The sequence below is a fragment of the Streptomyces sp. GS7 genome (genome assembly GCF_009834125.1).
Taxonomy (GTDB): Bacteria; Actinomycetota; Actinomycetes; order Streptomycetales; family Streptomycetaceae; genus Streptomyces.
The window spans coordinates 3501196-3615048 of sequence record NZ_CP047146.1 but is presented as its reverse complement, the minus strand read 5'-3'; the positions used below and the strand labels follow the sequence as shown (position 1 = coordinate 3615048).

Below are 113853 nucleotides of genomic sequence, written 5' to 3'. Positions count from 1 at the left end.
CGCTCCAGCGCCCCGACGAGGCCCGGCCACCATGTGGGGCTGTCCGGGTCCGGCTGCCCGGGCGGGGCGGCGTCGGTGTGCTCCTCGGCCAGCGCGCGGCCGATGTCGAGCAGGATGAGCCGGTTGTCGCCGCCGGCGCTGTCGAAGGCGTGGGCGAAGCCGTGGTAGGCGGAGAGCCGGTTCACGGCGAGGTAGCCGGCGAGCCCGCAGCGGTGCTGGCATTCGCCCGTGACGCGCGCGGCGCCGGCCACCGCGAGCGCCTTGAAGGCGGCCAGCCGGCGGTCCACGGACGCCCAGGGTGCGAAGGCCATGTCCGGCGGGGTGCCGCTCGTGGCGCCGGTGGTGATGCGGCCGTCCAGCGTGAACGCCCAGAGGTCCTTGGCGGTTTGGGCCGCACAGGTCAGGGCGAAGGCTTCGGCCAGTGCGGAGAGCAGGGCCCGCTGCTGGGTGCGGTAGGTCAGGACCGGGGAGCCGGGGGCGAGCCTGCCGTGCGAGCGGCGGTGCAGCGAGTGGCGCAGGGCCGCGACGGCGGCGGCCCGGGCGAGGGCCGCCGCCGCGCTGGGCAGGGTGGCCCACAGGGCCTGCCCCACCGACATGGTGTGCCGCAGTCGCTGATCTACCGTCAGGGGATCGTCCACGCAGCCGAGTTCGTCGATGGCGGCGCTGCCGCGGAGCCACCGCTCGTACGGGACGCGGACGCCGTCGAAGCGCACCAGGGCGTATTCGAGGGGCAGCGCGTCGACGCCCAGCGGGCCGGAGATCGCGACGCCCGGCGCGGTCTCCCGCTCGTCGCACAGGTCGACGAGGAAGGGGAAGACCCCGTGGTCGGTGCCGTCGACGACCAGGCGGGCGCAGACGGCGGCGCTCTGCGGCATGCCCGGGGCGCCGACGCTGGAGAACTTGGCCGCCCCGTGGTCGGGCGTCCGCAGCACGAACTCCCGGCGCTCCGGCTGGAATTCGGCGACGGTGCGCACCGCGAGATGGCTGCCGGCGTCGCCGATCTCGGTGATGAGGAAGACGCCCTTGCGCGCCGCGGTCTCCAGTGCCTTCGGCACGTGGGCCCGCGCGGTCCCGGCACCGGCCGGCCCGTTCTGCCGCAGGTCGCCGGACGCGCCGACGACCGACCCCAGGCACAGGACGTAGTGGTTGAGCACCGTCATGTAGAGCGCCGGGTCGACGACGGCCGTGCAGGCGCTCAGTGTGGCCAGCAGGTCGGGGTCGGCGAGCAGTCGGTCGGCGGACGGGAGCATCCCGGCGAGCAGGCGCAGCTGCCGGTGGGTGCGGTGGTTGCGGCTCTCGTGCGCCCTCGGCGGGTCCGCCGTGGCGAGCGCGGCCAGGATCCGCCGGCCCGCGGCGCTGCGGAGCGGATCGGGCAGCACCGGCGCGAAGGCGGCGCACGGATCGGAGGTGGTCGTCATCGGCTCGCTCCGTAGGTTGCTTCCGGTGCGGGTGCCAGGGGCCGCCCCGGCCCGGCGGGGTGCAGCAGGTGCGGCCTCTCCCACGGGAACCCGGGGTCGGACAGCGGGCTGTACGCGGCGTACTGACGACCCGTCAGTACACGTCGGGCGTTGCGGGTCAGTGCCTGTCCGGTGCCGGCTTCGAGCAGGAGGGCGGGCGGCGGGGCGGCGGCCTGGGACAGGACGTGCGGCAGCCGTACGGGGTGGACGACGCAGTCGGCGAGCCCGCGGAACACATCGTCACCCTTGCCGTAGGCGCCTCCGTGGACGGCGGAGTAGAGGGGGGTGTGGCCCGGCCGCGCGCGCAGTGCGCCGATGGCGTCGTGGAACGCCTGTGCCGGGGCGGTGAGCGACGGGTGGTGGGTCAGGAAGGGCAGCCGCAGCCGGGCGGCCTCGACGTCCTGGGCGGCGGCCTGCTTCTCGACCCGGATCAGCTCGTCCAGCGGGCCGGACACCACCGTCTCGCCGGGGTCGTTGACGCAGGCGACCGCCACCTCCGCGGTCCCCGCCGTCGCGATCAGGCGTGCGGCGGCGGCCTCTCCGACTCCCAGCAGCGTCATGCCTCCGCTGCACCCGGACAGGATCCGGGCGAGCCGGCAGGCGATCCTCGTGCCGTCGGCGATGTCGAAGACGCCCGCGGCGGTGAGCGCGGGGATCTCGCCGAAGCTGACGGCGACCAGGCGGTCGGGGGCGGCACCCACCGCGCACAGCGCGCGATGGACCGCCAGCGAGGCCCCGAAGAGGGCGGCCTGCGGGGTTCCCACGGCGGCCTCGGCCAGATCCCGGCCGCTCGGCGGGGCGGCACCGAGCAGTGCCGGGCCCAGCGCCGGGATGCCGTACGCACCGCTCGCCTCGTCGACCTGCTCGAACACCTCCGCAACAGCGGTCCGCACGACGGGATGCGCACGAGCGGCCCGGACCAGGGGGCTGACGGCGAAGTCGCCCTGGCCGGGGAAGAGATGGACCACGAGGGGCCGCGCCATGGACGGCACGGCTCGGCCGGATGTCTCGGACACGGGATACTCCTCCACGTATGCACGGCGGCCCCTCGCGCCGCGACGGCGGTCCGGCGGACGCCGGTGCCTGGCGGGCGGCGATCCCCGGGCAGCGGGTGCCTGCGCACCGACGGGGCGGGCCTGTGCTCGGATGCAGATGGGACTCACTCATAGACGCTTTCCGGACTTTTTCCTGAACGGCGTCTCCTTCGGCTCCCCTACGGGCGCCCTGTCCATCGCCGCCCCGGCAACGTCGCCGACGGCGGTGACCTGCGGTGACCGCGCACGCCCCTCCCGGCTGCGCGCTGGAACGGCTCCGTGCCCGCACCGTCAGGCGCACGGGCCCCACCCCCCTCTCGACCACACCGCGGCACACTGGCCGGATCGGCCATGCGGTACGGGGCGAGAACCACCGCTGGGGTATGTCTCAGACACAACCATGCCCAGGGGCCGTGCGCGAAGCGAAAGCGGACCTTGATGCGTGAACGCGTTGAAACGGCCACACGGCGCGGGGCGGTGAGGTCGGAGAGCCAGGAGGAAGACATGGCTCGTCACCGACCCAATGAGCACCTTGCCGAACTACTGACGGAAGCGGACTGGAGCGCCGGTGAACTGGCCCGCGCGGTCAACGCCCTGGGCACCAAGCACGGTGTGCGGCTGCGTTATGACCGCACGTCGGTCGCGCACTGGCTCAACGGCTCCCGCCCCAGACCCCCGGTCCCCGACCTGGTGGCGCAGGTCCTCACCCGGCGGATCGCCCGGACGGTGACCGTGGCCGAAACCGGACTGGTCCACAGCCCTTCGGACGAGTCGCTGCGGGAGGCCGTGCTGACCACCGCCGACCCCATAGAACGGCTCGTCACCCTGTGCCGTACGGATATCGACCCCGCCCACCGGGCCGTCCTCAACCGCGAACTCGTCACCACCCGCCCGGTCCCGGCCCGCGAATGGCCCGCACCGGGCGGCGGCGCCGGCACCCCGGACACCGTGCCCGCCGAGCCGGCGCTCACCACCCTGTCCGACGACCGTCTCGACCACATGGCGGTCGTCTTCGCCACCCTGACCGAGCGATACGGCGGCGCCCACGCGCGCTCGGCGCTGGCGACCTACCTGGCCGACGACGTCGCCCGCCTCCTGGCGATCCCCCACTCCGGTGGCGGCCTCCCCCGCCGGCTGCTGCGCGGCGCCGCACAACTCACCCACCTGCTCGGGGCGATGACCATCGACGCCTGCCTGACCAACGTGGGCTACCTCTACTACCACTCGGCTCTCGACCTCGCCCACCGCGCCGGCGACCGCACCTCCTACGCGATCAGCCTGCGCGCCATGAGCCTGTCGGCGCTGCACCTCGACGACGCCTGCCATGCCCGGCAGTGGTCGGACCAGGCCCTGGAGACCGCCGGCCCCACCGCCCCACGGGCGGTCCGCTCGTATCTGCACGCCGGGCGCGCCGTCATCCACGCCACCGACGGCAGACGCCGGCTGGCGCTCGCCGACCTCCTCACCGCCGAGCGCCACCACGACCCCGCCCCGCGCGGCACCGGGCCGTTCACCCACTATCCGCTGACCGCGCTGCACTACCAGCGCGCCCTGGTCCTGCTGGCCCTCGGAGACCGCCCCGGCGCCCTGGCCGCCCTCGAAGCCTCCCTCAACACCCGGCCCGCCAACCACCACACGGCCCTGGTCCTGCTGCACGCGCTCCTCGCCCAGACCCTGCTGTCAACGGGCGAGTTGGACGCGGCCCTCCCCCACTGCCGGCAGCTCTTCCACCACTACCCGCTCACCGCCTCCTGCCGCGCCCGCAAGGCCCTCACCGCGCTCCGCAACGCGCTGCACCCCTACCACCGCCACCCGCAGGCCAAGGAGACCCGGGCACACGCGGCGTTTCTGGTCCGCCGGCCGTCACTGCACTGACCCGGCGGCCGGCGCCCCGCCGCCAACCAGGCCGCCCCGGCGCCCGGTTCGCCGCGGACCGGCCCGGCGATCAGTCCGACGACGCCGGATCCGACGGCTCCTGGAACCCGGCGAGCAGCTCCCGGGACCACGTCAGGCTGCCGTCCCGCAGCTCGCCGATCACCCCGTCGAGCCAGCGCCGCTCGGCGGTGAGAACGGCGAGCGTGTACTCGTCCTCGATCAGCGCGACCCGCGGCACCCCGGCGCCCACGGCCTCGTCCCGGCCCTCCTCCAGGGCGGCGCACTGGGCGGCGACCCGCTCCGCGCGCCGCTCCAGCACCGGCAGCGCCTCGTCCGGGACGAGCAGCATCACGTTCGACAGAGCCGCCGGGAAGACGGGGAACTCCTCCTTCGGCACCGACAGCATCTGCTCCAGCCACTCGCGCGTGGCCGCCCGGCCCGCGTCGGTGACCTCGTAGACCGTCCGCTCGGGGTACTGCTGATCGCGCTCGGTCTGCCGGACGGCGATCAGTCCGCCGGCCAGCAGCCGCTCGATGGTGCGGTAAAGCCCGGCCCGCTGGCCGACGTTGACGACCCGCTCCTTGCCCCACTGCTTGATCAGCTGCTGGAGGCCGTACGGATGGAGCGGCCGGTAGTGCAGCAGCGCGAGCACGGTGAGGGCGAGGGGCGAACTCTTCACGGGTGCGGTCATGCCTGTCATCGTAGTCACCGCGGAAACTAGTTGCATTGAAACTAGATTCACTGCAACTATGGAGTCCGCGACAGACGCGACATCCGAGCAACCATCACTGGGGGTCTCTTCTTCATGGGCATCAACGACAGCCGCGGCACCGCCTCCGGCGTCCGCACGGCACTGGTCATCGGCGGCGGAGTGGCCGGCCCGGTGACCGCGCTCGCCCTCCGCAAGGCGGGCATCGAGGCGACGGTCTTCGAGGCATACCCCGCCGCGGCCGACGGCGTCGGCGCCTGGCTGGGCCTGGCGCCCAACGGCCAGGAGGCGCTGCGGACCATCGGCGCCGGCGCCGCGCTGCAGGCCATCGGCCGGCCGGTCCCCGACATGGTGATGGCGGACGGCGCCGGAAACCGCTTCGCCTCCTTCGACGGCTTCCCCGAACTGCCGCCCACCCTGACGCTGACCCGCGCCCAGCTGTTCCGGGCACTGACCGACCACGCGACGGGCGAGGGCATCCGCTTCGCCTACGGCAAGCGGCTGGTCTCCGCCGAGGAGACGCCGGACGGTGTCACCGCCCACTTCGCCGACGGGACCAGCACGACCGCGGACATCCTGATCGGCGCCGACGGCATCCGCTCCGCCGTCCGCACCGTGATCGACCCCGAGGCGCCCGCCCCGGAGTACGGCGGCGTGCTGAGCTTCGGCGGCTACGCCACACCGGACTGCGGTGTCGAGGCGGCACCCGGCACCATGTACTTCGCCTTCGGCCGCGCCTTCATCGGCTACTGGAAGGACCAGGACGGGCGGCTGATCTGGTTCGCCGGACTGCCCGCCGACACCCCGCAGACCCCGGCCGAAGTGGCCCGGACACCGGCCGCCGAGTGGCTGGCCAGGCTGCGTGACCTCTATGCCGACCACCTCCCGGGCAAGCAACTGCTCCACCACACCACCCCCGACGACCTCATGGCGGTCGGCCCGATGGAGCGCATGCCGTCGGTGCCGCACTGGCACCGCGGTCGCATGGTCCTAGTCGGCGACGCGGTGCACGCGCCGTCCTCCAGCTCCGGCCAGGGCGCCTCCCTGGCCATCGAGAGCGCCGTCGAACTGGCCCGCTGCCTGCGCGATCTGCCCACGCCCACCGAGGCGTTCGCCGCCTACGAGGCGCTGCGCCGCCCGCGCGTGGAGATGATCGGCCAGGCTGCCGCCGCCACCAACAAGGTCAAGGCGGGCAAGGCCGAAGCCGCGCCGACGTTTCCCAAGATGGAGGACATGCTCCGCCCGCTCCACTTCCACCGCATCGACTGGGCGGAAACGGTCAGCGCCCCGGCGTGACCGTACCGCGCCGAACCGCGGCCCCCGCACCGCATTCCGCGCGGTGCGGGCTCGGCCCTGCTGGACCGGCATCACGACCAGTTCGGATCCGGCGCTGTGACCGTCACTGTGGCCGCAGGCCCAGGACGAGGTCGCGTGGCAGACCGTGGGTGTCGTGGAGGTAGCGGAAGTCCTCCTCGCTCAGCGGGCCCCGGAACCGGGGCCGGGCCAGTACCTGCCGGCCGCGCTCCAGGAGTCGACCGAACCGGCGCTCCTCGTCGAGCAGCACCAGGCGCACGACCTTCGGATCCAGGTCCTGACGAAAGTGGTCGAGGGTGTGCTCGACCAACTCGTCCGGAAGGTCTCCGAGACCACGCGACGGATCGTCCCGCCACAGCACGGTGAGCACCCGTCGCACCAGTCGGCGCAGCACGTAGCCGCGGCCCGTGTTGGCCGGACGCACCCCGTCACCGATCACCACCATGGCCGAGCGCAGGTGGTCGCAGACCAGCCGCAGTGACGGTTCGTCCAGCCGCCACAGGGCCGGCACGGCACGGCGCCAGGGCTCGAAGACGTCGCACTCGAACACCGACGTCCGGCCCTGCAGCAGGCAGGCCAGCCGTTCCAGGCCGAGCCCGGTGTCGACGCTGCGCTGAGGGAGCGGCACGAGCGAACCGTCGCTGAGCCGACGATGGCGCATCATCACGTGGTTCCACACCTCCACCCACCGGTCGTCACCCGTCGGCGTCGACTCCGGCGGGGTCTCGCCGCTCCACAGGAAGATCTCCGAGTCGGGGCCGCACGGGCCGGTGGGTCCGTTGGACCACCAGTTGTCCTCGACGGTGAGCTGCACCGGCACCCCGCGCTCCTGCCACAGCTCCAGGGAAGCGGTGTCCGGACCGGTCTGGTCGTCGCCGCCGCCGCCGAAGACCGTGACATGCAGCAGACCGGGATCGATGCCGAACCCTTCGGTGAGCAGCCCATAACCCCACTCAAGGCTCAGCGGGCCCTCGTAGTCGCCGAGCGACCAGGTACCGAGCATCTCGAACACGGTCAGATGGGTGGGATCGCCGACCTCCTCCAGGTCCGTGGTACGCAGACAGCGCTGCACGTTGACCAGCCGCCTGCCAAGGGGGTGGGGGCGCCCCTCCAGGTACGGGGTGAGCGGATGCATGCCCGAGGTGGTGAACAGTACCGGGTCACCGGGCGGCGGCAGCAGCGTTGAGCCGGTGATCCGGCGGTGGCCGCGCTCCTCGAAGTACTCGATGAAAGTGCGGACGATCTGATCGGTGTTCATGGGGTGGCTCCTTCGCGTACACAGCGGGGAGGCACCGGACGACGGTCCGCAGGATCACCGGAACCGGGGCGGGAACGCCCACGGAACCACCGGCAGACCGTTTCCGGTCGCCGGTGGGAAGCAGGACGTACGTCAGGCGGCGGCAACCGGCAAGCTGGTCGCTCGCGCGGTCGCGGTGATGCTTCGGCCCATGACGTTCATGCTGCCGACGATAACGTACCCAGACCGACGGATCACACGGATTACCGACGTTGAAGGCGCGGTGTCGTCGCAGTGAGTCATCTGTCGACGACCCCGGCAGCCGCGGGGCGAACCGGCACGCCGGTTGGTGTGCTCGCCGGCCACGAGCACCAGCCAGCTGGGCCTGGTTCAAGCCATGGAGAGGGTTCGTTGCTCAGGCCATTGCCGGCTGAGGGCCGGTCAGGCTCACGAGCCCAGGCTCAAGCGAGCTGCTGCCATGAAGGCCGCCTTGTGCTCCTCAAGGTGCTCGTTGACCTCTGTGTCACCGATCTCCCGCCAGACGGCGGCGTTCAGCGCACGGCCGTAGGCGTGGACGGGAGCATGCAGCACCGCATCGCACAGCAGCATCAGGGTGCGTTCGGCGGTCCACAGGTTGGTCATCGTGGCCTGCGTCCTGCTCATCCAGCCCCCTTCATCGTCCCCCCATGGATCAGGACGTGAGTAGGCAGCTCGCTCCGCTTCCTGCGCACAGGCGATGAAGTCCTTGATGGCCTGTAGCTGCTCTGCCCTGCGCGCTTCGGCGGTCGCCCTTGCCTCTCGGCGCTGTTCGGTTCGTTCTGCGGCCTGCTGAGTAGCCCGCTGAGTAAGCGCTGTCAGGCCACCGCCGAGCACCACGCCAGTCAACGAGAACACCGAGGTCCACAACTCTCCTGCCATTGCGGACATCCTCTCCACGCGACTGCGGCTGCTATTTGGGCAGAGACATCTTCTCCCAGCAGCTGTCCCCCTAGCGATCCAGGGGCTTGATCAGCCCAACACGGCTCCCATCGCCTCCAGTTCGAGCTTGGCGTGACCGAGCCACATGGCCTTGCGGTCCGCCATGCTCGGGCATTCGAGAGGCCGTTGGCCGTGCCGGTGTCCGCGGCGGCTGTGAACCCGTGCGCTGTGGTCAAGGGCGCGAGCGTAGGGGTGGGTGGTGCGTGGCCAACGCCGGCGGTTGGAGCAGGGGCGCAGGCTCGGGGCCGGGGTCCTCGGTGACAACGACGCCGGCGGTCGCGGGGTCGAAGCCGGCAGGCCAGTTGGTGTGCTCGCTGGCCAGGGCACCGTCCAGCTGCGCCTGGGTCAGGTCGGCTGTGCTCAGGTCGGTGCCGCGCAGGTCGGCCTGGCGCAGATCGGCCTGGTGGAAGACCGCGCCAGCCGCGTCGGCCTTGCGCAGGTTCGCCTCGCGTAGGTCGGCCCCGGTGAAGTCGCCCTCGTGCAGATCGGTTTCGACCAGTCGCGCACCGCGCAGGTCGGACAGGACACAGCGGGTGCGACGCAGGATCGCGGTCTTGAGGTCGGCGTGCCGCAGGTTGACCGAGACCAGGGACGCCTGAGTGAGGTTGGCGTGGTAGAGGCTCGCCGCCTCCATACAGGCGCGGTCGAGGTTGACCTCGGGCAGCCACAGCCCGTCGCAGTCGGCTCGGCGCAGATCGGTGACGCTGAGGTTGACCCAGGACTGCTCTCGGTGCTCGCACAGCACGCCGAGGCCGGTCAGCGCCACCTGGGCGTCGGCGGCGCGGGTCTCCAGCGGCGCAACGTCGTTGACTGGCACCTCTGCCGCCGGACCGTCCGGCCCAGTGGGCGGCCAGGGCAGGTGCGTGCGCAGATAGGCAGCCTGGATCGAGATGACGGCATCACGGTCCCGGACCGAGTGCTCCGCGATCCGCCACAGGGCGTGGAGCGCGCCGATGCGCACATCCAGTTTGTCGCTGCCGAGCTGGTCGACCGCGCGGCTGAACCGGTCGGTGACGTGGCCCTCCTGTGTGGCGCGCAGGCTGTCCTGGCTGACCCGTAGCTGCCGCCAGGTGGCGTACGCGCCAAAGAGGACGACCAGGCCGCCGACCGCCTGCAGTAGCATCGTGCGGACGCTGTTGACCGCGTTCAGTCGGTCCTGCGGGGCGATGTGCGCCCCGGCGAGATCGTGATCGACCACCACACCCGGTAGCACGACGAACACCACGCCCAGCACGGTCAGTGCCGCCATCCCGCCCAGGACGGCCGAGGCTGCACGCTGAGCCGCCGACACCCCGCGCCACCCGTTACGGTCGCGCTCCGTTTCCCCCATACCCATGAACACCGGATCTTAAGGGTGCTCACAGAGGCAGACCCCAGCAGGGTCGTTCGGCTGGGACGCCGTCATCTTGCCGATCAAGCAGTGGGTCCGGTGCCTACGAGGCATCCGTTGATGAGGTCGGGTCGGTACTGGACCAGGCGCAGGCCCCGCCGGAGAGCGCACATGAGGTGCACGGGGTCCGTGAAAGCGGCGTTGGCCTGGCAGCGGCGGCGGAGCAGGGACCAGATGCCTTCGACCGGGTTGCGCTGCGGCGCATAGGGCGGCAGGTAATGGACGGTTATCCGGTCCTGGGCGTCGATGAAAACGCGCAACCGTGCGTCCTTGTGGACATTGAGGTCGTCCCATACCAGGACGATCGGCTTGCCGAGTTGCTGGTGGGCCGCGATGAGCAGGCCTCGGTAGTCGGCCCAGGCGAAGCTTCGGCGCCTACTGGTCTTGTGGTCCGGACGGGCCGTCTGCCGGTAGATGAGGCGGGAGCGTTGGCCTGGCTTGTAGCAGGCCAGGGCAGCGATGGAGATACGGCGCTGAGAGCGTCCCCGGACCGTGACGATGGGGGTGGTCCCGCAGCGAGACCACGTGCGGGCGGTCGGCGGCGTCATCGAGAAGCCGGCCTCATCCTCGAAGACGAGGGAGGCGTCGAGCGCCGCCGCGGTGCTTCCGCGGACGGCCAGATCTCCTTCACCCATCCCGCCACTGTCGCATCGTCGCGCCGCTGAACCGCTCCGCGGCCTCCAACCGAATCCGCTCGCGAAACCCCTGCCGTTCAGGCGTCAGCCCACCGCCCTGCGGACACCCCACAGAAACGGCATACCTCGTCGATCACAGTCCGTCGGCCCCCGACGACAACGCGCCTACAACCGCAGTAACTCCAAGACGTCCGCGCCCCTTCCGCGGTTCGTCGCCGCCGCTCATACCGTCGCGACGGTCCTGGCCACGGGCCGTCCGCACAAGCCCGACCACAAGCGACCCATGCGGGTGCCCTCCAATCCACCGGGGCTGAACGACTCGTGGCAGAGCGCGACAAGCAACTCGGCCGCCCCGTACCCGCGGAATGAGCCGAAGCGCTCCGCCGGGTGCCGCGGCGCAGCACCGCGTGGTGATCACCTACGGCACCCTCGCCCTCACCCGCCGAGCCGACGACACCGCCGCCACCGGCACGTTCGCCCCCTACGGCGCCTACATGGTCACGCGCGGCCAGCGTCGACGTCGAGCGTGAGCGCGACCTGCTCAGGGACGGGCAGGTCCCCGCAGAGTCCAGCACCGCCCTGTCGCCCTGGGACGTCGCCTGCCACGACCTCGACGCCCAGCTCGCCATCGGCATCCGCGCCCCCGACATCTGACGCTCCTGGGACCCGGACACCACCGAAGCCCACACCCGGCTCCAGGCTCGCCGACGACCACGCCACCTCATGGGCAGCCGTCGACGACGACGGCAAGCAGACCAAACCCTTCCGCGTCTCCCAGCACGGGCCACGACGCCTCTGGGACGAAGCCGAAACCGCCCACCGGCTATGGGACCAACCGGCCGGCCAGCCATCGAACGCCGCGGACTCACCATCAGTTCCCACGACCAACAACGGTGGATCGACCAACCCGGCGCCGGCAGCAGCGGGTCAGCGGGGCTTCAAGGACGTCAGGGCGTCAGAGCAGACCTCCCAGAAGAGGTCCTCTCTCACGGGTCGTACATTGATCGGAGGTCACGAGGAGGCACGGTTTGGTGGTCATGCCCCTGGTGACGAAGTGATGCCTGTCCGGCAGGGGAACAACCGCTCCACCGCACTGGTTGAGAGCGCTGACGATGGGCGTTGCGGCGCGGCGGTCTTCGACTGTTCCGGTGCCATGGGCTGTCCGGTCTGTCGTCCGCGCGGCCGTGTGATCGTTGGCGCATGCGTTGGTGATGGCCGGGGAGCGGGCCGCGATGATGCCACCAGCGAATGCGGGGGCGGCAGTTGCCAGGCCGGCGCCGAAGGCGGTGAGGGTGAGCCCGAGCGCCGTGGCGAGTGCCCTCACCCTCGGCTGCTCAACCATTGAGCCCGTCAAGGAGGTGGCCGACGACGGGCACGCTGGTAAGGACGGTCGCGAGCGGGGATTTACTGCCCGAACCCCCGGCCTGGGCCGGCGCGGCCAAGCCGAAGGTGAGCAGGGTGAGCATGGCGGAGACGGTCAGGATCCGGAGATGGCGCCGCATGGCAGGCCCTTCCTCTCTTTCCGATCGCGGGCCGCATCGGTGCGTACACGTGACACGCGTGAGGTCGTGATGAGAGTGCCCCGAGGCGGAGTGGATTCGACGAAAGGCATTCCTCCACGCCAGTCGTATTAACGCCACATCACCCGATGGGCCGGTACCTTCTCCCCGAAGCCATGGACGGCCGGCACCACAAGCCCGGTGAAGGCCACTGGCTCGAACGCCACCGCGACGCCTCGCCTGGCTGGACCGACGCCCAAAGACAGACCGAGACCGAACTCCGCAAGAAGGTCCTCGACCTCGTCGACCAGGTCCACGGAGGCACCCCCGCTGGGACCCCCTCACCGGCCCCGACCTCGTAGCGGCCCGCACGCGGCTCAGCACGTCGACGACGAGCCGGACGACTGACCAGAGCCAGAGCCAGAGACGACGAAGCCCCCGTCCGAAAGGGCGGGGACGCCTTGCGTTCTGCACGCCAGGACTCCATCCGGGGCCGGCGGGCGTCCTACCTGCTACCGGTGGAGCCACCTACTCCACCGCGTACAGCAGCCTGTACTCAGCACCATCCGCCCTGAAGCGCAGACTGCGCTCACCAGGCGTATCCGTAATCCACTGCTCCCCGAGCCCGCCATCCCCACCCGAGGCGCCGGTCTTCCCGAGAGAGACGGCAATCGTCCCCGTGAAGTCGCAGTCGTACTTGACGGTGTACATCCGATCTCCCAGCACCGTTCCATTCCACACGGTGCCGCGATCCTGGACGACAAGCCTCGGCTCATCGAAGCCGCCCCAGCCCTCAGTCGTGACGCACTTGAGCTTCTCCAGATACAGCTTGGCCATACCGTCCCCTGTGAAGGATCCTTCTCGACACGTCACATCCTGCCGGGCCTCAATAAACGATCACTAAATGCTCTGGCACGGCACTCGTCGCACAAGCGACGTCCCACCCGACCGTGTGCGACCCACACATCCTCGGCGCACTCCTCTTCGTCGGCGACATGCGCCTCGCCCGAGTCCACGCTGCACGACGTGGACGACATCAGCCGACCAGTCTTCGGGTCCACCCGCTCACCGAGGAGCTGCAACGCCTGCACCGTCAGCCCGTCCTTCTCCAAGGTCTCCCGGACCGCGGCCTGCTCGGTCGTCCCGCCGCGTTCGACCCTGCCCGCCGGGAACTGCCGGCGCAGATCGGCTTCTTCGACCGCTCGGCGCACTACGGCTTGTCCGGGGGAACCTGGTAGGAACCGGTCCGGTGCGGCTGCGGAATTCGGCCGGCAGCTCATCGGTCGCCTCGGCCCCGGCGCTCACCGCGGCGTGAACGTCACGGAATGAACGGAATGAGGTGACGGCGAGAGAGCGGTGTCTTTCGTCTGGGCGTCCTACTCCGTGGCGACCAGTGCGGTCGAGGACGTAGGGACAGCAGTCGGCTGTCTCGTGATGATCCGAGGGCTCGGCTGGTTCACGCCTGGTACTCGGTGAGGTCGATGGTGTGAACGCGCAGCGGAAAGCCGTACACCGGGTGGGCCGTCTCACGCTCCAGCACCATGCCGAGCTTGCGGATGACGTTCTCGGAGGCAGTGTCCCCCGTCCGACTGATGCTGATGACGTGGTCGAGGCCACGGTCCTGGAGCGCGAACTCCAGCGTGGCTTGGGCGGCTTCGGACGCGTATCCCTGGCCCCAGAACTGCGAGCCGAGCCGCCAGCCGATCGCCACGGCAGGCCCTACCTCCGGCAGGAACTCAGGCACGTACAGCCCCGTGAAGCCGGCCAGTTCCCCCGAGGCCAGCAACTCGACGGCGAAGAGCCCGAAGCCCTCCTCATCCCACTCCTCCTCCCACCTCTCGATGGCCTCTGCCGTGTGGTCCAGGTCGCGCACCGAGCCGTCGTCGATCCAGCGCATGACCCGAGGGTCCGCGTTGATGTCGGCCATGGGTACGAGGTCGTCGTCATGCCAGCGACGGAGCAGGAGGCGGGGGGTGCGGATCTCAGTCATGGCTCCCATCCTGCCGAACACCAGGGACTCGTCGGTAATCGGCAGTCGCTGTGCTGCAACGACTGTGCGGCGACCGGTCCTAGTGCTGTCGCCTGCGTGAGCAGATCCCATGATGCGGCAACCAGATGCGCGAAGGTCCTCACAGGACTGCCTCGCCTCGGCAGCAACCACCCACCCACGACCCGCACCATCAACGCCTCCACCGTCAGCCCGTCCTCCTCCAAGGTCTCCCGGACCGCGGCCTGCTCGGCCGTCCCGCCGCCAGCGCGAGGCGCGCGGCGCGCTGTACGAACCCGCCCAGATCAGCTTCACCGAGGCTCTGCCGCTGACCGATGCCGGCGACCCCGAAGAGAAGGAACTGCGGCGCCGGGCGAGACCGCGGGCCCCCCGGTCTGAGCCGCTTCCCCGGGCGCCGGGCACCGGCCGCGCGCCTCCCAGGTCAGAACCAATCGAACAGGGGCCCACCGAGGTCGAACGGGTCCACGCCGAACGGTCCCAGACCGAACAGCGTGGAGCCGGCCCCGTAAAACAGGCCGGGGTCATCCAGACCGAAGCCATCCCGGTCGCCGTCATCTCCGCCGACGCCCCTCGGGTCGACGCCGCCCGGACCAGGGCCATCGTCGTCGCCACGGCACTGATCGCACCCGTCGTGCCGCTGGCCGTCACCGGGTTCGCCGTCATCTCCGCCGACGCCTCCCGGGTCGACGCCGCCCAAGCCAAAGCCATCACCGTCACCGTCACCGTCACCGCGACACTCGTCGCACCCGTAATGCCGCAGGCCGTCACCGCGTTCGCGGTCACCTCCGCCGACGCCCCTCGGGTCGACGCCGCCCAAGCCAAAGCCATCACCGTCACCGTCACCGTCACCGCGACACTGATCACATCCGTCGTGCCGCCGATCGCGGCCGTGGTCACCGCTCACCCCCACGGCCTGGCCTTGAGGGACACCCTGGGCCTGGCCGGCGAGCGGGGCGACCATCGCGGCGGCCAGCGCCGCAGCGGCAAGCGAACGGCCTATGTACCTACGCATCGCGTTTCTCCTGGTCGGCGGGCAATCGGACGCGACATGAGTACCTCAGCACGCCGGATTTCACGCAGGCGCGCCGATTTCCCACCCCAATGGCTGGCAAAGTTGCACCCTCGTGGCCCTGGACTGAGCCTGAGGGGGAATGGGGACAGCCGGCGAGCCTGGGCACGATGTCGGGCGGGGCGGTACAGGTCCGGCCGTGTGCGAGTGCGCCCAGCTTCCGAGCCTGGCTCAGCCGGAGGTGCAGTCTCGACTGGAACCCGTTCGTCCGTCGTGTCCGCAGCGGCAATTCGCTTGCCGATCAGGAGGGTCGGTTGGTGGACTGGGGCGGTGGCTGCTGTGATCACTGACGACATGAGGACGACGTTCCGCCAACAGGGATACCTCGTGGTTCCGGGCGTGCTGACTCCCCGGGAGGTTGCCGTCGGGCGCAAGGTGGTTGCGGCCATGTTGGCGAAGCAACCTCCCGCCGAGGGACATGTAGGCCCGCACTTCATCTTCCGGCCGTTCGGAGAGCAGGGGCATCCACTGCTCGACTTCTTCTTCCGGACCAGGATTGAGGAGTTGGCGAGGCAGTTGCTCCGTGATGGGCTCGGAATACAGAGGCCGGAAGGCGTGCAGGTGGCTACCACAGTCCCCCCATGGCCGCACCGGCCAGGGGGGCCTCATGTCGATGGGCTGACGCCGACGGAACCTGACGGCCGACCGGGCACTTTCACGCTGCTCTCGGGTGCGTGGCTCACTGATCACACGACACACGGGCGGGGCAACTTGTGGTTGTGGCCTGGCACTCATCTCAGGTTTGGCCAGTACCTCGCCGAGCGGGGAGCAGATGCCCTCACGCGAGTTGAGGACATGGCGCCCGGACCGTATCCGAAGATCGAACTCGGTGATCCGGTGCAAGCAGTCGGCCCGGCCGGCAGCGTGCTCTTCGCTCACTACTTGCTCGCGCACAACATCGGTGACCACGCCGGGTCAGCCGGTGACGAGCGCCGGGAGACCCTTTATTACCGGCTGCAAGCCGACGGCCACCGAGACCGGTGGCAAGAAGTGGTCACGGAGCCGTTGAGCGAGTTCGCCTGAGCGGCTCTGAGCGCGGCGGCCCCCCGAGTCGGGGCTGCTGATTCGACTCGTAAACCCTGGACTTGATGCATATCCATCAGGCCAACATGCTCGCCAAAACCCCGAGCGGGAAGACCTGACGGAGTTCTCATAGAGAGTGCTGCAGGTGGCGCTCCCCAAATACGGTAGCGTCAGGAGCCTGGTGATTCCCCCCATTCCTCGCGGAGTCATCGTCAAGCCCCGATCCGGGACGGAGTTCCGGAACGCACTGAACGCTCTGCACGACCGGCTATGCACCGGACAGGGAACGGCACACCCGTAGCCGTTGTTACAGGCGCGGTGGGAAAGAGAGTCACGGGCCTGCCGCACGGACCGATTGAGAGTCGTTCGGTGATCGGCTCGATGGCCAGGCCGATCGCCCGGCTGCTGGGCGCCGGCTGGGTGATCGGCATCGCAGGGTCGCGCCGCAAGGCCGAGCGGCTCATGGCCGAACTCCACCACGACACCCCGGTGTGGTCGCCGCGGCTCGCGAGGGAGCGCGCTTCGTACTGGTCGGCGCCCTGTCGGGGCAGTTGGCCGCACACGGTACCGGCCGGCCGGCGGGGGCCGAACTGGACTACTTCCAGAACCTGTTGAAGGAGTTCACGCTGCGCGGCTACAGCGCCGACGACGGCCCCGAAGCCCGCCCGGAAGGGATCGAGCGGTTCGGCGACTGGCCGCGCACCGGCGCGATCGGGCGCCCCGAGCCGGGCGGCCATCCGGTGGCGGGCGCGGCGTACGGGACGGCAGCGGGTGTGGCGTACGCGGGGTATCTGTTCCTGATGCGGCTCGGTGGCGGGCGGGCTCACACCGCCACACCCGTGTGCGTCGCCACCGCGGCGGCGGCCGTGACCGCGGGGGTGCTGGGCGGGCTGTGGACCGGGGTCGATCTGAATCGGGGCTGGCCGGCGTGGGGTTGGCTGGTCACCCTCGCGCTCGTGGGCCAGGTACTGGCGTGGCTGCTGATCGCGGCGGCGCTGCCGCGGCTGGCGCCGATCGTCGGTGCCGCGCTCCTGCTGTTGCAGCCGGTGATCGCGTTCGGGCTCGGCATCGCCATCGGGGAGCGCCCGACCCCGGCCCAGGCGGCGGGCTGCGCCCTGGTCGTCGCGGCCGTGTGGCACGGCAGCCGGCCGCCGCGGACACGGGCGGCGGGCCGGCGAGCCGGATGACGGGCAGTCCGAACCGGCCGCCCCGGCTCACCGCCCCCGCTCGTCGCGCCCCGCGATACGGTCGCCGCATGGCTGAATCCCGCTTGACCACCCCGTCGTTCCTTGTGCTCGGCATCATCGACAAACTGGGCGAGGCCAGCCCGTACGACGTGAAGGTCGAGGCCGCGCGGACCGTGGCCCCGTTCTGGTCGATGCCGCACGCGCAGGTCTATGCGCAGTGCGACCGGCTCGTGGAAGCGGGCCTGCTGTCGGAGGACCGGCAGGCCGGCGGGCGGAACCGGCGCCTGATGAAGCTGACCGCGGCGGGCAGGGCGGCCCTGGAGGAGTGGCTCGCCGACCCGGCCTTCGTACCGGTCGAGGCGCGTGAACGCGGCATCCTCAAGCTGTGGTTCGGCGCCCGGCCGGAGGTGCACTCGCCGGTGCAGATCGCCGAGCACCGTCGCACTCTCGCGGAATACGAGCAACTCGCGGAGAGCGTAGGCGCGTTGCTGACCCGCGGTCAGCGCGAGGCGCTGGAATTCGGCATCCGCTATGAGCGGATGATGGTCGATTTCTGGCAGTGGGTGGAACAGCGCGAACCGTGAAGCCGGCGCATGACCGTTGACCACCGCGGCGGACCGCCCTTACCTTCTCGATAGTCCAGATAGGACTATCGACGCGGGTGCAGCGAGCAAGGGGGCCGTCATGAACCGTCCGAGGAGGGTCGGCCGGCGCCGCGTGGCCACGATCGCGCTGGTCGCCGTCTGCGTGGGCTACGCCCCGATCGCGATGACCGAACTCTGGCCGTACGCCCACCGGGGCTCCCCGGCGATCGGCGAATGGCTCCTGGCCCGCGCAACCTCGCCCCGCTATGTCGCCGACGCCTTCGCGACCCGCATCGGCCCGTACGGACGCAGCCTGGTCGCGATGATCGTCCATTCGGTCCTCGGCGGTGCGTTGATGCTCCTCGGGCCGGTACAGCTCCTGACGGCCGTACGGCGGCGCGTCCGGCTGCACCGCGCCGTAGGGGTGGCGTTCGCGCTGACCGTCTACGCCTCGATGGCAGGCGCCGCGGTCTACCTCGTACGGACCGCCCCCGGCGACGCCTTCAGCGGGCCGGCGTTCTGGATCGCGCTCGCCACCATCCTGGTCGGCACCGTCATGAGCGTCACCTACGGCATCGTCGCGGCGGCCGCCAGGTTCCCGGACCTGCACCAGCGGTGGATGCTGCTCTGCTACGGCTACCTGATGACCGCGCCGCTGCTGCGACTTGAGTGGGGCGCCCTCCCGGCGCTCCTCCCCGGCCTCTCCCTGGAGGACGTCAACCGGGTCGCCATCATGCACCTCGGCTCGATCGTCGTGTTCGGTGCGCTGCTCGGCTCCCGCGCGATGGACAGGCGGACGACGGTTCCGGGAGTGACCGGGACGTGGGTGCCGGTGCCGGTACTCGCGGCGGCGCATCTCGCCGGTGCCCTCGCTCTGGTCTGGATCGCAAGGTCCTTCCTGGGGTGGGGAGTTACCGGTGAGCGACTGCTGCTCGGGTATCTGCTCCCGTACGCCGTGACCTACGTCGTGCTGGCCGTCCGCGCCCGGCGCGCGGGGCGGGCGGGCAACAGCTGGGCGCGCGAGGAGTGGCGGCTGCACCTGGCCGCGCTGTGCCTGGCCCCGGTCCTCTCGGCCTCCGCGGGCCTGCTGTTCCCACGCTACGCCGGACTCGACCGGCAGACGGCGCTGTGCGCGGGGGTGGCCATCGGCTGCGGGATGCTGGCGTTCGCCGCGACCACGGTGGTCAGCCTGCGGGTGATGTACGGGCGCAAGGTGGTCGAGAGGGAGCGGTTGGCCGCGGCACACCGCCCACAGCAGGAACGGTCCCCGGTCGGCTAGGGGAGCGCGCCCAACCGGACCGCTCCGCGTCCGTGTCCGTGTCCGTGTCCGGAGGGTGGGTGTCCGGCGGATGCGTCGGCGACCCCGCCGCGCGCGTCAGGCCGCCGGTGGCAGCGGGGGCACGCAGAGGGCCCCGTAGACGGACCAGACGACCGAGACCAGCGGCACCGCCACGACCGCCCCGAGCACACCGGCGGTGACGCCGCCGCAGACGACCGCGAGGGCCACCACGACCGGGTGCAGGCTCACCGCCCGGCTCATCACCAACGGGTGCAGCACATGGCCTTCGAGCTGTCCGATGACCACGATCAGCAGGACGACGAGCATCGCCACGAGCGGGCCCCGCGAGGCCAGCGCCACGACCGCGGCCACCGCCAGCGCCACCGGCGAGCCGACCAGCGGGATGAACGCGGCGAAGAACTCCAGCACCGCCAGGGGCAGGACGAGGGGAACCCGCAGGACGAAGAGCGCCAGTCCCACGAGGACGGCGTTGGTCGCGGCGATGATCACGATGCCGCGGGTGTAGCCGGTGAACGTCGTCCACGCGGTACGCCCCGCAGCCCGTACGGCGTGCCGCCGGCGCTCCGGCAGGCGGCCGCCGAACCACTGCCACATCCGGGTGCCCGAATGCAGGAAGAAGATCGAGCAGAACATCGCCAGCGCACCCACCGTCAGGACCTCGGCCAGCCGGCCCACGCCGCTCACCGCGGTGCTGATCAGGTTGGCGCGGTTGGTCGCCACGAATCGGGAGACCCACGACTGGAGGTGCGAGAGGGCTCCGGGCCGCAGATGGAACGGCGGGCCCTGCAGCAACTGCTCGATCCTGGTCAGACCGCCGGAGAAGACCGCGCGCAGCCCCGGCCACTCGTCGGCGACATTCGCCCCGATCAGGCTCAGTACACCGAAGAGGAGCACGACGGAGAGCAGCAGACCGGCGGTGACCGCCGCCGCACGCGGCATCCGGCGGGTCAGCCAGTTGGTCAGCGGCTCCAGCAGGGCGGTCAGTACCAGCGCGAGGAAGACCGCCAGCGTCACCAGATGGAACCGCCCCAGCGTCATGAAGACGACGTAGACGGCCGCACCGACGACGAGGAGCCGCCACGCGTAGGCGGCGGCGACGCGCAGCGCCGCGGGGACGCCGGCGGCCTCCGCGGAGCGCCGGACCGACCTGCCGCCCGGCGGGCGCGGTCCGCGTACGCCCCGGCTCCGCTCCCGGTCCCCGCGCGAGGCGCCCGGTCCGCGCCGCCGGGCAGGGGTGCCGCGATCGCCGGACCCGGGTTCCTGCCGCCGACGGGATCGGTTCCGCATACGGGCCGCCACCTCCTCCCGCCGGCCCCGAAGGGACGCCGCCCCGGAGACAGGCTCCCGCCTCCGCGCCTACCCAAGGTCTGATATCACCGCGGACCGGCGGCCGAACGCGAGCGGGCGGGTATTCGCCCGAAGGCACCCCGGGTGGGACTCCAGGTGAAGGGACGCCGTGCTCGGATCGTGCCCTGTCGGTACCTCTGGGCGCCGCCTCCCCGGGCCGGCCCACGGGCCGCGCGGCACGGCGGCGGCGCCGTGGCGGCCCCGGGTAGGGTGCGGCCCTGAGGGGAACTCACATACCGGTCCCCGATCCCCGATGCCGCAAGGGATGAGGCGGATTCATGGCCCAGTCACCGACGCTGCCCCCGCTCGACATCTGGCTGCTGGTACGCGCACATCCGTACGGGGCGATCGGCACCACCGCGGCCCTGGCGGACGCGCTGACGGCGACGTACGGCTCCCGGTTCGCGGTCTGGCACACCAGCGAGCTGCTCCTCGGCGTCCAGGACGGGCGGCTGTTCCTGCGCACCCTGGGCGGGCAGGAGGTGCCGGCCCCCAAGGTCGTCTGCGTACGCCAGACACCAGGCTCGATGCACCACGACCGCGAGGTGACCCTCCTGCGGCACCTGGAGCGCATGGGAGCCACCCTCATCAACCCCCTCGAAGCACACCTCACCTGCCGGAACAAGGTCTGGCAGCTGCAGGAGCTGGCGCTGGCCGGCCTGCCCGTGCCCGACTCCCTCTCGTACACCACCAGCCCCCTGGACGGTGTCGTGCGGACCCCCGGTCTCGACACGCCCTGCGTGGTCAAGTCCGCCAACGGCCACGGCGGCAAGCAGGTGTTCCTCGCCCCCGACCTGACCATGCTGCGCGACGTGGCGGGCAGCCTCGCCGAGGAGGTACCCGTCGTCTTCCAGCAGTACGTGGCCCCCTCGCACGGGCGCGACCTGCGGGTGGTCGTCGTCGACGGGGAGGCCGTCGCCGCCGAGCTGCGCACCGCCCGCGACGGCGCGCTCGCCTCGAACCTCGCCCGCGGCGGCACGGCCACCCTCTGCCGGGGCCGCTACCCGGAAGCCGAGGCCCTGGCCGTCCGGGCCGCGCAGTCCCTGGGCCTCACCATCGCCGGCGTGGACCTGCTCTTCTCCGCCACCGGCGAGCACACCGTCTGCGAGGTCAACGCGGTCCCCGGCTGGCGCCCCGGCATGACCACGGTGATCCCGGCCATCATCGACTGCATCGATCACCGCCTCGACGCCTACCGCCTTGCCGAGGGCCCCAATGATCCCGCGCTGCAGCGGAGTTCGCCCACACTGCGCACCTGACCGCGGCCGCCGCCCCCGCCGTACGGCCCTCCCCCGGCTCCGCACCGCCGCGCCACCCGCCACCCCGCCTGCCGCCGCACCCGTCACCCCACCGCAGGAACTTCCCGGAAACGAAGCGGTCGTGCGCGGGGATGCGGCGGCGGCTTGTTTAGCATCACCGACGTCTCCCGGGAATGGATCCGGGCGCCTTGCCACCAGCGGGATGTGTGAGTCAGGAGGCCGTATGAGTGCGGAAGCAGGCTGGGGCTGGGCGCGGGCCATCCAGCCGGCCGGGGGAACCGGGCAGCACGCCGGTCCTCATGAGACGTTCGCCCACCCGCTCAAGGCCCGGATCGTCGACAGCCAGAGGCACGCACCCGTGGCCGACGTCGCGGTGACGTTCAGCTGGGACACCATGAGCCAGCAGGCCCTCTTCGAAGGCGACGAGGCCACCGCACAGGTCCGCACCGACGCCCAGGGCTACGCGCAGAGCCCCCAGCTCGTGGCGGGCGACGCGGCCGGCACCGCCGTCTTCACGGTCACCGCCGAGGGCGCGGCCCCGGAGCGCTTCGAGGTCACGGTCGACCACTGAGCCGCGGCGAGCGCCGCGCGGCGCTCGCCCACCACGGGGGGATTCGGTCACCGCCTCGGGACGGTCCGGGCCGTGGGGTTCGCCCAGGCCCCGGCACTGCGTTGTCGCTGCCACCGTGCGGAACCGGCCCCGATATGGCCGGGTAGGTACTTGCATCGTGAACATCGGCAACAGTTAGCTGAAGTGATGTGCCGTCATCGGCGCGGGCACGAGCTGTGGGTACCAGGGGGAAGCGAAGCGTGGCGATCGAACTGCCCGACGGGCTGGTCTGGGTGATGGACCTGCTCGGGCTGAACTGGCCGCAGGTGAACGAGGACAAGGTCCGTGAGTTCGCCGGTCATGTCAAGGAGTTCGCGTCCAACCTCGAAAAGTCCCATGCGTCGGCGAGCGACACCCTCAAGCAGATGGGCGAGCACTACCAGGCGGCCTCGTACGAGCAGCTCGTCGAGAAGTGGTCGACGATGTCTTCCAGCCACATGACGGAACTCGTGCAGGTGTGCAACACGGCCGCTTCGGTGCTGGAGATAGCCGCGGTCGCGATCGTCGGGGCCAAAGTGGCGGTGATCGCCGAACTGGTCGTGATGGCGGCCGAGTTCATCGCGGACCAGGCCGCCGCCGTCGTCACCCTGGGACTGGCCGAGGCGGCGGAGGTCGCCCTGATCGCGGCGACGAAGAAGATCGTCGATTCGATCCTCAAGGAAGTGGAACAGCAGATCGTCGGCGAACTCGTCCAGCAGGCGACCGAGCCGCTGGAGCAGGCCGTCGAACGGGCGGTGAGCGGCCTGGTGTTCCAGGGGGCGGAGAAGGCCCTGGGGGTCTCCTCCTCCGGAGGCGGCGGCGGAGCCGGGTCGGGGTACACCATCCATCCCGATGAACTTCTCGGTCACGCCGCGAAGTTCCGCAGCCACGCGGAGGACGTCGCCGGCCACGCGGCGAAGTTCGCCTCGGCCACGGAAGGGATGTCCTTCAGTTGACGCACCCCATAGCCAAGGCGCTGGAGAAATCGGCCGGCAGAATAACCAAGGCCGTGTCCAAGGACACGGCCGAGGCCGTCGGCGGGCTCTACAGCAAGACGGCCCACGGCGCCGAGCAGGTGGCCAAGAACGTCAACGAGACAGAGGCCAAGCACAGCAAGCAGTTCTCCTCCATGGGCAAGTCCGGGGAGAAGTCCGGCGGCGGGCCCAAACGCCGCGGCAGCCGTTCGTCGTCCGGATCCGGCAAGGACAGCCCCCCGCCGAAACGGCAACGGAAGGAAAGCAAGTACCCGCTGCCGGCGAATGCCGAGCGCAACCCCAAGCAGGACGCCACGAAGGTCGACCCGCGGACGCACGACCTGGCGCAGAAGGTGAACGCGAAGCGCAAGGCCGACGGCGACCGCTCCCAGAAGAACTACGCGGCCTTCGAGTGGGAGGACGAGCACGGGCAGCGGCATGTGGAGGTCGGGCACAGCGATGGGACGCATTCGGAACGCGTCGTCGGCGTTCCCGTGCTCGACCAGCAGAAGCGCCTCACCGAGGAGCGGGAGAAGGCGATAGCGGAAGGGCGCGACCCCGGCCCGGACCGGAAGATCAAGGTCACCCGCATCTATTCGGAACGTGATTTCTGCAACCAGAAGAGTCCCAACTGCAACGACTGGACCCGGCATTATTTCCCGGATGCCGACCGCAGCTACGCTTTCGAATATGACCACCACACGCCAGGGTCGAAGCGGCAGGGCAACCGCGACCTCGAAGACCATGTCCGATGGGTGTTCGGGGACAAGCCGATCAAGCGGCGGGGCTGACGTACGGATGCAGAGGAGCACCTGAATGACCACGCCCGCTTCCGGACGCCGCGGGGGGTCGCCGGTACGCCGCTGGAGTTCCGCACGCCTCGACGACCTCGCCGTGCCCTCGCCCCTTCGGGAGCTGCTCGCCTCGCCGGGCCTGCCGGAGTCGGTGGGCCCGTACTTCCGCGCTGCCCGCGATCCCCTGCCCCTCGCCCGCTACGCGACCGAGGCGGGACTCCCCCAACCGGTCGGTGAGGCACGCGAATTCCGGCACCTGGGCGACGACGGCGGTACGCAGATCTGCTGCGCCCCGGAAGGCGAGGTCGTCTCGGCGTCGTGCGCGGGGACGTATCCGACGCGGCTGGTGAACACCACGGCACGCACCTGGCTGGCGTCCCTGGCCGAACTGGGCCGGCTGCTGCAGGACTTGGCGCCCGACCCGGTCGGCCCGGACGCGGTGGCCGCGGTGGCGAAGTGCCAGGAGCGCCTCACCGCGCTCGACCCGGAGGCGATGGCCGACGAGGAGCACTGGTGGCGGCTGGTCATCGACGACCTCCGCCTCACCGCCTCGGTGGACTCCTCCGGAATCCTCGAATTCCGTACGGCCACGGGGGCGACGCGGACGGTCTCCGGCTACACCCTGCCCGGGCAGGGGCATGCGCTGCGTCGCCTGGGCGGGGAACTGCTGCAGCGGGGCATCGCGGCACAGCAGGTCACCCGGGCCCACGCCGATCTCGCACCCTGCGCACTGCCCGGCTGCTACTGCGCCGCGTGGCTGGCCACCACCTTCCCCGGAGCCGAGGTCAGCTACAGCTTCGACTACGGCCCCGGTGCCGCCGACCGCGAGGCGGGCATCCAGGAACTGGCGGCCTTCGTCGAGGAAGAGGACGAGGGCGAAAACGAAACGGAGGGGTCGGAAGAGTGACCGACAGCGGCTCCCTGACCGGTGGTCCCCCCTCTTCGGGCGCCGGCCCTGCCGCCGGCGCCGGCGCGTCCGGGGGCGATGCCGCGGACGCGGGTTTCCCCTATGGCCGGCAGGCCGTGGCGGACGCGTTCCGGGAATTCGTGGCGGCCTCGCCGAGCGCCGGCGCGTTCTATGTGACGGGGCCCGCCGGCAGCGGCCGCAGCACGCTGCTGACCTGGCTGTTCCTCCTCGGCCAGGCGGATCGGGACGACGCCGGGAGCGGTGGGGACCGCACCGGGCCCGTCTTCCACGCCGCGCTCGGTGCGCGGGGCCGCGGCCCCGACGACCTGGCCGTGGCCATCGGCGAGCAACTCGGTTACGAGACCGCCACCGCCGCCGAGCTGCTGTCCGTACTCGCCATGGACGAGCGGCCCGTGTGCGTGGCCGTCGGCGACCTGGACGAGGCCGGTGCCGTACCGGACGAGCGGCACACGGCCCGCCTCGTCGAGTCCCTGCTGGCGCCCATGGCGCTGCTGCCGAACGTACGGCTGGTGGCCGAGGGCTCCCCGAAGTGGGCCCAGCACCTGGGCGACTGCGTCGTCGTGGACCTCGACACGTCCGGCTGGACCGATCGTGCGGCCTTCGACCGGTATGTCGCCGCCCTCTGCGCCTTCGTGACGGAGACCGGCACGCCGACGGACGGCGAGCAGCCGGACGCGTTCGCCCGGGCGGTGTCCCGGGCCGCCTACCCCAACTTCCTCCTCGCCCAGCTCCTCGTCCTGGACCGGGTCTCCGCCGCGGCGGAACCGGACGCCGCCGGCGCGGACGCGCCGCCCGACGCGGCGGACATCGACACCGCTATCGACGTCGACGGGGCGGTCGCTCGGCACCTCGTCCGGCTGTCCGCCGCATCTCCCGTGGCGGCCGACGCGTTGTACGCCCTTGCCCTGGCCGGATCGGCCGGGCTCGGCCGGAGCCTGTGGCGCCTGGCCGCCACGGCCGTGGCGGGACGCCGGATCGAGACGCAGGAGTTCGCCGCGGCCGTGGAGCTGTCCTGGGCCCTGCTCCAGCCGGACCGGGCCGGATCCGGCGGTTCCGGTGCGCCGGGGAGCCACTTCACCCTCCGCCACCCCGCCGTGGCCACCGCACTGCTCGCCCGCCGCTCCCGGGACGCGGAGCTGCAGGCCCGCAGAGCGCTCGTCCACTCCCTGGCCGGTCAGGTCCCCGTCGCACCGGCGGACGACGGACCACCGCGCCCGCTCTGGCAGCGGAGCGACCGGACCCTGCTGTCGGAGCTGCTGAGGCAGGCGAGCGCCGTTCCCGGCGCGCTCGGGCCGCTGCTCGCCTACCCCGAGGTGCTGCTGAGCGCGGACCTCGACGCGTTCCGCACCGTGCTCGACTGCTCGGACGAGCCCGCCGCCGCGGCTCTGCGGCCGGTCCTGGCCCTCCTGCACCCTGCGACGCGCGACCAGCCCGCCCGCCTCCAAGTCGCCGCCGTCCAGCACGGCTTGGACGATCTGGCGGCGGCCGTCGAGTCCGCCTACGACGGGCTGCCGTTCCGCGCGCTCCGCCGGCTCCCCGGAGCAGCGGACGACCGGCAGTCCGCACCGGGACCCGTCGATGAACCCGGACACGGATCCGTCCAGGGGACCGTTCAGGAACCGCCCCGAGTCGCCGTCACCGAGGCCGGCGCCGTGGAGGTCGGGGAGCGCCTCGGCGAGGCCCCGGCGCTGCGGTGGACGCTGCACGGGACGCCGTGTACCGCCGCGCGCGCCGAGCTGCTCGACGGGGTACCGGTCGTGGCGGTGGCGGACCGCGAGGGGCTGCTCCAGGTCCGCAGCGCGGCCGACGGCCGGCTGCTCCGTCCGGTCGTCCGCGCCGACGAACCGGCCGAGCTCCTGTGCGCTCTCGCGGGGGCGCCGGATCCGCTGACGGTGTGCGCGACGGCCGACCGACTGTGGGTGGTACGCCTGGCCGACGGCTCCACTCTGACCGAGCTGCGTTTCGGCTCGGACATCGTGGCCGTCCGCCGTACGGGCGGGAGCGAACTCGACGTCGAACTGGGCGGGTTCGGCATCCGCCTGTCGTTCGATCTCGGCGTACTGCGGACACTCAAGGGCGTGTCCCCCGCCATGAGTGCCGCCGGGTAGGCTCGGCTGACCCGACCTTCCGTCTTGGAGCCAGGATGACCTCGCCGTTCACCCCGTTGTGGGCCCGTCTGCGGCCCTCGGAAGGCGCCGCGCCGCGCGCCTGGACCAGCTGGCCCGGCCCGGTGATCGCCGCGCAGACGGCCCGCCACGAGGGCCGGACGGTCTACGGAAGCATCAGCTTCACCAACCCGCACCGGCTGCACATCGTGGACGCCGGCACCGGCGAGCGGGTGGCACCCCCGGTCCTCTGCGACGCCGGGCCGAACACCTTCGCGCTGGCCGCCGGCCCCGCGGCACTCGTGTCCGCCGGCGCACGCGAGACGGTCGAGCCGCTGAGTGGTGCGCGCCGGTCCTACGAGGCGGACGTGGCGGACGCGGGCGACGCCGACAACGTCGGACTGGTCACCGCCGCCGTCGGCCCGGACGAGCCCGTGCTGGTGACCGTCCACCCGTTCCAGAGCATCGCGTTCCGGGACGCGGCCGGGGGCGCGTGCCTCGCCGCCGTACCGCTGGGGGACATGAAGACACCGGACCTGCTGTGCGCCGGCCTCGTCGACGGCCGACTGCACGCCGTGGTCGGCAAAGGGGCCGAACTGTGCAGCTACGCGGCGGACACCGACGGCGTCGTCGCACGGTGGACAATCCCTGACGCAGCGTCAGGCAACGACTCCGACGACGCGCCGTCGGGCATCGGCCCGGAGATCCTGCGGGCGACCTGGGCCCCGGGGGTGGCCGGCGCGCCGGCCGCCGTTCTCACCGCGGACAGCCACTCCCGCCTGATGGCCTGGGCGCCGGACACCGGCGAACCGCTCGGTACGGAATGGCCCCTGCCCGACGGCCCGTTGCACCTCAGCGCCGCGGTGCTGAAGGCCCAGGACGGCGGCCTCCCCGTCGTGGCCTGCACGCATGCCGACGGGGTCCGGCTGCTGCGGACGGACACCGGGCGCGTACTGCTCGACCTCCGGCCCAGCGCCCGGACGCGTACCGCCCACCTCACCGCGGACGGTCTGCTGCTGCTCGGCACACACGACGGCCCGGTCGCCCTGCGGCTCGACACCGAGCGGCTGCTCGCCGCCCCGGGTGACCACGCCGCACACGAACTCGACCTCGGCGCATGGCCGATGCCCGCCGTGCGCGAGGAGGCGGGTTCGCACGACGCCGACGGCCGCCCCTCGCACGGCGACCTCGTGGACCTCTGGGGCGCGGACCAGGTCATCGTGCTCGCGGAGGACCAGGTCCCCGCGGACATCACCGGCCGGAACCGCGAGACCCTCTGCCGCCTCGGCCTCCCCCTGGCCCCGCTCCCCGGCCTGACCCTGGACCAGGACCTGGCCCTGGACGGCCCGGCCCCGCTGGAGGAGGTCGGCGTCGGTCCGGCGGACCCCGACGATCCCGACGCCGGGTACGTCCCCGAAGGGCTGGACGGCTACTACTGGTTGGGCACCTGGCACGACGACGACCTGGTCCTCGGCCCGGCCGGCACGGTCGAGGTGATCGGCACCGAATCCGACTACGAGTCGGCCCTGCCGGTCAACTCCGACCTCGGCGCGTTCGCCGCCTTCTGCTATCAGTACGCGGCCGCCGCGCTGCGCCAGGAGCCGGAGTACGGCGCCGAGGCCCAGGAGGAGCGCGCCGACGAACTGGAACACCGCCTGCGCGCCGCCGACCCGCTCGCCTTCGCCGAACACGGCTCGGAACACTGGGCCGACGCCCTGAGCGACCTCGCCTCCGGCATGTGAGCCGGCGCCGCCCGTGCCGCGGTGCCATGGCTCGTCCGGCACCCCACGGCCGGGCACGCGCGGCGGAACCCGCCGGACCGAAACCCCCACAGCAAAGGACCGGGCACCATGAAGATCGCGGTGGATGACCTCTCCGGACCGGAGATCGCCGAGTTCCTCGACGCGCATGTTCAGCAGATGCGGGCCATCACGCCCCTGGAGAGCAAGCACGCGCTCGATCTCGACGAACTCCGCAGCCCCGAGGTCACGTTCTGGGCGGCGCGGGAGGACGGAAGCCTGGTCGGCTGCGGTGCCGTCAAGCGGCTGGACGCGAGTCATGCGGAGCTGAAATCGATGCGCACCGACCCGCGGCGCACGCGGAGCGGAATCGCCTCGCGGCTCCTGGAGCACATCCTCGCCGAAGCGGGCCGCCGGGGCTTCACCCGGCTGAGCCTGGAGACCGGGTCGGCCGAATTCTTCCTGCCCGCACGGAAGTTGTACGAGAAGTTCGGCTTCGTGCACTGCGCACCGTTCGCGGGCTACCGGTCCGATCCGAACAGTACGTTCATGACGAAGCATCTGTAGCCGGCGGCAGCGCAGGGGGAAGGGGCGGAAGGACATGTCCCTGCCCCGCCCGGCGGCTGGGCGGGCGGGGCAAGGGCAGTCGCCACGGGCCGCCGGGTCAGCCGTTCGAACTGCTGTTGCCGAAGGTGGGGTTGAGGGCACCGATCACGTGGACAGAGTCGCCGGTGACATTGACCGGAACGTGGATCGGCACCTGCGCTTGATTGCCGGAACCGACGCCTGGGGAGAACGCGACCCCGCCGACGGCGAACGAGCCGGTGTCGTCGTCGGCGGCGGCGGTACCGGCGCCGGCGAGCAGAGCGGCGGCGATCAGGGCGCCGGTGGCGAGGACGGTACGTGCACTCATGAATCCTCCAGTGGGCGAAGCGAGTTAGCGACCCCTACCAGCATTGGCCGACCGGTTGATCCGGGAAACGCCCGCCACTCGAACGTGCCCGTAAACCCATTCCTTGGGGGACAGCAACCGCCCGCGTCTACTGCCTGCCGTCGTAGTCCCGTCGGGCCTGTTCGACCTTGGGCAGGTTGCCGGCGGACCATTGGGCGAGTGTGGCGAACAACGGGGCCAGGCTGCGGCCCAGTTCACTGATCTCGTATTCGACGCGGGGTGGGACCTCGGGGTGGTAGGTGCGGGTGACCAGCCCGTCGCGTTCCAGTTGCCGGAGGCGCTGGGTCAGGACCTTGGGGCTGATGGTGGCGATGCGACGCTCCAGCTCCACGAATCGCTGCCGGCCGTATTCGTGGAGTGCCCAGAGAATCGGAGTGGTCCAACGGCTGAAGACGATGTCGACCACGGGGGCGATGGGGCACGCCTGTTCCGGAGCGGGCTCGGTGCGCACCACCTCGGCCGTGGCGGCGGTCGTGACGTCAGCCGTGGTGTCGGTCGTGGTGTCAATCGTGGCTTTGGTCGTCATGCGCTGCCCTCTCCTTCCCACCCATGCACAATCCGTCCATCCATCCGTCCATCCATCCATCCAACCGTCGCTTTCTGCCGGGTAGTTACTGCCCGGATGACAGTAACTTCTTCGGCGGCCGGGCGGATAGCCGCAGGGTGGGGACGGCGGCCGTCGATAGACTGCCCGGGATCCGCGGTGCCGTCCGGGGATCCGCGCTGTGGACACGGGGAGGGTCAACATGCTTGACGGGCTGGGCCGTTACTGCACCGGGGTGCTGACGGAGCACGGCTGTCCCTCGGTTTCGGTCGCGGTGGCCGAGCGGGGCGAGGTGGTGCTCGCCGAGGCGTACGGGCTGGCGGACGTCGCCGCCGGGCGCCGGGCCACTCCGGGCACCGCGTACGCCCTGGCTTCCGTCACCAAGCCGATCACCGCCACCGCCGTCTGCGTGGCGGCCGACGAAGGGCTGTTGGACCTGGACGCGCCGGTGCCGGTTGCCGGCCGCCACCCGTCCCCGACGGTGCGTCAGCTGCTCCGGCACCGGGGCGGTCTCGGCGCCCACTACGCCTGGGACTACGGCGACGGCGAGCGGCTGATCGACGCGGACCGCTACACGGTGCTCCACCGGCCGCCGGGCACCGGTTTCGAGTACGCCAACCTCGGCTACCGGCTGCTGGGCCAGGTGTTGGAGCGGGCCACCGGGCAGGAACTGGGCGCATACGTCCGGGAGCGGGTGTTCGCGCCGCTCGGGCTCACCGCCTGCCATCTCGGGGTGACGTATCCGGGACAGGCCCCGCGGGCGGTGCGGTACACGGTCGACGGCCGCCCGTACCCGGACTACGGTTGCGGCCACCCCGGCGCCACCCTCGGCTGGGCCACCGCCGCCGAACTGGCCCTGTTCTCACAGTCGTACGAGCGTCTGCTGAAGCCGGAGACGGCCGCGGCGGTGCGGGACGCCCTGCCGGTGAACCGCCACCTCGGGTACGGGCTCGGCTGGTGCGTGTCGTACGGCGACGGGCCGGTGGTGCAGAGCCACGGCGGTGGCGGGGGCGGCGTGGCGGCGATGGCGGTGGTGGTGCCCGCGCAGCGCCTCTCGGTGGCGGTGCTGACCAACTGCACCGGCAAGGGGGCGCGCGATGCGATCGTGCGGTACGTGCTCGATGCCCTGGTCCCGGGATACACGGACGAGCGGATCTCCCCGGTGGTCGATGATCCGGTGCGCCCGCTGGATCTGCCGGAGGGCACCTGGACGGGCGGGATCGGCACGCCGGAGGGAACGCTCCCGGTCGAGCTGCGGGTGGCTGCGGGCGGCGAGATCGCCCTGCGGGTGGCCGGTGAGGGTGCCGGCGGCCCGGCGGACGCCTCGGCGGCGTGGGACCTGCGGGCCGATGTCCCCTTGCAGCTGCCGACCGCCGACGCGCGGGTCAACAGCCCCGTACTGGGAGTGCGCCTGCGCCTCGGCGACGGGCTGCTGACCGGGGTGGCCTACGCGTACAAGAACGGCGACGCCGAGGGCCGGCTCGGCAACTTCCTCAGCCACCCCTGCACCTTGCGGCGCGCGGCCGCGGCCGATGCCACTGAAGCACCACGCAACTGACGCCCGTTTCCCCACTGTTGGCCGCCCTGCCCGACCTCACGAACATGTCTGACAGTACTTGTACAAGTGCTGTTACGCTGCCGCTCATGACCGAGGACCCCGCGCCCGGCCCGGACACCGCCCCCGACCCCACCCACCAGAGCCGCTGGCGTCCGCTCCGGCTGCTCCAGGCGTCGATGGACGCGGACATCGCACGGCTCTACGCGGAGCGGCGGATCGACGGGCTGAAGCCGAACTACGTGAGGGAGCTGCTCCGGCTGCACGCCCTCGGGCCGATGACGATCACGGAGCTGGCCGAGTCGGTCGGCCACACGCACTCGGCGCTCAGCCAGAAGGTGGCCGCGATGCGCGCGGCCGGGTGGGTGCGGACCGTCGCGGGCGAGGACGCGCGCACGAAGAAGGTGACGCTCACGGAGCGGGCCGGTGCGGTGGTCGGCCGGCTGGCGGCGGAGTGGCGGGCCACCGAAGCCGCCCTCGCCGAGCTGGAGGCGGAGATTCCCTATCCGCTCACCCAGGTCGTCGGCGACATCGAACGGGCACTGGAGCGCCGGAGCTTCCACGACCGGATCGCCGCGAAGCTGGCCGAGGACCCGGCGTGGGAGTGAGCCGCGCGAAGGCGAGGGCGGGCGGCCGGGGTGTGCTGCTGGACGTGGCGCCGCTGCGGTCGTCACCGGCCTTCCGGCGACTGTGGATCGGTGGGGCGCTGTCCGGGCTCGGCAGCCAGATGACGCTGGTCGCGGTGATGTTCCAGGTCTGGCAGACGACGCACAGCACCGCCTGGACCGGTGCGGTCGCGCTCGCCCAGGCCGTTCCGCTGATCGCGCTCGGGCTGTTCGCCGGGGCGCTCGTCGACCGGGTGGACCGGCGGACGTGCTATCTGTGGACGACCCTGGGGCAGGCCGGGTGTTCGCTGCTGCTCGCCTTCCAGGGCGTCCTCGGCGGCCTGCCGCCCGCGGGTGTGCTGCTCCTGGTGGCGGTGCAGTCCTGCTTCCTCGCCGGCAGCGGACCGGCGTCCCGTACCTTCGTCCCGCGCCTGCTGCCGAAGCGGCAACTGGCCGCCGGGCTGGCGCTGAAGCGGGTCTCCTTCCAGGGCGCGATGCTGCTGGGGCCGGCGTTGGGCGGGCTGGTCCTGGGCGGGCTCGGTGTCGGCGCCTGCTATCTGGTCGATGCGCTGACCTTCGCCGCGGGGCTCTACGGGGCGTTCGGTCTGCCGCCGCTGCCACCGGGGGACGAGCCGGCGCGGCCGGGGCTGCGCGGCGTACTGGACGGGCTGGCCTTCCTGGTGCGCACCCCCGTCATCCGCGGGGCCCTGCTCACGGACCTGGCCGCCACCGTGCTGTCGATGCCGGTCAGCCTGTTCCCGCTGCTCAACTCCGAGCGGTTCGGGGGCGATCCGCGGACGCTCGGGCTGTTTCTCACCGCGTTGGCCACCGGTGGCGTGGCCGCGTCCGTCCTCTCCGGGAGTTTCACCCGGCTGTCCCGCCCCGGTCTGGTGATGCTCGGCGGATCGGCCGCCTGGGGTGGGGCGTTGGCGCTGTTCGGGCTGTCGCCCAACGCGTGGTGCGGGTTGGCCTTCCTCGTTCTGGCGGGTGCCGCGGACACCGTGTCCGTGGTGTCCCGGAGCACCCTCGTCCAGTCGCACACCCCGGGCGAACTGCTCGGCCGGGTCGGCGCCGCCGAGCAGATCGTCGGGCAGGGCGGCCCGGACCTCGGCAATCTGCGCGGCGGTCTCGTCGCGGCCGCGACGTCGGGTGCGACGGCTCTGGTCAGCGGCGGCCTGCTCTGCGTCGGCGCGGTCGCCCTGGTGGGCCTCGGCACACCAGGACTGCGCCGGACCGTGACGGCTGCCGCGCCCGCCGCTGCGCAAACGGCGCCAACCGCCCCGTAGTGGTCCGCCGCGGGCGGCAGTGGCACGGAAAGCGCGAGGGCGGCCCCGTCGTCTCGTGGGGCGGGCGGCATACTTGCCGGTCGGCGCGACGTGATCCATTCGCATGTGAGGAGCAGTCATGTCCGACCAGCCCACCGCCGAGAAGACGACCTTCCGGACGGTCTTCGAGGTGGGCCCCGCTGCGCTGGAGCGGGCGCGGCGCATTGCCGACGCGTTCCAGCACGCGATCGCCCCGGCGACCGTGGACTTCGACTTCGGGGAGATCAGCCGGGCGGCGAGCGCCATCCCCGGCGGCTCGACCGTCAGGATCGTCCGCGGCTGGGGTCTGCAGGAGACGGCCCCCGTGGGCGTCATGGTGCTCTCGCTCCGGGAGGCCGTCCGCCAGGCGCTCACGCACCCCTTCGGCAACCCGGTCTTCTGGGACAAGGTCGAGGCCGCGCTCGCCGACGCCTTCCTCGGCCTCGACGCGCAGGAGGGCACGCACCTCTCCTTCCACGGGGACGCCGCGGACAGCACGAGCTACTACTACAACGTGCTGTTCGCGCTCCAGGACGAGGAGACCGAGGGGTACGTCCACGCCGTCGCCTGCTGTGTCGACGTGACCCTGGCGCTGGCCGCGGACGAGGTGGGCGAGCTGGCCCTCGACGACGTCGTGCGGTGCGGGATCCGGCTCAACGCGATCGCCGTACGGCAGGGGCTCGCCGGCGCGGCGTGACGCCCTGGCCGACCCCGGCCGGGTGCGCGGCCGGGGTCCGGCGCCCGGGGTCGGCAGGCTCTCCCACCCCGTCGTCCGCGTTCCCCTCCGGGACCGTATCGGCCGGGACCGTGGCGAGGGGGCCGCTGCCCCGGGTTCCGCGCTCCCCCGTCCCCCGGGTGCGGACAGCCCTCCTGGCGCGGATCCTGAAGCAGAGGAGTCGAGGAGTCGCAGCCGACGAGCGCACAGGGGAGCACTGCACAGGAATGAGCGCTACGAACCCGACCAGACAGCGTGTCGCGGCACGGTCGTGACAGCGGAACGGACGCACATGAGCAACGGATTCATGGGTCCGGAGGGTAACGGCCCGGACTCGTTTGGTGACTTTCTCTCGCGGTTCTTCGGGCGCAGCGCGCAGTCGCCCGGTGGCGAGGGAGGAGCGCCCATGCCGAAGCAGGCGGACATCGCCCGGCTGATGAGCGGCTCCGCCCGGGATCTGGTGACCTCCGCCGCCGCGTACGCCGCCGAACACGGCAGTCCCGAGCTCGGTACCGAGCATCTGCTGCGGGCGGCCCTCAGCGCGGAGCCGACCCGGAGCCTGATGCGGCAGCAGGGTGCGGATCCGGATGCGCTGGCGGCGGAGATCGACCGCAATGCGGGTTCCGGGCCGCTCCAGAAGAGCGTCGCGGTGACACCGGCGGTGAAGCGGGCGCTGCTGGGGGCGCACGAGCTGGCGCGCGGTACGGGTGCCTCGTACATCGGTCCGGAGCATGTGCTGGAGGCGCTGGCCGGGAACCTGGATTCGGCGGCCGGGCGGATTCTGAACCTCGCGCACTTCGACGTGCAGGCGTCGGCCGCCTCGCACGGCAGTGCCGGCGGGCATCCGCCCGCGGGGCAGGGCGCCGAGCACGGGGCCGTACCGCATCACGACACGCCGACGCTGGACAAGTACAGCCGCGATCTGACCGATCTCGCGCGGGCCGGCCGGATCGATCCGGTGATCGGCCGCGAGGAGGAGATCGAGCAGACCATCGAGGTGCTGTCGCGGCGGGGGAAGAACAATCCGGTGCTGGTCGGTGACGCGGGCGTCGGCAAGACCGCGATCGTGGAGGGGCTGGCGCAGCGGCTGGCGGACGGGGAGGTGCCCGAGACGCTGGCCGGGCGGCGGATCGTGGCGCTGGACCTGGCCGCGGTGGTCGCCGGTACGCGGTACCGCGGTGACTTCGAGGAGCGGATGAACAACATCATCGAGGAGGTCCGCGCGCACACCGACTCGCTGATCGTGTTCATCGACGAGCTGCACACGGTCGTCGGCGCGGGCGGCGGCACGGGGGACGGCGGTGCGCTGGAGGCGAGCAACATGCTCAAACCCGCGCTGGCGCGCGGCGAGTTGCATGTCATCGGGGCCAGCACGCTGGAGGAGTACCGGCGGCACATCGAGAAGGACGCGGCGCTCGCCCGCCGCTTCCAGCCCATCCTCGTGCCCGAGCCGACCATCGCCGACACGGTGGAGATCCTGCGCGGGTTGCAGGACCGCTACGAGGCCCACCACCAGGTGCGCTACACGACCGAGGCGGTGCTGGCGGCCGTGGAGCTCTCCGACCGCTACATCACCGACCGGTTCCTGCCGGACAAGGCCATCGATCTGATCGACCAGGCGGGCGCCCGGGTACGGCTGCGCTCGGCCACCAAGACCCCCAGCGTGCGCGATCTGGAACGCGAGGCCGAGCAGCTGGTCCGGGACAAGGACCAGGCGGTGGCCTCCGAGCAGTACGAGCGGGCGACCGAGCTGCGGGACCGGATCGCCGAGCTGACCCGGCGGATCGAGGGCATCCAGGCGAACCAGGGCGCCCGGCCGGTGGTCGGTGACGGCAAGATCGTGGAGGTGACCTCCGAGGACATCGCGGAGGTCGTCTCCCGGCAGACCGGCGTGCCGGTGAGCAGCCTGACGGAGGAGGAGAAGGACCGGCTGCTCGGGTTGCAGGGGCGGCTCCAGGGCCGGGTGATCGGGCAGGAGGACGCGGTGACGGCCGTCTCGGAGGCGGTGCTGCGCTCGCGCGCCGGGCTCGCCGATCCGAACCGGCCGATCGGCAGCTTCCTCTTCCTCGGTCCGACCGGTGTGGGCAAGACGGAACTCGCCCGGGCGCTGGCCCAGGCACTGTTCGGCAGTGAGGACCGGATGGTGCGGCTCGACATGAGCGAGTACCAGGAGCGGCACACGGTCAGCCGGCTGATCGGCGCCCCGCCCGGGTACGTCGGCCACGAGGACGCGGGACAGTTGACCGAGGCGGTGCGCCATCACCCGTACTCGCTGCTGCTGCTCGACGAGGTCGAGAAGGCCCATCCGGACGTCTTCAACATGCTGCTGCAGGTGCTGGACGACGGTCATCTGACGGACTCTCAGGGGCGGACGGTGGACTTCAAGAACACCGTGATCGTAATGACCAGCAACCTCGGCTCGGAGGCGCTCAGCAGCGGTCGCGGGGTGCTCGGTTTCGGCACCGCCGAGGCGGGGGCGGACGACGGGGCGCGGGAGCGGGCGCTGGCCGCCCTGCGCGGACACTTCCGGCCCGAGTTCCTCAACCGGCTCGACGAGATCATCGTGTTCCGGCAGCTCACCGACAAGCAGCTGCACCAGATCACCGGTCTGCTGCTGGAGGGGACGGGCCGCCGGCTGAGCGCCCAGGACGTCTCCGTCGACTTCACCCCGGACGCGGTGGACTGGCTCACCCGCCGCGGCCACCAGCCCGAATACGGCGCCCGGCCGCTGCGCCGGACCATCCAGCGCGAGGTCGACAACCGGCTGTCGCGGCTGCTGCTCGACGGCGCGCTGTCGGCCGGTGACCGGGTGCGGGTGGACGTCCAGGACGACGAGCTGGCGTTCCACGTCACCACGCAGGCGAAGAACCCGGCGGCGACGAACTGAGCCGGGAGGCCGGGAGGCGACCGTGCGGGGAGACGGCGAGGAGAGGTGAACCAGGGCGCACCGGCCGGCCCGGAGCCGCACGGTCGTCACGAGACACCGGAGGAGCGGGCCGACCGGCGGTGGAGCGAACTCCTGCAGGAGGTGCGGGTCATCCAGACCGGCGTGCAGATCCTCTTCGGCTTCCTGCTGACCGTCGTGTTCACCCCGCGCTTCGCCGTCCTCGGCCAGGCCGACCGCGTCATCTACGTCGTGACCGTGCTGCTGGGCGCGGCCACCACCGGTGCGCTGGTCGGGACGGTGACCTTCCACCGGCTGGTCACCGGGCACCGGCTCAAGCCGCAGACCGTGCTCTGGGCCTCGCGGCTGGCGCTGGTCGGTGTCGTACTGCTGCTGGCCACGGTCGCCTCGGCGCTGCTGCTGATTCTGCGGATCGCGCTGAACGGCACTGCCGCGCCCTGGGTCGTGGCGGGCCTGGTCGCGTGGTTCGTCCTGTGCTGGTTCGCGCTGCCGGCCTGGGTCCTGCACCGCTACTCGTCGCGGCAGTGAGCTGCCTCTGCGGGTGGGCGGGGCCGGTGCGACGATGGAAGTGAGGCGCCGGCGGGCGCGCCGAACCGGAAGGCGCCCGGCATCGCAGGGGGTTGCCTCGCGGTGCGTTCAACGGAGCCGTCGCCACCCCCAGCCACATCCATCCAAGGGTCCAGGGATCTGCGGAACGGAGGGATCACCATGGCAGTCTGCGAAGTCTGCGGGAACGACTACGCGCGGGGATTCGAAGTGCGCACCGAGGGCGAGGTCCATGTCTTCGACTGCGTGGAATGCGCGGCGCATCTGCTCGCCCCGACCTGTGAGAACTGCGAGTGCCGGATTCTCGGCCACGGGCTGGAGGCGGACGGCCGGTATTTCTGCTGTGCGCACTGTGCGCGGATCCGGGGAGTCATGGAGCTGGCCGACAACGTCAGAGTGGCCGCGGGGCCGGTGCTGCACGCGAAATGAGGCGGCCGTCCCCGAGGGACAGCCGCCTCATCCGCCTGCCGCTTACGCACCGGCCGTGACGGGACTCACCCTGCGCGGACGCAGGAGCAGCGCCGCACCGGCGAGGCCGGCACTGAGGATCGCCAGACCGACCGCCAGCAGCTCCGGCCACATGCCGGCATCGCCCAGGCTGCTGCTCAGGGGGGCCAGGACGCCGGCCCGAGTGAGGGCGTGCAGGACGATGACGGTGACCGCGGCGGTGGCACTGGCCGTCCAGATGGCGGCCGTGTCACGCATCGCGAGCCAGCCGGCCAGCAGCAGATAGACCGCCGCGATGGCCATCGAGATGCCGTCGGACGGGCCGTTGTGGACCTCCGACAGCCCCAGCGGCAGATGGCTGAGCCCGCACAGGGCCAGCGCCGCGGCGGCGGGCCAGCGCAGTGCGGAGCGGAGCATTCCGCCGACCGCCTGGCCGGGCTGCGGGGGCGCCCCGGCCGTCGGCCATCCAGCGCCGCCCTGGGGCGTGTTGGCGGGCCAGGGTGAGTTCTGCGGCCAGGGCGGGGCGTCCCGGTGCAGTCCGTCGTGCATCGCCGGCTCGTGGGGGCCGGCGGTGTGCGGGGCCTGGTTCGGGTACCCGTTGTCGGCCGGGTGGCCGTAGGGGTCGGGATACGGTTCGAGGACGGGGTCGTTGACCATCGGCATGCCGGAGGTCGCCTGGCCCATCGTGTCGGCGTGGCTCTCGGCGAAGTGGTGGCCGTCGGGGAAGTTGTCGCCGCCCGGCGGGCCCTCGACGGGGAAGTGGGCCTCCCGCGCACTGTCGAACAGCCGGATCAGCTGGACGACCTCGTCGACGGATCTGTTCACTGCCGCCGCACGCAGCGCCTCGTAGCTCGACTCCGCGGTGTGCGGGGCTTCGCCGAGCATGGCGAGGAGCGGCCCGAGCTCGCTCACCGGCCGGGTCATCGCCGCCGCTCTCAGGACTTCGTCGCCTGGATTGGGGTCTTCGCCACTGCGCTTGAGCAGTTCCACGAGGGCGGCGACTTCCTCCACGGGCCTCGTGGTGGCCGCCGTCCACACGAGGGTGCGGACCGAGACGTTTTCCGGATTCGTGGGCGGAACGTGTTCGCCGGCGTCTGTCGGTGACAGGTCGGCGTCGCCCCCACCAGGAGCTGGTTCAGATGACATGTAGGGACTCCACTGAACGAGGGGGAGCATCGGGCACCGGAGGCGCTGACACTCATCGGGCGTTGTGCGTGCTTTGGTTCAGCCAACGTCCCTCTTGGCCGCCCGCGCCATTCAGGGATGGCCATCCGGTGGAGACACGCCGTGGGCACGGGGAGACACCGGGCGTGTCGGCCGTGCCGGTCGTGGGGCCGTCCGCCGGCGACGGCGGAGTCCCCTCCTGTCGACGATCGCCCGCCGGGCGTCGCCGGGGCCCCCGATACGGCCCGCGCGCTGCTCGCTATGTGGTCGCGACGGTGAACAGTCCGCCCTGGGGATCGCGGATGACGGCCTGGCAGCCGCTGCCGTCGACCATCGGCGTGACCGGAAGGACGAAGCCGCCGGCGGAAACGGCGGCGGCGGTGACCTGCTCGATGTCGTGCACGGGGAAGGAGACGTGCCAGCGGGGCCGGACGTGCGGGTCCGGGGCGGCTTCGACGGCTCCGCCACGCAGTGCGGCCACGGTCTGCTCGCCGTCCCGCACGATCACCTCGTCGTGCTCGTAGGTGATGTCGCAGCCGCCGGGCCCGGGAGCCCAGCCGAAGACCTCCCCGTAGAAGATCGCCGCGTCGAAGGCGTCGCGGGTCCGCAGCTCCAGGCACGTCGGCGCCTCCCCCTCCCCCACCGCCCAGGAGAGGGTCTGGCCTTCCCAGAGGCCGAACACCGCGCCGTCGCGGTCGGCGGCGAGCGCCGCCCGCCCCTTGCCGAGTTCGAGCGGGCCCACCGCGAGGGTGGCGCCGCGCTCGCGGATCCGGGCCGCCGTCTCGTTGGCGCTCTCCACGGCGAAGTACGGGGTCCAGGCGACGGCGATCCGCCAGCTCGGCGGCAGCAGCCCGATCCCGGCGACCGGCTGGCCCTGGGCGAGGGCGATGGAGAATTCGGCCCCCATTTTTCCCGGCCGGAAGTTCCAGCCGAGGACCTCTCCGTAGAACTTCTCCGCGCCCGGGAGGTCGTGGGTCATCAGGCTCACCCAGCACGGGGCACCGCCGATGGCGGCGCGGGCGGGCATCATCGTCGACATGGGAACCCGCCTACCAGTGGTCCCGGCGGCCACGGGTGCCGTGGGGACGGTGGGAACGGAAGAGGAAGCCGAGCAGCAGGGACGCCAGCAGCGCGATGGCCACGATCCACAGCAGCTTCATCACGACACCGGCGCCCAGGAAGATCAGGACGAGCAGCAGCGCAAGCACAAGAGGGACCATCGGGATCAACCTCCGGACAGGCTGGTTCCCTACATGGCCCCCATTATGCGCTTATACCGACCATCGGGATGCTCGATGCGCTCCACCAGCATCCGACCGCATTTCGTGAATGCGCTATCGCACTGCGTGACACTTCGACGTGCTAAAGGGCGCGCACCCTGATTCGCTGGTTACAGCAGATTTCCGCGACGCCGCACGAAGCGGTAAGGGCGAATCGGTAACGATAAGGAATGGTCATGGGCACGGACGAGACACGCCAACGCCTCCAGCACATGCGGGAAAAGGCTCAGGAGCTGGCCGAGGCCGCGCAGCACACCAGTGATCCGAAGGAGAAGAAGCGGCTCCAGGAGAAGTCGCGCCGGCTGCAGAGCCGGAGCGAGCAGGAGAGCGCCATGCGCGGCGGGGACATCTACCCCTCCCTGTGAGCGCGTGGACGCACGACGGAATGCGCGGCCGACCGGGGCGGGCGGTCGACCGTCCCGCGGTCGCCCCACACGGCGGCCCCGGCGGCCGCGCCGCCGCCCCTACCACCCGCCGCACCCAGTGGAGTTCGGCGGGTGACGGCCGCCGGGCGCGGTGCACCCGGCGGCGTTCGACACCCAACTGAAGCGCTTCGCCGCGAAGTTGCGCCCTCCGGAGCTTCCGCGAGAGCGGTGTGCACGACTCCCGGCGCGGGCGGCCGGCCGCCCGGCTGTTCGAGTGGCTTACGGGGCGGTGCCGATGCGTCGTCCGCACCGCCGGGAAGGGGTGCGGCGGAGGAACGGCGGCAGGAGGCGGCATGCACCCCAGGCGGCCCACCGTGGTCTATGTGCACGGCATCGGGAACAAGGTGCGCCCGGAATTGCTGAAGTCACAATGGGATCAGGCGCTCTTCGGCAGGGATATGGCCGGGGCGTCCCGTATGGCGTACTGGGCCGCGCTGCGGTACGAGAAACCGCTGCCGGATTTCCGGCCGGATCCGCTGGACGGCGCGCCGGTGGCGTACGCGGAATCGGCCGGTGCGGCGGCGGAGACGATGACGGAAATGAAGGAATCCGGGCGGGCGGCGGAATCCGGACTATTCGCCGAGCCCGAGGAATTCGTGGCGCTCACCGTTTCCGAGGCGTGGCGGGAATGCGGCGCCGTCGGGCTGGAGGGCCGGGGCGGCGAGGGCCGGGCGGGCCCGGACGGGGAGCGCGCGGTGGCGGAGGGCGCACTTGTCGACTGGCTGCGGGACATGACGTATCTGGCCGAGACCCTGGGCAGCGCCGAGACCGGCGGTGACGCGGAAGGGGAGGACGGCGGCGGCGCGCTTCCGCTGGAACTGCTGCCGCTGCCCCGGCCGGTGCGTACCGCGGTGTTCCGGGAGCTGGCCAGGCACACGTTCAGGGATGTCCATGCGTACTTCTTCGGCGGGGCCGGACCGGCGATCCGCGGGGTGGTCGCGAAGGCGCTGGACGGGCTGGACGGCGGGCCCCTGGTGGTCGTCGGCCACAGTCTCGGATCCGTGGTGGCCTACGAGGTGCTGAGGGAGCGGGGGCAGGAGGTGGAGCTGCTGGTCACCGTGGGGTCGCCGCTGGCGATCACCGAGGTGCAGGACCAGCTGGCCCGCCCGCCCGCGGTTCCGGAGGGGGTGCTGGCCTGGCGCAACGCGTCGGATCTGCGGGATCTGGTGGCGCTCGACCACACCCTGCGGCCGGAGTTCGGACCGCCGGAGCGGATCACCGATCTGCTGGTCACCAACGACAGCGGCAACCACCACGGGATCGGCCCCTACCTGTCGCAACCGCCGGTCAGAGAGCCGGTACAGCGGATCTTCGATCACCTTGCGTGAGCACAGACCGGGTGGAAACATGACAAAGAGGAGGCAGTGCAGAAGTCGGCCCGTCCCGCGCTGCCGAGGGGCGGGTGGGTAGGTGTGGCATGCCATTGAACGAAGCGGAATGGTTCGCGGTCACCACGTGGTTGACGCAGTACCTCTTCCTCGACACCGACCACCCCCGCACCGAACTCCTCAACCACGGCTTCTCCGAGGAGTTCGTCGCGGCGCTCCCCATCACGACGGTCAGCGCGGAAAACGCCCGTTCCCTGGTGCAGGCCGCGCGCCGGAACATCCGGCAGCAGGTGGAACTCCTGGAGGCCGTGAACCGCCTCGACCGGCTGTCCGCACTGCCCGAAATCACCACCGCCCAGGAATTCCTCCGCCGCCTGCAGGAGGACCTGGAGATCCACACACGGCGGGACACCTTCCGTACCTGCGTCCTGAAGAACGGCACCGAGGCGTTCATCGACCGGCAGGAACTGCGGGAGACGCTGCGCCGGTTCGTCGACGACCAGGAAAAGTTCGTCCTGGCGGTGGACGGCGATCCGGACAGCGGCCGGTCGTACACCTACACCTTTCTGCGCCATATCGCGCAGCACCGCGGATTCCGTCCGGTCCGCGTCGTCCTGTCGCGCACCTCCACCGCCTCGCAGGTCATCCGGCGGCTGGCCGCCTTCCTCGCCGATCCGCGGGCCGCAAGCCAGCCGTTCGACCCCACCCGGCTCAACGACCTGCTCCCGGCGATCGACGACGCGGTGCACTGGGTGGTCGGGCAGGCGACCGCCGCCGACGAGCACTACTGGCTGGTCCTCGACGAATGCGACAAGCTCGACCCCCGCTCCGACGTCTGGGACTTCATCGGCCAGCTGGCGATGGCGATTTACGAGCACGCCGCCGTGCGCGGCGACCAGGCGCCCCGGCTCGTCCTCCTTGGATACGGCCGCTCGATGTACCAACTCCCCTACGACCTGCGGGGAAGTCTGTGCTGGGACACCGCGCGGGTGGTCGAACGCCAGGATCTGCACAGCTTCTTCGACCAGTACTTCCATGAATCGCCGCCCCGGCTCAGCGATACGGCGCAGCCCGACGAATCCGTCATCGCCGGTCTGGTGGACGAGGCGGTGGACGCGGTGCTCCACGATTCGGAGGTGCGGGACGGCAGCGGCGACGGCGACAGCTATATGCGGAAGATCTGTACGGCGGCGGAGAAGGCGATCCGTGTCTACCAAACCCTCTGAGCCCCACCTCCCGGGTCCGTCCTCGGCCGACGTACGGGAAGTGTTCGGCGCCCGGCTGCGGCAGGAACTGCGGACGGGCGAGCCGTCGCCGCCGGCCGTGACGGACACGCGCCGGGCCTATCGGGAGGCCGCCTGCCTGCTGTCCCACTTCGATCCACTGCGGCTGCGGCTGCCCGGTGAGGACGGCCCGACCGGGGGTGCCGTGCTGGAACTCCTCGACGACTGCACCACCTTGGGGGCCGCCGGGCGCGCCGAGTGGTCGCTCAAGTCCGAGATCCGGGAAGCGGCGCTGCGTGGGATGGCCGGGCCGCAGGCGGCCCGGCTGGCCCTGGCAGCCAACCGCGAGCAGTTCCCCGACGAGCCCGGCGGGCCGGAGGCCGTCTGCCTGGCGTTCCTGAACGGCGATCTGTCCGCGACGGCCCACCGGAGGGCACACCTGTCGGTCGAGGAGCTGGCCGACACCCTCCAGGCAGTGCTGTGGCTGTCGCGGGTGCCGGGCGTTGCGGGACTGCCCGACGCCGGCGAGCTGCAGAACGCGCTGGAGCGGGCCCGGCTGCTCGATCCGCTGGAACGCCTGATGCGGGCGCCGTTCCAGGGCCGCGGCCGGGAACTCGACCAGCTGCGCGCCTTTGTCGGCATACCGCCCGGGGACGCGGCGGCCGGCGAGGAGCTGGCCGGGCAGCTGCTCAGTACGGGCGCGCACGCGGCGCCGTCGCCGCCGCTGGTCATCCACGGTCCCGGCGGGATGGGCAAGAGCACCCTGCTCGCCAAGTTCCTGCTGGACGCCGTGCCGGATCCGGCCCACGGGTTCCCGGCCGCGGACACCGCCGCCTTTCCGTTCGCCTACATCGACTTCGAGCGGCCCACCCTGTCCATCCAGGAGCCGGTGACGCTGATCGCCGAGGCGGCCCGGCAACTCGGCGTCCAGTACCCGGAGTTCCGTGCCGAGCTGGACGCGCTGGCGGACGAGTGCCAGCAGGCGGCGTGCAGCCAGCGGGAGGAGCAGGAACGGGTGGCCCAGCTGCATCAGCTGGCCACCACCCGGGTGCTGGGGCGCAGTTCGTCGGAGGAGTTCCACGCGCTGGCCACCGAGCGGGAGACCGATCTGATCCGGCGGGTGGCCGACGTCCTGGTGCGGGCGGTGACCGCGGAGGGCCGGCCGGATCCGCCGTTCGTGCTGGCCGTCGACTCCTTCGAGGAGGCGCAGTACCGCGGATCGCCGGTGCTGGGCCGGATGTGGGCGATCTGCATGTCGCTCCAGCGTGTCTATCCACGGCTGCGGTTGATCGTCTCCGGCCGGGCACCGGTCGATCATCCGGCGCGCAGGGTCACGTCCCTGGAGATCCGGCTGTGCGAGCTGGACCCGCCGGCTGCCGTCGCCCTCCTGCGGTCGCTGGGCGTCAACGACCCCGACGTGGCCGCGGCGTTGGCCGAGCGGGTCGGCGGCCATCCGCTCAGCCTGCGGCTCGCCGCGCGGGCCGCCGCGCTCGCCGGCAGCGAGACCGAGCAGACCGGCGACCTGATCCGCAGTCTGCCGGCCCGCCGCGAGGAGGTGTTCCGGCGTGTCGACCAGATGCTCGTCCAGGGCATCCTCTACGACCGGATCCTCAGCCATATCGCCAACGAGGACATCCGCCGGCTCGCCTATCCGGGCCTGGCGCTGCGGGTCATCACCCCGGAGATCATCAAGGACGTACTGGCCGAACCCTGCGGACTGCGGGTGCCATCGATGGACGAGGCACGCCGGCTGTTCGGCGAGCTGAGCCGGCTGGACATGGTGGAGCCGGCCCGGCCGGAAGCGGTGCGCTACCGCGGCGACGTACGGGCGATCATGCTCCGGCTGCCGGCCGGGGACCGTACGGAGGTGATCCGGGCGGTCGAGCGGCGCGCGGTGGAGCACTACGCGGCGCGGGACGGGCTGGAGGCACGGGCCGAGGAAATCTACCACCGGCTGCGGCTGGACGAGAACCCCCGGTCGGTGGAGGAGCGGTGGCTGCCCGGCGTCGAGCGGCTGCTGGCCGGGGCGCAGCAGGACATGTCCCCCAGGGCCGCGGGGCTGCTGACGGCGCGGCTCGGCGGCGGGGCGCCGGACCGGGTGGCCGCGGGCGCCGACCAGGAGGACTGGGAGCGGATCGCGGCGCGCGAGGTGGAGGACCTGCTGGCACAGGGCTACGCCCAGGCGGCGCTGGTACGGCTGGGGCAGCGGCGGCCCTGGACGCCGTGCAGCCCGCTGCACGCCCTGATGGTCGAGGCCCTGAACCGGCTCGGGCAGCGCGGGGAGGCGCGCGGCGCCGTCACCGAGGCCATCGCGCAGGCCGAGCGGGGCGGCTGCCCGAAGCGGCGGCTGGAGCTGCTGCTGCTCTCGGCGCGGCTGGCCGAGGAGGCCGGCGACCTGGCGTGCGCCGACCGGCAGCTGCGGGCGGCGGAGGAGGTGGCGGTCGGCTTCGGGGAGGATCTGGAGGCGATGGGCGCACGGCTGGCACGGGCCCGGCTGCCGTCCGGCGCCGGCGAGGACTCCGGAGCCCAGGCGGGCCATCAACTCGCCACACAGCTGAGGGAGTTGCCCGACGCGGTGCTGGCCGATCAGCCGGTGCTCGTGCGGGCCGTGGCCTCGCAGATCTACGGTCAGGACCCGGGCGCCCTGGACCATGCGCTGGAGGTCGTCGGGCTGCCGACGGACGACGAGACGCTGGACACCCTGGGCGCGGCGATGTGCCGGGCGACGCGCCGTCAGCCCGGACTGCTGGGCGCCGTGATGGGGATCCTGCACGATGCGGCGGGGCCGGGCCAGGCCGCCGGGGCCGCGGGCCAGGGCGCGGCGCCCGCGCACCACGGCCCGGCCCGGATCAGCGACATCCTGCGGGTGGCGCGCGACCGCGGCACCCTCACCTCGCTCGCCCGGCGGCTGCTGGCGGTCTCCGACCGGAGCGGCGAGATCGTGGCGGGCGTGGCCGCGGCGATGGGCGTGGGGACCCATGGGCGGACGGCGTCGGAGGCCGCGGCGCGGCGGGAGGCGCGGGACCGGCCGGAGCCGGCCGCGCCGCACCCGGCGGAACGGGCCGGGTACGGGAGCGGGTACGAGAAGGGAAGCGGCCCGGCAGGGCCCGGTGGCCCATCATGACGGCGTATCTCCCGGCGGACGCCGTTCTCCGGCTGCGGGACACCGCGCTGGAGACCGGCCTGGGCGACCCCGCCCTGCGCCCGCTGCTCTTCGACGGCATCATGACCCGCTACCGCGGCACGCTCCCGGTGCTGGCCGCCCCCGGGCACCAACTGCACTCGGACCTCAACCAGATGAACCGGGTCGAGCGGCTGGTGGACGGCTCCGTGCCCCTGGAGATCTGGCTGCGCAACGCCGTGGCGCAGACCACCGAGGCGGCGGCCCTCGCGACGTTCCAGGGCGCCCTGGACGAGGTGGCGCGGCAGGCCGGCGGCGAGCCGGACGTGCTGGCCGGGCGGGCGGCCCCGGAGATCAAGGAGGCGATCGTCCACCGGGACGACACCGTCCCCATCGGGTTCCTCCGCGGCGGCGACCTGGCCGCGGCGGCGGTCGCCCGCCTCAAGGTCCCGCCGTATCAGAGCGGCGCCCCGCTCCAGCCGAACGGCTTCCCGCACGCCGGGACCGGCTGGCTCATCGCGCCGGACCTTCTGATCACCAACCATCATGTGGTCAACGCCCGTACCGGGACGGGCGGTCAACGCCCGCTCGCCGACCCCGACGACCTGCGCCTCCAGGCCCGGCACACCCGCGCCCGCTTCGACTACGACGCGGACACCGACACCGACACCGACGAGGCGACCGCCGACGCCGCGGTCACCGAACTCGCCGCCGCCGACCCGGAGTTGGACTACGCGGTGCTTCGGCTGGCCGACCCGCCGGCCCGCCCCGCGCTGAAACTGGCCGAACGGCCGCTGACGCTCGCCGACGGCGACTTCGTGGCCGTCAACATCATCCAGCACCCGGGCGGCCTGCCGAAGCGGGTGGCGCTGCGCAACAACCTCGTCTACGAGGCGGACGAGCACGACGTCCGCTACTTCACCGACACCCGCGGCGGTTCGTCCGGCTCGCCGGTACTGACCGACGACTGGCGGGTGGTGGCGCTCCACCGGGGGACGCGGCGGGTGGAGAACGTGGAGTTCCAGGGCCGTACGACGGCGTTCGTGAACGTCGGCACGCAGCTGACCAGCGTGCTGCGGCATCTCGCGGCGCACAGCCCCGACCTCCACGCCGAGATCGCCGCGGCGCAACAACGGAGCTGATGCGGCTGCCCCTCACCGACCGACCATCCCATCGACCAGCCGCGCCCCATCGGCCGCACCACTCATCGACCCGTCGGTCCGTTGACCGACGGGCACACGGCAACTTCGACGACGCGACGGAGGAGGGCGAGATGCACAACCGGAGTCGATCACCGGTGGCGACCGGTCCCGAGCGGGTCTTCTCGGATCTGTGCGCGGTGGCGGCGCGGGTACGGGAACAGCTGTCCTGGGAGATCCCCGAATCCTCGGTGGGGCTGCCCGCCGACGAACTGCCCGCCGACCAGATCTCGCAGTACGCCCGGCAGGAGCGGACCCGGGTGCTGTCGGCGGGCGCCAGCGGCCTGGAGAAGCTCGCCACGGGACGCACCGACGAGATCAGCGACGACGAGTCGTTCGGCATGGAAGCCATCGTCCTGCTCGAAGGGCGGCCCGCCATCCTCGTGCAGCACCACGACTTCGCGCCGCAGCAGGGCGACTGGGCGGTGCTCGACGGCCACCGGGCCGCGATCCGGGAGACCCTGGCCCGGGTGGGCAGGGTGGAGATCTCCGGGCATGTCAGCCTGGACTGGCTCGGTACGGGGTTCCTGGTCGGCCCGGACGTGGTGATGACCAACCGCCATGTCGCGGCGGAGTTCGCGCGGGGTGCGGGCGGCGGCTGGACCTTCCAGCAGGGCCTGGGCGCCGCGCTCGACATGGGCGAGGAGTACACCGGCACCGACGACCCGGCGGACGGCGGTCCCTCGTACGAGGTGACCGAGGTCCTGGGCATCCACGAGGACGTCGACCTGGCCCTCCTGCGGATATCCCCGTACCTCGGCGGCAGCACGCTCCCCACCCCCCTGGCGGTGGCCGCGGACGCACCCGCCGATCTCCCGGGGCACCCGGTGTACTGCGTCGGCTACCCGGCCTGGGACGGCCGCCGCAACGAACCGGAGTCCATGCGCCGGATCTTCATGGATGTCTACAACGTCAAACGACTTCAGCCCGGCATGACCACCGGGCTGGAACCGGAGGAAAACGTCATGCGCCACGACTGCTCCACCCTGGGCGGCAACAGCGGCTCCCCCGTCATCGACCTCGCCGACCACCGCGTCCTGGGCCTCCACTTCGGCGGCCGGTACGGCCAGGGCAACTACGCCGTGCCACTGTGGCAGTTGGCGGACGATCCGATGCTGCAGCGGGCAGGGGTGAACTTCGTATGAGCATCGCCGACCACCGCGGTCCGGACGGCCTGCTCCCCCGCCGGCGGACGCTCCTCAAGGGGGCGCCCGCGGTGCTGCTGGGGGTCGCCGGGTGCTCGGGCGGAAGCCGGGGCGGCGCGCCCGCCTCGCCGCGCCCCGCTGCGACCGCCACGCTCGCCGGGCTCCCGAAGGTCCCGGCCTGGCGGCCCAGTCCGGGGGATGTGCAGCCCGAGGTGAAGGTGCGGGCCGTGGAACTGGTGCAGGCCATCGGGTCCTGGCCGGCCGGGGAGCGGGATGCGGCGATGGCGCGGGTGGGGGCGCTGGGGCTGGAGCCGACGCTGGTGGATCAGGCGGGGGCGCTCCGGCCCGGGGGTGCGCAGGCGGTGCTGGAGGTGGTGGACGCGCAGTACGGGGGGATTCTGGCGGACTCGGCGAGTGTGCTGGTGGTGTGCCGGCAGTGGGTGCGGCGCGGGGACGGGGCGGTGGTGGCCGGCGGGACGACGGTGGACGTGCGGCTGCGGAAGGCCCGGCCGCGGTGGGAGGTGGCGGCCCTGCATCCGGCCGAGCCCGGGGCGCCGGCGGCGGCGCTGAGCCCCGAGGCGCAGCGTTTGCTGGACGCGGGGACGTCGATCCGGTTGCCGCCGGCGGCGGTTGCGGACATCCGCAGCGGGCAGGTCCGTGCGAGCGTCGTGCGGGCACTGCTGGACCTGGCCCGTACGTACCGGATCGACGTGAGCGTGGTGCGGTCCGGGCATCCGCTGAACGTGTTCGGGACGGACCGGCCCAGCGACCATCCGCGGGGGCGGGCCGTCGACGTGTGGCGGATCGACGGGCATGCGGTGGTCGATCCGGGGACGTCGCGGGCGCTGGTCGAGGAGTTCATGCGGGCGGCGGCCGCCGCCGGGTCGTACAACGTCGGCGGGCCGCTCCAGTTGCCGGGGGGAGCGGCCGACCAGTTCTTCTCGGACGACACGCATCGGGATCATGTGCACATGGGGTTCCGCAGCTGATCCCTGGAGCCTGTCCGGTGGGTCAGGGTCGGACAGGCCCCAGGGGCGTCACGGCGTCCGCGGCGCGGCTCTCCGCCGTGTGGTCACTTCTTGACGAACTCGGTGGTGTAGGTCTTCTTCAGGTCGATGGAGGCGTTCTTGAGGTTGGGGTTGAAGGACTTCAGGACGCGCTCGACGGTCGCGGGGCCGTCGGCGGGCATCACGCCGTCCTTGGTGAACATCGGGAGGGTGTTCTTGATGGCCTTGGCGTAGAGCTCCTTGCCGCCCTGCGCGTAGTCGGCGGGCATCTTCGCGGCGATCTCCTCGGGTGTGTGGACGGACATCCACCTGAGGGTCCTGACGAAGGCGTTGGCGAGCTTCTGGACGGTGTCCTTGTGGCTGTTCACCCAGTCCGTGCTCATGTAGAGGCTGGAGGAGGGGTAGAGGCCGTCGAGCGCCTGCCGGGAGCCTTCAGGGGTGCGCATGTCGACGAGCACCTTGCCGAGGTTCTTGTCGAGGACCTGCGCCACGGTCGGGTCGGTGGTCATTCCGCCCTGGATGGAGCCCTGTTGGAAGGCGGCGAGGAAGGTCTGCCCGGCGCCGACCCCGACCGTGTGGAAGTCCTCTGTCTTGACGCCGTTCTTGACCGCCAGGTACTTGGTGAGGAAGTCGGTGGACGAGCCGAGGCCGGTGACGCCGAGCGTCTTGCCCTTGAAGTCCTTGGGGGAGGTGATGTCGCCGGCGGCCTTGTCGGCGACCAACTCCACCTCGCCGGGGGTCTGCGCCAGCTGGACCACCGATTCGACCTGCTTGTTCTTCGCCTGGAGGTCGAGGGTGTGGTCGTAGAAGCCGACGACGCCCTGGACGTCGCCGGAGAGCAGGGAGGTGGTGGCCTGGACGCCGGCCGGTTCGGTGAGCAGGGTGACGTCGAGGCCCTCGGCCTTGAAGTAGCCGAGCTGCTGGGTGAGCCGGGCGGGGAGGTAGATGACCTTGTCGAGGCCGCCCACCATGATCTTGAGCTTGCCGTCCTTGGCGTCCGCGGAGGCATCCGGGGAGGAGCCGCCGCCGCAGGCGGTCAGGCCGGTGAGGGCGAGCGCGGCGGCGGCCACCGCGGCGGAGAGCTTGAGCTGGGTGCGCATGGACACGTCCTTGTGAGGGGGCGGATGGGCGGGAGGGTCGGCGGGCCGCGGCGCGGTCAGCGGGCCTCGCCGGGGTCGGCCGGCTTCCAGCGGAAGAGCCGCTTTTCGAGGAAGGCCAGCACCCCTTCGGCGAGCAGGGCGACGACGGCGAGGATGACCATGGCCGCGTAGACGCCGGCGGCGTTGAAGGTGCCCTGGGAGGCCGAGACGAGCAGGCCCAGGCCCTTCGTCGCGCCGAGGTACTCGCCGACGATGGCGCCGATCAGGGCGAAGCCGAAGCTGACGTGCAGGCTGGTGAAGATCCAGGAGGTGGCGGAGGGGATGACGACCTGGAGGGTGACCTGGCGGTTGCTGGCGCCCAGGATCCGGGAGTTGGCGACGAGGTTGCGGTCGACCTCGCGGGCTCCCTGGAAGGCGTTGAAGAACACCGGGAAGAAGACCAGGACGACGGCGGAGGCGACCTTCGAGGCGGGTCCGAGACCGAGCCCGATGATGAAGATCGGGGCCAGGACGATCCGCGGCAGCGCGTTGAGGACCTTGATGTAGGGGCCGAGCACGTCGGCCAGGAAGCGGATCCGGCCGAGCGCGATGCCGAGGAGGACACCCCCGAGGACGCCGATGACCCAGCCGAGCAGCGCCTCGTAGAGCGTGTACCAGATCTGCTCCACGAGGGGGCCCTGCGGGGTGCCGTCGAGCGCCCACTGGGTGATCTGGTCCCAGATCTTCGACGGCATCGAGAAGTTGAAGGGGTCGATGACGGCGGCGCGGGCCAGCCACTCCCAGAGGCCGAGCAACCCCACGAGGAGCAGTACCCGGGTGCCGTGGACGAGGATCCGGTGGTTCCGGGCGGCCCGGGCCCTGGCGTGCGTACGGGATCCGGCGGCGCCGGCCCTGCCGTGGGCGGCCGGTGCGGTGGCGGTCTCAGGCGGCATGGGCGGCACCCCTTTCGCGGGTGATGCGGACCTCTTCGCCGAGCGAGGACCAGATCTCCCGGTAGATCTCGATGAACCGCGGCTCCAGCCGCACCGACTCGACCCGGCGGGGGCGCGGCAGGTCGATGGCGAAGACCTCCTTGACGGTCGCCGGTCCCGCGGTCATGACGACGACCTTGTCGGCGAGGGCGATGGACTCTTCGAGGTCGTGGGTGACGAAGACGACGGAGGCGCCGGTTCCGGACCACAGGTCCAGGAGTTCGTCCGACATCAGGGCCCGGGTCTGGACGTCGAGCGCGGAGAACGGCTCGTCCATGAGCAGGATCTCGGGGTCGTTGACGAAGGTCGCGGCGAGGGCGACGCGCTTGCGCTGGCCGCCGGAGAGCTGGTGGGGGTAGCGGTCCTCGAAGGCGGCGAGGCCGACCCGGGCGAGCCATTCACGGGCCCGCTCCCTGGCCACGGCCTTGGGGACGCCGCGGAAGCGCGGGCCGGCCATCACGTTGGACAGCACGGTGCGCCAGGGGAAGACGGCGTCCTGCTGGAAGACGAAGCCGACCTTGTCGCCGATGCCGCGGACCGGTTCACCGGCGACCAGGACATCGCCTTCGGTGGGCTCTTCCAATCCGCTGACCAGGGTCAGGGTCGTCGACTTACCGCAACCGGTGGGGCCGACCACGGCGACGAACTCGCCGCGTTCGACGGTCAGGTCCAGGTCCCGGACGGCGGTGTGCAGTCCGCCCGAGGGGGTGCGGAAGGTCTTGCTCGCCCCCCGCAGCTCGATGGCGGGGCTCGTGTGGCTGTTCATGGAGCGGGAGGCTAGGAGCGAGCCGGGCCGCTGCGGCAGCCTTGTGGGCGCAAGCGGTCTTTCTGCGCGCAAACCCTGTTGTGCCCATTTTGCTCACGCTAGAACAACAAAGGTTCGACAGAGGGTGGGCAGCAGGGCCGCGGCGGCTTACGTTGCGTTCATCGGAGATCAACGGAAAGAGTCGGTTCCGCAAAGCTGCGCAGGGCCGCCGAGACAAGGGGGACCGCATGCGGATCCACTGGCCCCGTCGCGTCTTCGCACAGGTCCTGATCACGCAACTGGCCATCACGACGGGGGTGATGGTGCTGGCCACCGGCCTGTTCCTCGCCCCGTTCAGCCATGTACTGGACGACCAGGCGATGCGCCGGGCGCAGGCCATCGCCCAGACCGCCGCCGCGGACCCGGAACTGGCCCGCAACCTGGTCGCCTCCGCACCGGCGCCGCACGGCCCGGTGCAGTCCACCGCGGAACGGATCCGCCGGTCCACCGGGGCGCTGTACGTCGTGGTGATGGACACCCACGGGGTGCGCTGGTCGCACACCAACACCGCCGAGATCGGCCACCACGTCTCCACCGACCCCAGCCGGACCCTGGCCGGCCGCGAGGTCCGCCAGATCGACACCGGCACGCTGGGCCGCTCGGCGCGCGCGAAGGTGCCGCTGCGCGACGCCGGCGGCCGGATCGTCGGCGCGGTCTCGGTCGGGATCGCCTACGACAGCGTGCACGGGCTGCTGCTGGGCACCATCCCCGGGCTGCTGCGCTACGCGGGAGTCGCGCTCGCGGTCGGCGTGCTGGCCGCGGTGGGGGTCGCCCGCAGTCTGCGCCGCCGTACGCACGGGGTCGCCACCGCCGACATCTCCGCGCTGCTGGCCGAGCGCGAGGCGATGCTGCACGGCATCCGGGAGGGCGTGGTCGCCTTCGACCGGAAGGGCCGGATCCGGCTGGTCAACGACGAGGCCGGACGGCTGCTCGGGCTCGACGCGGGCACCGCGGGCCGCGCCCTGGACGAGGTGCTGCCGCCGGGGCGCACCACGGACGTCCTGGCGGGACGGGTGGACGGCAGCGATCTGCTGGCCGTCAGCGGCGGGCGGGTGCTGGTCGCCAACCGCGTGCCGACCCGCGACGGCGGGGCCGTGGTGACCCTGCGCGACCGCACCGAACTGGAGCTGCTGGGCCGGGAACTGGACAGCACCCAGGGCCTGCTGGACGCGCTGCGGGCCCAGGACCACGAGCACGCCAACCAGTTGCACACGCTCCGCGGACTGCTCGAACTGGGGCGGTACGACACGGCGGTGGAGTTCGTCGCGGAGGTCGCCAGCGAGCACCGGGCGTCCGCGGAGCAGATCGCCGAGCGGGTGCACGACCCGTTGCTGTCCGCGCTGCTGGTCGGCAAGGCGGCGATCGCCGCCGAGCGCGGTGTGGCGCTGCGGATCTCCCCGGCGACGCTGCTGCCCGACGCGGTGGTCGACCCGCGCGACCTGGTGACCGTCCTGGGCAATCTGATCGACAACGCGCTGGACGCCACCGCGGAGCGCCGCTGCGCCGAGCCCTTCATCGAGGTGGAGCTGCGCCCCGAAGGCACCACCGCGGTCCTGCGGGTCAGCGACACCGGGCCCGGGGTGCCGCCCGACAGGCGCGAGCGGATCTTCGCCGAGGGCTGGTCCACGAAGAGCGCCACCGTCTCCTCCCGGGGCCGGGGCATCGGCCTCGCCCTGGTGCGCCGACTGTCCGAGCGCTACGGCGGGATGGCCCGGGTGACCGCCCGCGCGGGCGGCGGGGCGGTCTTCACCGTCGTGCTGCCCGAAGCGCTCGCGCCCGAGCGGCTCACCCGGGAGCACGCCCCCTCCCCTGCCGCCTCCCGTCAGCTCACCGCCACAGGAGAGTCACCATGATCGATGTCCTTGTCGTGGACGACGACTTCCGCGTCGCGGAGATCAATGCCGCGTATGTGACCCAGGTGCCCGGCTTCCGCGTCGCCGGCCGGGCCCATACGGCGGCCCAGGCGCTCGCCACGTTGGAGCGCACCCCGGTCGATCTGGTGCTGCTCGACCACTACTTGCCGGACGAGACGGGTCTGGCCCTGGTGCGGCGGCTGCGGCAGCTGGGCCACCACACCGACGTGATCATGGTGACCGCGGCCCGCGACGTGGCCACCGTGCAGGCCGCGATGCGGTACGGCGCACTGCAATACCTGGTCAAGCCCTTCGGGTTCTCGGGGCTGCGCGCCAAACTGGACGGCTATGCCGCGCTGCGCCGCACCGTCGAGGGCGTGAGCGGTGACGGCGAGGCCGGGCAGGAACAGGTGGACCGGATCTTCGCGGCCCTGCGGACCCCCGGGTCCCCGCACTCCGAGCTGCCCAAGGGCCACTCCGCGGCGACCGTCGACCTGATCCGCCGGATCCTGGACGAGGCCGGGCTCCCGCTCTCCGCCCAGGACGTCGCCGAGCGCGCCGGGGTCAGCCGCTCCACCGCCCAGCGCTACCTCAAGCACCTGGAACGCACCGGCCGCATCCGGCTGACCCTCAAGTACGGCGACACCGGGCGGCCCGAGCACCTGTATGCCCGGTCGCGGGCCGGCTGAGGGAGGCGGGCGCCCGCTCAGCCCGGCTGCCCCGGGCCCGCCTCCGCGGCGGCGTGGCACGCCTCGATCAGCGCGCGCAGTCCTGCCCCCGGCGGGTCGGGCCGTACCGCGAGATAGCTCCGCATCCTGGGGACGGGATCGCACAGCGGGCGGAACACCACGCCGGGCACCGGCAGTTGAACGGCGTGCGGGGCGTAGAACACCGTCCAGGACGGCTTGCCGTACCCGATCGCGGCCAGGGTGTCCTGGGCGTTGGTGAACTCCGGCCCCGCCACGGGCTCGTAGCCGGCCTGCCGGCAGGAGCGCATGACCAGGTCGTGCAGGGCGGGGTTGCGGGAGTGCGGCGACAGCCGCAGCGGCAGCCCGGCGAGCCGGGCCAGCTCGACGGTCTCGTGTGCGGCGAGTTCGTGGCGGGCGGGCAGCGCCGCCATCAGCGCGTCCTGCCACAGCGGCAGGAACTCCAGCCCGGCATCGTCCCGTTCGCCGCGCAGCAGGGTCGCGTCCAGCTCACCGGAGCGCACCTGCCGGAGGCGTTCCTCGGTGCTGCCGGAGACGAGTTCCAGCTGGGCGTGGTCGGCGAGCCGGGCGAAGGCGGCGAGTACCGCGTCCAGCCGCGCGCCGAGGCCGGAGCTGGTGCCCAGACGCACCGTCGCGGCCTGTTCGGCGCGCAGCTCGTCGAGGGCTTCCCGGGCGCGCGCCTGGAGGGTGAGCATCTCCCTGGCGTACGGGAGCAGCCGGCTGCCGGCCTCGGTGAGCCGGACGGTGCGGGTGGAGCGGGTGAACAGCTCGGTGCCCAGTTCGCGCTCCAGCCGGCGGAGTTGCTGGCTCACCGCGGACTGCACGATGTGCAGCCGCTCGGCGGCGCGGCCGAAGTGCAGTTCCTCCGCCACGGTGAGGAAGTAGCGCAGCTGACGGATCTCCATGGCCCCCCGATCGCCGTGACCCCCTGTCGATCACTCATCGATCACTGCTCGCGATCAGTGTAGGCGCGGATCGCCCGTTGGTCGGACACCGCGATCGCGGTTGGGTGGAGGCATCGGCGCAGGCGAGGCCCTGCGGCAGGCGAGGAAGCAGAGGAAGGGGAGGAAGCGCATGCCCTGTCTGGACGTCAACGACACCACGCTCCACTACGAGGACGAGGGGACCGGCCCGGCGCTGCTGTTCGTGCACGGCTGGGGGACCAGCGGGCGCACCTGGGGCGCGCAGCTGCCCGAGTTCGCCGGTGACCACCGGGTGGTCACCGTGGACTGGCGGGGCTGCGGGCGGTCGGCCCGGCCGGCCCGCGGCAACACCATCGCCGGGGTGGCCAGCGACCTGGTAGTGCTGATCGGCGCACTGCGGCTGGAGCGTCCGGTGGTCGTCGGCTCGTCGGTCGGCGGCGCCTTCGCCATCGAACTGGGGGTGCGACGCCCGGAGTTGATCGGCGGCGTGGTCCCGGTGGGTGCGCCGGGTTACTGGCCCTCGGCCCGGCAGCAGGCGCAGCTGGTGGCCGATCTGCGCCGCGACCGGGCCGGTACGGTCGCCGGCTGGGTGCCGGGGTGGTACGCGCCGGGCACCGCGCCCGCGCTCATCGACTGGACGGTCCGTCAGATCCTGGACTCCGGCGTCTACATCGACGAGCACCAGGCCACCGCCGGCGACTACGACCCGCGCCCGACCCTGCCCGGGCTGAAGGTGCCGATCCACTACCTCCACGGCGAGCTGGACTCCGCGATCCCGCTGGAGGTGCCCCGGACCTGTGCCGCGCTCACACCCGGCGCCGATGTCTCGGTCATCCCCGGCGCCGGCCACATGCCGCACCAGGAACGCCCCGCCGCCTTCAACGCCGCGCTGCGCACCGCACTCAACGGGATGGCGCCCGCCGCCCGCACCACCGCCTGAACACCTCCCGCCCGCACAGGAGATCACCCCATGCCCACCACCCGCGTACGCATCAGCGGCGGCGACGCCCTCGTCGACTACGACCGCACCGGAACCGGACCCGGCCTGGTGCTGGTGCACGGCACCGCCGCCACCCGCGAGCAGTGGCTGCCGCTGACCGAGGCGGTCGCCGACCGCTTCACCGTGGTCGCGCCCGACTACTCGGGCTCGGGCGGCACCACGGATCACGGCGGCCCGCTCACACTCGCGGACCTCGCCGACGAGGTCCTGGCCGCCGCCGACCACGCCGGGCTGGAGACCTTCCACCTGGTCGGCCACTCGCTCGGCGCCGCGATCGCCACCCACCTCGCGGGCAGTCACCCCGCGCGGGTCAGCTCCCTGGTACTGCACGCCGGCTGGGCCCACACGGACACCCGGATGCGCGCCGAGTTCACGTACTGGCTCGACCTCCTGCGCGCCGACGCGGAGCACGGCACCTCGCTGTTCGCCCGGATGCTGCCGCTGATGGCCTTCGGCCCCCGCTACTGGGACCGCACGGACACCGCCGCCTACGAGGAGCTGGTCCGGGCGCTCGCCACCGGGCCGGCCCCCGGTACCGACCGGCAGATCGCGGTGGACCTGGCCGTGGACCTGCGCCCGCTGCTCGCCTCCGTCACGGCACCGACGCTGGTACTGGCCAGCGCCCACGACCGGGCGATCGACGCCGCTCAGCAGCGGGAACTGCTGGCCGGGATCGCCCACAGCCGCTACCAGGAGATCGACGCCGGGCACGGGGCGCCCGTCGAGGACCCGGACGGTTTCGTGGCCCGGATCACCGCCTTCCTCACGGAACAGCCGGCGGCCGAGCGGCCGATGGCGGACCCGGCGGCAGCGGCGTGACGTCCCGCGGGCGCCGTCGGCGGCCCTGGAGCCTGTCCTGACTGGTCACGGCCGGGCCCATCGGACAGGCTCCGGGCCACCTCGCCGCGCGGAGGTGCCTGGTGTCTGTCAGTGGCCCGTGCGAGGGTGGCGGGCATGAGAACGACACCGGACGGGCGCCCCGTCCCGCCCCCGCACGCGGATGAACGCATCATGCTGGAGAGCTGGTTGGACTTCCACCGCGAGACGCTCGCGCTGAAGTGCGCGGGGCTCGACGACGACCGGCTGCGGGTCGCCTCGGTGGCGCCGTCGCCGATGACGCTGCTGGGCCTGGTCCAGCATCTGGCGGAGGTGGAACGCAACTGGTTCCAGCGGATCTTCGCCGGCCGTGCCGTGCCGCAGGTGTACGAGGACGGCGGCGGGGACGGCTTTGCGCTCGCGGCGGACCGCGGCATCGAGGAAGCCCTGGCGACCTGGCGCGCGGAGGTGGCGCGGGGCCGCGAGCTGATCGCCGGCGCCTCCCTGGACGACTCCGGCTCGCCACCCGAGGAGGAGGCCCGCTACCTCGGCGACCAGGGGGTCTCCCTGCGCTGGATCCTGGTCCACATGATCGAGGAGTACGCCCGCCACAACGGCCACGCCGACCTGCTCCGGGAACGCATCGACGGCGTCACGGGCGCCTGAGCCGCGGCCGGGGACCCGTGGCGGGGATCCGACGCCCCTCCGGCCGACACCGCCGCACACCGCGAGCCCGCGCGCCCTACGCTCCGCTCATGACGACCGCCACCACCGCCGACGCGGGCACCGAACCCCGGATCCTCGATGCCCGCGAACTCACGGCCGACCCCGAACTCGCCGCCCCCTTTCCCGAGTTGGCGCACCGCATCCTGTCGGACCTGGTCCGCGACGGGGCGCCGCTCGGCTGGGTCGATCCGCCCGCGCCGGAGGAGGTGGCCGAGCTGGTCGCCCGGGTCCTCGCCGCGGCGCGGACCGGGGACGGGGCGCTCCGCGCCGCGTACGTCGGCCGGCGGCTGATCGGTTTGGGCTACTGGCTGCGCTACGCCCAGGAGACCAATCGCCCGCACGCGGACCTGGTGAAGCTCGCGGTCGCCGGCGGCGCGCACCGCCGCGGCGTCGGCCGGTCGCTGGCCACCGCCCTGATCGCCGACGCCGGAGAGGCGGGCATCGAGGTCCTCACCCTGGACGCCCGCGCCGACAACACACGGGCGCTGCGCCTCTATCGGTCGCTGGGCTTTCGCGAGTACGGCCGGATCCCCGGCTTCGTCGCGGTCGGCGAGCAGCGCTGGGACAAGGTGTTCTGCATGCTGGACCTGCGCACGGAGGGCCACCGCCCCGCGGCGGACTCGTAACGGCCGGCCGGGCCCGCCGCGGGCAGCGGCGGGCCCGGTGCCCGCCCCACGTGAACACCCGCGCCACTCCGGGTGAAGCGGTCACGTCGGAACCCTTGACAGCTCCCCCGCCCCCGTCCGACGATCCCCGGGTGAACCTGTCAGACAGCCAGACAGCTGGCGACATCCCCCGGCGTGTGAGCGCGATGGAAGCGGTCCTGACCCATCTGCGCGGCGCCATCGAGCGAGGCGAGTACGCCGTCGGCGACAAGCTCCCCTCGGAGGCCGAACTGTGCCGGCGGCTGGAGGTGAGCAGACCCGTGCTGCGCGAGGCGCTGCGCGCGCTCCAGACGATGGGGCTCACGGTCTCGCGCACCGGCAAGGGCACGTTCGTCGTCTCGGACGGTGCGGTGGCCGACCCGACCTTCGGCGACTACGCGGCCAGCCACCTGCTGGAGGTCCGCCGCCATGTCGAGATCCCGGTGGCCGGGTACGCGGCGGTCCGCCGTACGCCGGAGGATCTCGACCACCTCACACATCTCCTGGAGCGGATGGAGCGGGAGACCGACACCACCGCCTGGGTCGCCATGGACACGCTCTTCCATCTCGCGGTCGCCGAGGCGGCGCGGAACCCGGTCTTCCGCCGGGTGATCGAGGAGATCCGGGACGCCCTGGCCCGCCAGTCGGCGTTCCTCAACGACGTCGGCGGCCGGCGCGACCAGTCGAACCGGGAGCACCGGGCGATCGTCGAGGCGCTCGTCGACCAGTCCGAGCACGACGCCGTCGAAGCCATGGAGCACCACCTCGCACGCGTCGAGTCGACGCTGACGACCATCGTGCGGCCGGCAGACCGCACGGCCCCTGCCACGGAAGACGAGGACCACGGGTGAGCGAGCAATCCCTGCAGCAGGCCGACCCGCAGGAGAGGGCCGGGCAGCCGGCACCGGCCGCACATGTCGACGCCGGTGACGCCGGATACCGCAAGTCGCTGACGTCACGGCACGTCAACATGATCGCCATCGGCGGCGCGATCGGCACCGGGCTGTTCCTCGGCGCGGGCGGCCGGCTCGCGGACGCCGGGCCGTCGCTGGCCGTGGCGTACGCGCTCTGCGGCTTCTTCGCCTTCCTCGTCGTACGGGCCCTGGGCGAGCTGGTGCTGCACCGGCCGTCGTCCGGGGCCTTCGTCTCCTACGCGCGGGAGTTCCTCGGCGAGAAGGGGGCGTTCGTCGCGGGCTGGATGTACTTCCTGAACTGGGCGACGACCGGGATCGCCGACATCACGGCGGTGGCGACCTACACGCACTACTGGAGCATGTTCTCCGACATCCCGCAGTGGGTGATCGCGCTGATCGCGCTCGGGGTCGTGCTGACGGTGAACCTGATCTCGGTGAGGATCTTCGGCGAGCTGGAGTTCTGGTTCGCGATCATCAAGGTCGGGGCGCTGGTCGTCTTCATGCTCATCGGCATCTTCCTGCTGGTCACCCAGCACCCGGTCGACGGCCACCACCCCGGCCCCGCGCTGATCGCCGACCACGGCGGCGTCTTCCCGACCGGAACGCTGGCGATGCTGCTGGTGATCCAGGGCGTGGTCTTCGCCTACGCCTCGGTCGAGCTGGTCGGCGTCACGGCGGGCGAGACCGCGGAGCCGGAGAAGATCATGCCGCGGGCGATCAACTCGATCATGTGGCGGGTCGCGCTGTTCTACGTCGGCTCGGTGGTCCTGCTGTCGATGCTGCTGCCGTGGGACGCGTACTCGGCGAACCAGAGCCCGTTCGTCACCGTGCTCTCCCACGTCGGGGTCCCGGCCGCAGGCGGGGTCATGAACCTCGTCGTGCTGACCGCCGCGATGTCCAGCCTCAACTCCGGGCTCTACTCGACCGGGCGGATCCTGCGCTCGATGGCGATGTCCGGATCCGCGCCGCGGTTCACCGGCGTGATGAGCCGCAGCCAGGTGCCGTACGGCGGGATCCTGCTCACGTCGGGCGTCTGCGTCCTGGGCGTGGGCCTCAACTACCTCGTGCCGAGCAAGGCGTTCGAGATCGTGCTGAACTTCGCGGCGATCGGCATCCTCAGCACCTGGGCCATGATCATGATCTGTCATCTGCTCTTCTGGCGGAAGACGCGGGCGGGCCGGCTGTCCCGCCCCGCCTACCGGCTCCCCGGCTCGCCCTGGACCGAGCTGGTGACGCTGGCCTTCCTCGCCCTGGTACTGGTCCTGATGTACGCCGACGGCGGCGCCGGCCGCACCACGATCCTCTCCCTGCCGGTGATCGCGGCCCTCCTGGTCGGCGGCTGGTACCTGGTCCGCGGCCGGGTCGGCACCGTACGGGACGGCGCGGCGGCCAGGCACGCCGACGTCCAGGAGAGCAAGGGCAGTTAGCCGACGGGAACCGCCGCGCGAGCGCCGCTGGGGCGCGCAGCACCGACCGCACAGAGAGCACCGAAGACCGAGCATGATCACACGTCAGAGCACCACCGGCAGCACCGCGGGCACCACCCCGGCCCGCCACCCGGCAGGCGATCCGCCCGCCCTCCGCATACCGGCCCACGCCCCCGTCGCCCACGTGGAGCGCGGCGGCCTCGTCGAGGGCGTCCACCACGGCTCGGTCGTCGTCCTGGCGGCGGACGGCAGTGTGGACTTCCAACTCGGCGACATCGAGGCCGCGTTCTACCCCCGCTCGGCGCTCAAGCCCCTCCAGGCGGTCGGTCTGCTGCGCGCCGGCCTGCCGCCGCTGGACGACGAGGCGCTGGCCCTGACGGCGGCCAGCCACTCCGGCGAGGAACGGCATCTGGCCACCGCCCGGCGCATCCTGCACACCGCCCGGCTGACCGAGGACGACCTCCGCAACGTCCCGGACCTCCCCTACGGCGCCGCCGCACGGGACGACTGGCTCGGGCGCGGCCTGGGCCCCAGCCGGCTCGCCCAGAACTGCTCGGGCAAGCACGCCGCCATGCTGTACACGGCGCGCACCCGGGGCTGGCGGCTGGACACCTACCTCGACGCCGGGCACCCCCTCCAGCGGGAACTCGCCACGACCGTCGAGGAGTTCACCGGCCAGGGCATCGCCCGCATCACCGTCGACGGCTGCGGCGCCCCGCTGTTCTCCGTCTCGCTGCACGGCCTGGCCCGGGCCGTCGCCCGGCTGGCGACGGCGGCCCCGGACACCCCCGAGGGCCGGGTCGCGCACGCCATGCGCAGGCACCCCGAGATGGTCTCCGGCGCCGACCGGGATGTCGCCCGGCTGGTCCGCGCGCTGCCCGGTCTGCTCGCCAAGGACGGCTTCGAGGGCGTGCAGGTCGCCGCGCTGCCGGACGGCCGGGCGGTCGGTGTGAAGATCGCCGACGGCGCCGACCGGGCCCGGATGCCGGTCACCGCGGCGGCCCTGGCCCGCTGCGGCATCGACCCCGGCCTTCTCGCCCCCTTCGCCACCGCCCCGGTCCTCGGCGGCGGTGTACGGGTCGGCACCCTGCGGGCGGCGGGCGCCCTGGCCACCCCGGCCGCCCCCGGACCGGCCGCCTGACACCGGGCCCGGACCACCTCTCTCGCCGGGCCGCCAGCGCGTCGAGGGGTTTCACCCGGCGGAAGAAGGGCGAGCCGAAATACCGGCAGCCGCAGGAGGCGGGGACGGCGGATGATGACGTATGACGGCGTAAGACGACGACCGACCGGTACCACCGCGCCGCCCCGCACGACATCCGCATAAGTTCCGTACGAGTTCTGTACGCGTTCCGTACGACAGGAGAGAGAGCCGTATGCGTATCGCGCTGTGCCAGATGACCGCCTCGACCGACCCGAAGGAGAACCTCGCGCAGGTTGTGGACCTGGTGCGCCGGGCCGCCGCCGAGGGCGCGCGGCTGGCGGTGCTGCCCGAGGCGTCCATGGCGCGCGTCGGGGTGCCGCCCGGACTGGTGGCCGAGCCGCTGGACGGGCCGTGGGCCGAGGGCGTGCGGGCGGTCGCCCGGGAGACCGGGGTGACGGTCGTGGTGGGGATGTTCACCCCGGCGCCCGGCGGCCGGGTGGCCAATACCCTGCTGGCCACGGGGCCCGGGGTGGAGGAGTCCTACGACAAGATCCATCTCTACGACGCCTTCGGGTTCCGGGAGTCCGACACCGTCGCGGCGGGCGAGCGGGTGGTGACCATCGACGTCGACGGGGTCCGGGTGGGCCTGGCGACCTGCTACGACGTGCGCTTCCCGGAGCTCTTCCGGGCACATGCGGACGCCGGCGCGACGGTGAGCGTACTGCCCGCGTCGTGGGGAGCCGGGCCGGGGAAGCGCGCGCAGTGGGAGCTGCTGGTGCGGGCCCGCGCGCTGGACGCGACGGTGTGGCTGGCGGCGGTGGGGCAGGCCGCTCCGGACCAGGACGCCGACCCCGAGGTGGCCACCAAGGCCCCGACCGGTGTCGGGCACAGTGCGCTGGTGGGGCCCGACGGGACCGTGCGGGCGCGGCTGGACGCGGCGCCCGGGCTGCTGGTCGCGGAGGTGGACCCGGAGGAGACCGGGCGGGTGCGGCGCGCCGTGGCCGTACTGGACAACCGCAGGCTGTAGACGCCGGGCCGCCGCGTCAGGCGGCCGGGTGGGTGCGGCGGGTCACTTCGCCGAGGATTCCACGGTGACTGACGGGGCGTCACGCAGCCCGAGGCGCAGGTGCTCGATGTGGTGGAGGGCCTGGTCGAGGAGTTCGGCGACGTGGTGGTCGTAGAGGGCGTAGACGATCGAGCGGCCGTTGCGTTCGCCGGTGACCAGGCCGAGGTTGCGCAGCAGCCGGAGCTGATGGGAGCAGGCGGACTGCTCCATACCGACGGCGGCGGCGAGGTCGCCGACCGCGCAGGGGCCTTCCTGGAGACGGGCGAGGATGCGCAGCCGGGAGGGGGTGGAGAGGGCCTGGAGGGTGGCGGCGACATCGGCGGCCCCCACGGCGTCCAGGCGTTCGCGGGTGGTGGCGCTGCTGGTGTCATCAATTCCGTGGCCCATGGCAGCCATCCTAAAGAGCGATCCCGAAGAGGATGGATGAAGAGTTGTTCATTCGTTCCTGTACGGTGGTGAGGCCGTCCGCTTCCGTCACGTGAAGGGTTGTTCCGCCATGCCTGTCGCCACTCTGGAACGTCCGCCCCGGGCCGCCGAGGCACGCCCGGTGGCCCCGCGGCGTACGCGGGTGTTCGCACTGGCCGAGGCCCGCTGGGCGGCGGTCGCCACCGTGGCGTTCCTGATCGCGCTGGCCCTGCAGCTCACCGGCGCGCCCGGGTGGGCCTGGGGTGCGCTGTACACCGTGGCGTATCTGACGGGTGGTTGGGAACCGGCCTGGGCGGGGCTGCGGGCCCTCGGGGACCGGACGCTGGACGTCGATCTGCTCATGATCGTCGCGGCGCTCGGGGCGGCGGCGATCGGCCAGGTGATGGACGGCGCGCTGCTGATCGTCATCTTCGCCACCTCCGGCGCGCTGGAAGCGCTGGCCACCGCCCGCACCCAGGACTCGGTACGCGGCCTGCTGGACCTCGCGCCCGCCACGGCGACCCGGCTGGCCGACGACGGCGAGGAGCACCGGGTGGCCACCGCCGACCTCGTCGTGGGCGACACGATCCTGGTGCGGCCCGGCGAGCGGGTCGGCGCGGACGGCCGGGTGCTGGCGGGGACGAGCGAGGTGGACCAGGCCACGATCACCGGGGAGCCCCTGCCGGTGGCCAAGGAGCCCGGGGACGAGGTGTTCGCCGGCACGCTGAACGGGCTGGGCGCGCTGCGGATCAAGGTCGAGCGGGATGCCGGCGATTCGGTCATCGCGCGGATCGTGGCGATGGTCGCCGAGGCGTCCGAGACCAAGGCACCGACCCAGTTGTTCATCGAGAAGGTCGAGCAGCGGTATTCCGTCGGCCTCGTGGCGGTGACGCTGGCGGTGTTCGCGGTGCCGCTGATGCTCGGGGCGGAGCTGACCGGTGCGCTGCTGCGGGCGATGACCTTCATGATCGTGGCCTCGCCGTGCGCGGTGGTGCTGGCGACCATGCCGCCACTGCTGTCGGCCATCGCCAACGCCGGGCGGCACGGCGTGCTGGTGAAGTCCGCGGTGGTGATGGAGCGGCTCGGCCAGGTGGACGGCGTCGCGCTGGACAAGACCGGGACGCTGACCGAGGGCACACCCCAAGTCGCCGCGATCCGGCCGCCGGCCGGCGCCGGGCTGTCCGAGGAGGCGCTGCTGACCTGGGCCGCCGCGGCCGAGCACCCCAGCGAGCACCCGCTGGCCCGCGCGATCGTGAGCGCCGCCCGGTCCCGCGGCTGCGCGCTGCCCGCCGCGGAGGAGTTCACCGCCTCCCCCGGTACCGGCGTACGGGCCCGGGTCGACGGCGCGTGGATCGAGGTGGGGACGCCGGCCCGGCTGCTGGCCGAGGACACCCCGATGGCCGCCGAAATGACCGAGCTGGTACGGGAGTTGGAGGAGGGTGGGCACACCGCCGTACTGGTGCTGCGGGACGGTGTCCCGGCCGGGGTGCTGGGGATCGCCGACCGGCTGCGGCCGGACGCGGCGGCCACCGTGGCCGCGCTGCGGGAGCTGACCGGGCGCGCGCCGATGCTGGTGACCGGCGACAATCCGCGGGCGGCGGCCCGGCTCGCCGAGGAGGCCGGGATCGCGGACGTACGGGCCGGGCTGCTGCCGCAGGACAAGGTCGAGGCGGTGCGCGAGGAGGAGCGGGCCGGGCACAAGGTGCTGATGGTGGGCGACGGGGTGAACGACGCCCCGGCGCTGGCCGCCGCGCACACCGGAGTCGCGATGGGGCGGGCCGGGTCGGATCTGGCGCTGGAGACCGCGGACGCGGTGATCGTGCGCGACGAACTGGCCACCGTCCCGGCGGTGATGACGCTGTCGCGGGCGGCGCGCCGGCTGGTCGTGCAGAACCTCGTCATCGCGTCGGTGTTCATCTCGGGGCTGGTGCTGTGGGACCTGGCCGGGCGGCTGCCGCTGCCGCTGGGCGTCCTCGGGCACGAGGGCTCGACGGTGATCGTGGGGCTCAACGGGCTGCGGCTGCTGCGCGAGGCGGCGTGGCGGCGGGCCGCCGGCCGCACCGCCGGATGAGGCGGGGGCCGGCGGCCGGCGCCCGCCACCGGGCGTCGGCCGGCTCAGTCCGGCCGTGACCCATCGGACGGGCCCCGGCCTTCCAGTCGGTCGGTGAGCCAGTGATGGAAGGCGCCGATGTGGTGCTCGCTGGGGACGAGCACTCCCCCGTCGCGGTAGGCACGGGAGTCCATGGCCGGCTGGGTGCGCTCGCAGGCGTCGAAGTCCTGGACGTTGACCCGGTGGAACAGCTCGACGGACTTGGCGACATCGGCACCGGAGTCGATGACCTCGGGCAGGTACAGCCAGTCGCACACGACGACGGTGCGGTCGGGCGCCGACGGGAACATCCGGTGGAGGATGACGTGGTCGGGGACGAGGTTGATGAAGACCTGCGGCCGGACGGTCACCGCGTAGTAGCGCCGGTCCTGGCTGTCCGCGATGCCGGGCAGCCGGCCGAAGCCGGCGCTGCCGTCCACGGTGAACCCCTGCGCCTGTGGCGCGAACTCGGCGCCGTGCCCGACGTAGTACTGGGCGGCGAAGCCCTCCGCGAACTCCGGTAGAACGTCGGTGAGTTCGGGGTGGATGGTGGCGCAGTGGTAGCACTCCATGAAGTTCTCGACGATCAGCTTCCAGTTGGCGCGCACGTCGTAGGTGATGCGCCGGCCCAGGGACAGGTCCTCGGTGCGGTAGCGCTCGACGGCGGCCGCGTCGCCCAGCCGCTCGACGGCCGCGCCGATCACGGTGTCCTCGAAGGACGGCGGCTCGTCGGCCAGGCACACCCAGGCGTAGCCGAGCCATTCACGCAGCGGGACGGTGACCAGACCGCGTTCGGTGCGGTCGATGTCCGGCATCTTCTGGAGGTTGGGGGCGGCCACCAGCCGGCCGTCCAGGTCGTAGGTCCAGGCGTGGTAGGGGCACTGGAGGTTGCGGCGGACCTGGCCGGACTCCTCGGTGCACAGCCGGGCGCCGCGGTGCCGGCAGACGTTGAGGAAGGCACGCAGCTCCCCGGCGCGGTTGCGGGTGATCAGTACGCTTTCCCGGCCGATCCGCACGGTGCGGAAGGCGCCCGTCCTGTCCAGGTCGGCGCTGCGGACCGCGCAGAACCACAGCCGCTCGAAGACGCGGTCCTGCTCCTGGCGGAAGATCTCCGGGTCGGTGTAGTAGCGCCCGGCCAGGGTGGCGATCAGGCTGGTGGCGGGCGGCGTGGCGGCGCCCGGCCGGGACTCGGTGGGTGTGGTGGTCATGGCTGCTCTCCTCAGGCGACCGCGGCGGCGGGGCGACGGGGGTCGAACAGGTCGATGGGGTGCGCGGTGGTGCCGGTCAGCGCCAGGTCGGCGACGATCTCGCCGACGACCGGCACGAACTTGAAGCCATGGCCGGAGAATCCGCAGGCGACGGTGACGTTCTCCGGATGCGCCGGGTGCCGGGTGATCACGAAGTGCTCGTCCGGGGTGTTGGAGTACATACAGGTGGCGGCCTTCAGGAAGCGGCCGGGCAGGGTGGGGATACGGGAGCCGAGCTGGTCGGCCATGGCGCGTACCTCGTGGTCGTACACGGTGCGGTCGATGGTCTCCGGGGTGCAGGCGGTGCCCTTGCGGAAGAACGCGACCTTGGCGCCGCCGTCGGGGCCGTCGATGGCGGGGAAGCCGTAGATCTGCACGCCCGCGGCGTCCTCCCAGATGTAGACGGGGTGGCGCTCGGGGACGTAGGGCGCGGTGCCGCCGTCGGGGGCGAACCAGTACATGATCTGCCGCTCGATGGTGAACGGCACTCCGAGGTCGGTGAGCAGCTGGGGCGCCCAGGCCCCCGGGCAGATCACCAACTGCCCCGCGGTGTAGGCGTTCTCGTGGGTGTGGACGCGGACCCCGGCGCCGCCGGGCAGCTCCTCCCAGCGGGTGACCGGCTCCTCGAAGTGCAGGTCCGCGCCGCCCTGGGTGGCGAGCTGGACGTGGGCGGCGACGGTGCTCTCCGGGCGGAGCAGTCCGGCGCGCGCCTCGTACAGCGCGATCTCGTCGTCGTGCGGGGTCAGGGTCGGGAAGCGGCGGCGGATCTCCTTGGCGTCGAGCATCTCGTGCGGCAGATCCCACTGCCGGGCGGAGGCCAGGCTTCCGGCGACCGTGCGGCTGTCGGGGCGGCCGACCATCACCCCGCCGCAGAGGGTGGCGACCTCGCGGCCGGTGTCCCGCTCCAGCTGCTCGTACAACTCGTACGAGCGCAGCAGCAGCGGGACGTAGGCGGGGTCCTCGAAGTAGGACTGCCGGGTGATCCGCGAACCTCCGTGGCTGGAGCCGCGGTTGTGCACCGGGCCGAACTTCTCCAGGCCCAGGACCCGGGCGCCGCGGGCGGCGAGGTGGTGGGCGGCGGCGCTGCCCATCCCGCCGAGGCCGAGGACGATGACGTCGTAGGTGGGAGCCATGCGGTTGCTCCTTCGTCGGACGGGGGGACGGGGGTGTGACGCGCGGGCCCAGGGCCTGTCCGGTGGGGCGGGCCCTAGCGGCGGATACGGGCCATCTCCGGGTCGAACAGCGGTTCCTGGGCGACGGTCGCGGGAATCCGCCGCCCGAAGTACTCGATATGGACGGCGGTGCCGGGGACCGCGGCGGCGGCCGGCAGCCAGGCGTAGGCGATCCCGCGGCCGAGGGTGTAGCCGTAGGCGGCGGAGGTGACATAGCCGGCCGGGACGCCCGCAACGTAGACCGGTTCCTTGCCGAGGACGTTGGCCGCGGGGTCGTCGAGGGTGAGGCAGGTGAGCCTGCGGGTCGCGGTCCGCTCGCTCTGCCCCTCCAGTGAGGCGCGGCCGAGGAAGTCGCCCTTGGCGGGGCGGACCGCGAAGCCGACACCGGCTTCGTAGGGGTGGTGCTCGGTGGTCATGTCATGGCCCCAGGCGCGGTAACCCTTCTCCAGGCGGAGGCTGTTGAAGGCGCTGCGGCCGGCGGCGATCACCCCGTGCCGCTGCCCGGCCTCCCACAGCGTGTCCCAGAGACGGAGCCCCAGGTCGGCCGTGGTGTAGAGCTCCCAGCCCAGCTCGCCGACGTAGGACAGGCGCAGAGCGGTCACCGGGACGTGGCCGAGGTAGGTCTGCCTGGCCCTGAAGTAGCCGAACGCCTCGTGCGAGAAGTCGTCGCGGGTCAGCGGCTGGACGAGGTCCCGGGCCAGCGGGCCCCAGACGCCGATGCAGCAGGTGCCCGGGGTGATGTCGCGGACCTGGACTGTGTCCGGGGCGTGCCGCAGCAGCCAGTCGAGGTCGGATCCGCTGTTGGCGCCGACCTGGAAGCGGTCCGGGGCCAGCCGCGCCACGGTGAGGTCGGAGCGGATGCCGCCGGCCTCGTCCAGGAGCAGGGTGTAGGTCACCGCGCCGGGCTTCTTCCTCAGCTGATTGGTCGTCATGTACTGGAGGAAGTCGAGCGCGCCCGGACCGGTGACCTCCAGCCGCCGCAGCGGGGTCATGTCGTAGAGGGCTACCCGCTCGCGGGTGACGGCGGCCTCGGCGGCGGCGATCGGCGACCAGTGGCGGGCGGCCCAGTCGTCCCGCTCGGGGAGCCGGAGTCCTTCGGTGAGCGGGGCGTTGGCCTCGTACCAGTGCGGGCGCTCCCAGCCGCCGCCCTCCAGGAAGTACGCGCCGAGCTGCTGCTGACGGGCGTAGAAGGGGCTCGTGCGCAGGGGGCGGGGCCGCTCCATGGGCTGGAGCGGGTGGATGACGTCGTAGACCTCGATGAAGTTCTGGGCGCCGCGGTCCTCGATGTAGGCGGGGGAGCGCTGGGCGTCCTCGAAGCGGTGGAGGTCGCATTCGTGGATGTCGACGGCGGGGCGGCCGTCGGTCATCCACTCGGCGACGGCCCTGGCGACGCCGGCGGAGTGGGTGACCCAGACCGCCTCGGCGAGCCAGAAACCGCGCAGTTCACGGGATTCGCCGAGGACCGGCATCCCGTCGGGGGTGAAGGAGAAGACCCCGTTGAAGCCCTCGGCCACCCGCGAGGCGCCCAGCGCGGGGAGCAGTCCGATGCTGTCCTGCCAGCTGGGGGCGAAGTCCTCCGCGGTGAAGGGCAGCGAGGACGGCATGACGGGGGCGTCGTCGAAGGCCGGGACGGTGAACGGGTCGACGGGCATGGGGCGGTGGGCGTAGGAGCCGATGCCGAGTCGGCCCCCGGCGGTGTCGAAGTGCTCGCGGAAGTAGAGATCGCGGTCCTGGAAGCGGAGGATCGGCCTCCCGGCTTCCTCCCCCGGGCTCTTCACTCCTCCCCCACGCTCGGCTTCTCCCCCATGGGGGGCATCGGCCCCGGCGAGTTCGGGCAGTGGCTCGGTGGTGGCGTACTGGTGGGCCAGCGGCAGCAGCGGTACGTGCACCCCGGCCATGGCGCCGATCACCGGTCCCCAGAACCCGGCGGCGGAGACGACGTGGTCGGCGGGGAAGGTGCCGCGGTCGGTGACGACGCCGGTGACCCGGCCGTCCGCCCGCTCGATCGCGGTGACGGTGTGCCGCTCCAGGAAGCGGGCGCCGCGCGCCTGGGCACGGGCCATCTGGGCGCGGCAGGCGAGCAGGGCGCGGGCCAGCCCGTCGTCGGGGGTGTGGAACCCGCCGTGCAGCACGCTCTCGTCCAGCATCGGCCAGAGCTTCCTGCACTCCTGCGGGCCCAGGAGTTCCCCGCGGACGCCCCAGGAGGCGGCGAGCCCGGCCTTGCGGTGCAGGTCGGCCCAGCGGGCTTCGGTGGTGGCGACTTCCAGGCCGCCGACGGCGTGGAAGCAGGGCAGTCCGTCGACTTCGAGGGAGCCGAACTTGCGGACGGTGTAGGCGGCGAACTCGGTCATGGTCTTGGACGGGCTGGTCTGGAAGACCAGGCCGGGGGCGTGCGAGGTGGAGCCGCCGGGGGCCGGCAGCGGCCCCTGCTCCAGGACGGTGACGTCGCGCCAGCCGCGGGCGGTGAGTTCATCGGCGAGCGAGCAGCCGACGATGCCGGCGCCGATGACGACCACCCGGGCGCGGATGGCGGGGGACGGGCGGGCGTCGGTGGCGGCCGGTGCGGTTGCCGGGGACGATGGGGACATGTCCCTCCTTCAGGGTCGGGCGCTGTCCGGGTGGTCGGGCGGGCTTCGGGCCTGTCCGGTGGGTCGGGGACGGTGCGGCGGGGTGTGCGCCCGCACGGCGGCGAGGGTGGCGTCCGGCATGGTTGTTGCGTAGTGCACGACTGGTTGCGCAATGAGAGACATAGTGGGAACGCCGCATCGGCACCGTCAAGGGGTGCGCGCCGGCCGTTCGCAAGTGACCCGTTACGCGCGGGCGCGCCCCGCCCACCCGATCGCGCCCGCGGACGCGGGGCCGCGGGCCGGACATCCCGGCTGCCCAAAGACACGGATGCGGGGCCGGTCGCAGACCCCGGCCCCGCATCGCCCCGCCCGCGCACCGCGCCGTGGCGCCGTTCCGTCACGCCACGGTCAACTGGCGTACCCCATCCGCCGCGACAGCTCCTCACCCGCGGCGACGGTGCGCTTGACCACCTCCGGCAGCCGCTCCTCGTCCAGCCGGTACGCGGGCACGGACACGCTGATCGCGCCGATCACCGAGCCGTCGTGCGCCCGCACCGGGGCCGCGACCGCCCGCAGGCCGAGCTCCAACTCCTCGACCGCCACCGCGAAGCCCCGCTCGACCACCTGCGCCAGCTGGCCGCGCAGTTCCCCGGCCGAGGTCACCGTCCGTTCGGTGAGCCGGGGCAACTTCCGTGCCAGTACGGCCTCCTGGACCGGCTCGGGCTGATAGGCGAGCAGTGCCTTGCCGCTGGAGGTGGCGTGGAGCGGGGTGCGGCGGCCCAGCCAGTTCTGCGCGGTGACCGACGCCGGGCCGCGGGCCTGCATGATGTTCACCGCGGCATCGCTCTCCAGCACCGCGATGTTGACCGTCTCCCCCAGCTCGTCGGCCAGCAGGCGGCAGATCGCCGCGCCCTCCTGGGAGATGTCCAGGCGCACCGCCGCCGCGCCGGCCAGTCGCAACACCCCGGCGCCGAGGTAGTACTTGCCGCGCTCCTGCTCCTGGGCGACCAGCCCGCGGTTCTCCAGCACCCCGAGCAGCCGGAACGCGGTGGACTTGTGCACGTCCAGTTCCTCGGCGATCTCGGTCACCCCGGCCTCGCCCAGCCGGGCCAGGATCTCCAGTACGGTCACCGCCCGGTCCACCGACTGCACGGCGCCGGCGGCACCGCGCGGCGGCTTCCCGTGCGCCGTCGCGTCCGCTCTTCCCTGCCGTTTCGCGCGGGCTCTGCCGCGCCGCTTCCCCTCCGGCTGTTCCTCCGCCCGCGCCTCCGCCTTGTCCGTTTCGGTCATAGGTCCGCTGTCACCACCCAGTCCGCCGCCACCGTCCAGCGGCCCGATCCCGGGCCGGCTTTTCCGGGGACCGCTTGACGCACCGGCCCCCCGTCGGGATTCTGTTGCGCATAACGCTGCATCGTGCGCATTGCGAAACTCGATAACGTCGAACAGTAACAGGGGGGCCCAGTGATTCCCGTCTGCCACCTCGATGACCTGCCCGTAGGCGAGTCCGTACGCATCGACACCGCACCTCCGATCGCCGTCTTCAACGCCGACGGAGAGCTGTACGCCATCGACGACACCTGCACCCACCAGGACGCCTCACTCGCCGACGGCTGGGTGGAGGGGTGTCTGGTCGAATGCCCGCTCCACGCCGCTTCATTCGATCTCCGCACCGGAGCGCCCACGTGCCTCCCCGCCCGCCGGGCCGTCCGCACCTATCCGGTGACCGTCGAGAACGGGACGGTCTACGTCCACCACACCGTCGGGGAGGGCACCGCCGCATGAAGTCGGTCACCGTCATCGGGGCCTCACTGGCCGGACTCCACACCGCCCGCGCCCTGCGCTCCCAGGGGTACGACGGCCGCCTGACGATCGTCGGGGACGAGCGCCACCGCCCCTACGACCGCCCGCCGCTCTCCAAGGGCTTCCTCACCGGGACCACCGGCCAGGACCAACTCGCCCTGGCCGACGCCGAGGAGACCGCCGAGCTGGACGCGGAATGGCTGCTGGGCACCCGCGCCACCCGGCTCGACACCGGCAGCCGCACCGTCCACCTCGACACCGGACGCACCCTCACCACCGACGGCGTGGTGCTCGCCACCGGCGCCACCCCCCGCCGGCTCCCCGGCCCCGGCTCGCCCCCGTCCGGAACCCACACTCTGCGCACCCTCGAAGACGCCCGGGCCCTGCGCCGCGACCTCACCCTCGGGGGCTCCGCCCGGATCGCCGTCATCGGCGGCGGATTCCTCGGCGCCGAGGTCGCCTCGTCCTGCGCCGCCCTCGGCCACGACGTCACCGTCATCGAGGCCGCCGCACTCCCCCTCGTCCCCCAACTGGGCCGCGGCATGGCCGAGTTGTGCTCCCGACTGCCCGCCGACCACGGCGTCACGCTGCTCACCGGCACCGGCGTCGCACGGCTGCACGGCGCCGGCGCCGGCGCCGACAACCGGGTCACCGCCGTGGAACTGACCGACGGCCGCCTGCTGCCGGCCGATGTGGTCGTCGTCGGCATCGGCGTCCGCCCCGCCACCGACTGGCTGGCGGACTCCGGGCTCCCCCTCGGCGACGGCGTACGCTGCGACGCCGGCTGCGTCACGCCGATCCCCGCCGTCGTCGCCGTCGGCGATGTCGCCAACGTCGACGGCACCCGCGCCGAACACTGGACCAGCGCCACCGAACAGGCCGCCACCGCCGCCCGCAACCTCCTCGCGGGCCACACCGCCGCCGCCCACCGCGCCCTGCCCTACTTCTGGTCGGACCAGTACGGCGTCCGCATCCAGTTCGCCGGCCGCCGGCTGCCCGGCGACACCCCGCGCATCCTCGAAGGCTCCCCGGACGACCGCAGCTTCCTCGCCGGCTACCAGCGTGCCGGCCGCACCACCGCCGTGCTCGCCCTCAACCGCCCCCGCCCCTTCCTGCGCCTGCGCCGCGAACTCGCCCGCGCCGCGCAGCCCGCGACGGCCTGATCCGCCGCACGGGGCGGGGCCCGCGGTCGGCATCGTCGCGTGCCGGCCGGCGAGCCCCGCCCGGTCGTTCTCGGCCCACCCCGCCGGCACGGAGCGGCGATCGCCGGCCCGTCACACGACGGGTGCCCGGCCCTTCCCCTCCCCGCCGCCGTCCCGGCCCTCGGCCCCCAGGTGGGCGCGTTCGCGGATGACCGCCTCCACGGCGTCCGGGTCGTCCGGCGTGATGAACGGCCGGACGTAGCCGCCGAGGTCGAGGACGAGCGCGGTGCTCTTCCCCATCCGCCCCGGGTCCAGGCTCGCCCAGTACCGCGGGTTCGCGGTGCCCCAGACACGCCCCTGCCCGGTCATGAGGCCCATCTCGACCCGGCGCAGCGACCGGATCGCGGTGTAGGGGATGGTCTTGGTGCCCCAGGGGAAGTAGTAGCCACGGATCCGCACGGCGTCGGGGGTGCAGGCGATCCAGCGGTCGTGGTAGGTGGCGTCGGTCATGAGTGGGTGTCCTCTCTCGGGACGTGTCCGGTCCCGCGGGACCGGGGCGAGCTGCCGGGCCGCTCGCCGTGGTGGTTGTCCGGCGCGGTCTGCGGACGCAGGACGGTCAGCTGCCGCCCGCCTCGCGCGGCTCCCTGCGGAAGTCCACTGCAGCGACTCCAGGATCGAACGCCGTCACGCCGCCATCAACCGTCAGCGCCGCTCCGTTCACAGAGGACGCGGCGGGCGAGAGCAGCCGGCTGATCGCCTCGGCGATCTGCTCGGGCTCGGCGGGCCGCCCGGCGGGGTTGAGCCGGCTCGCCTCCGCGTAGGCCGCATCGACCCCGCAGGCCGGTTGTGCCTCCTGCGCGAACCGCGCCGTCCGCCGGTCGGCCGTCTCCGTCCGCAGCTGCCGTGCGGTGGCCGCGCCGATACCCGTTCCCCCGCCCGTCACGATGACAACTCGCCGGCCGGTCATGCTCGTTCACCTCCGAAGGTGGTCGGCTTTCGGCTCTGCGATCATACGGAGGGCGAGTGCAGCGGGGACACGACGGGGTACCGGACCGGCCGGGCCGCGCCCCGCGGCAGAGAGGCGGACCCCGCACCGTGACCGCGCACGCCCCCGCCGTACCGCACGGGCCCCGGCACACCCACCGCGCGGACGCCCGCGCCCGGGAGATCCGGTGATCCGCATCCACTTCACGGCCGGCGACTTCGCGCGGGTCCGCTTCGCGCCCCGGCCGGCCCCGCTCCAGGAACTCAACCTGGCCCTCGGCATGCTGTGCCGCCGCGACGACCCGCTGCTCCTCGGCCGCTGGCGCCGGCGGGTGCTGCGCTCCCTGCCGCGGTCCGCCGAGCCGCTGGCCGACCTGGTCCCCGGCCTCCAAGCACCGGTCTTCCTCGACGAGTTCAGCGACAGCCTCCGGGACGCGCTGGACTCCGTACGCGCCACCCGCCCGGACCTCGTCCGCTCCGAGACGGAGCGGGTCTACGCCCGGCACGGGTCCCCGGCCCCCCGCTGGATCCGCGCCCTGCACCAGGGCGACGCCGGGGCCTGGCACACCCTCCGCCGGGCCCAGCACTCCGCCTTCGAGGCGGTGCTGGGCCCCGTCTGGCCGCTGGTCCAGGACCTGCACCGGGCGGAGTTCGCCCGCCACGCCCTGACCGTCGCCGAACACGGCCTCGCCGACGCGCTCACCGGCCTCCTTCCGGGCGCGCAACTCCGCGGGAACACCTGGGAGTTGCCGGCACCTGCGGACCGCGAGACGGCGCTGGGCGGGCGCGGCCTGGTCCTGGTCCCCACCTTCCACTGGACCGGCCGGCCCGTCCTCGCCGACCTCCCGGGCCGCCCCCTGTATCTGACCTACCCTGCGGGGCCGGGCCTGCCGCTGCCCCCGGCCGTCGCGGGCACCACCGACGACGCGCTCGCCGGCGTCCTCGGGCGCACCCGGGCCGATGTCCTGCTGCTGCTCACCGAAGAACTCACCACCAGCGCACTGGCCCGGCGGCTGCGGGTCAGCAACGCCACCGCCTCCGCCCACGCCGCGGCACTGCGCGCCGCGGGCCTGGTCACCACGGCCCGCGCCGGCCGGGCGGTGCTGCATCGGCGTACGGCGCTGGGCGACCTGCTGGTGCGGCAGCGCTCCGGCACCCGCGACCGGGCCCCGGACCCGGCTCCCCCGGCGGTCAGTCCGGAATCTCGATACGGAACCGCAGCCGGCAGATCACCACATCCGTGTACCGACGGATCGCCCGGTCGAGCACCGCGCCGCGCTGGTTCTGGAGGAGGCGCTGCCAGGGATGCGGAAGGTGCAGTTCCGGGATGAGCACGACCAGGCGTTCATGGGCCTCGGCGGACGAGGCGGCGGCTTCCTCGGCGCCGACCGCGTGCAGGTAGTCGACGATCGGCCGGGTCAGGGAGCGGGCACGGCTGCTCAGGACGGTCAGCGGGACCTGCGGATGCCAGGCGCTCCACTCCTCGCGCATCCGGTCGGCGGTGCTCTCGTCCTCGTTGTCGGGGTGCACGACGGTCACCGCGCGGACCTCGTCCCCCAGGGACAGCGCGGCGCCGATCGCCTCCTGCGTGAGCCGGTTGACCGCCCCCACGGGCACGATCACCAGCGAGCGGCGCTCCTGCGGCGGCCCCGGCACCTCGCCCAGGCGCAGTGCCTCGCCGATGCGCATGTAGGCGTGGTGGACGGACTCGAAGAGCGCGACCAGTACGGCCACCGCGAGGAAGACCAGCCAGCCACCCTCGTTGAACTTGGCCACGAGTTCGAGGACGGTGGCGGCCGCGGTCAGCAGGGCACCGGCCCCGTTGAGCAGCGCCCGCCCCTGCCAGCCGGTGCCGCGCTCGACGTACCAGTGCCGGACCATGCCGAGCTGGGAGATGGTGAAGCCGATGAAGACGCCGATGGCGAAGAACGGCACCAGCGCCTGGGGGTTGCCCTCGGCCCCGATGAGCAGCACCAGCGCGAAGGCGGCGAGGACCAGGACGCCGTGCCGGTAGACCTGGCGGTCGGCGCGCAGCGCGAAGACGTGCGGCAGGTTGTGGTGCCGGGCCAGGAGCGAGGTCAGTACGGGCATACCGCCGAAGGAGGTGTTCGCGGCGAGCGCGAGCAGCAGCATGGTGGCGAACTGGACGACGTAGAAGGCGGCGTTGTGGCCCAGTGCGGCGTCGGTGAGCTGGGCGAGGACGGTCTTGGTGGGGTTGGGGGCGACGTGGAAGCGGCCGATCAGCACCGAGAGGCCGAGGAGCATCAGGCCGAGCAGGCTGCCGAGCGCGACCTCGGTGCGCTGGGCGCGGCGGACGCGCGGGGTGCGGAAGTTGGGGACCGCGTTCGCGATGGCCTCGACGCCGGTGAGGGCGGAGCAGCCGGAGGCGAACGCCCTCAGCAGCAGGAGGGTGCCGACGCCGGAGGCCGCGGCGGCGGACGGGTGGGTCGGTGGGACCGCGGGGTGCGTCCGCAGCAGTCCGACCGCGACGACGGTGAAGATCGCCGCGATGAAGACCACGGTCGGCACGATCATGACCTTCGCCGACTCCGCGACTCCGTACAGGTTCACGGCCGTGATCAGGACCAGGACGATGACGCACAGCACCACCCGGTCCGCGTAGAGGGACGGGAACGCGGAGGTGAGCGCGGCGACCCCGGCGGAGACCGACACCGCGACGTTCAGTACGTAGTCGATGATCAGGGAGGCGGCGGCGACCAGGCTGACCCGGCGGCCGAGGTGCCGGCCGGCGACGGCGTAGGCGCCGCCGCCGTTCGGGAACGCGGCGATGACCTGCCGGTAGGAGAGCGTCAGCGCGACGAGCAGGATCACGATCGCCACCGTGACCGGCAGGGTGAAGCCGAGCCCCTGGCTGCCCGCCGCGGCCAGCACCACCACGATCGCCTCGGGCCCGTACGCCACGGAGGCGAGGGCGTCGAGGGAGAGTGCGGCCAGCCCCTGAGGGACCGTCAGCCGGTCGCGTTCGTGTGCGTCCCGGGTACTGCTCGTGGTGGTCATCGCGTCCTCGCCCGGTCACCGCAGCACGGCGGATCGGTGGCCGAGCGCGTGGTTGAGCTCGACGACGTTGACGCCGGGGCTGCCCAGGAAGCCGAGGGTGCGGCCGTGGGCGTGGCGGGCGACGAGCCGGCGGACGGCCGCCGGGGCCAGCCCGCGGGCCGCCGCGACCCGGGGCACCTGCTCGTAGGCGTACCCGGACGAGATGTCCGGGTCCAGGCCGGAGGCGGAGGCGGTCACCGCGTCGGGGGGCACGCGGCCGGGCGGAACCCGGTCGAAGGCGGCCACGGCGAGCCGGCGCAGCCGTACGGTGCGGACCAGTTCGGGGCTGTTGGGGCCGAGGTTGGAGGCGCCCGAGGCGGTCGGGTCGTAGCCGGCGGGCCCGGCGGCGGACGGGCGGGGCTGGAACCACCCGGGGTCGGGGGCGGCCGGGCCCCGGTGGCCCCGCGCCGCCGGCACGGTGAAGTTCTGGCCGATGCGTGACGAGGCGACCGGCCGCCCGTGCTCCTCGATCAGCGACCCGTTGGCCCGGCCCGGGAACACGGCCTGGGCGAAACCGGTCACGACCAGCGGATAGACGACGCCGGTGAGCGCGGTGAACAGCAGCAGCATGCGCAGCGCCACGAGGTGGTGGCGGGCCAGACGGGCCAGGGGGCCGAACATCGCAATCGCGTTCCTTCTGCCGTGACGGTCTTTCAGTGGAGTCCGGGGACGAACTGGATCAGCAGGTCGATGACTTTGATGCCGAGGAACGGCAGGACGAGTCCGCCGAGCCCGTACCGCCAGATGTTGCGGCCGAGCAGGACGGCGGCGGACGACGGCCGGTAGCGGACGCCGCGCAGCGCCAGCGGGATCAGCGCGACGATGATCAGGCCGTTGAAGACGATCGCCGCGGAGATCGCCGAGGTCGGGCTGTGCAGGCCCATGACGTTGAGGCGGCGCAGGCCGGGGTAGGCGCCGGCGAACATCGCCGGGATGATCGCGAAGTACTTGGCGACGTCGTTGGCGATCGAGAAGGTCGTCAACGCGCCGCGGGTGATGAGGAGTTGCTTGCCGATCTGGACGATCTCGATGAGCTTGGTGGGGTTGGAGTCGAGGTCGACCATGTTCCCGGCCTCCTTGGCGGCCGAGGTACCGGTGTTCATGGCGACGCCGACGTCCGCCTGGGCCAGCGCGGGCGCGTCGTTCGTACCGTCGCCGGTCATCGCGACCAGATTGCCGCCGGCCTGCTCGCGCCTGATGAGCGCCATCTTGTCCTCGGGAGCGGCCTCCGCGAGGAAGTCGTCGACGCCCGCCTCCTGCGCGATGGCCTTGGCCGTCAGCGGGTTGTCCCCGGTGATCATGACGGTCCTGATGCCCATCCGTCGCAGCTCGTCGAACCGCTCCCGCATCCCGTGCTTGACCACGTCCTTGAGGCGGATGACGCCGAGGATCCGGGCATCGGCGGCGCCGTCGGCGCCGCCGCGCCGGACGACCTCACCGACGACCAGCGGCGTACCGCCGCTCGCGGAGATCCCGTCGACGATCGGGCCGACCTCCTCGGTGGGGTGTCCTCCGGCATCGCGCACCCAGCGCATCACGGCGGTCGCCGCCCCCTTCCGGAGCGACCGGGTGCCGTCGTGGGGGCCGTCCCCGCTCAGGTCGACGCCGGACATCCGCGTCTGCGCGGTGAACGGGACGAACTCGGCGTGCGGCAGCTCTCCTTCGCTGCGTCCGCGCAGCGCATGGCGTTCCTTGGCGAGGACGACGATCGAGCGGCCCTCGGGGGTCTCGTCGGCGAGCGAGGCCAACTGGGCGGCGTCCGCGAGTTCTTCGGGGTCCACGCCGCTGACGGGTACGAACTCGACGGCCTGCCGGTTGCCGAGGGTGATGGTGCCCGTCTTGTCCAGCAGCAGGGTGTTGACGTCGCCCGCGGCCTCGACCGCGCGCCCCGACATCGCCAGGACGTTGCGCTGCACCAGGCGGTCCATGCCCGCGATGCCGATGGCGGACAGCAGCGCGCCGATGGTGGTCGGGATCAGCGCGACGACCAGCGCGACCAGGATGACGATGCTCTGCTCGGCGCCCGCGAAGACGGCGAACGGCTGGAGGGTGACCACGGCGATCAGGAAGATGACGGTCAGTGAGGCGAGGAGGATGTTGAGCGCGATCTCGTTCGGCGTCTTCTGCCGGGCGGCACCCTCCACCAGCGCGATCATCCGGTCGATGAAGGTCTCGCCGGGCTTGGAGGTGATGCGGACCACGATGCGGTCGGAGAGCACCTTCGTACCGCCGGTCACGGCCGAGCGGTCGCCGCCGGACTCGCGGATGACCGGCGCCGACTCACCGGTGATCGCCGATTCGTCGACGCTGGCGACGCCCTCGACCACATCGCCGTCGCCCGGGATGGTCTGGCCCGCCTCGACGGCCACGAGGTCGCCCAGCCGCAGTTCGCCGGCCGGCACCTCCTCCGTCACGGCCTCCCGGGCCGCCTGCCACCGGTCCGCGGGGAGCCGGTGGGCGACCGTGTCGGTCCTGGTGCGGCGCAGCGTCTCCGCCTGGGCCTTGCCGCGCCCCTCGGCGACCGCCTCGGACAGGTTGGCGAACACCGCGGTCAACCACAGCCAGACGGTGATCACCCAGGCGAAGACGCTCGGGTCCTTGAGCGCCGACAGGGTGGTCAGCACCGCGCCGACCTCCACGACGAACATCACCGGGTTCCCGACCATCACCCGGGGATCCAGCTTGCGCAGCGCGGCGGGGAAGGAGGTGAGCAACCGCCGGGGGTCCATCAGCCCGGCGGAGATCCGGTGGACGTTGGGTGCGAGCGGGTCCGTGGCCTCCCCGGGCGGGACCGCGGTCGTGGGCATCAGCGCAGTCCTTCGGCCAGCGGGCCCAGCGCGAGCGCGGGGAAGTACGTGAGGCCGACGACGATCAGGATCACTCCCGTCAGCAGCCCGACGAACTGCGGCCGGTGGGTGGGCAGGGTGCCCGCGGTGACCGGCACGGGCTGCTGCCGGGCCAGCGATCCGGCCAGCGCGAGGACGAACACCATGGGCACGAAGCGGGCGACGAGCATGACGAGGCCGAGGCCGGTGTTGTACCAGGCGGTGCCGGCGGTCAGGCCGGCGAAGGCCGAGCCGTTGTTGTTGGCGGCCGACGCGAAGGCGTACAGCACCTCGGAGAAGCCGTGCGCGCCGTGGTTGAGCATCGCCGCCCGCTCCCCCGGCAGCGCCATCGCGAGACCCGCGCCGACCAGCACCACCGACGGGGTGGTGAGGATGTACAGCGAGGCGAACTTCATCTCGCGTGCGCCGAGCTTCTTGCCCAGGTATTCCGGCGTGCGCCCGACCATCAGCCCGGCGACGAAGACCGCGACCACGGCCAGGATCAGGATGCCGTAGAGCCCCGAGCCCGTGCCGCCGGGCGCGATCTCGCCCAGCATCATGTTGAACAGGGTCATCCCGCCGCCGCCCGGGGTGTACGAGTCGTGGGAGGAGTTGACCGCGCCGCAGGAGGTGAGCGTGGTGGACACCGCGAACAGCGCCGAGCCCCACAGGCCGAACCGCTGCTCCTTGCCCTCCATCATGCCGCCGGCCGCGTGCCCGGCCGAACTGCTCAGGCTGTGCAGCTCGTTGGCGGTGGTGAGGGCGACCGAGGAGGCCCAGATCAGCGCCATCACGGCGACGATCGCATACCCCTGGCGGCGGTCGCCCACCATCGTTCCGAAGGTGCGCGGCAGCGCGACGGCGATGACCAGCAGGAGGTAGATCTCCAGCCAGTTGGTGAACGGGGTGGGGTTCTCGAAGGGGTGGGCGGAGTTGGCGTTGTAGAAGCCGCCGCCGTTGGTGCCCAGCTCCTTGATGGCCTCCTGGGAGGCGACCGGGCCGCCGGTGAGGGACTGATGCCCGCCGGCGAGGGTGCCGATCGACTGGGTGCCGTGGAGGTTCTGCACCACTCCCGCGGCGACCAGCACGACCGCCGCGACCAGCGAGATCGGCAGCAGCACCCGCAGCACGATCCGGGTCAGGTCCACCCAGAAGTTGCCGACCCGCTCGGTCCGCGTCCGGACGAAGCCGCGGATCAGGGTCGCGGCGACGGCGATGCCCACGGCCGCCGAGACGAAGTTCTGCACGGCCAGCCCGGCCATCTGGACCAGGTGCCCCATCGTCGACTCGCCGGAGTACGCCTGCCAGTTGGTGTTGGTGACGAAGGACGCGGCGGTGTCGAAGGACAGTGCGGGGCCGACCGCCTTCATCCCCAGGGCGAGCGGCAGACGGTCCTGCACCCGCTGGAACGCGTACAGGAACAGCACCGAGACCGCCGAGAACGCGAGCACACTGCGCAGATACGCCGGCCACGGCTGGTCGGCGTTCCCGTCCACGCCGCCCGCCCGGTAGATCAGGCGCTCCGCCCGCCGGTGGCGGGGCGAGGTGAGGACGTGGGCCATGTGGTCGCCCAGCGGCCGGAACGAGAGGGTGAGCGCGACCGCCAGGGCGCTGATCTGGAGCCAGCCGGCGAGTGCGTCGTTCATCCCCGCACGCGTCAGAACTTGTCGGGGAAGATCAGGCAGAGCACGAGGTAGACGATCAGTCCCCCGGCGACGATCAGGCCGACGATGTTCTCGATGGTCACAGCCGGCCCACCCCCTTGGCGAGCAGGCCGATGAGACCGAAGACGGCGACGGTGAGGGTGACGAACACGAGATCCTGCATGCCCGCTGACGCTAGCGCCCGGTATGTCGGACTCCGGTGGACACGCCGCAGCCATCCGGGTCTCCCGCCGGGCGGAGCGCACCATGGAAGAGGAGGCCGCGACAAGCCGACAGGAGCCTGCCCATGGAGCGCGGACGGTTGCGGATCTACCTCGGGGCCGCCCCCGGGGTCGGCAAGACCTACGCCATGCTCAGAGAGGGCCAGCGGCTGCGCGCCCAGGGCGCGGACGTGGTCGTCGGATTCGTCGAACCGCACGGCCGGCGGCCCACCGCGCAGCTGGCCGAGGGCCTGGAGACCGTCCCACGGCACACCCTGACCCACCGGGGAGCGGCCTTCACCGAGATGGACCTCGACGCCGTACTGGCCCGCGGGCCCCAGGTCGCGCTGGTCGACGAGCTGGCGCACAGCAACGTGCCCGGGTCCCGCAACGCCAAGCGCTGGCAGGACGTCGAAGAGCTCCTCGACGCCGGTGTCGACGTGGTCAGCACCCTCAACGTCCAGCACCTGGAATCCCTCAACGACGTCGTCGAGCAGATCACCGGCACCGTGCAGCGCGAGACCCTGCCCGACGAGGTGGCCCGGCGTGCCGACCAGCTCGAACTGGTCGACCTGCCGCCAGAAGTGGTGCGCCGCCGCATGGTGCACGGCGAGATCTACCCCGCGGACCGGATCGAGGCCGCCCTCACCCACTACTTCCGGGTCGGTAACCTCACCGCGCTACGGGAACTCGCGCTGCTGTGGCTGGCCGACCGGGTGGAGGAGGGGCTCCAGCACTACCGCACCGAGCACGGCATCGCCGCCCCCTGGGAGACCCGGGAGCGGATCCTGGTCGGACTGACCGGCGGCCCGGAAGGCGCCACCGTCATCCGCCGCGCCGCCCGGATCACCGCCCGTACGCCCGGCAGCGAGCTGCTGGCCCTGCACGTGGCCCCCGGCGACGGCCTGGCCGGCGCCGCACCGGCCGGGCTGCGGGACCAGCGCACCCTGGTGGAGTCGCTCGGCGGCAGCTACCACCAGACGACCGGCGACGACATCGCCGCGGCCCTGCTCCAGTTCGCCGAGGCCGAGAACGTCACCCAGATCGTCCTGGGCGCCAGCCGCCGCGGACGGCTCTCCGCCGCCCTGCGCGCGGGCGTAGGGCGCCGTACGATCCGCGGCTCCGGCCCCATCGACGTCCATATCGTCACCCACGAACAGGCGGTCGGCGCCCCGTCTCCGCGGCTGCCGCACCCGAGCCGCGGCACCGGCCCGCTGCGCTTCTGGTCGGCGCTGGCCGGCGCCGCCGTACTGCTCCCCCTCCTCACCCTCGCCCTGACCGCGCTGCGCGGCACCCTTGTCCTGGGCGCGGACCTGGTGATCTACCTCCTGGCGATCGTGGCGGTCGCGCTCATCGGCGGACTGCTGCCCGCCCTGCTGGCCGCCCTGGCGGCGGGGCTGCTGTCCGACTACTTCTTCACCGCCCCCGTGCACTCCTTCGGCATCGAACGCACCGAGGAGATCGTCGCGCTGGCCGCCTTCGTCACCGTCGCCGCGCTCGTCGGCACGGCCGCGGGGACGGCGGCCCGGCGCACCCACCAGGCGCTGCGCGCCACCACCGAGGCGCGCGCCCTGACCCGGCTGGCGACCGCCATGATGCACGGCCAGGACCTGCCCACCCTCCTCGAACAGGTACGGGAGAACTTCGGCCTGGCCGCGGTCAGTCTCCTGGAGCGCGACCGGCCCCGGGAACGCGCCGCCGGCCCCCGCTGGTACGTCGTCGCCAGCGCCGGTGAACGCCCCCCGGAGCGCCCCTACGAGGCGGACGTCACCAGCCCCATCGACGACGACCTCACCCTCACCGGCCGGGGCCGCTCGCTGAGCGCCGACGACCAGCGCGTCCTCACCGCCTGCGCCGCCCAACTGGGCATGGCGCACGTGCACGGCCGGCTGGCCCGCCACGCCGCGACCACGGACACCCTGGCCGCCGCCGAACGCACCCGCGCCACTCTGCTCGTCACCGCCGGCCGCGATCTCCGCGGCCCGCTGCACGGCGCCGAACGGACCCTTCGCCGGCTGCGCGACCTCCTGGCCCCGCCCCCGCAGACACCGGACGGCAACACCGTCACCCCGGCCGCCGCCCACCCGGAGACCCGCCAACTCCTCAACACCGCGCTGGCGTCGGTGCGCCGCGCCGCCCAACTCGTCACCGACCTGGACGATCTGAGCCGACTGCACGCCGGCGCCCTCGACCTGTACCTCCGCCCCGTCGACCTCAACGACGTACTGGCCGCCGCCCTGGACGACCTGGGACCCGGCGGGCACGACATCACCCTCCACCTCCCGGAGGAGCTGCCGGACGTCATCGCCGACGCCGCGGTCCTCACCCGCGTCCTGACCACCCTCACCGCCGACGCGCTCCGCCACAGCCCGCCGGGAGCACCCCCCACGCTGACCGCCCGCACCCTCCCCCACCACCTGGCCGTCCGCATCGCCGACGGCGCCGGCCCCGGCACCGACACCCCACCGCGGCTCCGCGCCGACGGACTCCCGCTGCGACTGGCCCGCGACCTGACCGAAGCCATGGCGGGCACGCTGAAGCCGTCGGTGGCCGGTCCCGCGTTCTCCGTCACCGTCACGTTCCCGACGTCGGCACGGCGCTCCGGCGGAGCGGATCGGCGCGCGCCGGGTGATCCGCCCTGAGCGGCCGGACGACCGGCCGCTCAGGCGCAGCGTGATGGCTCCCCATACCGGGCCGGGCCGGGGCCCGTCCGACCCTGACCCGTCGGACGAGCCCCGGGGCTCAGCGAACGGCCGCGACGTTGGTGGCCTTCGCGCCGTGCACGTCGTAGATGACCCGCTGACCGACATCGGTGGTCTGCGTCTCCATGCCCGAGAACGGCAGCCGGTCGCCATGCTCGTCGGCGATGATGCCCACACAGTCGCTCTTGTTGAACAGGACGATCGTTCCCTGCGGCATCGTTTCCTCCGTGGACGGACAGTTCCCCGCGGCGGGCCTTCCCCGCCGACTCCGGTGGGTAGGGAACCTATTACGCATGGTGCCGCACGGAAGAGGGCCTTGGCGTGTCGGCCACAAACTGACCGAAAGTCAGCACCTGGATTCCCCTGGTCTGCCGCGCTGCCGCCCACGCCGGTGCGGCGCGGACGGCAATGCCCCTTCGGCCTCAACGGGCAGGCGTCGGTGGCGGGTTACGCACCTTTCACCTCACGTACCGGGGAGCCTGTCGCGGATGCGGAGGCCGGCGCCGCGGGTTCACCGGGACCGGTGGGCGCGCCGGGCCGGTACGCCTCCCGCGTGTGCTGGTACGCCCACAGGTCCCGGAACAGCCCGGGTTGCGCGACGAGTTCGGGGAACGTGCCCTCCTGGACGACGCTCCCCTTGTCCAGGACGACGATGCGGTCCGCCACCGCCACGTTCGTCAGCCGGTGCGTGATGAGGACGACCGCACGCGTGGCGGCCACCGCGCGCAGACCGGCGAAGATACGGTGCTCGCCGAGCGGGTCGAGGGCCGAGGTCGGCTCGTCCAGAACGAGCAGCCCGGCCGGGCGGTGGAAGGCGCGGGTGAGCGCGATGCGCTGCCACTGCCCGCCGGACAGCTCCTGTCCGCCCAGCCAGTCGCGCGCCAGCACCGTGTCCAGGCCGGAGCGCAGTTCGGTGACCACCTCGTCCGCGCCCGATTGCGCGCAGGCGGCGTGGATGTCGGCGTCACCTCCCGCTGTCGCCTGGCCCAACGTGATGTTCTCGCGGGCGGTCAGCGGCCAGCGGGCGTATTCCTGCGGCACCAGGGCCACCTGCGACCACATGGCCTGCGGATCGAGATCGGCGGTCGGGACACCGTCCCAGGTGATCGAGCCGGTGGTGGGCAGGTACAGACCGCTCAGCAGCTTGGCCAGGGTGGTCTTCCCGCTGCCGTTGTACCCGACCAGCGCCACGACCTCCCCGCGCCGCAGGGTCAAACAGACGCCGCGCAGGGCGTCGTCGGCCGCCTCCTCGTACCGGAAGACGAGATCCCGGGCACGGATCTCCGCCGGCGGTGCCGGTTCGCCGGCCCCACGCCGCATCCGGTAACCACCCGCCTCCTTCAGGAATTCGGACCAGTCGTCCATGTAGAGGCCCGTCCGCATGATGCGCGCGCCGCCGGCGACCAGTCCGCGCAGCGCCGTCCCCACCGTCTGCAGTGCGAAGACCGCGGTGCCGGCGTGCCCGACGCTCATCCGGCCGGTGGCCAGCAGCCACACCACCGCCCCCCATACCGCGCTCGACGCCAACCCGCCGCAGACCGCGCCGAGTACGGACATCCGCGCTCCGGTGTTCGCCGCCTCCCGGTCGGCGCGGTTGATGCGCTCGGTGATGTGGCGGTAGCGCGCCACCAGGAAGCCGGCCATGGTGCCGGCCCGGATCTGGTCGGCGGTGTACCGGTCGCACACATGCCAGCGCAGAATCGACAGCAGCCGGTAGTCGCCGCTCGCCCGCAGCCGGGCCAGATAGCGCACCCGTGCCGCGCTGACCTGCGCCACCGCCTGCGGGAAGCTGGCCAGCAACAGCAGTGGGAGCAGCGCCGGGTGCAGCGCGGTCAGCACGCTCGCGCCGGCGACGAGGGAGGCGAGCGAGGCGATCAGGTCCTGCCCGTCGCTCACCAGCTCCTGGACGATCTCGGCACCCCGGTCCGCCGCTTCCTTGCGATGCGTGAAGCCGGGTGCGTCGTAGGCGGACAACTCCACCTCGGTGACCGCCTGCAGCAGCCTGAGTTCGGCCTCCCGGGACATCTGCGGTCCCAGCCGGGAGGACAGCCAGGCCACCGCGATTCCGAGCAGGGCCCGGACGGCGGCGGCAACCGCCAGCAGCGCCAGCGACGGCCAGGCGCTCAGCAGCCGCCCGTAGATGTCCCCGCCGGACAGCAGCGCCCCGATCGTCCCGCTGACCGCCAGCAGTCCCAGCGCCTGCATCGCCCCGGCACCGGCCTGGCAGATCAGCAGCCCCAGCGCGGCCCAGCGGTCGATACCCCATGCCAGCGCGATGGACCGGCGCACCAATTGCGGGAGCCGCCGCGCCATATCGACCAGCCGGATCTGCCGTCCGGCCCGCTCCCGACTCCCGGTCCGGTCGACATACTGCAACTCCTCCCTGAACTCCTCCTCCTTGGCCTCCTCCTGGGCCTCCTCCTTGCCGCTGCCGGGCGGCCGTTCACCGGAAGGAACACGGCGTTTCCCCCGTGACCGCGGTCCCTCCGCCGACTGCTCCTTCTCCCCCGACTGCCGTTTCTCCCATGCCCCACTACGAATCCGCATTCTCACCAATGCTCTTGCTCTCCTTCTCCCTCAGCCACCTCTTCCGCTCCCGTCTTCGGACGTCAACAACACGCCGGAAACCGGAAGCCGGACAACAGCTTTTCGAACGCAGCACGCCGACACGCCGGATTCATCAGGGACACACGATTCCTCTGACCGGGCGCGTGATGGGTACAAGTGCCCTAAAGAACGGCCCGGTTCGGCCCCCGTAACGGGTAACCCGGGAGCAGATCATGAACACACGTTCCATAAATGCGGGGAACCCAGGCAGGAACCGACCTCCCCACCCCCACAGGCACTCGAACAGCTCGCGTCACTCTTCCGAGGCATTGCCGCGATCGGACAGCGAGGCCCCGCCACCCCTCCCGCACCACGCCCCGGACGTGACGGAAACCCCCAGGCAAGCCAACGCACTGGGGGTTTCGGATATGCGTGATGCTCGTCTTCTCGCGCGCCCACGGCGCCCGAGATCAACGCTTCTTGGTCTTACGCGGCTGCGGCCGGTTCCACTCACCGCGGTGCACCTGGCAGCGCGAATAGCCGATCATTGCCGGATTCCGGCACGGTCGACCGGTCGTCGTCCTGGTCGAACCGCACTTGACCTGATACGCCATATACCCTCCCTTCAAGCGCCGTTGCCTTCATGCCGGCATGCGTGGAGTAAAGCGTGACGGTACGGAGTCGAGCAGCGTTCCCTTATCCGCGGGGATGGCCGATTGCCCCTCCACATCGTCCGAATCCCTTGACTTTTCCCGCACTTACGGGGAAAGGGGTGCCTGGCATTCCTTTGGTGTGCGTGAGCCGGCGAGCATCGACGTATCACTCGCATCGGGCGGGCGCACGACCGGTCGTATGGCGCGGGCCGACGGGAGATCCGCCGTCGAGCCGCCGGCGGGCGCCGGGAAACTCCCGAGCCCGGCCGGTCGGGCGAGGGCGCCGCCGGTGCCGGATGCAGGGATCCGGTCGCGCCGCGAAGACGCCCTCCGCGGCGGCCGATCCGCTGCGGCCCGGGGGCGGGCGGGTGTGGAGGGCACTGATACCGCGCCGGAGTCGCAACCAGGAGCTATGCAGCGTGAAGGCGTGGGGAATTGGGCACCGATGTCGTTGGTACGGTCGCTGGATGGAGAGCTGGGATGCGGGCACTGTACGCGTTCGGATGCGGCGGATGGCGGCAGGGGACCCGGCGCGGGAGCGCTTCGGGGCGGACACTCATCGGTACGAGCTGGCGCCTGCGCTGCCGGAGGCAGAGATCAAGGCATTCGAGGAAGCTCACGGCGTCGACCTGCCGGCGGAGTACCGGTCCTTCGTCGTGCAGGTGGGCAACGGCCCCGCCGGCCCCGGTCACGGGTTGATGCCCTTGACCGTCCCCCGCATCGAGGCCGGCGCGGGGTGGGCCGCGGACGACGAGTGGGAAGACGACCGGCTACCGGGCCGACTCGCCGAGCCGTTCCGTCTCACCGAACCCCTGCCCGGTCGCATCGGCGCACCGGCCGACGGGTTGACCGGGGGCACGCTCATGCTGGCCGAAGAGGGGTGCGGCATCTACATCCGGCTGATCCTGAACGGCCCGCGAGCAGGTGAGGTCTGGCAGATCGACCCGGACTGGGGCGGCTTCGTCCCGGTGAGCCCCGGTTTCCGCGCGTGGTACACCGAGTGGCTGGAGCGTCTGTGAACCCGCAGCACGCCGTCCGGACCAACCCGCCGCCCTTCGATGCAGCCGCATCGACCCCGGCCACTCACTTGGATGGCACACGCTCGATCTTCGTCGGTAGCAGGACACACACTGTGACGTGAGCGCTGTAGTCGACCAGCCTGAGTGTGCAGGCAGGCGCGGCGGGTCGCGGCGCCGAGAACAATCCCCGCATACGGTGTCGGACTTGCCTGGATCCAGCCTTCGCGTGCGACCGGATGCCCGACCTGCGGCGGCAATGCCGGCCAACGGGATCATGGTCGGGGACCTCCAACCGCAGCGGCTCGCGGTGCGGCAGAGCGTTGGCAACGGTCGCGCGGAGCAGCGGAGCGGGGCCCGCAGACGTGACGGGCACGACGCCGAGGAGCCGCTCCGGCAAGTTGGTCAGGCATGCGCCGCCTCTCGCGGCGCGTTTCGACGGCATGTGGCCGGGCCGGGACGTATGGCGGATCAGGTCCGTCGCCCGTCCACGAAGGTGCTGTCGATGGATCACGACGGCCGAGTCGGTCCGCCGTCTTCTTCCTGCTCGTCGCCGTCGGGACGTGCTGATGGGCCGCCGGTGTCCGATGCGATCCTTGCCGCCATCTCGGCGAGCTGCCTGCAGGTTTGTTCGATCTTCTCCTGGGTTTGGTTTCGTTCGGTGATGGCGGCGGCGAGTAGCAGCGCGGTCATCGCGGCGGCGCCGTTGAACGCCTGCAGCGCGATCATGTCGGTGAGCAGAGTGTGACCGGCGAACGGGCCTGACCTGCGGGGGGCGGCGAGGATTGCACCGGTGGATACGGCCAGCGCGCAGGGTGCGGCTCCGGCGAGTTGGAAGCGGAAGGCAGCCCAGGTCAGTAGCGGGAAAGCGAGGAAGATCAGCGGTACCGGAGCGTTTTCGAGGAAGCCGACGCCGATGGTGGCCGCCACAAGCAGCGCTGCCTCCGCCCACCGGGAGGGTGGTGTGTCCTTGGGCAGGTGTGCCGAGCGGAGGACGAGCAGCGCCGGCGTGACCACCAGAACGCCCATCGCATCGCCGGTCCACCAGACCCACCATGTGGGCCAGAACCCGCCGGCGGGCAGAGCGTGAGCCAGGAGCAGGGTGCCGGTGCCCACCGTCGCGCTGATGAGCATGCCGGTGAATGCGCCGAGGAAGACCAGCGCGAGCGCGTCCTGGAACCGGTTCATCTCGATGCGGAACCCGGTGCGGCGAAGGAGCGCGTAGGCGAAGAGGGGCGCGAGTGTGTTGCCTGCCGTGATCGCGAGAACGGCGGGGATCGACGGCCCAAGTGAGATGTTGACCAGTAAGGCGCCGAGAGCGATCCCGGGCCAGGCCCGCAGGCCCATCAGGAGGAGAGCAGCCAGGGCGATGCCGGTCGGAGGCCACAGCGGCGAGACCTGGCCGCGCACGAGTTGCTGGAGCAGCCCCAGCTTGCCCGAGACGTAATACAGCGCGGCGACGACACCGAGCTGCAGCGCCGTCATGCCAACGCGCCGGAGCCTGCCGCCGTTCGCCACCGTCATCGGGAAGTCGTCCCCTTGGCCTTGCGCGGGCGTCCGTCGTCCGCCGCCGTCGCCGGATCCATCACACTGCCGCTCACCTGTATGACCTTTCGCAATGTGCTCTGTCGGGACTGTTTCGGGTGACCGCCCGGGGGCAGCGCCGCGCCCTGCCGGTTCCGCCGTCAGCCGTATGGCTGTGGGGCTGCACGCCTTCAGCCCGGGGTGCGCAGGGCGAGGATGGCCATGTCGTCGTGCCCGTCGCTGGGGTGGTGGTCGGCCAGGGCCTGCACGAAGTCCTGCAGGGGCAGGTCTGCGTGCGTGGTGGCGAGTTCGGCGAGTTCGGCGAGGCTCTCGTTGATGGGGTGGTCGGGGTGTTCGATGAGGCCGTCGGTGAAGAAGACCACGATGGTGTCCGCGGGCAGGGGGTGGGTGCGGTCGGGGCGGGGCTGCCCGCTGTCGACGTTCAGTGGTAGTCCAGGCTCCGTGAACAGGTATTCCGCCCGGCGGTCGGGGGTGATCAGCAAGGGCGGGATATGGCCCGCGGTGCTCCAGCGCAGCCTCCAGGCAGCCCCCTCGGGTTCGATGCGCGCCAGGATGGTGGTGGTTACGGGGTTGTCGGTGATGGCCTCCAGAGTGCGATCGAGCTGGGCGAGGACCGCGCTGGGCGGAGTACGCATGGCGAACAGCAAAGCGCGCAGCATGTGACGGGTGGAGGCCATGGCGGCGGCGGCATGCAGATCGTGGCCGACCACGTCGCCGATGACGACCGCCACCGCGCCGTCCGGAAGCAGGATGGCGTCGTACCAGTCGCCGCCCACATGGTGGGGTTCGGCGGCGGGCCGGTAGATGGCGGCGGCGTCGAAGGGCCGCATGTCGGGCAGCGTCGGCAGCAAACGCCGCTGGAACAGTTCGGATCCGGCACGAACCTGTTCGAAGAGACGGACGTTGTCGATCGCGATGCCGGCGGCGCTGGCCAGGGCAACGACGATGTTCTCGTCGTGCACGTCGAAGAGGCGCCCGTCGATCCGCTCGGAGAGGTAGAGATCGCCGTAGATTTCGCCGCGGACGCTGACGGCGACGCCGAGCAGGGTACGCAGGCGCGGGTGGCCGGGCGGAAACCCCACCGAGGCCGGGTGGGAGGAGACATCGTCGACCCGCAGGGGTTCGGGGTGCTGGATCAGGTGTCCCAGCACGCCCAGGCCGCGCGGAAACCCCACTTCGGCCAGGGCCGCACGTTCCTGCTCGGACAAGCCGACGGCCATGAACTGCGCGAGGTGCTCGCCGGACTCGTCAAATACTCCCAGTGCCCCGTAGCGGGCGCCGACCAGGTCCATGGCGGTGGTCACGATGCGGTGCAACACCGCGGACAGCTCCTGTTCCCGGGTGATGGCCACCACCGCGTCCAACAGGCTCTGAATCCGGTCCTTGGCGGCGGCCAGGGCGCGCAGCTGCTCGTCGATCCGCCCCAGCTCGGCGTCCAGACGCGCCAGCAGGTCAGGGCGGTGCGGCCGCTCCGGTCCCTTGCCCTCCATGCCGCCCGCCATCACGATCGCCCGGCTACCGTGATCCGCGGCACCCGGCACTTCTGGGCCAAAGCCCTCTCCGACCTCTCCGGGTTCTGCCGCTTGTCCTGGCGGATCCGCTCATACAGCCACTCACGCGATCTGTGCACCCACAGTCTCCTGACACGACCGTGATCAACTCGCACAGGGTGACGCGGCCGAACAGCCCAACCAGCCCATTACACCGAAAGCGGCATGTCACACACCGTCATACAAGGTGGCTCCCGCTGGGGGATCCGAAGACCTGGAGCCACTGGTCCGCCGCGCGCTGAACCCGGCCGGCTGGGAGGAATCCCAGGGCGTCTCCGTCGAGGACCTCAACAGGGAAACGATCGAGGCCGCGAAGCAACTACCGAGCAGGAGAAAAGCGGAAGATCCCGAGGGCTGACCGTCGGCACGCCGCGCTGACGCGGTTCGTCTTCTGCGCCGGTCCGTCGCTCGACATGCGTGCACCGGCGAAGTTGAGCCGGTACCGCTACTTCGCTGACAGGCGGACAACACAGACAGGCAGCGTTCGCCCGTCGCAAGGTCATCTGGCGAGGGGCTCTCGTCTGCGGCGGGCGAGGAACAACAGCGCGGTGACGCCCAGGAAGATGACGAAGCCGTTGAAGAGGGTTCCCGCCTGGACCAGGCCCAGCAGGTTCGCGAGGGCACCCTCTCCGATCACGGGGAGGGTGATACCCGCATACAGGACGACAAAGAACGCGGACGTCACCGATCCTCTGGTCTTCGGCTGAGCCTGTCGGACGATCGAGTCCAAGCCGGCTCGGAACGCCAGTCCCTGGCCGACTCCGGCGGCGGCGCCACCGACGGTCAGGAAGGCCAGGGAGGCGGTCAGCAGGCCGGTGGCCACCAACGTCATACCGGCGATCAAAGCGGCGCACCCCAGCAGAAGCGAGCGGTACTCGCCCAGTCCGGAGGACGACAGCTGACCGGTGACGGAGGCGAGGAAGAGCAGCGCGACGACCAGGCCCGTTGCCGCATGGTTGGTCGTGTGCAGGACGACCGCCAGGAACGAGGGGGCCACGGCGGCGAAGAGACCGAGTACGGCAAAGCCCGCGAAGCCGGGGATCGCGGCCTTGATGAAGACCGTGCGCACCGATCCCGGCACGCTGACCTTCTGGGGCCGCAGCGTCGGCGTGGACGGCAGGCGGACGGGCTCGGCGACGGCGCTGACCGCGACCAGCCCGATGACCGTCAGAACCGACTCGACGACGAAGCACAGTCTCAGCGGCCAGGGCGCGTACTCGGCCAGCGCTCCCGCGACCAGCGGCCCGGCGCCGAGGCCGCCGATGTTCACCGCCGCCGCTGCCAGGGTCGCACGCGCCGCCCCGCCCGGCGGGGCGACTTCGACCATGGCCGCGCTGGCCGTGCCCGTGAAGATTCCCGCGGACAGCCCGGAGACGAGCCGGCCCACCAGCAGCCAGCCGGTTCCCTCGCCGAGGAGGAAGACCGACGTCGACAAGGCGGACAGCAGTACGCCGGCTCGAAGCATCCGGATCCGTCCTATCTGGTCGGACCAGTGGCCGAACAACAGGAGCGCGACCAGGACACCGACCACGTAGACGGCGTAGACGACCGTGGTGGCCAGCTCGCCGAAACCGTAGGAGGCCCGGTACAGCGGGTAGAGCGGCGTGGGCAGCGTGGTTCCCATCATCGTGACGGCGAAGGAGAACCCGATGCCCACGACCGCCGGCCATCCGCGCAGTCCGGGACGTCTGGAGGCGGGGAAACGCAAGTTCGACTGCACGAGGCGTCTCTCCTAGCCAGCCGCGTGCCGGTGGTGCAGCGTGTCGTCCAGCCAGTCATAGATGCGCGCCAGAGCCAGCCGCTGCGCTCCCGCCTGGCAGTGCGCGTCGGCGCCTTCTTCCGCGGTGAACTCGATCAGGGCCTTGGGGCAGGTGAGGCTGTCGTACAGCTGCCGAGCCTGTCCGGCGAAGAACAGGTCCTCGGCGGCCTCGCAGATCAGGGCAGGGCATGTGATCCGTTCGGCGATGCCGTCGCGGAGGTGGTAGTCGAGATAGACGGCACCGAAGGCACGGGGGGTGTCGGCCCCCATCACGTACATGCCGTGGTTCAACGCCCAGCGCATGACCGGGTTGGTGGCGATCAAGTGATCCAGCTGGGCGTCGAGTTCGGGATCCGAGGCCGCGCGCAGCCGCCGTTCGGCCTCGTCACGGTCGCCGGGCACGATGGCGGTGACCGCCCGGCCGAGGTCGTGGACACCGTCGAGGGCGACCACCGCGGCCAGCCGCTGTTCGAACGCCGCTGCCCTCGGGGCAAGCAGTCCGCCCATGCTGTTGCCGAGCAGCGCAACCCGGTCGCCGTCGACCTCCGGCAGGGTCAGGGCGAAGTCGAGGACGGGGCCCACGACGTTCTCCCAGTCCGGACGGAACACGAGGCCGTCGTGGTGGAGCGGACCTGGCTGACCCGGTCCGTCGAACGCGAGGACGTTGTAGCCGCGCTCCACACCGGCCATCGCCCCGAAGAAGTGCATCTCTTCCACCGTGCCGTCGAATCCGTTGTGCATGATCACGGTGGGCCGGGGGGTTGCGAGGGTGTCGGCGCGGTAGAGGTAGCCGGGGAGCGTGGTGCCCTCGTAGGGGATGCGGACCGGCTCGATCCGCGGGGTGAACAGTGCCGCCGCGGCGTGGAAGCACTCCACGCTGCGGTCGTAGGCGTGGTGGTGGCGGGGGTCGCACGGGTTGCCGTGCAGGAAGAACTCCGCCGAGCGGTAGTAGTTCGACGCCCGCAGGAATCCGTCCCGGGCACTGACCGAGTGGCCCTCGTCCAGGGCCCGTTGGGCCTCGCCGGAGACTCGGTCGGCCGTGGCCAGCCACTCGTCGTGCCAGCTGCCGTAGTCGCCCTCCACGATGCGCGTACTCGTCGAGACGACCTCACCGAAGTCGGCGCCGCCGTAGGTGATGTGGCCGAACGACCGCAGGGTCTCGTACCAGAACTGGGCGTCATTGGGGAACAGCAGGTTCTTCACGGCCCCTCCTTAAAGCAATGATGTTTGCTTTTGCCGAGGTCGAGTAGAGCACCCCCGGGCTGTAAAAGCAAACAGATCTGCTTTAACCTGTTGGCGTGAGCGTGAACGAATCGACCCCGCGCCCCGGCGGACGCGCAGCCCGCGTCCGGTCGGCGGTCCACGAGGCAGTGATCGAGCTGCTGTCCGAGCCCGGCGGCAAGGATGTGACCGTCCCCGCGATCGCACAGCGGGCGGGCGTGAATCCCACCAGCATCTATCGCCGCTGGGGCACTCGTGAGGCGCTGCTGGCCGATGTGGCGGTCACCCGGCTGGCAGAGGACTCCCCCTTGCCCGACACCGGCACCCTGTGCGGCGATCTGACGCAGTGGGCCACCGCGGCAGCCTCCAGCCTCATGCGCCCCGAAGGGCAGTTGATCCTGCGCGCCCTGGTCATGTCCCTGCCCGGGACGCCCGAGGCTCAGGAGGAACGCTCCCGCCACTTCGCGCGTCGGGCCGACGACATCGGCCGGATCCTCGACCGGGCCGCTGCCCGCGGAGAGGATCCCCCCGACATCGACCAGGTACTCGACCACGTACTCGGGCCGCTCTATCTGCGGGCCCTCTTCGGCGCCATGCCGGCCACGCCCGCCTACCCCCAGGCGCTCGTCGAGCAACTGCTGCACGGAGGCAGCGCTCCGGCCCGTCCAGGGAACCTCCGCACACTCCGGCCGTGATGACGATCGGCATCGGCATCGGCTTCTGGCCCTGTTCGACGGCCAGGTGCAGCTTGACTGTCAGGCCGCCGCGCGAGCATCCGAGGCCGTGGTCGTCCGGTTCGGTGGCGATGCCGGCCGGACGGCTCCGTCTGGGCTCGACTTCCCTGGTTCCTCGCCGCGTTGGAGCGGGCACCTGAGCTGACGACCCGGGGGCCGGCCATGCTGCCGACCGGGTACCAGACTCCGGTGCCGTCCCGCACTCACCACATCGGTCGCCGCGACCGCCGCATCGCTGCGGACACTGCAGGCGACAACGTCATGGTCGGCGGTCCCCCGTCGCCCCCCATTCCGGCCTGGGATTTCGTGCCATGGTCGGCGATTCGGGACCAAAGCCCCTATGCGCTACGGAAGATCGCCGATTGCATTGCTGCCCAAGACGTTTCCCCCGTTCCGCCCCTTTTGGATGGGGACTCTCCATGAGCCATGTCTCCAGACGGCGCGTTCTCGCCTTCGCTCCCGCAGTCGGCCTCGCCGCGGCCGTCCCCGTATCGCTCGCAACCGCAGGTACAGCGGCGGCGGCACCCATTCGGTTGAACGCCCCACGCAACGCCTCGAAGCGCAAGGCAACCGCCCACTCGCTCCAGGAGATCACGGACGAGTGGGGCAAGTGGATGGCCCAGGAGAGGTTCCCCGGCTCCAACGGATGCCGTTTCACCGCCTCCACGGACTACGGCAAGCAGAGCGCGCTCGGCGACTACCACAAGTACCAGGTCAGCGCGGAGTACAGGGGCATCACCTACGACCCCAACGCCCCCTCCCCCATACCGGGTCAGGTCAGCTCCGTCACCACCAACTACCGCAACGGCTCGGCGGTCGAGCAAGTCGTCACGTACAAGCAGAGCAAGACGACCGAACAGGACCTGCGGATCTCCGTGACCGAGTCGCTGAAGATCGGCGTCTCCATGGAGGTCTCGGCCGAGATCCCGGCCGTGGCCAAGGTCAGCGAGACCACCTCGATCGAGACCAGCCTCTCCTCGACCCAGGAGTTCGCCCACAAGGAGGTCCAGAACTGGAGTGTCGACCTCCCTCTCAAGATCCCGCCCAAGTCGGTCATCGAGGCGTCCCTCGTGATCGGCACCCAGAAGTACGACATCGACTGGACGGCCACCGTCAACATGGCCGGATCCGTGGCGATCTGGTTCAACGACAAGGTCGACCTCAACCACGACGGTGACCACCACTGGCTCTGGTTCGTCCCCATCGAGGAGGTGTTCCGTGACTGCCGCACCCACTCGATCGTGGACACGACCGGTTACGAGGTCACCGCAGACGGCGTGGACGCCTTCGCGAGCGGGAAGTTCAGCGGGGGCCAGGGCGCGTCCGTCAACGTGAACGTCGTCCAGAAGGATCTCAACGGCGGCCAACAGCGCGGCGTCCCGCAGCCGATCCCGGTCCCGCTCACCCAGGACGGCAGGAAAGTCATCCGCGCAGGCCGCTGATCGGCGAGCGCGTCGTGCGGGGCCCCTCCTGCGCGACGAACGCCGGCGTAAACAGGCGCTGTGCCGAGTGTTCGCCGTACCGGTCGATGTGGTCGACCACCGGCTGGTGGTCGACGGCAGCCCTGCCGAGGCTGATGCGGCGGTGCTCTGCGTTGCGCGATCCGGTTCACGTACTGCTGCTTTCGCGGGCCCCCCGTCCCCACCCCGGGGACGGGGGCTGCGGCCAAACCAGCGGACGCGGAAGAGCTGTTGGCGATGCGTCGGATACCAGTTCGGCGGCGGACGTCCGGCCGGGCCGTCGGTCGAAGGCTTCCTGATTCCGTTCGTTTTGCGGTGTACTCGTCAATGCGATCTTGAAGTGGGTAGGCTCAGTGGCCATGACACGTATTGCCGTGGTGGGAGTCGGGGCAGTGGGAGGCGTGGTGGCTGCGAGCCTCGCCTCGACGGGGCGCATGGAGGTGGCCGCGTGTGTGCGCTCGCCACTGGGCGGGTTACGGATCGACGGGCCTGACGAAGGGACCCGGACGGCTTCCGTACACGTACACGAGGAGTTCGATCCTGCCCGGGTGTCGCCGGTGGAATGGGTGCTGCTCGCGACCAAGGTTCACCAGACGGCCGGGGCAGCGCCGTGGCTGGAGCGGCTGTGCGGTGCGGGCACCCGTGTCGTGGTGCTGCAGAACGGTGTGGAACACCTCCAGCGCGTTGGGCCGTTGGCGGGCCCGGCTCGCGTCCTGCCGGCCGTGGTGGACATCGCGGCGGAGTCGCTGCGGCGTGGGCACATCCGGTTGTTCGATCGGCCGCGGATCACGGTGCCCGAGGGCGAGGACGGCGCGGACTTCGTGGCCCTGTGCCAGGACAGCGGCATCGCCGTCGCGCTCACCGGTGATTTCGTGACCGCGGCCTGGGCGAAGCTGTGCCTGAATGTGGCCAACGGCGCCATCACAGCCTTGACCATGCGCCGGATGCCGGTCTTTGCCCATCCGCGCGTCGCACGGCTGGGCCGGGCGTTGGCGGAGGAGGCGCGCCGGGTCGCCGTCGCGTCGGGCGCGCGCCTGCCCGAGGACCTGGCCGAGCAGGTCATCGCCCGGCTGCGGACGCTGCCTGCCGAGTCCGGCAGCAGCATGCTGTGGGACCGCCTGGCGGGCCGTGCCCTGGAATACGACGCCCGCAACGGCGCCGTGGTGCGCGCGGGGGCGCGCCTCGGCATTCCCACTCCGTACAACGAGGCCGTCACCGCGCTGCTGGAAGCCGTCAGCGAACGGGACGACGCGACATAGCGTCCGCTGCCCCCATCACCCGATCTTCGGGTCTGCGCCCGGTGACGGGTCCGGCGGCGCCTCGCCTCGGCCCCGTCAACGGGCGCGGAAGCTGAAGCACCTCGGCAAGCCGGCCGATAAAGCGACGGAGAGTCCCCTGTCTGACCCTGTGCCTGTTGGATCGGCCGCGGCCGGGGTGGCGGCGAAGGCGACGAGTGCCATGGCCACACCTGCGGCCCCAGCCCGCACGGCACCGCGCATCCACCGGTCTCCGGCAACCCTGTGCAGGGGCATGGTGAGGGTCGGCTTCATGCCCCAACGGTAGGAAAGCCACCGCCCGTTGGGTATCAGGGGTTCCCCTGATGCGCGGGAGTGGATCCCGGACCCCGGACCCCGGATCCCGGACTCAGGGCTGTGTGAGGTGCAGCCTCCGACGCGCCCGTGATCCCAACCCGGTTCAGAATGCGACGCGCGCCTTCTCGTCGACCCGGGCCACTGACTCCTGCTGGAACCGCCTGTCGTACTCGCGGCGGACCTGCTCGATCTTGCTGCTGTTCTGGCCGGCATCACCCGACGGGTAGAGGAGGGTGACCGTGTACGAGCGCTCGCGCTCGATCTTCCCGTGGGAGTCGCGGAATTGACCGTAGCCCGTCTCGACGGTGAGGCCGGCGGGGAAGCGCGGGGTGATGAACGTGTCCACGAAGGCGCGGAACTCCCTGCCGCCGACAGGCGCGCCACCGTTCGGCTTGGCGGTGCCGAAGAGGAGCTTGGTCTCGACATACGGCTTGCCCGCGGATGCGACGGATGCCGATGCCGTTGACGGGCCGGCGCTCTGGTCGTCCAGGGCCGCGTAGGCGACGGAGCCACTCGTACTGAGCAGCATGGCGACGAGGGCGGTGACCGCCATACGGGTGCGGGAGGCTGGCTTGCGTGACACGCGCACGGTTCCTTCCGGTCCTGGTGACAAGGCTTCGGGACCGTAGCGCACGGCCGTCCTTGACGCGCCGTTCTCGATGGCCATGTCACCCAGCCGTGTGCCGGGCAGGGCATGGATCTCCGACGGGACAGTTCAGGGCTACTCCGTTGTTTTCGCGGCGAGTTCCACCGGTCCCCGCAGCGGCCGGCAACCGGAAGGACAGGGCCCCGCCCGCGAAAACACGTTCCGGCGGGGCTTCGTCGCACGCGCTCTCACACAACTGCCCCTGGAATCCGACGACTCCCTCGCCCATGTCCACCACGTACCCCACCTGCGCCTACGCGCCGTTTGTGCGGCTGGGGGAGCCTAGTCGGTGATCGTTCCCGGTCCCAGGAGCTGGGTGATGCCCCGCCGCATGGCCGCTTGTCCTGGCCGTTCCTACGGCGTGGCCGCATCTCCCCGCCCCTCAGCCGTCCGAAAATGGTGCACATGGCCCGCGCAGCAACCGCTCCACCCGGACGGCATGCTGCTGCCGGCCGTCGGCGTGCCAACGGTACTGATCCCGCAGGGTGCCTGGCTGGCCGGGACAGCGTGTTCGCGCTGCCGGCGGGATTCCTGCGCTGGTTCGGGTGGCGCTGACCAGGTCGGACACCTCGACGCCGTCGCCGCCGAACCGAGCGGGCGCCCACGCGAGACGCTCGACGGGGAAACCCCGGCCGAGCGTCTCGCTGAGTGGTCGGCCCCGTAAATCCTTCGGGGGTTGACTGTGGAGCCTGTGTTGTGTGTGGTGCGGGGTCAGATGCTGGGGTCGGTGAGGTAGAGGCCGCAGGTGCAGTCGAGGGCGTCTTGGGGGTGCCGGCGAAGCCGCTGGTGGGCAGGATGGCGTCTTGGTACTCGTCGGTGCTCGCGAGGTGGAGGGCGAAGCCCCAGGTACTGGCGGATCCGCCGTGGCGCAGACGCATCTGTTCGCCGTCATTCAATCGAGGCGTTTGACGGCGGACCCAGTCGTTCAGGCTTCCTTGTCAGCGAACCTGGTCGCTCTTCGGCCCGATGCCTTTGATCCTGGTCGGAGTTCCGTCCGGGGCGAACGAGTGGTGGAAGGTGAAGGCGTGCGGCGCGGAGCCGTGGTCGTGGAGATGTTCCAGCCTGGAAACCCCGTCCTGCCAGGTGGGTATCGCGCCGTCGGAAACCCACCAGCACACGTAACTCGGGTGTCCTGTCCTCTCGAACCAGTCGTAACGCCTGTTCAGCGCGTCACGGTGCAGACCGGTGTAGATGGCGTCGAAGGCGGAGCGCAGGTCGGTCCAGAGTGAGAGGGTCGCATCCAGGGCGGTGGTTTCCACCGTACGGCCCTTGCCGTACCAGGTCGGTACGGCGAACTCTCCCCATGCACCCCAGTCCAAGTCGAAGTGTGTGCCCCGGTCGCGGTCTGCCGCTTCGGCACGAGCGAGGTATCCGGGGTGCTGGCTGATCTTCGGGTAGATGGCCGCGCCGATGTCGTGGAGTTCGCGTGTGAGAGGTGTGGGATCGGCGAGAGGTGACTTCAGGACGCCGAATGTGTACAGCGCAAGACGGGGCATGCGTCTCTCCCTGGTTGGGGGTGCCTGGTGCGGACCCGGTTCGGTGGCTTTCGCATGGGGGGCGAGGACTCGTGGGGCGTGACCGACTCATCCCGTCGCGGGTGGCTCAGCCTGAAGGAACTCCTTTGCGACCGTGGGCGATCGCCGAAGACCAGGTGAAGGTAGCTGCCTTTGCGGGCCATGTCGAAGTTGCGTTTTCCGTGTCCAAGTGGCCTCTTGCACAGGTCATTGCGGGGGCTGGGGTGGTGACGGGCGGGGCAGGCTGCGGGGTACCAGTGATCCACTTCGGCCGATCGGTTCGCCCGCCATGCCCGTCCGCACCCCCTGTCCGATAGGCCCGAGTGCCGCCGAACGCGTGTGGTTGAAGAAGAGGGCCTACGGCCACAAGACCGAGAGCACCGGCTGCGGATGCGTGCACAGGTGGTGCTGCACGCCGCGCGTGGACGCTCCAACGCGTGCATCGCCCGGGAGACGAGTCGCAGTCCTCATCCCACCCTGCGGAGCTTCCCGTTGGGGCCTTCCGGGGTCCGGCAGTACGGGACCGGGGTCGACGGGGTAGCTGAACGGCGGGCTGGCGGAACCGCGGAACGGCGGAATCAGCGTGGTGCGGGGGTGCCGGACGGTTCCGGGCCCGTGTGCGGGTGGCCGGCGGCTCCCTCCGCCGCGCCCGCCGGGTCGTCGCACCCGCGGGTCCCGGGCAGGCACAGGGCGGCGACCACGGCCAGCGCGTAGGCGACTCCGGCGAAGAGCGCGATGCCCGAGGCCAGCCCGAGTCGTGGCGCGAGCGCACCGACCAGCGCCGGGAAGGCGGCGGCGACAAGGCGGCCCAGGTTGTAGCAGAAGCCCTGGCCGCTGCCCCGTACGGCGGTGGGGAACAGTTCGGCGAAGAGCGAGCCCAGGCCGCCGGGGATGCCCGCGGAGAAGAAGCCCAGGGGTGCGGAGGCGAGCAGGGCGCCGAGGTCGTCGAGGGGGACGAGGAGGTAGAGGGGGAGGGAGAGCAGGCAGAGCGCGGCGAAGACGACGACGTTGGTGCGGCGGCCGATGCGGTCGGAGAGCCGGCCGGAGACCAGGTAGCCGAAGAAGGAGGCGGTGATGAAGACCGTCAGATAGGCGGTGGTGCCCAGGACGGTCAGGCCCCGGGTGGTGCGGAGGTAGGTGGGCAGGAACGTGGTGAGCGCGTAGTAGCCGCCGTGGCTGCCCAGGCCGAGCAGCGCCCCGAAGACGGTGGCCCGGAGCAGGTCGGGCCGGAAGATCCGTAAGGGAGACACCCGCGCCCTGGCCTGGAGGTATACGGGTGGGTCGCCTAGCGCGCGCCGCAGGGCGACCACCAGCAGTGCGGGCGCCACCCCGGCCCAGAACATCACCCGCCACGACCATGCGGCGGGCAGCGTGGCGAAGGCGAGTGCATAGCCGGCCAGCGCGATCGCCCAGCCCACGGCCCAGCCGCTCTGTACGGCCCCGAGCACCCGGCCGCGGTGGCGTGCGCCCACGTACTCGCTGATCAGGGCCGCCCCGGCGGCCCACTCCCCGCCGAAGCCGAAGCCCTGGAGGCATCGCAGGACGAGGAGGGAATCGAAGCCGCCCGCGAAGCCGGCCAGACAGGTGGCGATCGCGTACCAGGCGACGGTGACCCGGAGTACGGCCACCCGCCCCCACCGGTCGGAGGCCAGTCCCGCGCACCAGCCGCCCACCGCGGTGCAGACGAGGGTCGCCGAGGCCAGCAGGCCGCCCTGGCCGTCGCTCAGGTGCCAGATCGCCAGCAGGGTCGGCAGGACCAGCCCGAACACCTGGGCGTCGGCGGCCTCCAGTGCCCAGCCGCCGAACGCCGCCCAGAAGGCGCGCCGGGCCCCGGTCGGGGCGGTGCGATACCACGTGAGCAGCAAGATCAGGTCCTCTCGTTTCGTTTGCCTGGGTGCTGGACGGCGCCGTCCGGTCGCCGCTTGCGGTCACCGGATCTCGATGCGGTAGCGGAAGTCGGCGGCCCGGCCGCGCGAGCGGCGCCACTCGACCGGTGTTCCGCCATGGGTGCGTGCGGTCCGCTCGACGACCACCAGCGGCTCGTACCGCGCACAGCGCAGCAGCAGGGCGTCGGCCGCGCCGGCCGCGCCGACGGTGAGGACCTCCTCGGCGGAGGCGATCACGATGCCGCAGTGCTGCTCGTACGCGGGATACAGCAACTCGCCCACCCCGCCGTCAAGATGAGGTTCCAGCAGCCCGTTGAGACCGGAGAAGCGGGGCAGCGGCAGCCAGATGTCCTCGACGAGCAGGGGCCGGTCGTCGCGCAGCCGCAGTCGGTGCAGATGCAAAGCGGTGGATCCGGCGGGCTCGCCCAGCGGTCCGGCCGCGTCAGGAGGCAGTGCCGCCCGCCGCACCTCCAGCAGGCGGCCGGCCGGTGCGGACGCGTGCGGATCGCCGTAGCGGAAGAACCGGAAGAGCGAGGCGTCGAAGGTGGCCCGGCGGACGAACGTCCCGGCGCCGTGCCGACGTTCCAGCAGGCCCAGCTCGACCAGGTCGCCCAGTACCCGCCGCATGGTGCCCAGCGCCACGCCGTAGTGCCCGGCGAGTGCCGCCTCGGCGGGGAGCGGACGGTCGGGCGTCCACTCGCTCGACGCGATACGCGCCGCCAGCGCGTCCCGCAGCCGTGCGTGCAGCGGGAGCCGCGCGTCCAGCGAATCCAGCTCAACACGGCCTGGCGCAGGTGGAGTTGCCTCGTGTGCCATGCCGCACACTATGACAGCGGGTCCTCTAGAGGTCTATGGGTCCGGGTAACCTCGCCCCGTGGACCCCACACCTCCCGAACCTCTCGGCGCGCCGGCCGTCATCGACGGCCACGCCCACGTCTTCACCCGCGCACTGCCGACCGCCACCCGCCCTCGCTACCTCCCCGACTACGACGCCGCACCGGAGGCGTACGGGCATCTTCTGGACGCGCACGGCGTCGCCGGCGGCGTTCTCGTCCAGCCCAGCTTCCTCGGCCCGCACAACGACTTCCTGCTGCGCTGCGTGGCACGGCACCCGGACCGGCTGCGCGCCGTGATCACTCTGGATGGGCAACAGCCGTTGAACACACGCGAGTTGAGTGCGCCTGGCGTCGTCGGGGTCCGCCTGAACGTGATCGGGCGGCCGGTCCCCGACCTGCGGGCCCCGCACTGGCGCCGCGTCGCCTCCGAACTCGCCGCACGCCAACAGCACTTGGAGGTCCAGGCACGCGCCGCCCAGTGGACGGCACTGGCACCCGCCCTCCATGACTGGCCATCGGCCGTCGCCCTCGACCACCTCGGCCTGCCCGACGGCGGCACCCCGCCCACCGGCGCCGAGCGCACCGTCCTGGCACTGGCCCGCCGCGACCACGTCTGGGTCAAGGTCAGCGCCCCGTACCGCTCTCCGCGCGGCGCCGCCGCCACCATGCTCGGCCGGCTGGCCGAGGAGGCCGGCACCGCGCGCCTGGTCTGGGGCAGCGACTGGCCCTGGACGCGCCACGAGTCCGGACGGCGCTACGCCGACTGCCTGGGATGGCTCCGTGCCCGCGTCACCCCGGAGACCTTCCGGGCGATCGCCGCCGACAACCCCGCCCGGCTCTTCAACTGGCCGGCAGCGCCCGGCCGGCGGACGCCGCCGCCCGCCGCCCCGCGGCCAGCACACAGCGCACCCGGCCCGCCTCCTCCCCCATGACCTCCGCGACCTCTTCCACCGGGTATCCGAGAACCTCGTGCAGCACGAACACGTCGTAGTTCAGGGCAGCATGACGGCCATTGAGTCCCGCCGGACGGCCGTTGCGGGTCCGGGTGCTCCCCCGGGTGCGTATCCGCGTGCGGAACAGCGTCCAGGCGTCCGCGGCGGGGTTCGACCGCCGGACGAGGTCGGCCCAGCGGATGACCACCTCCCCCACCGCCTCGCCCAGGACGCGGGTGGCGGCCGGTTCGTCCACATGGGCCAGGGTGTAGCCGCGATAGCGCTCGAAGTGCAGGGCGTAGAAGGCTTCGAAGGCGGGCGGCAGGGAGATCACGGGGCCCGGGGCGGCTCGTCCGGCGAGCGGGCCGGGCGAGGACGCGGCGGCGACCGGCAGGAGCGGGCGGGAGGAGGCTGCGGCCATGCGAATCCCCTTGACTGGTGTGCGGGCGGGTGCCGGTGTCATCCGAAAGCCTCGGCACGCGGGGTGTGACGTTCGGGCACCAACCCGTAGGCGGTGGGGACGAGTTGGGCGAGGCGGGCGTGGTCCCACAGCGGGCGGATGTCGTCCGGGCGGCCGTGCAGCACACCGACGATCCTGCCGACGGTCTCCCAGTCGGGGACCAGGGACCCGTGCAGCAGGCCGGTGATCTCGTGCTCGGTGACGATGTTGCCGCTGGAGACGCGGATCTGCACGGGGTCGGGGCAGGCCGCCGACAGGTACAGCCCACGGAGCGCCGCGTGGAGGCTGCCGGCCTGTGCGGGACGGCGGCCGTGCGCGGCGTCCCACAGGGGGCGAATCGCCTCCGGATCGCCGTCGCAGGCACGCACCATGCGGCGGGTCACCTTCCAGCTGGGGCTCCGCTCGCCCGACAGGATGCGGGAGATGTACGAGGCGCTCACCCGCGCCTCGCCGCCCAGGGCCCGGAGGGTCTTGTCGCTGGTGCGCTGGAGGTGGGAGAGCGCCGACGCGAGCGCTCTGGCGGAGTCCGGGCCCGGCGGCCCGTTGTCCGGCCCGGCCGCTCCACCGGCCCCCCATCCCCCTCCCACGTGCGTCTGCCGCTGCCCGAGATGACGCACGCCCCCGGCACGGCCCTCTCCGCCAACTCCCCGTTCATTTACGGATGTTGATAAATCCCGCCCGGACGGCGCCGGCGGGTCGGTACGGGCGAAGGCCGGGGGCGGATCCGTACGGGCGGCGAGCGCCGGCGGCACGGCGGTGCGGCGGTCGCGGCGTTTGGCCATCGTCCGGATGACGCACTCGGCCGAATACGTCCGGCCGACCTTGTCCACGGTCAGGCTCAACGCCTCCGCGATGGCGAGGCCCTTGTGGCCGCGGTCGCGCGCCTGCTGCACCATCGCGGCGGTGACATCGTCGACATCGCCGGAGAGCCTGACGGCCTGGCGGAGTCCGGCGAGGGCGTCACCGGCGTATATCTGCTCGCGCAGCACGGCGACTCGGCAGGCCAGGTCGTCGACGACCTGGCGCGCGTCCTCGTCATGGGCTTTGGTGTCCGGGATGCGCTGCGAGCTGCGGATCTTGCGGACCACCCGGCCGCATGCCTCGCTGCAGTACTTCCGGCGCCTCCCGGGGCCGGTCCCACTCGCCACCTTGTTGGGACAGCCGGGTTTGGCACAGGAAACGAGTCCGGGGTCCTTAGGGGTCATGACGTCATCCTTCTGGGCGAAATGCTACCGACAACTCACCCAGGAAATGGGCGATTTGCGGTCTACCTGGTCGGCATCCGTGCCGTCCGCCATGGCCGGACGGCACGGATCCGCGTCCGGTGGCCGGTCCCGGCGGCGGCAGGACATCCGCCGCCGCGACCGGCCACGCACTCGGACCACTGCCTCGGAACGCCGCCTCAGACGGCGCGTCGGCGCTGGTAGCGCAGGCGGCAGCGGCAGACGACGGCGAAGGCGGCCAGCGTCACGGCCGGCAGCCACCGGGCGTCGGCACCGCGTACCAGGACGTTCCCCAGGAAGGGGAGAGCCAGGAACATGCCCCATCGGACCCCGAGTTGGATGTCCGCCCGGACGTTGACCCGGCAGTCACGCAGGCGGCTGGTTTCAACCAGGGCCCCGCGAGGGATGTTAGCTTCGTAGCGCTTCAGCTGGGATTCCTTCGGATTCCCCTGGGGCGTCGGGTCAGGAGGCATAGCGCCCTCCTCGATTCGAGATGGATTACGAATGAGTGGCCCTGGCTCCGGTTGCCGCCCTTGCCAGGGCCATCTCGTGTCCCGGGACGGTACATCGTCACAGAACCGATCCACCAACGCTACCGTCGGTTAATGGCACACTTCCGGTTGCCGGACGTTCCCAGTTGCGAATCCACTCCATCTTCACAACATGTGTTCGGATAGCACGCATGGAATGCCGCTACTGACAAGCAGTCAGCATGCGTATGCAAGGCCGGTGTTGGTCGCGACCGACGATCCGCCCACCGCGCCCCGGAAAGCGTGGGCCATGGGAGGAAACGGAGACCGTTCGCCGGAGCCCGACCCTAGAGTGGGCGGATGACGACGGACACCTGGCAGCCCACGGACCCCGGTGTGCTGCGACTGCCCTCCGGGCGCCTGGTCAGAGGACGCGGGCTGCGCCGCCCGCTGCCGCCCGGCAGCGCACCGACCTACGCCGTCTATCTGCTCGGCTCGCAACCCCCCGTGGTTCCCTGGGAGTTCCGGTGGCTGCGCTGGCCCGACTTCCGGCTGCCCGCCGATCACGCGAGGGCCGAGACCGTCCTCCGCGAGGCATGGGACCGCGCCGTTGCCGGACGCGTCGAGATCGCCTGCGGCGGTGGCCGGGGCCGCACCGGCACCGCCCTGGCCTGCCTTGCCGTACTGGACGGCGTACCGGCCGACGAGGCGGTGGCCTTCGTACGCCGGGACTACGACCGGCACGCGGTGGAGACGCCCTGGCAGAAGCGCTACGTCCGGCGCTTCGCCGGCTGACCGAGCGGGATCGGCCCATCCTGGCCGCCGTCCGCTGCCGGGACGGCAGGCGGTGGGCCGTGGGGGTCGGCCGGACGCGGCGCGGCAGATGGCGGCGGATCGATCTCCACCACCGCCGCCAGCGCTCCCCGCAGCGCCCCCACGCACATGTCCCGCAACTCCTCGCGGGTGAACGCCTGATGCGTCAGCCACTCGACGCACAGCGTCCGGACGAACACCAGCCAGCTCATCACCGCCGCCGACACCGTCTCCCGAACGCTGCCGGCGAGGCCCGCCGCGTCGAGCAGCCGTCCGCGCAGCACCGCCAACTCGTCGGTGATCAGGGCCTGGATCACCCGGTCACCGGCCAGTGCCCGGTTGGCCGCCAGCACGGTGTGCCGGTTGGCGGCGAAGTAGTCGATGTGGGCGTCGAGCGCGGCGGGCAGCTGCGCGAGGACCGGGACGGCCGGATCGAATTCCGACCTGGCCAGCAGCCGGTCCGCCGCCTGCCGGTAGACCCCGGCGAACAGGTCGCGCTTGCCGGGGAAGTAGCGGTACAGCAAGGCCCGTGAGACGCCGGCCCGCTCGGCGACCTCCTCCATCAGGACGTCGTCGTACGGCTTCGCCGCGAACAGCCGCGCTCCCACGTCCAGCAGCTGATCGCGGCGCTCGGCGGGGGGCAGTCGGCGGCGCACAGTCACCCCCGCAGGGTAGTTGACACCCGTCCACCAACGTCCGTACCGTCCCGTTACGGCTTACTAGACATACGTCTACTAACGCGGAAGGGGGACGGTCAGGTCATGGGCAGGACCAGAGCTCTCAAGTGGCTTGCGTTACTCATGGGGTTCGCCTGCGTCGCGATCGGCGCCTACCACCTCGTTCTCGGCATCAGCTCGGTCCCCGGCGAGGGCGCGACCGGCCCGACCGTCGACAGCCGGGAACGCTTCTACAACGCGATCTTCCTCGGCTACGGCCTCGCCTGGATCTGGACGGCCAGCCGGTCACCGATCCCCTCGACGGCGGTGCGCGCGCTGGCCGGCGTCTTTCTCCTCGGCGGAATCGGCCGGGTCCTGTCCGTACTCGTCCACGGCTGGCCGCACTGGTTCCAGATCCCCTTGTCGGCCCTCGAACTCGCCCTTCCCCCGCTGTACTTCTGGCTCTCGACGGCGGACGAGAAGGCGTCGGCGGAGGAGAAGGGGACGACCTAGGGGGAAGGGACGGCTGATCGCGGCCCGTGGGCGGCGGAGGTCCGGCGGGCGGCGGTGGGTCAGGGCGGCGTCCGGGCTCCCGGTGTTTCGGCGGCACCCCCTTCGCGTACGGCATGCAGGACGGCCCGGTGGAGGGATCGCAGACCGTGCGGCGGGATGGGGACGGGGCTGCCTTCGAGGTCGTACCCCTCGTCGGCGCCGGTGTACCGGATGCCGACGCGGGCCGTGCCGTCGCCCTGGTCGGTGGTGGTGACGGTCAGGTCGCCGGTGATCACGCCGACCTGGACCGTCATTGCCCCACCAGGGCCGGCCGTGACCTCGTCACTGATCGCGTCACGGTCGTGGGGGTTCACTGCGCGCACTCGTCCAACATCTCTTCCAGCTTTACCTTTTCCGGTTCGGTGACGCTCAGGCGGTAGACGTGTTTGACGTCCGTCCAGGCCCGGGCGTAGGTGCACCAGTACTCATGGCGCGGCGGGGCCCACTGGTCGGGGGACTGGTCGCCCTTCTGCCGGTTGGATCGGGCGGATACCGCGATCAGCTGGGAATGGTCCAGGTCGTTGGCGAACGTCCTGCGCTCGGACGTCTCCCATTTATCGGCGCCGGAGCGCCATGCGTTCGCGAGGGGCACCATGTGGTCGATGTCCAGTGCGCGGGCCTCGGTGAAGGTCTCACCGTCGTACTCGCTGTACCACGTCCCGGACACTGCCCGGCACTCGTCCAGCGTGACGTCCTTGCCATCGCGGAGCAGAACGACCTCTCGGGTGTTGCACCCTCCCTTCTGCTTGATCCAGTGCGGGAATTTCGCCCGGCTGTAGCCTTCCATGGAATGCGGCGCCTCGACCGGCAGACCGTCCAATTCCGAACGGACGACGCCGACGGGAGGCGGCTCGGGCAGGTCGAGGGGATTCGCGGGGAGTGTACTTACGCCGGGTGCGGTGTCGGAGTGGCGTGCGGGTGCGGGGTCGGCTACGGCGGCGGGGGATGCGGCCGGGGCAATGGCGAGAGCCAGCAGGGCCGTTGTGACGGTGGCACGGCGCCACCAGGCGTTTGCGAACACATCGAGAGCTTCACCCGGGGGAACGATTCTCCATCCCGGAATTCACTCCATGGAGCGGCCTTTCGCTCGGCGCGCATAAGGCGTTGAGCCGCGCGGAATTGCCCATTCCCTCTACCGCTGAATCCGTTTTCCCGTAATTCGGCGCGATGAGGTCTCCGCGCAGCAGGTAGGCCGGCCGGGCGGGCGAGAGGTGCGCGGCGCCCAGGGCACCCCCGTCGGTGACCGGGGCGCCGATGCGTGCGGCGAGGGGTGGAGGCGTGGCATCGTCGCGCCCGGCGATCATTCACGTGTCTGCCGCCCAGGGTCTTCAAGGAGTTTCCCGAACATGATTTCCTGGCCGGGACAGGCGGACCCTGCGGGCGCGGAGGCGGCTGGTGGCGGGATTGGGCGGGTTTCCCTCTCGGGGGGTGTGGCGGCGGCCGGCGCTGCGGTGGGTGGATGTCGTGGTGGCGGGGGCTCTGGTGGCCCTGCTGTACGGGCTGCTGCGACTCGCGCCTTCGCTGAACGCGCCCTTTCTGCCGAGTACGGCGCCGAGCAGCGTGTCGACGGATCCGTCGCAGCTGCCGTATTACGCGGTGCGGTCACTGGTGCGGATGTTCGCCGCGCTGGTGGTCTCGGTGCTGTTCACCTTCGTGTACGCCACGGCGGCGGCGCGGTTGCGACGGGCCGAGAAGGTGCTGCTGCCGGTGCTGGACATCCTGCAGTCGGTGCCGGTGCTCGGGTTCCTGTCGGTGACGGTCACCGCGTTCATCCATCTCTTTCCCGGCTCCGAGCTGGGGTTGGAGTGCGCCTCGATCTTCGCGATCTTCACCGCGATGGCGTGGAACATGACGTTCGCCTTCTACTACTCGCTCATCTCGCAGCCGCGGGAGCTGGACGAGGCGGCGCGGGTGCTGCGGCTGACCAAGTGGCAGCGGTTCTGGCGGCTGGACGTGCCCAGCGGAGTCATCCCGCTGGTGTGGAACGGGATGATGAGCTTCGGGGGCGCCTGGTTCTTCCTGGCCGCCTCCGAGTCGATCTCGGTGCTCAACCACCAGTACGCGCTGCCCGGAGTGGGGTCGTACGCGGCGGCGGCGATCGCGCAGGGCGACCTGGGCAAGGTGGGGATCGCCGTCGCGGTGATGGTGGTCCTGGTGATCGGGGTGAACGCGCTGTTCTGGCGGCCGGTCACGGCGTGGTCGGAACGCTTCCGGGTGGAGGAGGCACAGGCCGCGGAGCGCCCGCGCAGCGTGGTGCTGGACATACTGCGCCGGTCGTCCGTACCGGGGGTGCTCGGCCGGCCGCTGAAACGGCTGTGGCCCACGCTCGACCGGGTCACCAGGCCGTTCGGGCTGGCCGAGCACCCCATCGGGGTCTCCCCGGTGCGGGAGCGGACGGGGGACGTGTTCTTCGCCGGGGCGGTCAGCGTGCTGGTGGTCTACGGGGCGTGGAAGGCGTTCGCGTACGTCCACTCCACGGTGGGACTCGGCGAGTTCGGCCACGCCCTGGCGCTGGGGGCGGCCACCTTCGGGCGGGTGGTGGTGCTGACCGTCGCCGCGACGCTGGTGTGGGTGCCGGTCGGGGTGTGGATCGGGATGAACCCGAAGGTGACCCGGTTCGCGCAGCCGGTCGTGCAGGTGCTGGCCAGCTTCCCGGCGAACCTCCTCTTCCCGTTCGCCACGGCCGCGTTCGTGGCGCTGGGGATCTCCCTGAACGCCGGGGCCGTCTTGCTGATGGCGCTGGGCGCGCAGTGGTACATCCTCTTCAACGTCATCGCGGGCGCGTCCGCGATCCCCTCCGATCTGCGCGAGGCGATGACGATGTTCCGGGTGGGCGGACGGCTGCGCTGGCGCCGGTTCGTCCTCCCGGCGATCTTCCCGTCGTACGTCACCGGTGGGATCACCGCGGCCGGCGGGGCCTGGAACGCCTCGATCGTCGCCGAGGTCGTCTCCTACGGGAACCACCACCTGACCGCGACCGGCCTCGGCGCGTACATCACCCAGGCCACCGCCACCGGGGACTTCCCGAAGATCCTGGTGGGCATCAGCGTGATGAGCCTGTACGTGGTCGCGGCGAACCGGCTGTTCTGGCGCCGGATGTACCGGATCGCCGAGACCCGTTACGCCCTCTGACGATCCGGACGACCGCCGATGCCCGACGCCTTCCGGTCCCTCCCCGCTTCCCCGTCCCTCCCCGAGGCAGGATCCCCTCCGTGACCAGTAGCGAACTCCGCTCCGCCGCCCCGCGTCCGACCGGGGACGTCATCATCCGGGCCGAGGCGGTGACCAAGACGTTCACCACTCCCGACGGCCGGGCCCTGCCGGTGCTGGACGGGATCAGCT

General features: G+C 71.9%; 103 protein-coding genes and 2 pseudogenes (2 of these 105 cut by a window edge). 54 read left to right on the top strand and 51 right to left on the bottom strand.

The window, feature by feature from the left end:
• A protein-coding gene (locus tag GR130_RS15795) for an acyl-CoA dehydrogenase family protein (protein WP_159505330.1) crosses the window boundary here: on the bottom strand, positions 1-1418 show its 5' portion. The gene continues 454 nt to the left of window position 1, outside the view; the window shows 1418 of its 1872 coding nt (coding positions 1-1418); its start codon is at positions 1416-1418; its stop codon lies off the left edge, out of view.
• Positions 1415-2473 (bottom strand): acyltransferase domain-containing protein, encoded by a 1059-nt coding sequence (locus GR130_RS15790; RefSeq protein ID WP_236573044.1) that lies wholly within the window; start codon positions 2471-2473, stop codon positions 1415-1417. Before GR130_RS15790 ends, GR130_RS15795 begins: the two co-directional genes overlap by 4 nt.
• A gap of 522 nt (positions 2474-2995) precedes the next feature.
• On the opposite strand from GR130_RS15790, the gene GR130_RS15785 reads away from it, so the two are divergent.
• The gene (locus tag GR130_RS15785; RefSeq protein WP_159505329.1) at positions 2996-4366 is read left to right on the top strand and encodes a hypothetical protein; all 1371 of its coding nucleotides are present in this window, start codon (positions 2996-2998) and stop codon (positions 4364-4366) included.
• A gap of 70 nt (positions 4367-4436) precedes the next feature.
• Here the strand turns inward: GR130_RS15785 and GR130_RS15780 are convergent, their stop codons facing one another.
• Positions 4437-5057: a PadR family transcriptional regulator gene (locus GR130_RS15780; protein ID WP_236573043.1), complete on the bottom strand. Its 621-nt coding sequence runs from the start codon at positions 5055-5057 to the stop codon at positions 4437-4439.
• A 114-nt stretch (positions 5058-5171) separates the two neighbouring features.
• Between GR130_RS15780 and GR130_RS15775 the strand changes: the two genes are divergently transcribed.
• Positions 5172-6371, top strand: coding sequence for an FAD-dependent oxidoreductase (locus GR130_RS15775; protein WP_159505327.1), 1200 nt, complete (start codon positions 5172-5174; stop codon positions 6369-6371).
• Between the two features lie 103 nt (positions 6372-6474).
• Here GR130_RS15775 and GR130_RS15770 read toward each other — a convergent pair whose 3' ends face one another.
• The 4 genes and pseudogenes from GR130_RS15770 to GR130_RS15755 form a co-directional block, all read right to left on the bottom strand.
• A complete protein-coding gene (locus GR130_RS15770) occupies positions 6475-7647 on the bottom strand; it encodes an alanine--tRNA ligase-related protein (protein ID WP_159505326.1) in 1173 nt (390 codons plus the stop codon).
• A 426-nt stretch (positions 7648-8073) separates the two neighbouring features.
• Positions 8074-8544 carry a hypothetical protein gene (locus GR130_RS15765; RefSeq protein WP_159505325.1) on the bottom strand — a complete coding sequence of 157 codons (471 nt, stop codon included), beginning with the start codon at positions 8542-8544 and terminating at the stop codon, positions 8074-8076.
• Between the two features lie 232 nt (positions 8545-8776).
• Positions 8777-9853 carry a pentapeptide repeat-containing protein gene (locus GR130_RS15760; protein WP_236573971.1) on the bottom strand — a complete coding sequence of 359 codons (1077 nt, stop codon included), beginning with the start codon at positions 9851-9853 and terminating at the stop codon, positions 8777-8779.
• A 164-nt stretch (positions 9854-10017) separates the two neighbouring features.
• Positions 10018-10656 (bottom strand): annotated as a pseudogene (locus tag GR130_RS15755) (transposase); the annotation flags it as partial.
• Between the two features lie 338 nt (positions 10657-10994).
• Here GR130_RS15755 and GR130_RS15750 point away from each other — a divergent pair.
• Positions 10995-11159 (top strand): hypothetical protein, encoded by a 165-nt coding sequence (locus GR130_RS15750; protein ID WP_159505324.1) that lies wholly within the window; start codon positions 10995-10997, stop codon positions 11157-11159.
• An 804-nt stretch (positions 11160-11963) separates the two neighbouring features.
• Here GR130_RS15750 and GR130_RS15745 read toward each other — a convergent pair.
• The 6 genes from GR130_RS15745 to GR130_RS15720 all read right to left on the bottom strand — a co-directional run bounded on the left by GR130_RS15745 (position 11964) and on the right by GR130_RS15720 (position 15148).
• Positions 11964-12131: a hypothetical protein gene (locus tag GR130_RS15745; protein ID WP_159505323.1), complete on the bottom strand. Its 168-nt coding sequence runs from the start codon at positions 12129-12131 to the stop codon at positions 11964-11966.
• Positions 12132-12259: 128 nt separating this feature from the next.
• Entirely contained in the window at positions 12260-12445 is a 186-nt protein-coding gene (locus GR130_RS15740) for a hypothetical protein (RefSeq protein ID WP_159505322.1), read from the bottom strand.
• 211 nt (positions 12446-12656) lie between these two features.
• Positions 12657-12965 carry a hypothetical protein gene (locus GR130_RS15735; RefSeq protein ID WP_159505321.1) on the bottom strand — a complete coding sequence of 103 codons (309 nt, stop codon included), beginning with the start codon at positions 12963-12965 and terminating at the stop codon, positions 12657-12659.
• Between the two features lie 32 nt (positions 12966-12997).
• Positions 12998-13339, bottom strand: coding sequence for an NUDIX hydrolase (locus GR130_RS15730; RefSeq protein WP_328707555.1), 342 nt, complete (start codon positions 13337-13339; stop codon positions 12998-13000).
• Positions 13340-13584: 245 nt separating this feature from the next.
• Complete coding sequence (locus GR130_RS15725; RefSeq protein ID WP_159505319.1) at positions 13585-14118, bottom strand: GNAT family N-acetyltransferase; 534 nt, start codon at positions 14116-14118, stop codon at positions 13585-13587.
• 439 nt (positions 14119-14557) lie between these two features.
• Positions 14558-15148, bottom strand: a complete 591-nt coding sequence (locus tag GR130_RS15720) for a hypothetical protein (RefSeq protein WP_159505318.1) — start codon at positions 15146-15148, stop codon at positions 14558-14560.
• A gap of 327 nt (positions 15149-15475) precedes the next feature.
• Between GR130_RS15720 and GR130_RS15715 the strand changes: the two genes are divergently transcribed.
• The 4 genes from GR130_RS15715 (at position 15476) to GR130_RS15700 (ending at position 19278) form a co-directional block, all read left to right on the top strand.
• Positions 15476-16228 (top strand): phytanoyl-CoA dioxygenase family protein, encoded by a 753-nt coding sequence (locus GR130_RS15715; RefSeq protein ID WP_159505317.1) that lies wholly within the window; start codon positions 15476-15478, stop codon positions 16226-16228.
• Positions 16229-16719: 491 nt separating this feature from the next.
• A complete protein-coding gene (locus GR130_RS15710; RefSeq protein ID WP_236573042.1) occupies positions 16720-17415 on the top strand; it encodes an EamA family transporter in 696 nt (231 codons plus the stop codon).
• A gap of 68 nt (positions 17416-17483) precedes the next feature.
• Positions 17484-17999, top strand: a complete 516-nt coding sequence (locus GR130_RS15705) for a helix-turn-helix transcriptional regulator (RefSeq protein ID WP_159505316.1) — start codon at positions 17484-17486, stop codon at positions 17997-17999.
• Between the two features lie 100 nt (positions 18000-18099).
• On the top strand, positions 18100-19278 hold the full coding sequence (locus tag GR130_RS15700) for a DUF2306 domain-containing protein (protein ID WP_159505315.1): 1179 nt from the start codon (positions 18100-18102) through the stop codon (positions 19276-19278).
• A gap of 96 nt (positions 19279-19374) precedes the next feature.
• Here GR130_RS15700 and GR130_RS15695 read toward each other — a convergent pair whose 3' ends face one another.
• Positions 19375-20586, bottom strand: a complete 1212-nt coding sequence (locus GR130_RS15695; protein WP_159505314.1) for an AI-2E family transporter — start codon at positions 20584-20586, stop codon at positions 19375-19377.
• Between the two features lie 338 nt (positions 20587-20924).
• On the opposite strand from GR130_RS15695, the gene GR130_RS15690 reads away from it, so the two are divergent.
• From GR130_RS15690 to GR130_RS15655, 8 genes are all read left to right on the top strand, one after another.
• The gene (locus tag GR130_RS15690; RefSeq protein ID WP_159505313.1) at positions 20925-21905 is read left to right on the top strand and encodes an ATP-grasp domain-containing protein; all 981 of its coding nucleotides are present in this window, start codon (positions 20925-20927) and stop codon (positions 21903-21905) included.
• Between the two features lie 223 nt (positions 21906-22128).
• Positions 22129-22476, top strand: coding sequence for an Ig domain-containing protein (locus GR130_RS15685; RefSeq protein ID WP_159505312.1), 348 nt, complete (start codon positions 22129-22131; stop codon positions 22474-22476).
• A gap of 239 nt (positions 22477-22715) precedes the next feature.
• Positions 22716-23450 carry a WXG100-like domain-containing protein gene (locus tag GR130_RS15680; protein ID WP_159505311.1) on the top strand — a complete coding sequence of 245 codons (735 nt, stop codon included), beginning with the start codon at positions 22716-22718 and terminating at the stop codon, positions 23448-23450.
• The gene (locus GR130_RS15675; protein WP_159505310.1) at positions 23447-24259 is read left to right on the top strand and encodes a hypothetical protein; all 813 of its coding nucleotides are present in this window, start codon (positions 23447-23449) and stop codon (positions 24257-24259) included. Before GR130_RS15680 ends, GR130_RS15675 begins: the two co-directional genes overlap by 4 nt.
• 25 nt (positions 24260-24284) lie before the next feature.
• Positions 24285-25169, top strand: coding sequence for an SUKH-4 family immunity protein (locus GR130_RS15670; RefSeq protein ID WP_159505309.1), 885 nt, complete (start codon positions 24285-24287; stop codon positions 25167-25169).
• Complete coding sequence (locus GR130_RS15665; protein WP_159505308.1) at positions 25166-27298, top strand: hypothetical protein; 2133 nt, start codon at positions 25166-25168, stop codon at positions 27296-27298. The genes GR130_RS15670 and GR130_RS15665 overlap by 4 nt, the downstream gene beginning before the upstream one ends.
• A 35-nt stretch (positions 27299-27333) precedes the next feature.
• Positions 27334-29037 (top strand): SUKH-4 family immunity protein, encoded by a 1704-nt coding sequence (locus tag GR130_RS15660; protein WP_159505307.1) that lies wholly within the window; start codon positions 27334-27336, stop codon positions 29035-29037.
• Between the two features lie 108 nt (positions 29038-29145).
• Positions 29146-29601 carry a GNAT family N-acetyltransferase gene (locus GR130_RS15655; RefSeq protein WP_159505306.1) on the top strand — a complete coding sequence of 152 codons (456 nt, stop codon included), beginning with the start codon at positions 29146-29148 and terminating at the stop codon, positions 29599-29601.
• 97 nt (positions 29602-29698) lie between these two features.
• On the opposite strand, the gene GR130_RS15650 is transcribed toward GR130_RS15655, so the two are convergent.
• Both GR130_RS15650 and GR130_RS15645 read right to left on the bottom strand, forming a co-directional pair.
• Positions 29699-29947, bottom strand: coding sequence for a chaplin (locus tag GR130_RS15650; RefSeq protein ID WP_159505305.1), 249 nt, complete (start codon positions 29945-29947; stop codon positions 29699-29701).
• Positions 29948-30074: 127 nt separating this feature from the next.
• Complete coding sequence (locus tag GR130_RS15645) at positions 30075-30512, bottom strand: winged helix-turn-helix transcriptional regulator (protein WP_159505304.1); 438 nt, start codon at positions 30510-30512, stop codon at positions 30075-30077.
• Between the two features lie 220 nt (positions 30513-30732).
• Between GR130_RS15645 and GR130_RS15640 the strand changes: the two genes are divergently transcribed.
• The 7 genes from GR130_RS15640 (at position 30733) to GR130_RS15610 (ending at position 38589) form a co-directional block, all read left to right on the top strand.
• Complete coding sequence (locus GR130_RS15640) at positions 30733-32088, top strand: serine hydrolase domain-containing protein (RefSeq protein ID WP_159505303.1); 1356 nt, start codon at positions 30733-30735, stop codon at positions 32086-32088.
• 86 nt (positions 32089-32174) lie between these two features.
• Positions 32175-32693, top strand: coding sequence for a MarR family winged helix-turn-helix transcriptional regulator (locus tag GR130_RS15635; RefSeq protein WP_443043606.1), 519 nt, complete (start codon positions 32175-32177; stop codon positions 32691-32693).
• Positions 32684-33976 carry an MFS transporter gene (locus tag GR130_RS15630; RefSeq protein ID WP_236573041.1) on the top strand — a complete coding sequence of 431 codons (1293 nt, stop codon included), beginning with the start codon at positions 32684-32686 and terminating at the stop codon, positions 33974-33976. Before GR130_RS15635 ends, GR130_RS15630 begins: the two co-directional genes overlap by 10 nt.
• A gap of 118 nt (positions 33977-34094) precedes the next feature.
• Positions 34095-34691 carry a Type-2Aa cytolytic delta-endotoxin gene (locus tag GR130_RS15625; protein ID WP_159505302.1) on the top strand — a complete coding sequence of 199 codons (597 nt, stop codon included), beginning with the start codon at positions 34095-34097 and terminating at the stop codon, positions 34689-34691.
• 310 nt (positions 34692-35001) lie between these two features.
• Positions 35002-37596, top strand: a complete 2595-nt coding sequence (locus GR130_RS15620; RefSeq protein WP_159505301.1) for an ATP-dependent Clp protease ATP-binding subunit — start codon at positions 35002-35004, stop codon at positions 37594-37596.
• Between the two features lie 45 nt (positions 37597-37641).
• The gene (locus GR130_RS15615) at positions 37642-38142 is read left to right on the top strand and encodes a DUF6328 family protein (protein ID WP_159505300.1); all 501 of its coding nucleotides are present in this window, start codon (positions 37642-37644) and stop codon (positions 38140-38142) included.
• 180 nt (positions 38143-38322) lie between these two features.
• Positions 38323-38589, top strand: a complete 267-nt coding sequence (locus tag GR130_RS15610) for a hypothetical protein (RefSeq protein WP_159505299.1) — start codon at positions 38323-38325, stop codon at positions 38587-38589.
• A gap of 42 nt (positions 38590-38631) precedes the next feature.
• Here GR130_RS15610 and GR130_RS15605 read toward each other — a convergent pair whose 3' ends face one another.
• The 3 genes from GR130_RS15605 to GR130_RS15595 all read right to left on the bottom strand — a co-directional run bounded on the left by GR130_RS15605 (position 38632) and on the right by GR130_RS15595 (position 40991).
• Complete coding sequence (locus tag GR130_RS15605; protein ID WP_159505298.1) at positions 38632-39618, bottom strand: hypothetical protein; 987 nt, start codon at positions 39616-39618, stop codon at positions 38632-38634.
• Positions 39619-40030: 412 nt separating this feature from the next.
• A complete protein-coding gene (locus GR130_RS15600) occupies positions 40031-40801 on the bottom strand; it encodes a VOC family protein (protein ID WP_159510000.1) in 771 nt (256 codons plus the stop codon).
• Between the two features lie 19 nt (positions 40802-40820).
• Complete coding sequence (locus GR130_RS15595; protein ID WP_159505297.1) at positions 40821-40991, bottom strand: hydrophobic protein; 171 nt, start codon at positions 40989-40991, stop codon at positions 40821-40823.
• Between the two features lie 236 nt (positions 40992-41227).
• Between GR130_RS15595 and GR130_RS15590 the strand changes: the two genes are divergently transcribed.
• The 7 genes from GR130_RS15590 to GR130_RS15560 all read left to right on the top strand — a co-directional run bounded on the left by GR130_RS15590 (position 41228) and on the right by GR130_RS15560 (position 50481).
• A complete protein-coding gene (locus GR130_RS15590; RefSeq protein WP_159505296.1) occupies positions 41228-41416 on the top strand; it encodes a DUF6381 family protein in 189 nt (62 codons plus the stop codon).
• Between the two features lie 353 nt (positions 41417-41769).
• On the top strand, positions 41770-42804 hold the full coding sequence (locus tag GR130_RS15585) for an alpha/beta fold hydrolase (RefSeq protein ID WP_159505295.1): 1035 nt from the start codon (positions 41770-41772) through the stop codon (positions 42802-42804).
• Between the two features lie 89 nt (positions 42805-42893).
• Positions 42894-44030, top strand: a complete 1137-nt coding sequence (locus GR130_RS15580) for a hypothetical protein (RefSeq protein ID WP_159505294.1) — start codon at positions 42894-42896, stop codon at positions 44028-44030.
• On the top strand, positions 44011-47151 hold the full coding sequence (locus GR130_RS15575) for an AAA family ATPase (protein WP_159505293.1): 3141 nt from the start codon (positions 44011-44013) through the stop codon (positions 47149-47151). Before GR130_RS15580 ends, GR130_RS15575 begins: the two co-directional genes overlap by 20 nt.
• Entirely contained in the window at positions 47148-48290 is a 1143-nt protein-coding gene (locus tag GR130_RS15570; protein ID WP_159505292.1) for a trypsin-like peptidase domain-containing protein, read from the top strand. The genes GR130_RS15575 and GR130_RS15570 overlap by 4 nt, the downstream gene beginning before the upstream one ends.
• Positions 48291-48421: 131 nt before the next feature.
• Positions 48422-49492, top strand: a complete 1071-nt coding sequence (locus GR130_RS15565) for a trypsin-like serine peptidase (RefSeq protein WP_159505291.1) — start codon at positions 48422-48424, stop codon at positions 49490-49492.
• Entirely contained in the window at positions 49489-50481 is a 993-nt protein-coding gene (locus tag GR130_RS15560; protein ID WP_236573039.1) for a hypothetical protein, read from the top strand. Before GR130_RS15565 ends, GR130_RS15560 begins: the two co-directional genes overlap by 4 nt.
• An 83-nt stretch (positions 50482-50564) precedes the next feature.
• On the opposite strand, the gene GR130_RS15555 is transcribed toward GR130_RS15560, so the two are convergent.
• From GR130_RS15555 to GR130_RS15545, 3 genes are read right to left on the bottom strand one after another with little or no spacing between them, the layout of a single operon-like run.
• Positions 50565-51599 (bottom strand): ABC transporter substrate-binding protein, encoded by a 1035-nt coding sequence (locus GR130_RS15555; protein WP_159505290.1) that lies wholly within the window; start codon positions 51597-51599, stop codon positions 50565-50567.
• A gap of 56 nt (positions 51600-51655) precedes the next feature.
• Positions 51656-52531: an ABC transporter permease gene (locus tag GR130_RS15550; RefSeq protein WP_159505289.1), complete on the bottom strand. Its 876-nt coding sequence runs from the start codon at positions 52529-52531 to the stop codon at positions 51656-51658.
• A complete protein-coding gene (locus tag GR130_RS15545) occupies positions 52521-53336 on the bottom strand; it encodes an ABC transporter ATP-binding protein (protein WP_159505288.1) in 816 nt (271 codons plus the stop codon). The genes GR130_RS15550 and GR130_RS15545 overlap by 11 nt, the downstream gene beginning before the upstream one ends.
• 227 nt (positions 53337-53563) lie before the next feature.
• Between GR130_RS15545 and GR130_RS15540 the strand changes: the two genes are divergently transcribed.
• Both GR130_RS15540 and GR130_RS15535 read left to right on the top strand, forming a co-directional pair.
• On the top strand, positions 53564-55228 hold the full coding sequence (locus GR130_RS15540) for a sensor histidine kinase (RefSeq protein ID WP_159505287.1): 1665 nt from the start codon (positions 53564-53566) through the stop codon (positions 55226-55228).
• Positions 55225-55917, top strand: a complete 693-nt coding sequence (locus GR130_RS15535; protein ID WP_159505286.1) for a response regulator — start codon at positions 55225-55227, stop codon at positions 55915-55917. Before GR130_RS15540 ends, GR130_RS15535 begins: the two co-directional genes overlap by 4 nt.
• Positions 55918-55934: 17 nt before the next feature.
• On the opposite strand, the gene GR130_RS15530 is transcribed toward GR130_RS15535, so the two are convergent.
• Complete coding sequence (locus tag GR130_RS15530; protein ID WP_159505285.1) at positions 55935-56840, bottom strand: LysR family transcriptional regulator; 906 nt, start codon at positions 56838-56840, stop codon at positions 55935-55937.
• A gap of 169 nt (positions 56841-57009) precedes the next feature.
• Between GR130_RS15530 and GR130_RS15525 the strand changes: the two genes are divergently transcribed.
• From GR130_RS15525 to GR130_RS15490, 8 genes are all read left to right on the top strand, one after another.
• The gene (locus GR130_RS15525; RefSeq protein ID WP_159505284.1) at positions 57010-57798 is read left to right on the top strand and encodes an alpha/beta fold hydrolase; all 789 of its coding nucleotides are present in this window, start codon (positions 57010-57012) and stop codon (positions 57796-57798) included.
• A 30-nt stretch (positions 57799-57828) separates the two neighbouring features.
• Positions 57829-58677: an alpha/beta fold hydrolase gene (locus tag GR130_RS15520; protein WP_159505283.1), complete on the top strand. Its 849-nt coding sequence runs from the start codon at positions 57829-57831 to the stop codon at positions 58675-58677.
• Between the two features lie 135 nt (positions 58678-58812).
• Entirely contained in the window at positions 58813-59340 is a 528-nt protein-coding gene (locus tag GR130_RS15515) for a DinB family protein (protein ID WP_159505282.1), read from the top strand.
• A gap of 89 nt (positions 59341-59429) precedes the next feature.
• Positions 59430-60026: a GNAT family N-acetyltransferase gene (locus GR130_RS15510; protein ID WP_159505281.1), complete on the top strand. Its 597-nt coding sequence runs from the start codon at positions 59430-59432 to the stop codon at positions 60024-60026.
• Between the two features lie 131 nt (positions 60027-60157).
• A complete protein-coding gene (locus GR130_RS15505) occupies positions 60158-60895 on the top strand; it encodes a FadR/GntR family transcriptional regulator (protein ID WP_159505280.1) in 738 nt (245 codons plus the stop codon).
• A complete protein-coding gene (locus GR130_RS15500; RefSeq protein WP_201304895.1) occupies positions 60892-62385 on the top strand; it encodes an amino acid permease in 1494 nt (497 codons plus the stop codon). Before GR130_RS15505 ends, GR130_RS15500 begins: the two co-directional genes overlap by 4 nt.
• Positions 62386-62458: 73 nt before the next feature.
• Positions 62459-63526 (top strand): asparaginase, encoded by a 1068-nt coding sequence (locus GR130_RS15495; protein WP_159505279.1) that lies wholly within the window; start codon positions 62459-62461, stop codon positions 63524-63526.
• Between the two features lie 232 nt (positions 63527-63758).
• Positions 63759-64553 (top strand): carbon-nitrogen hydrolase family protein, encoded by a 795-nt coding sequence (locus GR130_RS15490; protein ID WP_159505278.1) that lies wholly within the window; start codon positions 63759-63761, stop codon positions 64551-64553.
• 42 nt (positions 64554-64595) lie between these two features.
• On the opposite strand, the gene GR130_RS15485 is transcribed toward GR130_RS15490, so the two are convergent.
• Positions 64596-64979 carry an ArsR/SmtB family transcription factor gene (locus GR130_RS15485; protein ID WP_159505277.1) on the bottom strand — a complete coding sequence of 128 codons (384 nt, stop codon included), beginning with the start codon at positions 64977-64979 and terminating at the stop codon, positions 64596-64598.
• A gap of 109 nt (positions 64980-65088) precedes the next feature.
• Here GR130_RS15485 and GR130_RS15480 point away from each other — a divergent pair, with 109 nt between their 5' ends.
• The gene (locus GR130_RS15480; protein ID WP_159505276.1) at positions 65089-67068 is read left to right on the top strand and encodes a heavy metal translocating P-type ATPase; all 1980 of its coding nucleotides are present in this window, start codon (positions 65089-65091) and stop codon (positions 67066-67068) included.
• 44 nt (positions 67069-67112) lie between these two features.
• Here the strand turns inward: GR130_RS15480 and GR130_RS15475 are convergent, their stop codons facing one another.
• The 4 genes from GR130_RS15475 to GR130_RS15460 all read right to left on the bottom strand — a co-directional run bounded on the left by GR130_RS15475 (position 67113) and on the right by GR130_RS15460 (position 73362).
• Positions 67113-68294, bottom strand: coding sequence for an aromatic ring-hydroxylating oxygenase subunit alpha (locus tag GR130_RS15475; protein ID WP_159505275.1), 1182 nt, complete (start codon positions 68292-68294; stop codon positions 67113-67115).
• 11 nt (positions 68295-68305) lie between these two features.
• Positions 68306-69466: an N-methyl-L-tryptophan oxidase gene (gene solA / locus GR130_RS15470; protein WP_159505274.1), complete on the bottom strand. Its 1161-nt coding sequence runs from the start codon at positions 69464-69466 to the stop codon at positions 68306-68308.
• A 74-nt stretch (positions 69467-69540) separates the two neighbouring features.
• On the bottom strand, positions 69541-72093 hold the full coding sequence (locus tag GR130_RS15465; RefSeq protein WP_159505273.1) for a GcvT family protein: 2553 nt from the start codon (positions 72091-72093) through the stop codon (positions 69541-69543).
• 387 nt (positions 72094-72480) lie between these two features.
• Positions 72481-73362, bottom strand: a complete 882-nt coding sequence (locus GR130_RS15460) for an IclR family transcriptional regulator (RefSeq protein WP_159505272.1) — start codon at positions 73360-73362, stop codon at positions 72481-72483.
• 171 nt (positions 73363-73533) lie between these two features.
• Between GR130_RS15460 and GR130_RS15455 the strand changes: the two genes are divergently transcribed.
• The gene (locus GR130_RS15455; RefSeq protein WP_159505271.1) at positions 73534-73854 is read left to right on the top strand and encodes a bifunctional 3-phenylpropionate/cinnamic acid dioxygenase ferredoxin subunit; all 321 of its coding nucleotides are present in this window, start codon (positions 73534-73536) and stop codon (positions 73852-73854) included.
• Positions 73851-75035: an NAD(P)/FAD-dependent oxidoreductase gene (locus tag GR130_RS15450; RefSeq protein ID WP_159505270.1), complete on the top strand. Its 1185-nt coding sequence runs from the start codon at positions 73851-73853 to the stop codon at positions 75033-75035. Before GR130_RS15455 ends, GR130_RS15450 begins: the two co-directional genes overlap by 4 nt.
• 111 nt (positions 75036-75146) lie before the next feature.
• On the opposite strand, the gene GR130_RS15445 is transcribed toward GR130_RS15450, so the two are convergent.
• Both GR130_RS15445 and GR130_RS15440 read right to left on the bottom strand, forming a co-directional pair.
• Positions 75147-75524: a hypothetical protein gene (locus tag GR130_RS15445; RefSeq protein ID WP_159505269.1), complete on the bottom strand. Its 378-nt coding sequence runs from the start codon at positions 75522-75524 to the stop codon at positions 75147-75149.
• Positions 75525-75630: 106 nt separating this feature from the next.
• Positions 75631-75981 carry an SDR family oxidoreductase gene (locus tag GR130_RS15440; RefSeq protein ID WP_159505268.1) on the bottom strand — a complete coding sequence of 117 codons (351 nt, stop codon included), beginning with the start codon at positions 75979-75981 and terminating at the stop codon, positions 75631-75633.
• Between GR130_RS15440 and GR130_RS15435 the strand changes: the two are divergent.
• Positions 75959-77068 (top strand): annotated as a pseudogene (locus GR130_RS15435) (hypothetical protein); the annotation flags it as partial. The gene GR130_RS15440 and the pseudogene GR130_RS15435 sit on opposite strands and share 23 nt — an antisense overlap.
• A gap of 121 nt (positions 77069-77189) precedes the next feature.
• On the opposite strand, the gene GR130_RS15430 reads toward GR130_RS15435, so the two are convergent.
• Genes GR130_RS15430 through kdpF form a run of 5 tightly spaced genes read right to left on the bottom strand, consistent with a single transcriptional unit; the run spans position 77190 to position 83627 of the window.
• The gene (locus tag GR130_RS15430; RefSeq protein WP_159505267.1) at positions 77190-79016 is read right to left on the bottom strand and encodes an APC family permease; all 1827 of its coding nucleotides are present in this window, start codon (positions 79014-79016) and stop codon (positions 77190-77192) included.
• Between the two features lie 15 nt (positions 79017-79031).
• Positions 79032-79676 carry a potassium-transporting ATPase subunit KdpC gene (gene kdpC / locus GR130_RS15425; RefSeq protein ID WP_159505266.1) on the bottom strand — a complete coding sequence of 215 codons (645 nt, stop codon included), beginning with the start codon at positions 79674-79676 and terminating at the stop codon, positions 79032-79034.
• A 32-nt stretch (positions 79677-79708) separates the two neighbouring features.
• The gene (gene kdpB, locus GR130_RS15420) at positions 79709-81862 is read right to left on the bottom strand and encodes a potassium-transporting ATPase subunit KdpB (protein ID WP_159505265.1); all 2154 of its coding nucleotides are present in this window, start codon (positions 81860-81862) and stop codon (positions 79709-79711) included.
• Positions 81862-83526, bottom strand: a complete 1665-nt coding sequence (gene kdpA, locus GR130_RS15415) for a potassium-transporting ATPase subunit KdpA (protein ID WP_159505264.1) — start codon at positions 83524-83526, stop codon at positions 81862-81864. Before kdpA ends, kdpB begins: the two co-directional genes overlap by 1 nt.
• A gap of 11 nt (positions 83527-83537) precedes the next feature.
• The gene (kdpF, locus tag GR130_RS15410; RefSeq protein ID WP_159505263.1) at positions 83538-83627 is read right to left on the bottom strand and encodes a K(+)-transporting ATPase subunit F; all 90 of its coding nucleotides are present in this window, start codon (positions 83625-83627) and stop codon (positions 83538-83540) included.
• Between the two features lie 203 nt (positions 83628-83830).
• Between kdpF and GR130_RS15405 the strand changes: the two genes are divergently transcribed.
• Positions 83831-86386 (top strand): sensor histidine kinase, encoded by a 2556-nt coding sequence (locus tag GR130_RS15405; protein ID WP_159505262.1) that lies wholly within the window; start codon positions 83831-83833, stop codon positions 86384-86386.
• A gap of 100 nt (positions 86387-86486) precedes the next feature.
• Here the strand turns inward: GR130_RS15405 and GR130_RS39795 are convergent, their stop codons facing one another.
• Entirely contained in the window at positions 86487-86663 is a 177-nt protein-coding gene (locus tag GR130_RS39795) for a hypothetical protein (protein WP_198539935.1), read from the bottom strand.
• A gap of 230 nt (positions 86664-86893) precedes the next feature.
• The gene (locus GR130_RS15400; RefSeq protein WP_201304894.1) at positions 86894-88993 is read right to left on the bottom strand and encodes an ABC transporter ATP-binding protein; all 2100 of its coding nucleotides are present in this window, start codon (positions 88991-88993) and stop codon (positions 86894-86896) included.
• 1120 nt (positions 88994-90113) lie between these two features.
• Here GR130_RS15400 and GR130_RS15395 point away from each other — a divergent pair.
• Positions 90114-90665, top strand: coding sequence for an SMI1/KNR4 family protein (locus tag GR130_RS15395; RefSeq protein ID WP_159505261.1), 552 nt, complete (start codon positions 90114-90116; stop codon positions 90663-90665).
• A 507-nt stretch (positions 90666-91172) separates the two neighbouring features.
• Here GR130_RS15395 and GR130_RS15390 read toward each other — a convergent pair.
• On the bottom strand, positions 91173-92186 hold the full coding sequence (locus GR130_RS15390) for an MASE1 domain-containing protein (protein WP_159505260.1): 1014 nt from the start codon (positions 92184-92186) through the stop codon (positions 91173-91175).
• Between the two features lie 191 nt (positions 92187-92377).
• Positions 92378-93697 carry a PP2C family protein-serine/threonine phosphatase gene (locus tag GR130_RS15385; protein WP_159505259.1) on the bottom strand — a complete coding sequence of 440 codons (1320 nt, stop codon included), beginning with the start codon at positions 93695-93697 and terminating at the stop codon, positions 92378-92380.
• A 247-nt stretch (positions 93698-93944) separates the two neighbouring features.
• On the opposite strand from GR130_RS15385, the gene GR130_RS15380 reads away from it, so the two are divergent.
• Positions 93945-94115 (top strand): hypothetical protein, encoded by a 171-nt coding sequence (locus tag GR130_RS15380; RefSeq protein ID WP_159505258.1) that lies wholly within the window; start codon positions 93945-93947, stop codon positions 94113-94115.
• A 141-nt stretch (positions 94116-94256) separates the two neighbouring features.
• Here the strand turns inward: GR130_RS15380 and GR130_RS15375 are convergent, their stop codons facing one another.
• Complete coding sequence (locus tag GR130_RS15375; protein WP_236573038.1) at positions 94257-95477, bottom strand: MFS transporter; 1221 nt, start codon at positions 95475-95477, stop codon at positions 94257-94259.
• 12 nt (positions 95478-95489) lie between these two features.
• Positions 95490-96719 carry an alpha/beta hydrolase family protein gene (locus GR130_RS15370; RefSeq protein ID WP_159505257.1) on the bottom strand — a complete coding sequence of 410 codons (1230 nt, stop codon included), beginning with the start codon at positions 96717-96719 and terminating at the stop codon, positions 95490-95492.
• Positions 96720-96814: 95 nt separating this feature from the next.
• Here GR130_RS15370 and GR130_RS15365 point away from each other — a divergent pair, with 95 nt between their 5' ends.
• The 3 genes from GR130_RS15365 to GR130_RS15355 all read left to right on the top strand — a co-directional run bounded on the left by GR130_RS15365 (position 96815) and on the right by GR130_RS15355 (position 100190).
• The gene (locus GR130_RS15365; RefSeq protein ID WP_159505256.1) at positions 96815-97432 is read left to right on the top strand and encodes a TetR/AcrR family transcriptional regulator; all 618 of its coding nucleotides are present in this window, start codon (positions 96815-96817) and stop codon (positions 97430-97432) included.
• A gap of 572 nt (positions 97433-98004) precedes the next feature.
• The gene (locus GR130_RS15360) at positions 98005-98913 is read left to right on the top strand and encodes a cytotoxin leucocidin (protein ID WP_236573037.1); all 909 of its coding nucleotides are present in this window, start codon (positions 98005-98007) and stop codon (positions 98911-98913) included.
• Positions 98914-99290: 377 nt separating this feature from the next.
• Positions 99291-100190 (top strand): 2-dehydropantoate 2-reductase, encoded by a 900-nt coding sequence (locus GR130_RS15355; protein WP_236573969.1) that lies wholly within the window; start codon positions 99291-99293, stop codon positions 100188-100190.
• A 436-nt stretch (positions 100191-100626) separates the two neighbouring features.
• Here the strand turns inward: GR130_RS15355 and GR130_RS15350 are convergent, their stop codons facing one another.
• The 4 genes from GR130_RS15350 to GR130_RS15335 all read right to left on the bottom strand — a co-directional run bounded on the left by GR130_RS15350 (position 100627) and on the right by GR130_RS15335 (position 105385).
• Positions 100627-101106, bottom strand: coding sequence for a DUF3574 domain-containing protein (locus GR130_RS15350; RefSeq protein WP_236573036.1), 480 nt, complete (start codon positions 101104-101106; stop codon positions 100627-100629).
• A 1001-nt stretch (positions 101107-102107) separates the two neighbouring features.
• Positions 102108-102665 carry a DUF3291 domain-containing protein gene (locus GR130_RS15345; protein WP_159505253.1) on the bottom strand — a complete coding sequence of 186 codons (558 nt, stop codon included), beginning with the start codon at positions 102663-102665 and terminating at the stop codon, positions 102108-102110.
• Positions 102666-103261: 596 nt separating this feature from the next.
• Positions 103262-104548, bottom strand: coding sequence for an MFS transporter (locus tag GR130_RS15340; RefSeq protein ID WP_236573035.1), 1287 nt, complete (start codon positions 104546-104548; stop codon positions 103262-103264).
• Positions 104549-104611: 63 nt separating this feature from the next.
• A complete protein-coding gene (locus GR130_RS15335) occupies positions 104612-105385 on the bottom strand; it encodes a GntR family transcriptional regulator (protein ID WP_159505252.1) in 774 nt (257 codons plus the stop codon).
• Positions 105386-105443: 58 nt separating this feature from the next.
• Here GR130_RS15335 and GR130_RS15330 point away from each other — a divergent pair, with 58 nt between their 5' ends.
• A complete protein-coding gene (locus GR130_RS15330) occupies positions 105444-106337 on the top strand; it encodes an amidohydrolase family protein (protein ID WP_159505251.1) in 894 nt (297 codons plus the stop codon).
• On the opposite strand, the gene GR130_RS15325 is transcribed toward GR130_RS15330, so the two are convergent.
• From GR130_RS15325 to GR130_RS15315, 3 genes are all read right to left on the bottom strand, one after another.
• Entirely contained in the window at positions 106246-106758 is a 513-nt protein-coding gene (locus GR130_RS15325; protein ID WP_159505250.1) for a hypothetical protein, read from the bottom strand. The two genes, GR130_RS15330 and GR130_RS15325, sit on opposite strands and share 92 nt — an antisense overlap.
• Positions 106759-106796: 38 nt before the next feature.
• A complete protein-coding gene (locus tag GR130_RS40490) occupies positions 106797-108002 on the bottom strand; it encodes a helix-turn-helix domain-containing protein (RefSeq protein WP_236573034.1) in 1206 nt (401 codons plus the stop codon).
• A 197-nt stretch (positions 108003-108199) separates the two neighbouring features.
• Complete coding sequence (locus GR130_RS15315) at positions 108200-108493, bottom strand: hypothetical protein (protein WP_159505249.1); 294 nt, start codon at positions 108491-108493, stop codon at positions 108200-108202.
• A gap of 357 nt (positions 108494-108850) precedes the next feature.
• On the opposite strand from GR130_RS15315, the gene GR130_RS15310 reads away from it, so the two are divergent.
• Positions 108851-109285, top strand: a complete 435-nt coding sequence (locus GR130_RS15310) for a protein-tyrosine phosphatase family protein (protein WP_159505248.1) — start codon at positions 108851-108853, stop codon at positions 109283-109285.
• Here GR130_RS15310 and GR130_RS15305 read toward each other — a convergent pair.
• Positions 109261-109965, bottom strand: coding sequence for a TetR/AcrR family transcriptional regulator (locus tag GR130_RS15305; RefSeq protein ID WP_159505247.1), 705 nt, complete (start codon positions 109963-109965; stop codon positions 109261-109263). The two genes, GR130_RS15310 and GR130_RS15305, sit on opposite strands and share 25 nt — an antisense overlap.
• A gap of 99 nt (positions 109966-110064) precedes the next feature.
• Here GR130_RS15305 and GR130_RS15300 point away from each other — a divergent pair, with 99 nt between their 5' ends.
• Positions 110065-110472, top strand: coding sequence for a DUF4345 domain-containing protein (locus tag GR130_RS15300; RefSeq protein ID WP_159505246.1), 408 nt, complete (start codon positions 110065-110067; stop codon positions 110470-110472).
• A gap of 59 nt (positions 110473-110531) precedes the next feature.
• On the opposite strand, the gene GR130_RS15295 is transcribed toward GR130_RS15300, so the two are convergent.
• A complete protein-coding gene (locus GR130_RS15295) occupies positions 110532-110765 on the bottom strand; it encodes a hypothetical protein (protein ID WP_236573033.1) in 234 nt (77 codons plus the stop codon).
• Positions 110766-110821: 56 nt separating this feature from the next.
• Positions 110822-111532 (bottom strand): GmrSD restriction endonuclease domain-containing protein, encoded by a 711-nt coding sequence (locus GR130_RS15290; protein WP_236573032.1) that lies wholly within the window; start codon positions 111530-111532, stop codon positions 110822-110824.
• Between the two features lie 434 nt (positions 111533-111966).
• Between GR130_RS15290 and GR130_RS15285 the strand changes: the two genes are divergently transcribed.
• Positions 111967-113643 carry an ABC transporter permease gene (locus tag GR130_RS15285; RefSeq protein WP_236573031.1) on the top strand — a complete coding sequence of 559 codons (1677 nt, stop codon included), beginning with the start codon at positions 111967-111969 and terminating at the stop codon, positions 113641-113643.
• An 80-nt stretch (positions 113644-113723) separates the two neighbouring features.
• A protein-coding gene (locus tag GR130_RS15280) for an ABC transporter ATP-binding protein (protein WP_159505243.1) crosses the window boundary here: on the top strand, positions 113724-113853 show its 5' portion. 1256 nt of this gene lie beyond the right edge of the window; the window shows 130 of its 1386 coding nt (coding positions 1-130); it begins with the start codon at positions 113724-113726; its stop codon lies off the right edge, out of view.

What these genes read in the sequence shown, in the direction of transcription:
- GR130_RS15785 (WP_159505329.1), top strand. Translation starts at nt 2,996, where the DNA reads ATGGCTCGTCACCGACCCAATGAGCACCTTGCCGAACTACTGACGGAA.
- GR130_RS15780 (WP_236573043.1), bottom strand. Translation starts at nt 5,057, where the DNA reads ATGACCGCACCCGTGAAGAGTTCGCCCCTCGCCCTCACCGTGCTCGCG.
- GR130_RS15775 (WP_159505327.1), top strand. Translation starts at nt 5,172, where the DNA reads ATGGGCATCAACGACAGCCGCGGCACCGCCTCCGGCGTCCGCACGGCA.
- GR130_RS15770 (WP_159505326.1), bottom strand. Translation starts at nt 7,647, where the DNA reads ATGAACACCGATCAGATCGTCCGCACTTTCATCGAGTACTTCGAGGAG.
- GR130_RS15765 (WP_159505325.1), bottom strand. Translation starts at nt 8,544, where the DNA reads ATGGCAGGAGAGTTGTGGACCTCGGTGTTCTCGTTGACTGGCGTGGTG.
- GR130_RS15760 (WP_236573971.1), bottom strand. Translation starts at nt 9,853, where the DNA reads ATGGCGGCACTGACCGTGCTGGGCGTGGTGTTCGTCGTGCTACCGGGT.
- GR130_RS15750 (WP_159505324.1), top strand. Translation starts at nt 10,995, where the DNA reads ATGAGCCGAAGCGCTCCGCCGGGTGCCGCGGCGCAGCACCGCGTGGTG.
- GR130_RS15745 (WP_159505323.1), bottom strand. Translation starts at nt 12,131, where the DNA reads ATGCGGCGCCATCTCCGGATCCTGACCGTCTCCGCCATGCTCACCCTG.
- GR130_RS15735 (WP_159505321.1), bottom strand. Translation starts at nt 12,965, where the DNA reads ATGGCCAAGCTGTATCTGGAGAAGCTCAAGTGCGTCACGACTGAGGGC.
- GR130_RS15725 (WP_159505319.1), bottom strand. Translation starts at nt 14,118, where the DNA reads ATGACTGAGATCCGCACCCCCCGCCTCCTGCTCCGTCGCTGGCATGAC.
- GR130_RS15720 (WP_159505318.1), bottom strand. Translation starts at nt 15,148, where the DNA reads ATGCGTAGGTACATAGGCCGTTCGCTTGCCGCTGCGGCGCTGGCCGCC.
- GR130_RS15705 (WP_159505316.1), top strand. Translation starts at nt 17,484, where the DNA reads ATGGCTGAATCCCGCTTGACCACCCCGTCGTTCCTTGTGCTCGGCATC.
- GR130_RS15700 (WP_159505315.1), top strand. Translation starts at nt 18,100, where the DNA reads ATGAACCGTCCGAGGAGGGTCGGCCGGCGCCGCGTGGCCACGATCGCG.
- GR130_RS15695 (WP_159505314.1), bottom strand. Translation starts at nt 20,586, where the DNA reads ATGCGGAACCGATCCCGTCGGCGGCAGGAACCCGGGTCCGGCGATCGC.
- GR130_RS15690 (WP_159505313.1), top strand. Translation starts at nt 20,925, where the DNA reads ATGGCCCAGTCACCGACGCTGCCCCCGCTCGACATCTGGCTGCTGGTA.
- GR130_RS15685 (WP_159505312.1), top strand. Translation starts at nt 22,129, where the DNA reads ATGAGTGCGGAAGCAGGCTGGGGCTGGGCGCGGGCCATCCAGCCGGCC.
- GR130_RS15670 (WP_159505309.1), top strand. Translation starts at nt 24,285, where the DNA reads ATGACCACGCCCGCTTCCGGACGCCGCGGGGGGTCGCCGGTACGCCGC.
- GR130_RS15660 (WP_159505307.1), top strand. Translation starts at nt 27,334, where the DNA reads ATGACCTCGCCGTTCACCCCGTTGTGGGCCCGTCTGCGGCCCTCGGAA.
- GR130_RS15655 (WP_159505306.1), top strand. Translation starts at nt 29,146, where the DNA reads ATGAAGATCGCGGTGGATGACCTCTCCGGACCGGAGATCGCCGAGTTC.
- GR130_RS15650 (WP_159505305.1), bottom strand. Translation starts at nt 29,947, where the DNA reads ATGAGTGCACGTACCGTCCTCGCCACCGGCGCCCTGATCGCCGCCGCT.
- GR130_RS15645 (WP_159505304.1), bottom strand. Translation starts at nt 30,512, where the DNA reads ATGACGACCAAAGCCACGATTGACACCACGACCGACACCACGGCTGAC.
- GR130_RS15640 (WP_159505303.1), top strand. Translation starts at nt 30,733, where the DNA reads ATGCTTGACGGGCTGGGCCGTTACTGCACCGGGGTGCTGACGGAGCAC.
- GR130_RS15635 (WP_443043606.1), top strand. Translation starts at nt 32,175, where the DNA reads ATGACCGAGGACCCCGCGCCCGGCCCGGACACCGCCCCCGACCCCACC.
- GR130_RS15625 (WP_159505302.1), top strand. Translation starts at nt 34,095, where the DNA reads ATGTCCGACCAGCCCACCGCCGAGAAGACGACCTTCCGGACGGTCTTC.
- GR130_RS15620 (WP_159505301.1), top strand. Translation starts at nt 35,002, where the DNA reads ATGAGCAACGGATTCATGGGTCCGGAGGGTAACGGCCCGGACTCGTTT.
- GR130_RS15610 (WP_159505299.1), top strand. Translation starts at nt 38,323, where the DNA reads ATGGCAGTCTGCGAAGTCTGCGGGAACGACTACGCGCGGGGATTCGAA.
- GR130_RS15600 (WP_159510000.1), bottom strand. Translation starts at nt 40,801, where the DNA reads ATGATGCCCGCCCGCGCCGCCATCGGCGGTGCCCCGTGCTGGGTGAGC.
- GR130_RS15595 (WP_159505297.1), bottom strand. Translation starts at nt 40,991, where the DNA reads ATGGTCCCTCTTGTGCTTGCGCTGCTGCTCGTCCTGATCTTCCTGGGC.
- GR130_RS15590 (WP_159505296.1), top strand. Translation starts at nt 41,228, where the DNA reads ATGGGCACGGACGAGACACGCCAACGCCTCCAGCACATGCGGGAAAAG.
- GR130_RS15585 (WP_159505295.1), top strand. Translation starts at nt 41,770, where the DNA reads ATGCACCCCAGGCGGCCCACCGTGGTCTATGTGCACGGCATCGGGAAC.
- GR130_RS15580 (WP_159505294.1), top strand. Translation starts at nt 42,894, where the DNA reads ATGCCATTGAACGAAGCGGAATGGTTCGCGGTCACCACGTGGTTGACG.
- GR130_RS15570 (WP_159505292.1), top strand. Translation starts at nt 47,148, where the DNA reads ATGACGGCGTATCTCCCGGCGGACGCCGTTCTCCGGCTGCGGGACACC.
- GR130_RS15565 (WP_159505291.1), top strand. Translation starts at nt 48,422, where the DNA reads ATGCACAACCGGAGTCGATCACCGGTGGCGACCGGTCCCGAGCGGGTC.
- GR130_RS15560 (WP_236573039.1), top strand. Translation starts at nt 49,489, where the DNA reads ATGAGCATCGCCGACCACCGCGGTCCGGACGGCCTGCTCCCCCGCCGG.
- GR130_RS15555 (WP_159505290.1), bottom strand. Translation starts at nt 51,599, where the DNA reads ATGCGCACCCAGCTCAAGCTCTCCGCCGCGGTGGCCGCCGCCGCGCTC.
- GR130_RS15550 (WP_159505289.1), bottom strand. Translation starts at nt 52,531, where the DNA reads ATGCCGCCTGAGACCGCCACCGCACCGGCCGCCCACGGCAGGGCCGGC.
- GR130_RS15545 (WP_159505288.1), bottom strand. Translation starts at nt 53,336, where the DNA reads ATGAACAGCCACACGAGCCCCGCCATCGAGCTGCGGGGGGCGAGCAAG.
- GR130_RS15540 (WP_159505287.1), top strand. Translation starts at nt 53,564, where the DNA reads ATGCGGATCCACTGGCCCCGTCGCGTCTTCGCACAGGTCCTGATCACG.
- GR130_RS15535 (WP_159505286.1), top strand. Translation starts at nt 55,225, where the DNA reads ATGATCGATGTCCTTGTCGTGGACGACGACTTCCGCGTCGCGGAGATC.
- GR130_RS15530 (WP_159505285.1), bottom strand. Translation starts at nt 56,840, where the DNA reads ATGGAGATCCGTCAGCTGCGCTACTTCCTCACCGTGGCGGAGGAACTG.
- GR130_RS15525 (WP_159505284.1), top strand. Translation starts at nt 57,010, where the DNA reads ATGCCCTGTCTGGACGTCAACGACACCACGCTCCACTACGAGGACGAG.
- GR130_RS15520 (WP_159505283.1), top strand. Translation starts at nt 57,829, where the DNA reads ATGCCCACCACCCGCGTACGCATCAGCGGCGGCGACGCCCTCGTCGAC.
- GR130_RS15515 (WP_159505282.1), top strand. Translation starts at nt 58,813, where the DNA reads ATGAGAACGACACCGGACGGGCGCCCCGTCCCGCCCCCGCACGCGGAT.
- GR130_RS15510 (WP_159505281.1), top strand. Translation starts at nt 59,430, where the DNA reads ATGACGACCGCCACCACCGCCGACGCGGGCACCGAACCCCGGATCCTC.
- GR130_RS15495 (WP_159505279.1), top strand. Translation starts at nt 62,459, where the DNA reads ATGATCACACGTCAGAGCACCACCGGCAGCACCGCGGGCACCACCCCG.
- GR130_RS15490 (WP_159505278.1), top strand. Translation starts at nt 63,759, where the DNA reads ATGCGTATCGCGCTGTGCCAGATGACCGCCTCGACCGACCCGAAGGAG.
- GR130_RS15485 (WP_159505277.1), bottom strand. Translation starts at nt 64,979, where the DNA reads ATGGGCCACGGAATTGATGACACCAGCAGCGCCACCACCCGCGAACGC.
- GR130_RS15480 (WP_159505276.1), top strand. Translation starts at nt 65,089, where the DNA reads ATGCCTGTCGCCACTCTGGAACGTCCGCCCCGGGCCGCCGAGGCACGC.
- GR130_RS15475 (WP_159505275.1), bottom strand. Translation starts at nt 68,294, where the DNA reads ATGACCACCACACCCACCGAGTCCCGGCCGGGCGCCGCCACGCCGCCC.
- solA (WP_159505274.1), bottom strand. Translation starts at nt 69,466, where the DNA reads ATGGCTCCCACCTACGACGTCATCGTCCTCGGCCTCGGCGGGATGGGC.
- GR130_RS15465 (WP_159505273.1), bottom strand. Translation starts at nt 72,093, where the DNA reads ATGTCCCCATCGTCCCCGGCAACCGCACCGGCCGCCACCGACGCCCGC.
- GR130_RS15460 (WP_159505272.1), bottom strand. Translation starts at nt 73,362, where the DNA reads ATGACCGAAACGGACAAGGCGGAGGCGCGGGCGGAGGAACAGCCGGAG.
- GR130_RS15450 (WP_159505270.1), top strand. Translation starts at nt 73,851, where the DNA reads ATGAAGTCGGTCACCGTCATCGGGGCCTCACTGGCCGGACTCCACACC.
- GR130_RS15445 (WP_159505269.1), bottom strand. Translation starts at nt 75,524, where the DNA reads ATGACCGACGCCACCTACCACGACCGCTGGATCGCCTGCACCCCCGAC.
- GR130_RS15440 (WP_159505268.1), bottom strand. Translation starts at nt 75,981, where the DNA reads ATGACCGGCCGGCGAGTTGTCATCGTGACGGGCGGGGGAACGGGTATC.
- GR130_RS15430 (WP_159505267.1), bottom strand. Translation starts at nt 79,016, where the DNA reads ATGACCACCACGAGCAGTACCCGGGACGCACACGAACGCGACCGGCTG.
- kdpC (WP_159505266.1), bottom strand. Translation starts at nt 79,676, where the DNA reads ATGTTCGGCCCCCTGGCCCGTCTGGCCCGCCACCACCTCGTGGCGCTG.
- kdpB (WP_159505265.1), bottom strand. Translation starts at nt 81,862, where the DNA reads ATGCCCACGACCGCGGTCCCGCCCGGGGAGGCCACGGACCCGCTCGCA.
- kdpA (WP_159505264.1), bottom strand. Translation starts at nt 83,526, where the DNA reads ATGAACGACGCACTCGCCGGCTGGCTCCAGATCAGCGCCCTGGCGGTC.
- GR130_RS15405 (WP_159505262.1), top strand. Translation starts at nt 83,831, where the DNA reads ATGGAGCGCGGACGGTTGCGGATCTACCTCGGGGCCGCCCCCGGGGTC.
- GR130_RS39795 (WP_198539935.1), bottom strand. Translation starts at nt 86,663, where the DNA reads ATGCCGCAGGGAACGATCGTCCTGTTCAACAAGAGCGACTGTGTGGGC.
- GR130_RS15400 (WP_201304894.1), bottom strand. Translation starts at nt 88,993, where the DNA reads ATGCGGATTCGTAGTGGGGCATGGGAGAAACGGCAGTCGGGGGAGAAG.
- GR130_RS15395 (WP_159505261.1), top strand. Translation starts at nt 90,114, where the DNA reads ATGGAGAGCTGGGATGCGGGCACTGTACGCGTTCGGATGCGGCGGATG.
- GR130_RS15390 (WP_159505260.1), bottom strand. Translation starts at nt 92,186, where the DNA reads ATGACGGTGGCGAACGGCGGCAGGCTCCGGCGCGTTGGCATGACGGCG.
- GR130_RS15385 (WP_159505259.1), bottom strand. Translation starts at nt 93,697, where the DNA reads ATGGAGGGCAAGGGACCGGAGCGGCCGCACCGCCCTGACCTGCTGGCG.
- GR130_RS15355 (WP_236573969.1), top strand. Translation starts at nt 99,291, where the DNA reads ATGACACGTATTGCCGTGGTGGGAGTCGGGGCAGTGGGAGGCGTGGTG.
- GR130_RS15345 (WP_159505253.1), bottom strand. Translation starts at nt 102,665, where the DNA reads ATGCCCCGTCTTGCGCTGTACACATTCGGCGTCCTGAAGTCACCTCTC.
- GR130_RS15335 (WP_159505252.1), bottom strand. Translation starts at nt 105,385, where the DNA reads ATGGCACACGAGGCAACTCCACCTGCGCCAGGCCGTGTTGAGCTGGAT.
- GR130_RS15325 (WP_159505250.1), bottom strand. Translation starts at nt 106,758, where the DNA reads ATGGCCGCAGCCTCCTCCCGCCCGCTCCTGCCGGTCGCCGCCGCGTCC.
- GR130_RS40490 (WP_236573034.1), bottom strand. Translation starts at nt 108,002, where the DNA reads ATGACCCCTAAGGACCCCGGACTCGTTTCCTGTGCCAAACCCGGCTGT.
- GR130_RS15315 (WP_159505249.1), bottom strand. Translation starts at nt 108,493, where the DNA reads ATGCCTCCTGACCCGACGCCCCAGGGGAATCCGAAGGAATCCCAGCTG.
- GR130_RS15310 (WP_159505248.1), top strand. Translation starts at nt 108,851, where the DNA reads ATGACGACGGACACCTGGCAGCCCACGGACCCCGGTGTGCTGCGACTG.
- GR130_RS15300 (WP_159505246.1), top strand. Translation starts at nt 110,065, where the DNA reads ATGGGCAGGACCAGAGCTCTCAAGTGGCTTGCGTTACTCATGGGGTTC.
- GR130_RS15295 (WP_236573033.1), bottom strand. Translation starts at nt 110,765, where the DNA reads ATGACGGTCCAGGTCGGCGTGATCACCGGCGACCTGACCGTCACCACC.